The sequence below is a fragment of the Geodermatophilus sp. SYSU D01036 genome, from assembly GCF_054050435.1.
Genome location: NZ_JBJGZJ010000004.1, coordinates 1 through 114,662, shown reverse-complemented (window position 1 = coordinate 114,662; position 114,662 = coordinate 1). Strand labels below are relative to the sequence as shown.

Genomic DNA, 114,662 nt, shown 5'->3' with positions numbered 1-114,662 from the left:
GCGCCGGTGAACGACAGGGGGTGCACCTGCCACCAGATCGCGTCGGTCACCCAGTCCGGCACGTCGCTGCTCCCGCGGTCCGCGGCCCCGGGCGGGGCCCCCGCCACCCTCCCCGAGCGGGCGCGGTCCCGCAGTGCGGGCGGCGGCTCAGCCGCGGGCCGCGCGCCCGCCGGTGGCGCGGACGAGCAGGTCGGCGGCCGGCGTCCGGCCGAGCTCCGCGAGCAGGTCCGCGGCCTCCTCGTCGAGGCGCACCGCCAGCCGGGCCCGGCCGGCCCACGTGCCGCGCTGCCGCAGCAGCGCCCGGCCCAGCGACCACGCGCGGAACTCCCCGACCAGGCCGCGCGCGTCCGCCGCCGGCGCGGCCGCGACCCGCTGCCGGGCCCGCCGCAGCGCCTCGTCCCGGTCGAGCACGGCCGCGACGTCGCCGGGCAGGTCGGGCCGGGCGGCGACCGCCGCCCGCACGTGCACCAGCGGCGTCGCCGCGACCTCGCCGAGCGCGGCGGCGGGACCGGTGAGCGCGGCGGCCAGCCGGCTCGCGGCGGGGGAGGCGTCGTCGAGGACGGACCGGACCAGCCGCACGACCTGGCCGCCCGCCCAGGGGGAGGCGTCCTCGGCGTGCTCGGCGGCCGCGAGCACCAGCGCCGTGGCGGCGACGTCGTCCCCGCGCCAGAGCCCGTGCCGGCCGGCCCACTCCCAGGGGTCCTCGGCGGGGTACCAGCGGGGGGAGGGGCGGTGCGGCGTCACCCGGTCCCATCGGCCGCCCGGGCGGGGGAGCTGGAGCCCTCGGCGGCGCCCGTCCCCCCGTCGTGGGAGGGGACGGCCCGCAGACCGTGCAGGTGCGCGAGGCGCCGCTCGGTGCGCGCGACGGCGGCCCGGACGACCGGCGCGCGCCGGGGGTGGGCCCGGGCGGTGGCACTGTCGGGGCCGTGTCGGCCGAGCACGTCGGCGAAGCGGTCCTCGACGTCGACGGTGCGGCCGTCGGCGGCCGTGGTCTGGTCGGCGTAGGTCAGCGCGTCGGCCAGCGGACCGGAGGCGCACCCGCCGGGGTCGAGGTCCCGCACCCGCTGCCCGAGCCCGCGCTCGTCGGCGACGAAGCGGGCGCCGGAGTGGTGGGCGACCAGCCCGACGACCACGGGGTGCCAGCCGCGGTCGCGCAGGTACTGGGCGCCGTCGAGCGGGTGGAAGCCCGTGCGCCGGACCTCCGGGGCGTAGCCGATGTCGTGCAGCCACGCGGCGGCCAGCAGCAGCGGCCGATCGGCGGGGGCGACCGCGGCCGCCGCCTCCTCCGCGCGCCGCGCCACCCCCTGCTCGTGCCGCCAGCGCGTCCCCGTGTCCCCCAGCAGCCGGGCGGCCAGCCGGTGCGCGGCCGCGACGAGCAGCGGGGACGGGAGGCGCGCCGGGGCGGTCCCGGCGCGGACCGTCCCGGACGTCGCCTCACGCGGTGGCACGGGTCCTCCCCGGTCGGGTGTCGCGCGCACCGACCCTCCTCCGGCGTCGCCCGCCGGAGCCTCGTCCGCGGGGGACGGCCGGGTCACCGCCGCTGCGCGGCGTGCCGGTACTCGAGGAGGGCGTTGAGGTTGGCCTCGGCCTGCGTCCGCAGCTCGAGGGCCAGTTCGAGGGCCCTCGCGTCGCCCGGCCGGCCGCAGGCCCGCCGCGCGGTCCGGAGCTCGGCCAGTGCCCGCACGATGAGGGAGTCGAGGACGGTGAAGCGGTCCGGGGTCGGCGCCAGGGTGGGCATGACGGACCTCCCGCCGGTCGTCGCGGCCCGGTGCTGCCGGGGCCGGGGCGCACGGGGCACGGCGTCCCGGACACCCCGAGCCTGCCCCGCGGTCCGGCGGCGGTCATCGTCCGCCAGGGACGACCGGGGGCGGCGGCCGGTCGTAGACGACCGAGGTCCGCAGCACCAGGTCCTGCACCGACCGGTTGCCCCGGCTGACCAGCACCCACAGCAGGCCGACGGGGAACGCCACGCACAGCACCGCCCGCACCGCGGACCGTCCCCAGCCCAGCCGGTCCCCGCGGTCGTCACCGACCCGCAGCCCGAGCAGCCGGTCCCCGTAGGTCCGCCCGGCGTCGGCCCAGGTGACGGTGAGGTAGACCGCCAGCACCCCGAGCGCCCAGGACAGCAGCGCCGACGACGACGGCGCGGGGAAGGAGAAGCCGGCCGGGTTCACGAGGAACCGGGCGGCCGCGACCGCCGCGTAGCCCCCGACCACCAGCAGCGCGACCACCAGCAGGTCGACCACGTTGGCCAGCGCGCGGGTGACCAGGCCGGCGCGGCCGCCCCGCGGCCCCGCGCGCTCCACCGGCGCCGGTGCCGGGACGGCGGCCCGCGTGCCGCGCCGCTCCTCGGCCCGGGTCACGACGGCTCCGGACCGGCGGGGCCGCGGACGCCGTCACTCGCCGTGGTCCGCCGCGCGTGCCGGCGCAGCAGCCGGTCGACGACCCGCTCCACCGCCCGGTCGGCGTCGGCGCCCTGGTCGCGCACGGAGCGCACCACCTCCGAGGTCACCGAGCCGGTCGAGGCGCGCAGCAGGCCGGGCAGGTCGATGACCTCGACCACGTACCGCGCGAGGCCGGCGAGGTCCATGCGGAGGGCCGCGGCGTCGAGGTCGAGGCGCGCGGCCGCGCGGTCGAGGTCCACCCGGTCCACCGCGGCGTCGAGGTCGACCCGGGCCACGGCGCGGTCCAGGTCCACCCGGTCGACCACGCCGTCGAGGTCCACCCGGTCCAGCACCCGGCCGACGTCGACCCGGTCCACCGCGGCGTCGAGGTCGACCCGGGCCACGGCGCGGTCGAGGTCCACGCGCGCCACGACGGCGTCGAGGTCGACCCGGTCCAGCACCCGGGCGACGTCGACCCGGTCGGCCACCGCGTCGACGTCGACCCGGCCGACCGCGGCGTCGAGGTCGACGCGGGCCACGGCGCGGTCGAGGTCCACGCGCGCCACGACGGCGTCGAGGTCGACCCGGTCCAGCACCCGGCCGACGTCGACCCGGTCGGCCACCGCGTCGACGTCGACCAGGGCCGCCAGGCGGTCGAGGTCCACGAACTCGCCGACCAGTGCCGGGACGTCGAGGCGGGCGAGCAGTCCCCGGGCCACCGCCGGGACCACGCGGTCGGCCGCCCCGGCCAGCGCGCGCGCCGTCGCCGCCACCGGGTGGGCGAGCACCTCCGGGGCGCGCCCGGGCCGCGGCAGCCGCGCGGTGACGGCGCGGCGGCGGGTGGCGGCGCTGTCGGCGAGGAGGCGGGCCAGCGCGGCGGTCACCTCGAGCACCGCGACCGCCGCCTGCACCACGTCCCGGACCGCGCCGTCGGCGTCGAACCGGTCCGGTGGCGGGGAGACCGGCGGTGCCCCGGCCGGCCGCAGCCCCTCGGCCGGTGGACCACCGGGGTTCACGGCCACCGGGGGACGCCGCCCGCTGTCAGGACCATGCGCCCTCCCGCCCTCGGAGCCGCCAGCGTCCGGCAGGGGCCGGGGCCGTCCCTCATCCGGAATGGATGAACCCGTCCCCCCAGCGGGGCGGGAGGCTCCGGTGACCTCCCGCCTCGCCACCGCGGGTTCCGTGGACGGGGAGGCCGGTGACCTTCGGCTCTGAGGTCCCGCAGGCGAGACGGCCAGGCTGGGGTAGGGGCCGGTCGCACGTCCGGCCCGGTAGGCGCCCATAGGGAGGCTCCGGAACGGGGGACGGCCTGCACCGCACGCGGGAGGACGCGCCATGGCGAGTCTGTCGCCGATCCACGCGACCGGGTCGGGGACGGCGGTGCCCGCCGCTGCGCGATCCGGTCCCGCCCTGCTGGCCTCCAAACTCACCCCGCCCGAGCCGGGGGAGGCCACCGTCCTCCGGCCGCGGCTGACCACCGCGCTCACCCAGGCGGTGCAGCGGTCGCCCCTGACCCTGGTCAGCGGGCCGGCGGGGTCGGGCAAGACGGTGCTGGCGGCCTCGTGGGCACGCAGCCGGCCGGACGACGGCCCGGTCGCCTGGCTCACCCTCGACGACTACGACGACGCCGCGGCGTTCTGGAGCTACGTCGTCGGTGCGCTGGAGTCGGTGGGGCTCGCGCGCGCCGGCCTGTCGTCCCTCGAGCCCGGGGAGCCGGAGCCGCCCGGGTTCGTCCCGTCCCTCGCCGGCCGGGTGGCCGCGCTGCCCCGGCCGGTGACGCTGGTGGTCGACGACGCCGACCACGTGCAGGACCGGTCGATCGGCACCGGGCTGGACCTGCTGGTCCGGCACTCCGGGGGCAGGCTGCGGCTGGTGCTGTGCGCCCGCGCGGACCCCCCGGTGCCGCTGCACCAGTACCGGCTGGCCGGGACCGTCTCGGAGATCCGCGCGGACGAGCTGGCCTTCACCGCGGACGAGACCCGGGAGCTGTTCGCCGCCATGGGCGTGCCGGTGTCGCCGGAGGTCGCCCGGAGGCTCCACGCGGAGGCACAGGGGTGGGCGGTCGGCCTGCGGCTGGCGGGCGCCGCTCTCAGGCAGGGGGCGTCCCCCGAGCACCTGGTGACCTCGCTCGCGCAGGACGACGGCAGCGTGGCGCAGTACCTGTTCGCGGAGGTGCTGCAGCGGCAGCCGGCCCCGGTGCGGAGGTTCCTGCTGCGGGTCAGCGTGACCGCGGAGCTGTGGCCCGACCTGGTGGACCGGCTGTGCGGGCGGCCGATCGGCCGGCGGGTCCTCGCGGGCCTCGCGCGCGCCAACGCGTTCGTCGAGGTCGCGCCCGGCGCGCCCGGCGGGTACCGGGTCCACCCCCTGTTCCGGGAGATGCTGCAGGCCCAGCTGGCCTACGACCACCCCGGCGACGTCGCCGCCCTGCACCGCACCTGCGCGGCCTGGTACGCGGCGGCCGGCCGGGTGCCCGAGGCGGTCGGTCACGCCGTCGCCGCGGAGGACTGGCCGGTGGTCGCACGGCTGATGGTCGACGACCTGCTCGTCCCGCGCCTGCTGGCGCACGGCACCGACCCCACCCTGGACGGGGTGCGCGCGCTGCCCGAGCGGTTCCGCGGCCCCGACGCCGCCGTGCTCCGCACCGCGGTCGCCCTGACCGACGGGGCCGCGCCCGCCGCCGCCGACCTCGCCGACGTCGCGGCGGCCCGCGGGGAGGGCTCCCGGCCGGCCCTGCGCGCCTCGGCCGCGCTCGCCTCGCTGGCCACCGCCGCCGACTCCGGGGTCCCCGCCGGCGCCCGGCTCGCCGAGGCCGACGCCGCGGCGCCGCTGATCGCCGCTCTCCCGGACGACGACCGGCGGGAGGGCGCCGCGGTGCTGGGCGCCCTGCGCGCCACCGCGGCCCTCGGCACCGACGAGCCCACCGGGCAGCTGGCCGCCGGGTTGCGCTCGGCGGCGGCCGCGGCCCAGTCGGCGGGCTCGCGGCACCTGCGCAGCAGCACCGTCGCCTCCCTCGGCCTGCTCGAGGCCCTCGAGGGCCGGCTCAACCGCGCCGTCGAGCTGGCCGGCGAGGCCGAGAGGCTCGCGGCCGGGGAGGGCCGGGACGACGCCGCCCGCGAGCCGGCGTCGGCAACTGCGCTCGCGTGGACGCACCTGCGCCGCTACGACCTCCCCGCGGCCCGCGAGTGGCTGGGCCGGGCGCACGCCCGCACGCGGTCCCGGGGCGACGGCACGGCCGGCGCCGCCCACGCGGAGCCGCTCCTCGCGGTGCTGCAGAGCCAGCTGCTGCGGCTGCGGCACGAGTACGACGCGGCGGAGCGGTGCCTGGGCCCGCACCTGCGGGGGCCGCGCCTGCCCCGGTGGGTGGCCGAGCCGGTGATCAGCGAGGTGGTCCGGCTCGCGGTCGCCCGCGGCCACGTCACCGACGGGCTGTCGATCCTCCGGGAGACCCGGGGCGACGAGCCGTGGAGCCGGCGGCTGCGCGCGACGGTCGACCTCCTGTCCGGCGACCCCACGGCGGTGACGCCGACCGAGCCGACGCAGACGCGGGCACCGGCCGCCGTCGTCGAGGCCCGGGTCATCCGCGCCTGCCAGCTGCTGGAGGGCGGCCACGCGCCCGCCGCGGTGGACGAGCTCGCCGAGGCGCTGGAGACGGCCCGGCCCGAGCTGCTGCGCTGGCCGTTCGTCGACACCCTGCCCCAGGCCCGGCGGCTGCTGCGCACGCAGCCCCGTCTGCAGGGGCCCGCCGCCTGGCTGAACCCGTCGGCGACCAGCGCGCCGCGCCCGGGCGGGGCCCGCCCGGCGGCCGCCCGGGAGGTGCCGGACGTGGTCCAGGAGCTCAGCGACCGGGAGACCGAGGTGCTGCGGCACCTGGCGGGGATGCTGTCCACGGCGGAGATCGCGGCGACCATGTTCATCTCGGTGAACACCGTCCGCACGCACATCCGCAGCATCCTGCGCAAGCTCGCCGTCAGCCGGCGCAACCAGGCGGTCCGGCGGGCCCGCGAGCTCGGCCTGGTCTGACCTCCCGGCGGGCGGGTCGCCGCGGCGGGAGGTGACCGGGGTCATGCGGAGCGGACGATGCCCGCCCGCCCGCCGCGGCCCCACGCTGCTGCCGCACACGCCCCGGTCCCGCCCGTCGCACGGGTCACCGGGACCCGGGGCCGGACCGAGGAGGAGAGGCACGTGACAGACACCTCGCGCGCGGACGCGACGTCGACGAGCACGTCGGTGCCGCGGCCGCGCTACGAGCAGCAACCCCTCGAGGAGCGGCCCAGCGGCTGGGCGGGCTGGGTCGTCTTCGCCGGCGTCATGCTCGTCATGCTCGGCACGTTCCAGATCATCCAGGGGCTCATCGCCGTCTTCGACGACGGCTTCTACCTGGTCGCGGACTCCGGCCTGGCCGTGAACGTCGACTACGACGTCTGGGGCTGGACGCACATGATCATCGGCGCCGTCGGGATCGCGGCGGGGCTCGGCCTCCTGGCGGGCAACATGGCCGCCCGCGTGGTCGGCGTCTGCATCGCGTTCCTGAGCGCGCTGGTGAACCTCGCGTTCATCGCCGCGTACCCGGTGTGGTCGGTCCTCATGATCACGATCGACGTCATCGTGATCTACGCGATCATCGTCCACGGGCGGGAGCTGAAGTCCGACTACCGCTGACCGCCGTTGCGCGCGGGGGTGCCCGTCCCGGGGACGGGTACCCCCGCCGTCGTGCGGATCGTCCGCGCGGGGGGACGTGGACCGGCGGCCCCCGCGCCGACGCTGGGTCGACCGCCGTCCACCCGCACCCCCTGGGGCAGAGATGACCACGGACCTCCAGCAGCCGACCGACCCCGACCTCGACCAGATGGGACCGGTCGACTACCTCGTCGTCGCCTTCCCGGCCGACCGCATGACCGGCGAGGCTCTCCCGCTGCTGGTCGACCTCGTCGACCGCGGCGTGATCCGCATCCTGGACCTGGTGTTCCTGCGCAAGGACGCGGACGGCTCCGTCACGGCCCTGGAGCAGAGCGACCTCCGGCGGATGCAGGTCCTCGAGGCGGCGCTGTTCGACGGCGCGCGCTCCGGCCTCCTCGGCGACGACGACCTCGCCGAGGCCGCCGCGGCGCTGGACCCGGGCACCGCGGCGGGCATCCTCGTCTACGAGAACGTCTGGGCGGCGCCGTTCGCCCGCGCGCTGCGGCGCTCCGGCGGCCAGCTGGTCGCCTCCGGCCACGTCCCGGTCCAGGCGATCCTCGCGGCGCTCGACGCCCTCGAGGCGGAGCAGCCGGCCCCCGCCGAGCGGCCCTGAGCGGCGTCCGGCCCCTCAGGGCCGGGCGCTCCACCCCCGCTCGACGGCGGTCCAGCCCTCGGTCCACTGCCGGTCCCGGCGGGCGTCCAGGGACCAGCACAGGACCACGTACAGCAGCCCCGTCACCAGCGGCACGCCGACGAGGACCAGGCCCCCCGTCGCCACCGCCGACCCCGGGATGGTGGCGGGGTCGAGCGGTTCCCGGGTGACCCTGCCGCCGGCGTCCACCCACACGGACACCCCCGTCCCGGCCGGGGCGCCGGGGCGCACGTGCAGGACGCCCTCGCGCGGCTCCCCGTACCGCCCCGGCCAGGTGGCGGGCGCCGGCACCGCCCCGGCCACGCGGTCCCCGGCCCCCTCCAGGTGGTCCACGCCGGGAGCGTCCTCGAGCAGCACGGCGCGCACGCGGTGCCGCTCGGCGGCCTGCGCCTCGGCCTGCGCCTCGAGGGAGTGCCGCGTGGCGGTCGTGGCGGCCACCGCCAGGGGTGCGGCGGCCAGCAGGGCGAGGACGACGGCGAGCCGGCCGAGCACCTGCAGCCGGTCGGTGCCGCGCTTGAGCGGCCCCGAGCCCAGGGTGAACCACCGGACGGGGTGCAGCGTGCCGTCCACGGCGGGTCCCGGGGGTCACGCGGGCGGCGCGGGCGCCCGGCGCGGCGGGTGGGGGAGCAGGAAGGCGGCCAGCCACCCCACGACGGCGAACCCGCCGACCACGACGATCGCGGTGAGGAACGGGGGGTTGCCCGCGGCGGCCGCGCCCACGAGCACCGAGCCGGCGATCGCGACGCCGAGCGAGGACCCGAGGTTGGAGACGCTGCGCGAGACCCCGGAGATGTCGCCCTGGACGTTCTCCGGCCACGCCGACTGCACCACGTTGACCGACGCGGTCAGCATCGCGCCGACACCGAAGCCCATGAGGAACAGCCCGGGCCAGAAGGTCCAGATCGCGGAGTCCTGGCGGGCCAGCGCCAGCAGCAGCGCGAGCCCCGCGACGGTGAGCGTGAAGCCGGCCCGGATCAGCAGGCGCTGCGGGTGCCGGCTGGCCATCCGCTGCGCCGCCCCGGAGGCCAGCAGGATGCCCACGGTGGCGGGCACCAGCATCAGCCCGGTCTGCACGGCCGAGTAGCCCCGCTCCTGCTGCAGGAAGACCGAGATCACGAAGAACGAGCCCTGCATGACCAGCCACTGCACGGTCTGGGTGGTCAGCCCCAGGTTCGACGTGCGGTTGCGGAACAGCGACGGCGAGACCAGCGGCGTGCGGCCGTGCCGCTCGCGGTTCTGCGCGTGGAGGAGGAAGACGGCCAGGAACACGCCGCCGAGGGCGACCAGGACCCACACCCGGGACGAGGTCCAGCCCTGGGTCCCGGTCTGCAGGATCCCGAAGACGACGAGGAACAGCCCGGCGGCCGACAGGACGGCACCCAGCAGGTCGAAGCGCGGGCGCTGCGCCGGCAGCGGCGGGTCGTCGATCCGGCGGGCGAGCAGCACGATCAGGGCCACGACCACGGCCTGCAGCACGAACGACGCCCGCCAGCTCACGTAGCTGGTGATCAGGCCGCCGATCAGCGGCCCGGCGGCGGCACCCAGTCCCGCGGCGCCGCTGACGACGCCGAACCACTTGGCGCGGGTCTTCACGTCGTCGAACACGACGGTGATGAGGATGTAGATCGGCGGGATGAGCAGCGCCGACCCGATCCCCTCGAGGAGCGAGTAGCCGACGGTCAGCAGGAGCAGCCCCGGCGCGAGCGCGGCCAGCAGGGCGCCGGCGCCGTAGACCGCCAGGCCGAGGACGAAGCAGCGCTTGCGGCCCCAGATGTCGGTGAGCTTGCTGCCGGGGATCATCAGCGCCGCCATCGTCAGCGTGAACAGCGTGATGGTGGTCTGGATCCCCGCGACGTCGGTGTCGAGGTCGTCGGCGATCGTGCTGATCGCGACGTTCATGTTCGACGCCGCGTAGCTGGCGATGAACTGCGCGAGGGCGAGCGGCAGGACGACCGCCCCGGCCGTCGCGGTGGCCGCCGCGCCCGCGGCGCCGGTCCTGGTCACGGGAGGTCCTCCGGGTGGGGATCGGCGCCGCGGCGGGCGGGGTCAGGACGTGCGCTGCTCGGGGATGGCGTCGGCCAGCGCCTCCGCGCCCAGGACGGCGCGCAGGATGTTGCCGGCGGCCGCGGTGATGCGCGGGGTGCCCACCAGCGGGGCGATGGCGACGAGCACGGCCTGCGCCTGCTCGACCGTGACGCCCGAGTCCTGGGCCATGCCGAGGGTGACCGCGTAGGACGCCGGCGGTGCGCCGACGGCCACGAGCACGGCCAGGCGGACGAGCAGGTAGGTGTCGGGGTCCAGGCCGGAGCGCTCGAGCGCGTCGAGGTTCATGGCGAGGACGGTCTCGATGACCGGGGCGTCCCCCCGGGCGAGGGCGTCGAGGGTGTCGTCGGGGACGGTCTGGGTCATGGCTCCTCCTGGGGTGGGCCGGCGGCGGGGGGTGGACCGGCGGTGCCCAGCCTCGGCAGCGCGGGCGCCGCCGGACCTCCCCCTGCGCGGACGACCCGGCCGGCTCAGCCGGCGCCGACGACGTGCGGCGCGCGCCCGTCGAGGGCCGCGTCGAGGGTGACGGCCGCGTCGATGAGGGCCAGGTGGGTGAACGCCTGCGGGAAGTTGCCGATCTGCTCGCCGGTGAGGGCGATCTCCTCGGAGTACAGGCCCACGTGGTTGCCGTAGGTCAGCATCTTCTCGAAGGCGGTGCGGGCGTCCTCGAGCCGGCCGGCGCGGGTGAGCGCGTCGACGTAGGCGAACGTGCACAGCGAGAACGTCCCCTCCGACCCGCGCAGCCCGTCGGGAGAGGCCTCGGGGTCGTAGCGGTAGACCAGGCTGTCGGTCACCAGCTCGCGGTCCATCGCCCGCAGGGTCGACTCCCACATCGGGTCGCGGCCGTCGATGAACCCGACGGTGGGCATCCGCAGCAGCGCGGAGTCCAGGACGTCGGTGTCGTAGTGCTGGACGAAGGCGTTGCGGGTGCGGTGGAAGCCGCGCTCGAGCACCTGGCGGTAGACGGCGTCCCGCTCGGCGGTCCAGCGCCCGAGGGAGGCGGGCCGGCCGTGCTCGGTCGCCAGCCGGATGCCGCGGTCGAAGGCCACCCAGCTCATGACCCGCCCGTAGGTGAACGGCTCCCGCCCGCCGCGGGTCTCCCAGATGCCCTCCTCCGGCTGGTCCCAGTTGTCGGCCAGCCAGTCGAGCACCCGGGTGACCGCCGCCCAGCCCTGCGCGGGCAGCGGCAGGCCGGCCCGGATGCCGCTGTAGAGGCTGTCCAGCGCCTCGCCGTAGATGTCGAGCTGCAGCTGCTCGGCCGCGCCGTTGCCGATGCGCACCGGGGCCGAGCCCCGGTAGCCGCGCCAGTGCTCCAGCACGTCCTCCTTGAGGTCGGAGGAGCCGTCGATCCGGTACATGATGTTGAGCGGCCCGCTGTCGCTGCCCGCCCGCTCGCGGATCCGGTCGCCGAGCCAGCGCCCGAAGTGCCCCGCCTCCTCGCGCATCCCCAGCCGCAGCAGCGCGTGCACGGAGAACGACGCGTCCCGCACCCAGGTGAAGCGGTAGTCCCAGTTGCGCTCCCCGCCGACCTGCTCGGGCAGGGCCGCCGTCGGGGCCGCCACGATGCCGCCGCTGGGCGCGTAGGTCATGAGCTTCAGCGTGATCGCCGACCGCTGGACGTCCTCGCGCCAGCGGCCGCGGTAGGTGGACCGGTCCACCCAGGACCGCCAGCCGGCGATCGTCTCGGCGAGCAGCGCCCGGATCTCGGACGGGCGGACCTCCCGCGGCCGGGCCTCCGCGCCGGTCTGCAGCACGACGCCGCGGACCTGCCCCGCCTCCAGCGTGAGCGTGGCGTGCACGTCGGTGCCGTCCAGCCGGGCCTGCCCCAGCCGCTCGTCGTCGGGCTCGCGGACCAGGTGCAGCGTCATCCGGGCGCTGTCGGACGTGAAGACGGCGCCGCCGGAGGAGGCCTCCACCCGGTGGGCCTGCCGGCCGTAGTCGAAGCGCGGGGCGACGTCGATCTCGAAGTCCACCCGCCCCCGGACGCACTGGACCACGCGCACGATGCGGTGGTCGTCGGTGGCCGCGGTGCCGGCCATCGGCATGAAGTCGAGGACCTGCCCCATGCCGCCCGGGGTGAAGAAGCGGGTCACGAGGACGGCGGTGTCCGGCAGGTACATCTGCGAGGACGTGTACTCGGTGCCGGCCGGGCGGATGCGGAAGTGCCCACCGCGCTCGTCGTCCAGGATCGCGCCGAAGACGCTCGGCGAGTCGAACCGGGGGGAGCAGAACCAGTCGATCGACCCGTCGGTGGTGACCAGCGCGGCGGTCTGCAGGTCACCGATGATCCCGTGGTCGGCGATGGCCGTCTCGGGCCGGGCGGTCGCGGGCGGGAGGGTGTCGGTCATGGCGGCGACCGTGCTGCCGGGGACCGGCGGTCGCCTCATCCCCCGTGGGTGATGAACCGCGGACCCCGTGCCCCCCAGGGTGGGACGCCGTCGGCGGGCGTCCCGCCCCTGCCGCGGCAGGGAGGTGGGTCCCGTGCGCCGCTTCGCGACCGGTCTGCTGCTGCTCGTCAGCACCGTCGCCCTCGTCCTGGCGAGCACGTCGCTGTGGCTGCGCCAGAACGTGGTCGACACCCAGGCGTTCGTGACCAACGTGGAGACGGTCGTGGACCTCCCGGCGGTGGAGGCCCGCGTCACCGAGCAGGTCACGACGACGGTGATGGCCACCAGCGAGGTGCAGACCGCCATCGACGACGTCGTCGCGGCGCTGCCCGAGCGGCTGCAGACGTACCGGTCGACGGTGGAGGGCGGCGTCAGCTCGCTCGTGTCGGCCGGCGTGAGCCGGCTGCTGGCCTCCGATCCGTTCCGCCCGCTGACCGAGGCCGCGCTCACCTCCGCGCACGACCAGCTGGTCGCCGGCGAGGCGGTGCGATTCACGCTCGGGCAGGCGAAGGACCGCATCCCCGACTCGGTCCGGGAGGGCATCGCCGGCCAGGTCCTCGACCTCGTGCCCGACGACGTCGGCGTCACCCTCCTGACCCCGGCGCAGAACCCGGAGGTCTACAACGCCGTCGACCTGCTCCGGTCGGTCTGGTGGTGGCTGGGCCTGGTGTCTCTCGGCACGCTCGCGGGCGCGCTCGCCGTCTCCCGGCACCGGCGCGGCACCCTGCGGGCGTGGGCGGTGACCACGGCGGTCCTCGCCCTGCTGGTCCTGCTCGCCCTGCGGATCGGCCGCGGCCTGGTGGTCCAGGGGGCCCGGCCGGACAACCGGGACGCCGTCGGCGCGGTGTACGACGTCTTCGCCGGCGACCTGCGGTCCTGGACGCTGTGGCTGCTCGTCGGCGCCGTGCTCCTCGGCGTGTTGACCGTCGCGTGGGGCCGGCTCGGCCTCGCCGCCGGCGTGCGGCGGGGAGCGGCGTCGGCCCGGGTCGAGCTGCAGCGGCGCCGGGAGCGGGCGCGGGCGGCGCGGGCGGCCACCGCCGGGGAGGCGGCCGACGGCACCGAGCCCGGGGCCGTGGTCACCGCCCGGGAGCCCTGGACGCGGCGGACCGTCGCCTGGGCGCGCGCGTTCGCCGACGGCCTGGACCTGCCCGGCCGGACCGCCCGGTGGGGCGCGGCGGTGCGCGACCACCTCGGCCCGGCGCGGTGGGCCGGCATCGCGCTCGGTGCCGTGGTCCTGCTGCTCTGGCCGTCACCCACCCTGTCGGTGCTGATCTGGGTCGGCGCCCTGGTGGCACTGTGGATCGGTGCCCTGGAGTGGCTGAGCGGCCGCGCGCAGACCGCGGCCCCGGCCGCGCCGGGACCGGGCGTCCCCGCCGCGGAGGCAGTGCCGGCCGGGGTGCCCGCCCCCCGCCCGGGGCCGGAGGCGGGCGGCGTGCTGGTCGGTGCCGCCGCGACGGCAGCGGGGACGGCGGCGGCGGGGACGGCGGTGGCAGCCGGGACGGCCGGTGGGCCCGAGGGAGCGGGACCGCTGCCGGCGCCGGTGCCGGTCCCCGACGCCGAGCGGCTGGTCCCGGCCCTGCCTCCCGAGGCGATCTCCACCCTCGAGGACCGGCTCGACCTGCTGCTGCGCCTGGGCGCCGCCCGGGACGCCGGCGTCCTGTCCGAGGAGGAGTTCCTCCGGGTGAAGAACCGGCTGCTGGCCTCGTGAGCGGGCCGGGTCAGCCGTCCCCGCCGGGGGCCGGGCCGTCCGACTGGGTCGCCCGGCGGCGGTCCACCGCGCCGAGGAACAGCTTGAGCACGAGCCCGATGAGCACCAGGTCGCCGACCATCAGCACGGTGGTGAGGACCCGGGCGACGGTGCTGACCGCGCTGATGTCCCCGAAGCCCACCGTGGCGAACACGGTGACCACGAAGTAGACGCCGTCGACGCGGTCCAGCGGCTCGCTGAACGCCCGCGGGTCGGTGCCGGACAGCTGCACGAACACGGTCGCGAACAGCAGGAGGAACAGCGGCAGCGACAGCGCGATGCCCTCGACCGCCTGCAGCCCCGGGTGCCGGGAGCGCAGGATCGCCCGCACCTGCACGACGACCAGCACCCCGACGGCGAGGACCCCGGCACCGAGCGCGAGGACGGTGCCCACGGTGAACGCCCGGTCGAGGGGGAGCAGGGCGTAGACGACGAGCAGCCCCGACGTCGTGAGCAGCGTGCGCGCGGCACCCCGCAGCAGCGGGCCGCGCCCGGGCAGGCCGTGCGGCGACGCTGCCGGCCCGGCGGTGGCGCCGGGTGGCCGGTCGGTGCTCGCCGGGCCTCCCACGCGCGCAGCGTCCCGGTGCCCGTCCGCGCCGCGGATCACCCGGCCCGGGTGACCCGGGTCAGACGTCGCGCTGCACCGGCACCCGGCCCGCGGCGGCCGCCTCGGCCAGCTGGCGGTGGTCGCCCTCGGTGACGTCGGCGCACGCCTCCGCGTAGTCGGCGAGCGCGTGCTCGAACGCCGGCGAGGAGCCCAGGTAGCCGGTGATCGCGATGCGGTCGCCGGTGCGGGCGTGCGCCCGGGCCAGGCACCAGGCGCACACCGTGCCGAGGGTCTGCAGCCCCTCGGGGCGCAGGTCGCCGAGCTCGATCGACCCCTTCCAGTCCCGCAGCTGCCGGAGGTAGAAGTCCCGCTCCACGCCGTCGACGCCCGCGGTCCGCTCCCAACCGAGGAAGACGTCGCTCGCCTGCTGCATGAGGCGCTGGCCGGCCACCACCCGCTCGCCCTGGTGGGTGTAGCGGCTGGGCCCGACGAACTCGGCGTGCACCGAGGGGCCGGCCTCCTTGACCTGGAGCAGCAGCGGGTCGTCGTCGTCGCGCCCGACGAGCAGGACCACCCAGCAGCGGGTGCCGACGCTGCCCACCCCGACGACCTTGCGGGCCATGTCGACGTACGCGTACCGCTCCAGCAGGGTGCGGCGGTCCACCTGCAGCGAGCTCCGGTACTGCCGGATCAGGCCGTGGAAGGCGCCGGCCGGGTCCGGGCCCTCCGCCCCGGGTACGAGGTCGCGCAACGGCGTCAGCAGCGGGGGCTCGGCCTTGATCCGCAGCCGGCCGTCGACCACCTCGGTGAGCTTGCCGAACGCCTGGAGGCTGTCGCGGGTCCGCGCCCGCTCCAGCGCGCGGGTCAGCCGCTTGCGCGCCCCCGGTCCCAGCTGCGGGGCCAGGTCGCGCTGCAGCGCCTCGGCGTCGAGGCCGGCGTACCAGACCTCGATGTCCCGCTGAGCGGCGAACTCCGCCATCGCCGTCCGGTACCGCGCCCCGGCGGCGACCGTGACCGCGCGCCGCTGCTTGCGGGGGAGTCCGTTCTCCCGGGCGGCCAGCTCCAGGCTGGCGACCAGCCGCCGGACGTCGTGCTCGAACGGGCCGGGCAGGGTCTCGTCGAAGTCGTTGGTGTCGAACACCAGCCGCCGCTCGGGGGAACCGAACAGCCCGAAGTTGGCCGCGTGCGCGTCCCCGCACATCTGCACGGTCAGCCCCGAGCGGGACGCTCCGGCCTGGTCGGAGGCCATGACGCGGGCGGCGCCGCGGTAGTAGGCGAAGGGGGACGCCAGCATCCGCCCCCAGCGGATGGGCACCAGCTCGGGCACCCGGCCGGCCGCCTGCTCCTCGAGCAGGGTGAGCGGGTCGCGGGTGCGGGTGGCCCGCGGGGACTCGGCGAGCGCGTCGAGCGGGGCGCCGGCGCGCAGCGCCTTCCCGGCGGCCCGCCGCTGCTGCGGCGTGGGCCGCGGCGGACGCCCGGCCCCGTGCGGGGGCCGGTCCTCGACGACGACCGCCGTCCCGGTCCGCACCTCGCTCCCGTCGAGCACGGTGCCGCCGCCCCCGCGGCGCGCGTCCCGGGTCGTGGTGGTGGTCCGGGCCGTCCGGCGTCCGGCTGCGCCTGTGCTCATGGCCCGACGGTGCCGGGACGGGCGGCGCGGTGGCCTCATCCGGTGGGGATGAGGCCGTTCCGCCCCCGGACGGCGACCCTCGGCGCCGGAACGCTGCCGGGAGGAGACCGCGATGAGCACCGACCTGTCCCGTCCCTCCGTGACCGCCCCGCCCCGGCGCAGCGGCGCGCGCGTGGTGGTCGGGCTGCTCGGCCTGGCCGTGGTGGTCCTCGGGGTCGTGCTGCTGGCCAACCCGGTCGCCGCCGCGCGCAGCCTCGCCCTGCTCGTCGGGCTCTCGTTCATCGCCGGGGGGCTCCTGGAGATCGCCGTCGGGTGGGACTCGGGGCGCTCCCGCGGGGCGTCGGTGCTGCTGGGCGCCGTCCTCGTGGTCGGCGGCGTGCTGGCCGCGGTCTGGCCGGGCGTGACGCTGTGGACGCTCGTGCTGGTGACCGGGCTGTCGCTGATCGTCCACGGCGCCGGCCGGATCGCGCTGGCCGTCGTCGGGCGGGACCGGGTCGACGGGCGGGGCTGGCTGGCCGCGCTCGGCGTCGTCGACGTGGTCGTCGGCGTGCTGGCCCTCACCTGGCCGGAGGCCACGGTCCTGGTGCTGTGCGTCCTCTTCGGCATCCAGGTGCTCTTCCTCGGCCTGGCGCTGGTGGCCGTCGCCTTCCTGCGCCCCGGAGGCGGAGCGGCCGGCGGCCGGTGACCCACAGGACGACCACCCCTGCCCGCCCGACGCGCAGGGGACAGGACCGAGAGGACAGGAGCCGACATGCCAGGACTGCTCCGCGGCGTCGCACGCACGGCCGTCGTCGCAGGCACGGCAAGCGCCGTGTCCGGCCGCGTCCGGCGGCGCCAGGCCAACCGGTGGGCCCAGCAGGACGCGGCCGCCGCGCCGCCACCGCAGCCGCCGCCCGCGTCGGTGCCCCCGCCGCGCACCGACACCGACACCAAGCTCGCCCAGCTGCGCGAGCTGGGCCGGCTGCACGACTCCGGCGTCCTGGACGACGCCGAGTTCGCCCTCCAGAAGAGCCGGATCCTCGACTCCTGACCCCGGGCCGCCGGTCCGGTCCACCCATCCCGAGGGAGGAAGTACATGGCCACCATGACCGTCTGGACATTCCCGACCGCCGGCGGCGCCGATCGGGCCCAGGCCACGCTCGCCGACCTGCAGCGCCGGGAGCTGATCAGGATCCACGACGCCGCGATCGTCACCTACCCGGAGGGCGCGCGGAAGCCGCGGACCCGTCAGCTGCACAACCTGGCCGGTGCCGGCGCTCTGGGCGGCGCGTTCTGGGGGATGCTGTTCGGCCTGATCTTCCTCGTCCCGCTGCTCGGCATGGCGGTCGGCGCGGCGATGGGCGCCCTCACCGGCAGCATGACCGACGTCGGCATCGACGACGCCTTCATCCGCCGGATGCGCGAGGAGATCCGGCCGGGGACCTCGGCGCTGTTCGTCCTCTCCTCGGACGCGGTCGTGGACCGGGTCCGGGAGGCGTTCGAGGGCCAGGAGATGACCCTGGTGGAGAGCAACCTCAGCAACGACCAGGAGGCCAAGCTGCGCGAGGTCTTCGCCGACACCGAGGAGCCCGCGCCCGCGACGACGGGCTGAGCGCTCCGCAGGACGGGGCCCGGTCGCAGCCGCGTGCGGCCGGGCCCCTCCGTGCGCCGTCGGCCGGTCAGTGCACGAGCGACTTGAGCAGGACCAGCCCGGCGCCGACGAGGGCCACGAGCGCGCCCCGCAGCGCCGCGGAGCCGGGCGGTGACCCGGCGAACCGGGCGGCCCAGTAGCCGTAGAACCCGATCAGGCCCACCCCGGACCACTTGGCGACGGTGAACGCGGTGCCGGTCGTGAGCACGCCGAGCGCGGCCAGCAGGAAGAAGACGGCGGGGAACACCACGCCGAACCCGACCGCCCCGGCGTCCTCGATCATGTGCACCACCTCGGTGCGCGTGACCCGCCGCCGCGTGCTGGTCTCGGTGCCCACCACGCCGCTGTAGACCTCGGCGAGCCCCACGGCCACGGCGGTCCCCAGCAGCCACACGGCCATCACCCACGGCGACGGCGGGTGCTGCTCGACCGCGACCACCAGCGCCAGGCCGATGATCGAGCCGTAGACGACCCGGCCGACCTGCCGGGAGCCCAGGTGCGCCTCGAGTCCGGCTCGCATGGGCCGCAGCGTGGGGGGCCGCCCGCGGGCCGCACATCGTCCGCCCGGTGCGATCCCGGCCGCCCCGGGCGTCCGTAGCGTCAGCGCCCCCACGTGCGTGTGGAGCCGTCCATGACGACCGAACCGGTGACCCGAGACGCCTCGGTGGCGCCCGCCGTCCCCGCGCCGCGCCGGGCGCCGGAGGAGGGGCCCCCGCGCCGGCCGGGCCGCCGGTGGCTGCGCCGGCTGCCGCGGTACCGGTGGAGCGGGCTGGCCGGGGCCGTGCTGCTCGGCTGCCTGTCCCTGACGCCGTCGCTGCTGCCCCGCGGCTGGGTGGTCCAGGGCCTGGTCGCGGGCATCACCGCGGCGATCGGCTACGGGCTGGGGACCGGCCTCGCCTGGTTCGTCGCGGAGGCCACCGACCGCCGGATGTCCGCGCGCTTCCGGCGCCGCGCGTGGCAGGTGCTGGCCGTGGCCGGGACGGCGCTGGTCGTGGTCTCGCTGTGGCTCGGCGCGCGCTGGCAGCGCGAGGTCCACCTGCTCATGGGGCTCGACCCGCCGCGCGGGTACTCCTCCGCGGGCATCGTCGTCGTGGCGGTGCTGCTCTTCGTGCTCCTGGTCGCCCTGGGCCGGGGCGTCCGGTGGCTGGGGCGCGGGCTGGTGCGGCTGCTGGGCCGCGTCCTGCCGCGCCGGCTGGCCCGGCCGCTCGGCGTCGTGGGGATCGGGGCGCTGGTGCTGTTCCTGGTGAACGGCGTGCTGTTCCAGGGCCTGGTCGAGGCCGCGAACTCCGCGTTCAGCGTGCAGGACGACAGCACGGGGGAGGGCGCCGTCCGGCCCACCGGCGCCGAGCGGTCCGGGGGGCCGGGCTCGCTGCTGCGGTGGGAGGAGCTCGGCCGGCAGGGGCGGATCTTCGTGGGCACCGGCCCGACGCCGGAGGACCTCGCCGCGTTCTCGGGGCGGCCGGCGCTCCCGCCGGTGCGCGTGTACGCCGGGCTGGCGTCGGCCGAGGACGTCGAGGAGCGCGCGGACCTCGCCGTCCGGGACCTGGAGCGGGCCGGCGGCTTCGACCGGGCGGTGCTCGCCGTGGTCACCACCACCGGGACCGGCTGGGTCGACCCCGCGGCCGGCGCGGCGCTGGAGCACGTGTTCAACGGGGACACCGCGATGGTGTCCATGCAGTACTCCTACCTGCCCAGCTGGCTGTCCTTCCTCGTCGACCAGGCCAAGGCGCGGGACGCCGGGCGGGCGCTGTTCGACGCGGTGTACGGCACCTGGTCCCGGCTGCCGGTGGCCGAGCGGCCGGACCTGCTGGTGCTCGGCGAGAGCCTCGGCAGCTTCGGTGGGGAGGCCGCGTTCAGCGGTCTGGCCGACATCCAGAACCGGGCCTCCGGGGTCGTCTGGGCGGGGCCGCCGAACTTCAACGCGCTGTGGCGGGACCTGGTCGCCGACCGGGACGAGGGGTCGCCGGAGTGGCGCCCGGTGCTCGACGGCGGGCGGACCGCGCGGTTCGCCGACGAGGCCGCCGACCTGGCCGCGCCGCCCGCGCCGTGGGGGGACTCCCGGGTCGTCTACCTGCAGAACGCCTCGGACCCCATCGTCTGGTGGTCCCCCCAGCTGCTGCTGACCCGGCCGAGCTGGCTCGAGGGGCCGCGGGCGCCGGACGTGTCGGAGGCCATGACGTGGCTGCCGTTCGTCACCTTCTGGCAGGTCACCGCCGACATGGCGTTCTCCACGAGCGCCCCGGACGGGCACGGCCACCGGTACACGGCCGACTACGCCGACGCGTGGGCCGCGGTCGCGCAGCCGCCCGGGTGGACCGACGCCGACACCGCGCGGCTGCGGCCGCTGCTCGGCCGGTACTGACGCGGCCGGCGCGGGCCCGTGACGGCGTCGGCCCGCGCCCGGCTGCGCAGCGGGACCGTCGTCGCGGCGATCGCCGTGCTGGCCGTGGCCGGCCCGCTCGTGCGGCCGCCGTGGTGGGTGCGCGGCCTCACCGGCGCCGCCCTGCTCGCGGGGGCGCGCCTGTCCGGGCTCGGCTGGCCGGAGCTGGGCCTGGGCCGCGACCGGCTGGCGGCGGGCTGCCGGTGGGCGCTCGGGGCGGTGGGCGTCGTCGGCGCCGTCTACCTCGTGGGGGTCCTGGTCCCGCCGACCCGGCCGGCCTTCCTGGACGACCGCTACGACCTCCCGCTCCCCGGCGTGCTGGCGAAGGTGCTCCTCAGCATCCCGCTGGGCACGGTGGTCCTCGAGGAGGTCGCGTTCCGCGCGGTGCTCTGGGCGGCGCTGGCCCGGCACTGCCGGCCGTGGCAGGTGCTGGTCACCACCGCGGCGGCGTTCGGCCTGTGGCACGTCCCGACCGTGCTGGCCGCCGAGGGCGGCGACCGCGGCCTGCCCGCCGGCGTGGTGGTGGGCACCGTCGCGGTGACCACCGTGGGCGGCCTGGTGTTCGGCGAGCTGCGCCGGCGCAGCGGCAGCGTCGTCGCCGCGGCCGGCGCGCACTGGGCGACCAACGCGCTCGGCGTCCTCGCCGGGCCCCTGGCGCGGCGGCTGGACGCGGCGGGCGGGTCCCCGGGCCTCGTCCTCGGCGGGTGAGGCCCGGGACCGCCCCGTTCCGGCACCGTGGCACGGTCCCGGGAACGTCCGTCCCCCGGGGCGAGGAGGCACGAGATGAGCGTGGTCGCCGAGCCGCTCTCGGCGGACGACGGCGCCGTCCCCGGCGCGGACGCGGTCCTCGGCCCGCTCGTCGCCCGGCTGTCGCAGGAGTACGGCGCCGATCCCGTCGAGGTCCGGGCGCGGGCGGTGGCCGCGTTCGCGGCGTTCGCCGGTGCCCGGGTGCAGGCCTTCGTCCCGATCCTGGTGGAGAAGCGGCTCCGTGAGCGCTACCGCGTCCGGCGGACGGCCGGCTGACCCGGCCGGCTCCCGCCGGACGGGGAGGGCCGGGGCGCCGGTCCCGCCCGGGCTCCGGGCGCTGCACGGCTACCGCCGGGCCTGGCTGCCCCGCGACGTCGCCGCCGGGGTGGTCCTGACCACGCTGCTCGTGCCGCAGGGCATGGCCTACGCCGAGCTGGCGGGGCTGCCGGCGATCACCGGCCTGTACACGACCATCACCTGCCTGCTGGCGTACGCCGTGTTCGGCCCGTCCCGCATCCTGGTCCTCGGCCCCGACTCCTCGCTCGGCCCGATGATCGCGGCGACCGTCCTCCCGCTGGTGGTCGCGGGCGGGGACCCGGAGCGGGCGGTCGCGCTGGCGTCGGTGCTCGCCCTCATGGTCGGGGTGGTGATGGTCGTGGCCGGCTGGACCGGCCTCGGCTTCGTCGCCGACCTGCTGTCGAAGCCGACCATGATCGGCTACATGAACGGGCTGGCCCTGACCATCCTGGTCGGCCAGCTGCCCAAGCTGCTCGGGTTCTCCGTGGACGCCGACGGCGTCGTCGGCGAGGCGGCCGGCTTCGCCGAGGGCGTGGCGCAGGGGCAGGCGGTGCCGGCCGCGGCGGCGGTCGGGCTGGGCGGGGTCGCGCTGGTCCTCGTGCTGCAGCGGTGGTGGCCCAAGGTGCCGGCGGTGCTGGTCATGGTCGTCCTGGCCATCGCCGCCAGCGCGGCGTTCGACCTGGGGGAGCGCGGGGTCGACCTGGTCGGCGAGCTGCCGCAGGGCTTCCCGCCGCTGACGATCCCGTCGGTCGGCTGGTCCGACCTCGGCGTGCTCGTCGCCGGGGCGCTGGCGATCGCGCTGGTCTCCCTGGCCGACACCATCTCGACGGCGTCGTCGTTCGCGCAGCGCACCGGCCAGGAGGTGCACGGTGGGCAGGAGATGGTCGGCATCGGGACGGCGAACCTCGCCGCCGGGCTGTTCCAGGGCTTCCCCGTGAGCACCAGCGCCTCGCGCACCGCCGTCGCCGAGCGGGCCGGCGCGCGCACCCAGCTGACCGGCGTCACCGGCGCCGCGCTGGTGCTCGTCATGATCGTCTTCCTGCCCGGCCTCTTCCGCGACCTGCCGCAGGCGGCGCTGGCGGCGGTCGTCATCACCGCGTCCCTGTCGCTGGCCGACCTCCCGGGCACCGTCCGGCTGTGGCGCCAGCGCCGCGTCGAGTTCACCCTCTCGCTGGTCGCCTTCGCCGGCGTGGCGCTGCTCGGGGTGCTGCCGGGCATCGCGGTCGCCGTCGGCCTGTCGATCCTCAACGTGTTCCGCCGGGCCTGGCACCCCTACGAGACCGAGCTGCGCCGGGTCGCCGGCCTGCCCGGCTACCACGACGTGCACTCCTACCCCGACGCCGGCCGGCTCCCGGGCCTGGTCATCTACCGGTTCGACGCGCCGCTGTTCTTCGCCAACGCCAAGACCTTCCGGGACGAGGTGACCGCGCTGGCCCGCTCCGAGCCCGCGCCCCGGTGGGTCGTCGTCGCGGCCGAGCCGATCACCGACGTCGACACCACCGCCGCCGACGTGCTGTTCGAGCTGGACCGGACGCTCGCCGGCCGCGGACAGAGCCTGGTGTTCGCCGAGCTCAAGGACCCGGTGCGCCGCAAGATCGAGCGCTACGGCCTCGCCCGCGAGATCGGCGCGCGGGACTTCTTCCCCACGATCGGGGCCGCGGTCCGGGCCTTCCGGCGGGAGACCGGCGCCGACTGGCCGCTCGCCGGCCGGCCGGCCGCCTCCCCGCCGTCGCCCGTCCCCGGCCCGCGGGAGGCGCCGCCGGACGCGGGCCGGGGCAGCGGCGCTCAGCCGTCCGTGCCGGGCGCCTGAGCGGCCCGGTCCGCGCCGACCGGTGCCGGCCCGGCCGGGGGAGCGGCCGGCTCCACCCTTGGCGGCCGGCCCCGGGCCAGGGACCACAGCGACGACCACTGCACCCGGGCCCGCGGCGCGCGGACGCCGGGGCGGTCCCGCGGCAACCGGACCCGCAGCACCCCCGGGCGGACCGTGCACCGCACCGGCGTGGCCAGCCGCACCGTCTCGCCGTCGATGCCGACGGGGACCTCGGGCACGTCGGCGGTGACCAGCACCTCCCGCGCCTCCGCCGTCCGGATGCCCCGCTGGTGGGCGCCGCGCAGGAGCTCGACGGCCTGGCGCGCGCTGTCGACCCGGATCGCGATCACGCCGAGCACGCCGCGGTCCAGGCGGGACCGGCGGCCGATCCCGGCGAGGTCGGACTCGTCGTAGGAGCCGTTGCTGACCAGCACCGCCTGCGGCCCGTCGACCACCAGCGACCCCGCCTCGGCGCGCAGGTGCGCCCCGCGCCGCCGGCTGAGGAGGTCGGGCAGCGCCGCGAGGGTGGTGCCGGCCTTGTCCTCCCGATACCCGGGGTCCTCGACGATCTCGGCGTACGCGCCGAAGGAGGCGTTGTTCACGAACGGCCGCCCGTTGACCGCGCCCAGGTCGATCCGCGCCTCCACGCCGTCGCGCAGCGCGTCGAGGCAGCGGGACGGGTCCTCCCGGTCCAGGCCGAGGTCGAGCGCGAAGTGGTTGCGGGTGCCGGCGCTGATCACCAGGAACGGCACGCCGTGCTCGGCGGCGACGTCGGCCACCAGCGCCTGCGTGCCGTCACCGCCGGCCACGCCGAGCAGGTCCGCGCCGCGGGCGAGCGCGTCGCGGGCGAGCTGCTGCACGTCGGTCCCCGGCCGGTCCAGCAGCGCCACCTCCGCGCCGAGCTCCTCCGCCCGCTCCCGCAGCGCGAACCGGCCGACCTTGCCGCCCCCGGACCGCGGGTTCATCACGAGGAACGGGTGGCGGGGCGGCGGCACCTCCGTGACCGGCAGCGCCCACGCCGACGGGTCCGGCCGCAGCGCGGCGCGCGCGGTGCCCAGCGCGGCGGCCCAGAGCAGCGCGGCCAGGACGGCGGACAGCACCAGGTCCTCGGCGAGGAAGACGACGACGAGCGCGAGCGGGGCCGCCACCACCAGCGCGAGGGCGAACCACCGCTTGGCGCGGCCGTGGCGCAGGAACCAGAAGACCCCGGCGACGACGGCGACGGCGGTCCCCACCACGAGTGCCGTCAGCCACAGGCCGCGTCCGTTAGCGGACTCCAGCAGCACGAGCAGGGCGGCGGCGGCCAGCGCCAGCGCGCCGCGGGCCTCCCACCGTCGGGTCCGTGAGGTCTCCACGGCGCACCTCCTCCGGCCGGCGGAGGGGATGCTGCCCGGCGCCGGGCGGTCCGGGCTCACCCTCCGGGGACGGTTCCGCGCGCCGGGTCGCGGTGCGGGCCGGGGTTACCGAAACTGGATCTGCCCCGCCAGGCCGCGACGGAGGGCCCCGGCCCGTGGCGCGCCGGCCTGGCGGGTGCCCGAGCCCGGACGACGGGCGGGGGCGGGCGGCGGACGACGGGGGACGGGGCGGCATGGCGGTGAGCGCGGCGGACCTGCGGCGGCGGTGGGCGGCGGGGGAGCCCGCGTACGGGCTGTGGAGCCTGTTGCCCGGCGCGGTCACCGGCGAGCTGCTGTCGCGCACCGGCGCCGACTACGTCGTCGTGGACCTGCAGCACGGCGCCACCGCCGAGGCCGACCTGCCGGGGACGGCGGCGGCCATCGCCGCGGCCGGCGCGGTGCCGCTGGTCCGGACCCGCAGCCCCGCCTTCGCCGACGTCGGCCGCCCGCTCGACCTCGGCGCCCGCGGCGTGATCGTGCCCAACGTCCGCGACGCCGCGCACGCCCGCGAGGTGGTGGCCGCCACCCGGTACGCGCCGGCCGGGACCCGGTCGATCGGGCGGCTGTCCGGCGGCGCGGACGAGCCCCTGGTCGTGCTCATGGTGGAGGGCGCCGGCGCACTCGACGACCTCGACGCCCTGCTCGCCGTCGAGGGGCTGGACGGCGTGTACGTCGGCCCCGGCGACCTGTCCCTGTCCCTCGGGCTGGCGGGGGAGGAGCACCGCGCGGAGCTGCGCGGCGTGCTGTCCTCGATCGTCGCGCGGGCGGTCGCCGCCGGCGTGCCCGTGGGCGTGCACGCGTACAGCGGGCAGGAGGCGACGGGGTTCGCCGCCGAGGGCGCCACGATCGTCACGGTGGCCGTCGACGCCGGCGTGCTCGGCGAGGCGGCGGCGGGCCACCTCGGGGCCGCCCGCCGGGGGGCCGACCCCCGCTGACCGGGCCGCCCCGGCCGCGCCGGGATACTCGTCCCGACGGGGTCCGGCGGGCGGTCCCCGGTCGAGGAGGTCCCCGGAGTGCCCAGAGCCCTGCTGCTGGAGAACATCGACCCGGTGGCGGCCGACCTGCTGCGGGAGGCCGGCTACCAGGTGGAGTCCCTCCGGGGAGCGCTGGACGAGGCCGACCTGGTCGACGCGCTGGACGGCGTCGACCTGCTCGGGATCCGGTCCAAGACCCAGGTGACCGGCGAGGTCGTGCGCGCCCGGCCCGGCCTCGCGGCGGTCGGCGCCTTCTGCATCGGCACCAACCAGATCGACCTCGCGGCGGCCGCGGCCGCGGGGATCGCGGTGTTCAACGCGCCGTACTCCAACACCCGCAGCGTGGTGGAGATGGCGATCGCGGAGATCGTCATCCTGGCGCGGCGGCTGGTCGACCGGGACCGCGCGCTGCACGCCGGCACCTGGGACAAGTCGGCCGCCGGCAGCCACGAGATCCGCGGCCGCACGCTCGGCATCGTCGGCTACGGCAACATCGGCAGCCAGCTGTCGGTGCTCGCCGAGGCGCTGGGCATGCGGGTGCTGTTCTACGACCTCGAGGACAAGCTGGCGCTCGGCAACGCGGAGCGCTGCGACAGCCTGGAGGAGCTGCTCGAGCGGGCGGAGACGGTGACGCTGCACGTCGACGGGCGGGCCGGCAACGCCGGGCTGTTCGGCGCCGAGCAGTTCGCCCGGATGCGCCGGCGCAGCCTGTTCCTCAACCTCTCCCGCGGGTTCGTCGTCGACCACGAGGCGCTGCGCGAGCACGTCCTGTCCGGCCACATCGCCGGGGCCGCGGTCGACGTGTTCCCCGAGGAGCCGCGCGAGCAGGGCGACCCGTTCGACTCGGTGCTGCGCGGCCTGCCCAACGTCATCCTCACCCCGCACGTCGGCGGGTCGACGCAGGAGGCGCAGCACGACATCGGGCGCTTCGTCGCCGGCAAGCTCGTCGACTACACGACCACCGGGACGACGACGCTGAGCGTCAACCTGCCGACCGTGGCCCTGCACGGGTCGTCGGCGGCCCGCTTCGCGCTGCTGCACCGCAACGTGCCCGGCGTCCTCGCCCGCGTCGACGCGCTGGTCGGCGAGCACGGCCTCAACGTCGACGGCCAGGTGCTGGCCACCCGCGGCGAGCTCGGGTACGCGGTCACCGACGTGAGCGCCGAGCTGCCGGCGGACCTGCTGGCCGCGCTGCGCGCCCTGCCGGAGACCGTCCGGCTCACCACCGTGGGACGCCGGCCCCGCTGAGCTCCCGCCCTCCGCACGCAGAACGGCCCCCCGGCTGACGCCGGGGGGCCGTCCTCGTGTGGCAGGTCAGCCGTTGACGCGGACCTGCATGAACCCGTCGTGGGCGCTGGTGCTCACCACGGTGATGCGGGTGCCGGTCTTCGGCACGTCGACGCCGGTCCAGCCGTTGGCGTCGGGCTGCTCACCCGGGGCCACGTACCAGTCCTGCGTGTCGTCGAAGGTCGGCACGGCGGGCAGCCCGCCGTAGGTCCGAGCCGCGCCGGTGTCCGGGTCGTGCAGCGTGATCCGGTCCGTCGCCTGCCGCCCGAAGGTGGAGTCGTAGGACTGGATCCGCGGCCGCCAGGACTCGCCGTCGGCCCGGTTGGTGCCCTCGTCGTCGGTCGGCTCGTAGAGCAGGCCCGGGTGGGCGTCGACCGGCAGGATCAGCCCGCCACCGGGGTGGGCGCCGACGTTGTTGTCCTCGTACTGGGCGTTCCAGTAGCTGATCAGCAGGCCGTCCTGGTAGGGCAGCCGCTCGGCCCAGTCCGGGCGCGACGGGTCGCCGAAGTTGTACGGGCCGGTCTGCAGGCCGGCGTCGTAGCCGGTGTAGGCGCGGTTCTCGGCGATGTAGGCGTTGAAGACGGACTCCGTCGCCGAACCGGTGGAGACGGTGAACCCGTCGAGGGTCCAGTCCGTCACCGCGGTGCCGCCGAGCGAGACGGCGTCCACCTGGAAGCCGGGCCGGACCTCCGCGCCGTCGGTCCAGTAGCGGAAGCCCACCTGGGCGCCCACCGGGACGCCGGTCAGGTCGGCGGTGAGGTCGACCCACTGGCCGCCGGAGGTGCCGGTGATCCCGTGGCCGGAGTTCTGGCCGTTGGGGTCGGTGGTCACCGAGCGGTTGGTCGGCAGCGAGGTGAAGGTGCGGCCGCCGTCGGTCGTGTAGACGACGTAGGCGTAGTCCCAGTCCTGCTCGATGTCGTACCGGACCTTGGCGGTCAGCGTCGTCGCGCCGGGGGGCAGCGCCGTCAGCATCGAGTTGTCGAGGTCGTCGCCCTGGCCCGAGTACCAGAAGTCCTCGCCCTCGTACGGGTCGCCGATGTCCGTGGTGACCTCGCGGTCCGGCAGCAGCACGATCAGCGCCTGCGCCTGCTTGGTGGTGGCCGTCGACGGGCCGAGGCGGGTGTCGGCCCGGGCGCCCGGCCGCACGACCTCGTAGTCGAGCCAGCCCAGCTGCAGCTTCTCCCACGCGCCCATGTGGATCGGCTTGGTGCCGATGCCGTCGGCCGGCTGGCCGCTGTTGCCGTAGGAGCCCGACGACATCAGCGTCCAGAAGGCGGTGCTGTTCTCGGCGCCGCCGCTGTTGCCGGAGGTGTCGTAGAGGTCCGGCAGGCCGAGGTCGTGGCCGAACTCGTGGGCGAACACGCCGACGCCGCCGTTCTCCGGCTCGACCGTGTAGTCGCCGATCCAGTACTTCGACCCGCCGACCTGCGTGCCGCCGAGCTTGACCTGCGTGCCGTCGGCCAGCGTCGGGCCGGCGGTGCCGACGCGGTTGGTCTGGTTGTACCAGCGGTGCGACCAGATGGCGTCGTCCCCGAGGACGCCGCCGCCGACCTCCTCGCCCATGCCGGAGTGCACGGCCTGGAAGTGGTCGATGTAGCCGTCGGCCTCGTCGAAGTTGCCGTCGCCGTCCTGGTCGTAGCGGTCCCAGACGTCGAACTGCGAGAGGTACTGGTCGATCTCCGCGACGGTCTTGCCCGCGGCCTCCTGCTTCGCGTACCAGGTGTTGACCGTGTCGTTGACGAAGTTCCAGGTGACGCGGTCACCGAGGTCGTTGTCGCCGTAGGACGCGCCGGTGCCGGGCACCTGGACCCAGTCCTCGACCTCACCGGTGACGGTGTAGCGGCCCGAGGAGAGCTCCTCGTAGAAGTTCGCGACCGAGTTGGCCCCGTCCGCGGAGCTGTAGAGCAGCTGGTCGAAGTAGGGCTGCGAGAAGTCCTGCGCCCAGATCGTGGTGTTGTCCACGCTCCGGTCGGGCCGGGGGATCCGGTTGTGCGGCAGGTCGCTGAACTCGCCGAGCACGGTCCAGATCGCGTCGCTGTCCTCCTGGGCCAGCTCGACGTACTGGCCCTTGGCGACCTCGACGACCTTGTTGTCGCCGGTCGGCGTGGCCTGGCCGGAGACGACCTGCTCGAGGGCCTCCTGGCGCAGTTCGCGCTGCTTGTCACCCAGCGGGTTGGGCAGGTCGTGCGCCCGGGCGGGGGCCGCACCGGGGTCCTCCTGTGGTGGTGCCGCGTGCGCGGTCGTGGGCAGGGCGACCGCGACCAGCGCGGCACCCACGACCAGGGGAAGAGCTCTCTTCTTCAAGGACCGTCTCCCATGTCGGACGAGGACCGCCGATCACCGGTGGGGAACCACCGGTGATCACTCTCTGGCAGCCCGCGAAGACGTTAGGTAGCGGGAGTAACTATGTCGACAATCCGTGACCAAACAGTGACAAACGAGACTGCCCAGTCCGTGCGACACGCTCTTGACCTGGGGGAATGCTCGCGCTACGGCGTGTCATCGGTTGCGCTCAGTGTTGCGCGACCTTTCGCTTTGCGGAGGGCGGAAGTCTCGCTAGGTTGTGGCACACGGCACAGATCACCGCGGCTCGCCGGGCCCGTCCGGGCGCTCCGGGGTGCGACGTGCGCCGTCACTCCCGAGAGGACCGATCGACCCCGTGAGAGACCTGCGTTACCTGACGCGAGCCGTGCTGCTGGCCGCCCTGTCCGCACTCCTGTTCGTGGGCCTCGTCGGCCCCGCGAACGCCGCCCCCTCCACCCAGTCCCCGGGGAGTTCCTCCGACTGCGCCGGCCGCGGCGTCCCGGCCAGCAAGATCTCCATCCAGCTCTGGACGTTCGCCGAGTACATCGGCTTCGGGACCGACGCGGCCACCCAGGGCCGCCTCGAGGAGGTCCTGCGCCGGCTGTCCGAGATGGGCTACCGCAACGTCGAGCCGTTCAGCCTGAGCGGCCTGACCGCGGAGCAGTTCCGTGCCCTGCTCGACGAGTACGGCCTCAAGGCCCCGGCCCGGCACGTCGGCGTGGGGACCCCCGCCCAGCCTGCGGACATCGGGCAGATCCTCGAGGAGAACCGGGTCCTCGGCGTCAAGTACTTCGGGTCGGGTGGCACTCCCAACCTGAACACCGAGGCGGAGTGGATCGCCTACGCCCAGTACCTGAACACCGTCGGTGAGCAGGCCCGCAAGGCCGGCCAGACGCTGATCGTGCACAACCACAACTGGGAGTTCACCGACGTCTTCAACGGGCGGACCGCCTACGACATCCTGATGGCGTACACCGACCCGCGGAACGTCGCCTTCCAGCTCGACCTGTACTGGGCGACCTTCGCCGGCGCCGACCCGGTCGAGATCCTCGAGCGTTACGGCAACCGGATCCAGCTGTTCCACGTCAAGGACCTGGCCGGGACGCCCGACCGTCGGATCGAGATCGTGGGCCGCGGCGTCATCGACTTCCCGGAGATCTTCGCCGCCGGCGGCGGGAGCACGAAGTACTTCGTCGTCGAGCACGACCCGCGCTTCGGCGACCCGACGTTCGACCCGTTCCAGGCCGCGCAGGAGGGTTTCGCCTACCTCGCCTGTGTGACCTACTGACGCACGGCACCTGACGCTCGACGAGGGGCGGTCCCGGACTCCCGGGGCCGCCCCTCCGCGCGTCCCGGCGCCGGCCAGGAGACGACGGCGGTGGTCGTTCCGCACACGGCCAGCCCGACGACCGCGACGGCGGCGTAACCGCTGTCGCCCGGCGCGGCGCCGGGACCGGGCGTCGCCGCGCCGAGCAGGGTGGCGGTCAGCGCGCTGCCGAGCGCGAAGCCGACGTAGCGCAGGACCTGGTTGAGGCTCATGGCGCTGCCGGTCTCCGACGGCGGCACCGCGGCGACCACGAGCGCGGGGAACGCCGCGAAGGACGCGCCCACCCCGAGCCCCGCGACGGCCATGACGGCGAACAGCCGCCACAGGTCGCTGCGGGTCAGCCCGAACAGCACGAACGCGCCGGCCTGTACGGGCGCGGCGGACCGGGAGCACCAGGTGCTGCCGCCGCCGGTCGGCCAGCGCCCGGGCGAGCCGGCCCCCGAGCAAGCTGGCCGCCGAGAACGGCAGCAGCACCAGCCCGGCCACGAGCAGCGAGGCGCCGAAGCCCAGGCCGGGGAGGCCGGCGTCTGGGCGAGGACGGGCACCGAGGACCGCGACCGCCCCGCCGGCCGGCAGCCACGGCGCCGGGGCGGTCCAGCCCTCCGTCTCGGCCTCGCCGAGCGCGACGAGCAGCCCGGTCGGCCCGGCGCCCAGCAGGAGCGCGCCGACGACGTCGAGCGGCCGCCGCGTCGTGGTCGCGGCCGGCGGCGGGTCCGCGGCCGCGGCCGGCAGCGCGGCGAGGCTGACCGCGGCGCCGGCCCAGAACGCGGCGTGCACCCCGCCGAGCCCGGCCAGCGGATAGCCGAGGCCGACCCCGGCGACGACGGTGAGCGACAGCGCCGCGATCGTCGAGCGGGAGCGGTCGCCGGTCAGCGCCTCACGGGCGGTGGCAATGGCCAGCGGCGTCAGCCCGAGCCCGGGGCCCTGCAGCGCGCGGCCGGCGACCAGCCACCCCAGGCCCAGGGGGGGAGGGCCGCCAACACCCCGCCGGCGGTCACCGCGGCCAGTACGGCGAGGACGACGCGGCGCCGGTGCGGCCCGTCGCCGAGCCGGCCCACCGCGGGCGTGGCCACCGCGCCGACCAGCAGCGTGGCGGTCAGCGACCACCGGGCGGCAGGCAGCGGGCGTCCATCGTGGCGGCGATCGCGGGGACCAGCGGCGCGCCCAGGCTGCTGATGACGACGACGACCGCGTTCCGCAACGGGTGGTGCCGGTCGCGCTGCCGGCGCCGTCCCCCCTTGTCCCGGGCGGGGCGGGCCCCGACCATCCATCCCCTGCGACGCGCACACCCGGACGGTGGACGGGGGCGATCCGGCATGGAGCAGGACCACGCGGTCGTGCACGGCAGGCACCGCCGGCGGCGGGCGCGCCGGCACGGAGCGGCTCCGGGCCTCGGCCTGGCGCTCCTCGCGGCAGCGGTGGTCGCGGGCGTGCTCCTGTGGCCCCGGGGTGGAGCGACCCCCGAGCCGCGGGCGGGTGCGGCCGCGACCTCGGCCGGCGCCGGGGAGCACGCGCACGGCGGGCAGGCCGGCGCGACGTCGTCCGCCGCGCCGCCGTCGGTCACCAGTGCCGCTGGCCCGGGGGTCGGCCCCGCGGTCCCGGTCGGGTCGTCGCCGCACCACCTCGCGGTCACCCCCGACGGCCGCTCCGCCTACGTGGCCGACCCAGTCCTCGGGGCCGTCCTCCGCATCGACCCCGCCACCGCCGAGGTGAGGGGGACCGTCCCCGTGCCCCAGGCGCCGCCGCAGATGGTCACCACCTCCCCGGACGGGAGCCGCGTCTTCGTCTCGGCCTACGACGAGGAGTTCGCCACCGACGTCGTCGTCACCATCGACACCGCCACCGACACGGTCACCGGCGCCGTGCCGGTGGGCCGCGGCCCGTACGCCATGGCGACCGACCCCGGCGGCCGCCGCCTGTACGTGCCCTACTACGACGAGGACCACCTCGACGTCCTCGACGCCGACACCGGGGCGCTGGTCGACCGGGTCGACGTCGCGCCGTCCCCGCACTGGGTCGCCTTCGTGCCCGGCCGCGAGGCCGTCTACGTCACCAACCACTTCTCCGACGTGGTGACCGTCCTGTCCCTCGAGGACCACCGGGTGCTGGCGACCGTCCCCGTCGGCGACGGGCCGCACGCTCTGGAGACCTCGCCGGACGGGACGCGGGTCGCGGTGGTCGGCTACATCAGCGACGACGTCACGCTCCTCGACCCGGCGACGGACACCGTGGTGGCCACCGTGCCCGGCGTGGGCGCCGGGCCGCAGGACGTCACCTGGGCCCCGGACGGCCGCCACCTCTACACCGCCAACGTGGAGGACGGCACCGTGGCGGTGGTCGACGCCGGCACCGGCGCCGTCACCGCGCGGATCCCCACCGGGACCGACCCGACGAGCGTCACCGTGACCCCGGACGGGCGCCGGCTGCTCGTCACCAACTCCGGCGACGGCACGGTCCGCGTCCTCGACGTCGCCGGCGCCTGACCGCGCCCGGCGCCGGCGGTGGTGAGCGGTACTGGACAGTGCCGTATCACCGGCAGGTCACGGTCCCGGTCCTGCTCGGGCCGCGATCTTGACGTTCCCCCTATCGTCCGTGCGCATGTGGCACACATCACACGGGGTGCTCCGGGAGCCGGTGGCGCCGTGCTGACCGTCGACCGGCTGCAGGTGAGCTACGGCGGCGTCGTCCAGGCCGTCCGGGGCGTGTCGATGGAGGTCCCCGACGGCTCGGTCGTGGCCGTGCTCGGGAGCAACGGCGCGGGCAAGACGACGCTGCTGCGCACCGTCTCCGGGACGCTGCGGCTGCACCGCGGCCGGGTCGACGCCGGCACGGTGCGCTTCGAGGACACCGACCTCACCCGCCGCGACCCGGGCCAGATCGTGCGCCGCGGCGTCGTCCAGGTGCCGGAGGGACGGCGGATCTTCGGCCGGCTCACCGTCGAGGAGAACCTGCGCGCCGGCGGCATGGGCAACCGCGACCGCGCCGCCAAGGCACGGGCCGTCACCCGCGTGCACGACCTGTTCCCGGTGCTGCGCGACCGCGCCGGGCAGCGGGCCGGGCTGCTGTCCGGCGGGGAGCAGCAGATGCTCGCCATCGGCCGCGCACTCATGGCCAGCCCGCGGCTGCTGCTGCTCGACGAGCCGTCCCTGGGCCTCGCGCCCCGCGTCATCGGCCAGATCGGCGAGGTGATCGCCGAGATCAACCGGCAGGGGACGTCGGTGCTGCTGGTCGAGCAGAACGCGACGATGGCCCTCGGCGTCGCCGACCGCGCCTACGTCCTCGACGTCGGCGAGGTGTCCCTGTCCGGCGACGCCCGCGAGCTCGCCGCCACCGACGAGGTGCAGCGGCTCTACCTCGGGCACGCCGGCGCCGAACCGTCCGCCGAGCGCGTCGAGCGGGCTCCCCGCCGCACCCTCTCGCGGTGGACGGCGTGACCGCGGCGACCACCCGGGACGACGTCCCGCCGGTCGAGGTCGACGGCGTCAGCGTGGCCTTCGGCGCGATCAAGGCGCTCAACGACGTCTCGTTCACCGTCGCCCCGGGCGCCATCCACGCCGTCATCGGGCCCAACGGGGCCGGCAAGTCGACGCTGTTCAACGTCCTCTCCGGGGTCTACCGCGCCAGCGCCGGGGAGGTCCGGTTCGGCGAGGCCCGCCTGAGCGTGATGCGGCCGTTCCAGATCGCCGGTGTCGGCGTGGCCCGCGCGTTCCAGAACATCGCGCTGTCGGGCACGCAGACGGTGGCCGAGAACCTCATGCTCGGCCGCCACCACCTCACCAAGGCGGGCTTCCTCTCCTCCGGGCTGCGGCTGCCGCGGGCCACCCGGGAGGGGCGGGTCCACGGCGAGCGCATCCGCGAGATCGCCGAGTTCCTCGACCTCGGCGCCAAGCTGCACACCCCCGTGGGGGTGCTGTCCTACGGCGACCAGAAGCGGGTCGAGGTGGCCCGGGCGCTGTGCATCGAGCCCCGGTTGCTGCTGCTCGACGAGCCGGTCGCCGGGATGAACGCGCAGGAGACCGACCGGATGGCCGACGCGATCCGGGAGATCCGCTCGGCGCTGGGGATCTCGGTCATCCTCGTCGAGCACGACATGGGGATGGTCATGTCGCTGGCCGACCGGGTGACCGTCCTCGACTTCGGCCGCCGCATCGCCGACGGCACCCCGGCGGAGGTCCAGTCCGACCCCGAGGTCATCCGCGCCTATCTCGGCTCGGGCACCGAGGTCGGCCCCGCCGAGGCCGCCGGCCACCACACCGCCGGCCGGCACACCGACGCCCGGCCCACCGCCGAGCAGTCCACCGACGCGCAGTCCACCGCCGAGCAGTCCACCGCCCACGGCGCCACCGCCACCGACGCCCCGGGGAGCCGGCCGTGACCCAGTTCCTGTCCCTGCTGCTCAACGGCATCTCGCTGGGCGCCATCTACGCGCTCATCGCGCTCGGCTTCGTGATCATCTTCAAGGCCAGCGAGGTGGTCAGCTTCACCCACGGGTCGCTGCTGCTGCTCGGCGCCTACACGATCGCGCGGCTGTCGGACCCGATCGGCTTCCTGCCCGCGGTGCTCGTCGGCGTCGGGTTCACGGCGCTGGCGGCGTTCCTCGTCGAGCGGCTGGTCATCAACCAGCTCCGCGGGGCGCCGGTGATCAGCCTGGCGATCGTCACCATCGGCGTCGACATCATCATCCTGACCGAGCTCATCCGGCAGATCGGCCCGGACATCCTCAACGTCCCGCACCCGTGGGGCGGCGACTCGGTCCGCATCGGCAGCGTCGGCATCAGCGAGAACCGGCTGATCGCCATGGGCGTCGCCGGCGTCCTGATCGTCGCCTTCTTCGTCGCCTTCAAGTACTCCAGCTGGGGCGTGGCGATGCGGGCCTCCGCCGAGGACGGCGAGGCGGCCGCGCTCATGGGCATCCGGCAGGGCCGGGTGTCGGCGCTGGCCTGGATCGTCGCGGGGGTCCTCGCCGCGGTGGCGGCGCTGTTCCTCGTCGGCGCCCCGACGCCGGGCGTGAGCGCGGCGGCCTACACGGTCGCGCTGCGCGCGTTCCCCGCGGCGATCCTCGGCGGCCTGGACTCCACCGGCGGCGCGCTGGTCGGCGGGCTGCTCATCGGGATCACCGAGGCGCTGGTGGCCGGATACCAGGAGGAGCTGTCGTTCCTCGGCCGCGGCTTCGGCGAGGTCGCGCCCTACGTCGTGATGATCATCGTGCTGCTGGTCCGCCCCTCCGGCCTGTTCGGGACCAAGGAGCTGACACGTGTCTGACACCCTCTCCGCCCCCACCGGGGCGCGCGGCCGGACGACGGCGGCGGACGCCTCCCGGCCCGGCCGCTCCCCGCTGCTGCGCTGGCTCCGGCCGGTGCTGCTCGTGGCCGCCCTCGTCGTGCTGCTGGTGCTCCCGCTGTACGTCGAGGAGTTCTGGCTGCGCACCGGCTTCGCCGTCGCCGGCGCGATCGTCGGCGCGATCGGGCTGAACCTGCTGGTCGGCACCAGCGGCCAGCTGTCGCTGGCGCACGCGTTCTTCCTCGCCGTCGGCGCGACCACCTACACCTACGTCTCCGGCGAGTCCGGCGGCCTGGGCACCCGGGCGGCGCTGCGCGGCCTGGAGCTGCCGCCGATCGTCGGCATGGTGCTCGGCGTGCTGCTCGCCGGCCTCGCCGGCCTGCTGTTCAGCCCGATCGCGGCCCGGCTGCGCGGCATCTACCTCGGCGTCGCCTCGCTCGGGCTGGTGTTCATCGGCGTCCACGTGCTCAACACCTGGACGCCGGTCACCGGCGGCTTCAACGGCCGCTCGGTGCCGGAGTTCTCGCTGTTCGGGTTCAGCTTCGGCAACAGCGACCCGACGCTGTTCGTCCTCGGCGTCCCCTACCGGGAGGCCGAGCGGCTCTGGTACCTCGGCATCGTCCTGGCGCTGGCCGCCTACGTCTTCGCCCGCAACCTGCTGCGCAGCCGGCCCGGCCGGGCGCTGGAGACGCTCCGCGACAGCGAGGTCGCCGCCTCGGTCATGGGCGTCAACGTGCAGGCCTACAAGGCGCGGGTGTTCATGGTCAGCTCCATGTACGCCGGGCTGTCCGGGGTGATGTACGCGCTGTCGATCGGCAGCATCGCGCCGGAGTCCTTCGGCCTGACCGTCTCGGTGCTGTACCTGGCGATGATCGTGCTCGGCGGGCTCGGCTCGGTGGGCGGCGCGGCGCTGGGCGCCGCGTTCGTCACCGCCCTGCCGCTGGTGTTCCAGCAGTTCGCCGACGTGCTGCCGCTCGTGAGCGCGCCCGGCGAGGGCGGCATCGCCGCCGGCACCGCCGCCCGCTACCTGTTCGGCCTGGCGATCGTGCTCGTCGTCCTCTTCGAGCCCGGCGGCCTGGTCGGGATCGCCCACCGCTTCCGCCGCCGGGGACGCAGACCCGGCCGCGGATCCCCGAGCGCCACACCGGGCTCGGGTGCGCCCAGCACCGTCCCCGAACAGTCCGATCCACCAGCGCAAGGGAGCGCCAGATGAGAGCAGCAGTACGTCTGCGGGGGGCCACCGTCCTGGCCGCCGTCACCGTCGTCGTCGTCAGCGGCTGCAGCACCCGGGCCGAGGACGGCGGCGGCGGCGGGGGAGGCGAGGGCGGCGGCGACGTCACCACCGACGTCGGCGTGGAGGACACCACGATCCGGCTCGGGGTGCTCACCGACCTGACCGGCGTCTTCGCCGCGCTCGGCCAGGACATCACCAACGGCAACACCCTGTACTGGGAGGACAACCAGGTCTGCGACACCTACGACGTCGAGCTCGACGTCCAGGACACCGGCTACGTGCCGCAGACCGGCGTGCAGCTCTACAGCGCGATGGAGCCCAACGTGCTGGCGATGCAGCAGACGATCGGGTCGCCGATCAACACCGCGCTGGCCGGGGACTACGAGAGCGACCAGATCGTCAACTTCCCGTCGGCCTGGGCGCGCACGCTCACCGAGATCCCGGGCACCGGCGTCCTCGGTGCGACCTACGACGTCGAGATCGCCAACGGCTACCAGTACCTGTTCGACCAGGGGCTGCTGCAGGACGGCGCCACCGTCGGGCACATCTACTTCGAGGGCGAGTACGGGGAGAACGGCCTGGCCGGCACCGAGGCCGTCGCGGAGGCCCGCGGCCTGGAGGTGATCCCGGCGCAGATCAAGTCCACCGACCAGGACATGTCCGCGCAGGTCACCCAGTTCGCCTCGGCCGGCGTCGACGCGATCGTGCTGACCGTCGCGCCCACGCAGACCGCCTCGGTGGCCGCGGTGGCGCAGGCCCAGGGCCTCGACGTCCCGATCCTGGGCAGCAACCCGGTGTTCGCGCCGGGCCTGCTGCAGGGCGCGTCGGCGCAGTGGCTCAAGGACCACCTCTACGTGGCCTCGCCGGTCACCGCGTGGGACGCCCAGCCCGAGCTGCTCGAGCAGTACGAGGCGGCCTACCCGAACGTCACGCCGAGCCTCGGCGCGATCTTCGGCTACGCGATGGGCGACGTGATGAACCAGGTGCTCGACGCGGCCTGCGAGAGCGGCGACCTGACCCGCGAGGGCGTCGTCGCGGCGTTCGGTGAGCTGGAGGACGTCGACACCGGCGGCCTGCTGGTGCCGATCAACGGGTTCGAGACCGGCGTCTCGCCGAGCACGCAGAGCCTCATCCTGCGGCCGGCCGACGTCCCCGGCGGTGCCGAGGTCGTCCAGGAGGCGTTCGAGGGTGAGCTCGCCGCCCAGCTGGCCGGCTGAACCGGCGGAGCCGCACCCGGCGCCCGTCCCTCCGGGGGCGGGCGCCGGGTGCGTCTACAGGCCCAGCCGCTTGGCGATGACCTCGTTCATGATCTCGGTGGTCCCGCCGCCGATGCCGAGGATGCGGGCGTCGCGGTAGTGCCGCTCCACCTCCGACTCCCGCATGTAGCCCAGCCCGCCGAACACCTGCACCGCCTGGTCGACGACGGAGTCGCAGGCGGCCACGGCGGTGTTCTTGGCCATCGACACCTCGGTCACGACGTCCTCGCCGGCGAGCCAGCGCTGCATCACCGCGCGGGTGTAGGTGCGGGCGACGTCGACCTCTCGGGCCATCTCGGCGAGCTTGTGCCGGATGACCTGGCGGGAGGACAGCGGCCGGCCGAACGTCTCCCGCTGCCGCACCCAGGCCAGCGCCAGGTCCAGGCAGCGGGCCGCGGTGGCGTAGGCCTGCACCGCCAGGCTCAGCCGCTCGGACTGGAACTGCCGCATGATCTGCCCGAAGCCGCTGTTCTCCGGGCCGACCAGGTTCGCCGCCGGCACCCGGGCGCCGGTGAAGGACAGCTCGGCGGTGTCCGAGCAGCGCCAGCCCATCTTGTCCAGCCGCCGGCCGACGGTGAACCCGGGCGTGCCCTTGTCGATCACCAGCAGCGAGATGCCGGCGTGGCCCGGGCCGCCGGTGCGGACGGCCGTGGTGACGAAGTCCGCGCGCACGCCGCTGGTGATGTAGGTCTTCGCGCCGTCGACCACGTACTCGTCGCCGTCGCGGACCGCCCGGGTCCGCAGCGACGCGACGTCGGAGCCGGCGTCGGGCTCGGTGACGCCGAGGGACCCGATGAGCTCGCCGGCCAGGGTCGGGCGGACGTACCGGTCGACCAGCGCGGGGGAGCCGTCGGCCACCACGTGCGGCAGCGCGATCCCGTGGGTGAACAGGCTCGCCGCGACGCCGGTCGACCCGCCGCCGAGCAGCAGTTCCTCGGTGACGATCGCCGAGTCGATCGCGTCGCCGCCCCCGCCGCCGACCTCCTCCGGGAACGCGACGCCGAGCAGCCCGGCGGCGGCTGCCCGGCGGTGCAGCTCCCGCGGCAGCTCGCCGGCGGTCTCCCACTCCTCGACGTGCGGCGCGACCTCGCGGGCGACGAAGTCCCGGGCCAGCCGCCGCAGCGCGACCCGCTCGGGGGTGGTCCACGGGTCGGCGGCGAGCGCGGCCGTCGTCACCGCTGCACGGCCTCCTCGGCGCCGCCGTACTCCTTGCGCAGCGTCGTCTTGAGCACCTTGCCCGTGGCGTTGCGCGGCAGCTCGGGCACGAACTCCACCCGGGTCGGGCACTTGAAGTGGGCCAGCCGCTCCCGCGCGTAGCCCAGCAGGTCCTCGGCCGTGGCGGCGGCGCCCTCGCCCAGGGCGACGACGGCGACCGGCGTCTCGCCCCAGCGCGGGTCGGGCACCCCGACGACGGCGACCTCGCGCACCGCCGGGTGCCGGTAGAGCACCTGCTCCACCTCGATCGGGTACACGTTCTCGCCGCCCGAGATGATCATGTCCTTCTTGCGGTCGACCAGGGTGACGAAGCCCTCGGCGTCCATCCGGCCCAGGTCGCCGGTGTGGAACCAGCCGTTGCGGAACGCCTCCGCCGTCGCCTCGGGCAGCCCCCAGTAGCCGGCGAACACGTTGGGCCCGCGCACCACCAGCTCGCCGACGACGTCGGTGGCGACGTCCCGGTCGTCCTCGTCGACGATCCGCGCCTCGACGTGCATGAGCGCCCGGCCGATCGACCCGGCCTTCTCCTTGACGTGGTCGGCGTCGAGGATCGACACCGCCGGCGCGGTCTCGGTCATGCCGAAGCCCTCCTGGAAGGGCAGGCCCTTGCCCTGGAAGAACTCGATGACCGGCAGCGGGCACGGCGCGCCGCCGGTGACGGCCAGCTCCAGCGCCGACAGGTCGTGCCGGTCGAAGTCGGGGACCGCGGTCAGCGCGGCCCACATCGCCGGGACGAGGAACTGCACGGTCGCCCGCGACCGCGCCATCGCCTCGAGGGTCTGCGCCGGGTCGAACGACGGCAGGACCACGTTGGTGCCGCCCAGGTACAGCAGCGGCAGCGTGTGCACGCCGAGCCCGCCGATGTGGAACATCGGCGCGACCGTCACGGTCACGTCGCTCTCCTTGAGCCCGCGGCCGAAGGACAGGACGTTGACGACGTTCCAGAAGTGGTTGTCGTGGGTGAGCATCGCGCCCTTGGGGCGGCCGGTCGTGCCGGAGGTGTACATCAGGCAGGACAGGTCGCTGCCGGCGACGTCGGTGCCCAGCGCTCGCGGCTCGCCGGAGGCCAGCAGCGGCTCGAAGGCGAGCTCGCCGTTGCCGGCCTCGCCGTCGGCCACCACCCGGTGCCGCACGCGGACGCCCTCGGCGCCCAGCGCGGCGCGGGCGACCGGCGCCAGGGGCCCGGACCAGACGAAGACGTCGGCGCCGGAGTCGGCGAGCAGGTAGCTGACCTCGGGGGGCGCCAGGCGCAGGTTCATCGGCACGAAGACGGCGCCGAGCTTGGCGGTGGCGAACATGGTCTCGAGGAACGCGGGGCTGTTGAGCAGCAGCCCGGCCACCCGGTCGCCCTGGCGGACGCCGAGGTCGCGCAGCGCGCGCGCCAGCTGGTCGGTGCGCCGGTCGAAGTCGGTGTAGGTGAGTCGCCGCTCCCCGGACACCAGGGCGGTGCGGTCCCCGGAGAGGAACGCCCGCCGCGTCGGCCAGCTGCCGATGCCCCTGTCCATGTCTGCCCTCTCCCGCGCTGCTGTGGCCTGGGTCACGGAGTCTGTCGAGGACCTGACGCGGTCGTCAACTGCCCGCGGGGTGTGTCAGGCTGCCGGGGCCCGAGGACGCGGAGGTGGGGCGATGACCGGCACGCAGGCCGGCGCGGGGCAGGACCAGCTCCCCGTGACGGACCGGGGACGGCGCACCCGGGCCGCGTTGCTGCAGGCAGGCCGGGAGCTGTTCGAGGAGCGCGGGTTCGCCGACGTCCGGATCGACGCGGTGTCCGAGCGGGCGGGCGTCTCGCACGGCACCTTCTACACCTGGTTCGACTCCAAGGAGTCGCTGCTGCGGGCGATCGTCGCGGTCGTGGTGGAGGACCTGTTCACCGCCACCGCGGTGGGCCCGCGGCTGCCGGCCGACGCCCCGTACGAGCGGATCGAGGCGGCCAACCGGCTGTACCTGACCGCGGTCACCCGGCACGCCCGGATCCTGCGCGTCCTCGACTCGCTGGCCGACACCCGCGAGGAGTTCCGGCGGCTGCGGGTCGACGTCCGGGAGACCTTCGTGCGGCGCGGCATGGAGGGCCTGGAGCGGCTGCAGGAGCTGGGCCTGGCCGACGCCTCGCTGCCGCCGCGCGCCACGGCCAGCGCGCTCGGCGCGATGGTCGAGTCGTTCGCGCACCTGTGGCAGGACCCGGTGGAGGACCTCGACGAGGACGCCGCCGTCGAGGTGCTCACCCGGCTGTGGGCCGGCGCCATCGGCCTGCCCCGCTCGGCCTGGCCCGCCTGACCTCTACGTCCCTGCCGCCCAGGAGGGGCGGCGCTTCTCCAGCAGCGCGGCGATGCCCTCGCGCGCCTCGGCCGAGCCGAACCGCTCCGCCGACAGCGCGGCCATCCGGTCGAGGTCCTCCTGCAGGCCGGCGCCGGGCAGCTCGCGCAGCAGCCGCTTGGTGATGGCGAGCGCCTCGGGGGCGCCGAGTGCCAGCTGCGCCACCAGGGCGTCCACCGTGGCGTCGAGCTCGCCGTCGGCCACCGCGCGGTCGAGCAGGCCGGCCTCGCGGGCGCGGGCGCCGTCGAAGGGCTCGCCGGTGAGGAACAGCTCGCGCGCCGCCCGCGGGTCCATCCGGCGCAGGCAGGGGACGGCGATGACCGCCGGCGCGACCCCGATGCGGACCTCGCTGAAGCCGAACATCGCCCCGGTGAGGCCCACGGCGAGGTCGCAGGCCGCGATCAGCCCGAGGCCCCCGGCGCGGGCGGCGCCGTTGACCCGCGCCACCACGGGCTTCGGCCCCTCCATCAGCAGGGTGAGGACCTCCGGCAGGCCGACCGGCCCGGGACCGCCGCTGGCGCGCTGCTCCTTGAGGTCGGCGCCGGAGCAGAACACCGGACCGGCGCCGGTCAGCACGAGCACCCGCACCGCGTCGTCGGCGAGGGCCTCCTGCAGCGCGGCGTGCAGCTGCTCGAGCAGGGCGCGGGACAGCGCGTTGCGGTTGGGCGGGGAGTCCAGCGTCACCACCGCCGCCGGCCCGCGGCGGGCGACGGTGACCAGGGGCGCGTCAGCCACGGAACTCGTCGCGCAGCTCGTGCTTCTGGATCTTGCCGGTGGCGGTCTTCGGCAGCCCGGTGCGGACCTCGATCCGCTTGGGCACCTGGAAGCCGGCCAGGTGCGCCCGGCAGTGGGCGAGCAGCCGTTCCGCCAGCGCGGCGGGGTCGGCGTCCGGGTCGGCCGGCACGACGACGCCGGTGACCGCCTCGCCCCAGCGGTCGTCCGGGACGCCGATCACCGCGGCCTCGACGATCTCCGGGGACGCCAGCAGCACCCGCTCCACCTCGACGGAGGAGACGTTCTCCCCGCCGGTCTTGACCATGTCCTTGACCCGGTCGGTGAACCACACGACGCCCTCCTCGTCGAGGTGGCCGACGTCGCCGGAGTGGAACCAGCCGTGCGCGAACGCGGCGGTGTTGGCCGCCGGGTTGTTCCAGTACCCGCTCATCACGTGCGGGCCGCGGTAGACGATCTCCCCGGTCTCACCCGGCGGCAGCAGCCGGCCGGCCGGGTCCATGACCCGGGTGTCGACGGTGACCGTCGACGGCCCCCACGACGCCGCCTTCGTCTCCTGGTGCGACGGCCACTGGAACACCGTCGCCGGCACGCACTCGGTCTGCCCCGAGCCCAGCAGCACCCTCGCGTTCGGGAACGCGGCGGCGATCGCGGTGATCCGCTCCTGCGGCATCGGGGCCATCGCGTAGATGCACAGCTGCACCGACGACAGGTCCCGCGTCCGGATGCCCGGGGCGGCGAGCAGCGCGGCGTACATCATCGGCAGCAGCATCAGGTGGGTCGCGCGGCGGCGCTCGACCACCTCGAGGAAGGCCTCGGGGTCGAAGCCGCCGGGCAGGACCGCGGTGCCGCCGGTGAGCAGGACCGGCAGCAGCAGGGTGTCCAGCGCGGTGGTGTGGAACAGCGGCAGCACGATCGGCAGGACGGAGAACTCGTCGCCGCGCCGGTGGCCGACCTGCAGCGCGTTGCTCAACACGCCGACGTGCACCGCCAGGTGGCTGGTCAGCACGCCCTTGGGCCGCGCGGTGGTGCCCGAGGTGTACAGGCAGTGCACGGTGTCGCGGTCGTCGACGAGCACCTGCACCGGCGTCGGGTCGGCGGCGACGTCGTCCCAGCGCAGCACGTCCCGCCCGGCGACCTGCGCCGGGGCGTCCCCGGTGACGACGACCCGGGTGACCGCGGGCAGCCCGGGCAGCACGGCCTCGAGCAGCGGCAGGAACACCGGATCGGCGACGACGGTCTCCGTGCCGGAGTCGGCGAGGATCCACCCGACGTCCTCCGGCGCCAGCATCAGGTTGACCGGCAGCGCGACCAGCCCGGCCTTGGCGCAGCCGAAGAAGCTCGCTGCGAACCGCCACGAGTTGCCGAGCAGGAAGGCGACCGGCTCCTGGGGGCCCACGCCGGCGTCGAGCAGGCCGCGGCCGAACGCCTCGGCGGCGGCGTCGAGGCGGGCGTAGGTGACCTCCTCCTCGCCGTCGACGACCGCGGTGCGGGCGGCGAACAGCTGCGCGGAGCGGGTCAGCATGTCGCCGACCGAGAACCGGGTGGCGAGGTTCAGCTCCAGGGGGTCGATCCCGGACAGGTCAGGACGCACTGCGGTCTCCTCCGCTCTCGGGGGCTGTCGGGGTGACGACCGCGAGCACCGCGCCCGTCTCCACCTGCGCGCCCACGTCGGCGTGCAGGGAGGTGACCACCCCGTCGGCCGGTGCGACCACGGGGTGCTCCATCTTCATGGCCTCGAGGACCAGCACCAGCTGCCCGGCGCGGACCTCGTCGCCCTCGGCGACGGCCACCCGCGTCACCGCGCCGGGCATGCCGGCGGTGAGCGAGCCGGGCGCCACCGCGGCGGACGGCTCGGGGAACCGCGGCAGCTCGGTGAGCGTGGTGGCGCCGTCCGGGCCGTCGACGAAGCTGCGGTCGCCGTCGACGTGCACCTCGTAGGTGCCGCGCAGCCCGCCGGTCTCGACGGCGAGCCGGACCCGGCCGGGCCCGGTCACCTCCGTGCCGAGGACGACGAGGTCCACCGGTTCGCCGTCGACGTCGGCGGTGACGCCGTCGCGGTGGAGCCGGTAGTGCACGGTGCCGGCGTCGAAGGCGGTGGTCTGCGGCACCGTCGGGTTGTTGCGCCAGCCCGAGGGCAGGCCGGCCAGCACCGGCGCGGCCGCCCGCCGCAGTGCCGCCCCCGCGAGTGCGGCGGCGACGGCGTGCACGCGGCGGCCGGCGTCGTCGACCAGCGGTGCGGCGAGGACGTCGAGGCCGTGCCGGTCGAGGAAGCCGGTGTCGGTCTCCCCGGCGAGGAAGGCCCCCGACCGCAGCACCCGCACGAGCAGGTCGCGGTTGGTGGTCAGCCCGTGCAGCCGGGCCCGGGCGAGCGCGCCGGCCAGCGCCAGCGCCGCCGAGGTGCGGTCCGGCGCCCAGGCGACGACCTTGGCGAGCATCGGGTCGTAGTGCACGCCGACCTCGTCGCCCGTCCGGAAGCCGCTGTCCAGCCGGATGCCCGGCCCGGTCGGCGTGCGGAACTCCGCGTCGGCGGCGAGCGCGAACTCCGCCAGCCGGCCCGACTGCGGCAGCCAGTCGCGCGCCGGGTCCTCGGCGTACAGGCGCACCTCGATCGCGGCGCCGGACAGCGTGGGGGAGACCGCCTCCGGGGGCAGCGGGCGGCCGGCGGCGACGTCGAACTGCAGCCGGACCAGGTCCAGGCCGGTGACCGCCTCGGTGACCGGGTGCTCGACCTGCAGCCGGGTGTTCATCTCGAGGAACCAGAAGTCGCCGCCCTCGTCGAGCAGGAACTCCACCGTGCCCGCGCCGACGTAGCCGATCGCCCGCGCGGCGGCCACCGCGGCGTCCTGCAGCCGCTGCCGCAGCGCCGGCCCGACGGCGGGGCTGGGCGCCTCCTCGACCACCTTCTGGTGCCGGCGCTGGATGGAGCACTCCCGCTCGAACAGCGCCACCGTGGTGCCGTGCCGGTCGCCGAACACCTGCACCTCGACGTGCCGCGGCCGCTCGACCAGCCGCTCGAGGAACACCGTGCCGTCGCCGAACGCCGACGCCGCCTCCCGGCCGGCGCCCTCCACCGCCTCGGCGAGCTCCGCGGGCCCGCGGACGGTGCGCATGCCGCGCCCGCCGCCGCCGAAGGACGCCTTCACCAGCAGCGGGTAGCCGACCTCCCCGGCGGCCTTCTCCAGGGTGTCGCCGGACAGGCCGGTGGCGTCGACGCTCGGCAGCACCGGCACCCCGGCCCGGCCCATGAGCTCCTTGGCGGCGAGCTTGCTGCCCATCGCCTCCACGGCGCCGGGGTCCGGCCCGACGAACACCAGCCCGGCGTCCTGCACCGCCCGGGCGAAGTCCGCGTTCTCGGAGAGGAAGCCGTAGCCGGGGTGCACGCAGTCCGCGCCGGCGCGCAGCGCCGCGGCCACCACGAGGTCGGCGCGCAGGTAGGTCTCGGCGGGCGTGTTCCCGGGCAGCCGCACCGCGACGTCGGCCTCGGCCACGAACGGCGCCCCGGCGTCGGCGTCGGAGTGGACGGCGACCGTGCGCAGGCCCATCGCCCGGGCGGTGCGGAACACGCGCCGGGCGATCTCGCCGCGGTTGGCGACCAGCACGCTGGTGAGGGGGCGGCTCACAGCCGGAACACCCCCCATCCGTCGTGCAGTCCTCTCACCGGGGCGTTGTGGACGGCCGAGAGGGCGAGGCCGAGGACGGTGCGGGTGTCGCGGGGGTCGATGATCCCGTCGTCGTAGAGCCGGCCGGAGAGGAACAGCGCCAGCGACTCGGCCTCGATCTGCTGCTCCACCGCCGCGCGCATCGCGGCCGCGGCCTCCTCGTCGTAGTCGCGGCCGCGGGCCCGGGCGCTGGCCCGGCCGACGATGTCGAGCACGCCGGCCAGCTGCGCCGGGCCCATGACCGCGCTCTTGGCGTTCGGCCAGGTGAACAGGAAGCGGGGCTCGTAGGCCCGGCCGCACATGCCGTAGTTGCCGGCGCCGTAGGACGCGCCGATGTTGACGGTGAGGTGCGGGACGGTGCTGTTGGAGACCGCGTTGATCATCTGTGAGCCGGCCTTGATGATCCCGTCCTGCTCGTACTCGGTGCCGACCATGTAGCCGGTGGTGTTCTGCAGGAACAGCAGCGGGGTGTCGGTCTGGTTGGCCAGCTGGATGAACTGCGCGGCCTTCTCGGCGTCCTGCCGGAACAGCACGCCGCGGGCGTTGGCCAGCACGCCGACCGGGTAGCCGTGGATGCTCGCCCACCCGGTGACCAGCGAGGTGCCGTAGAGCGGCTTGTGCTCGTCGAACCGGCTGCCGTCGACGACGCGGGCGAGGACGTCGCGCGGGTCCAGCGGCTGCCGGAGGTCGGCGGGGGCGAGGTCGAGCAGCTCCTCGGGGTCGTGCAGCGGCGGGTCGGCCGGTCGGGAGGGGCCGGGGCCGTGCTTGCGCCAGTTGAGGTTCCGCACGATCCGCCGGCCGATCCGGATGGCGTCGACCTCGTCGACGGCGAGGTGGTCGGCGCTGCCGGAGACCCGGGCGTGCATCGCCGCGCCGCCGAGGGACTCCTCGTCGGCCTCCTCGCCGGTGGCCATCTTGACCAGCGGCGGCCCGGCGAGGAACACCTTGCTGCGGTCCTCGATCATCACGACGTGGTCGCTCATCCCGGGCACGTACGCGCCGCCGGCGGTGCTGTTGCCGAAGACCAGCGCGACGGTCGGGATGCCCGCGGCCGACAGGCGGGTGAGGTCGCGGAAGCCGCGGCCGCCGGGGATGAAGATCTCCGACTGGGTGGGCAGGTCGGCGCCGCCGGACTCCACCAGGCTGACGAACGGCAGCCGGTTGGTGCGCGCGATGTCGTGCGCCCGGGCGGACTTGCGCAGCGTGTACGGGTTGGACGTGCCACCGCGGACGGTCGGGTCGTTGGCCGACACCACGACCTCGACGCCCTCGACGACGCCGATGCCGGTGACCGTGCTCGCCCCGACCGGGAAGTCGGTGCCCCACGCGGCGTAGGGGGACAGCTCCAGGAACGGGCTGTCGCGGTCCAGCAGCAGCTCGATCCGCTCGCGGGCGGTGAGCTTGCCGCGCTGCCGGTGCCGGGCCAGCGCCTTCTCGCCGCCGCCGGCGGTGGCCAGGCGGAGCTGCTCCTCCAGCTCGGCCAGCCGCTCGAGCATCGCGGCGCGGTTGCCTGCGGCGCGCTCGTCCAGGACCGTCATCCGTCTCCCTCCGGGGGCAGCAGGCGCTCGGGGACGTCGACCACGCGGGAGCGCAGCCACTCGCCCACGGCCTTGGCCTGCGGGTCGAACCGGGTCCCCGCGGCGACGCCGTCGCCGAGCAGCCCGGGCAGCTGGAACAGCAGCGCCCGCAGCCCGGGCAGCAGCTCGCGGGTGACCGGCAGCGCGGCGGCCTCGGGCAGCAGCGCGCGCAGCCGGTCGGACGTGAGGAAGCCGGCCAGCCAGGCGAAGCCGTCGTCGTCGCGGGCCCAGACGCCGAGGGTGGCCGCGCCGCCCTTGTCGCCGCTGCGCGCGCCGGCGACCCGGCCCAGCGGCACCCGGCGGGTCGGGCCGTCGTCGGTCCAGGCGGGCGGTCCGGCCGGCTCCGGGACGTCGGCGGCCGCCGCGGCGGGGACGGCCGACGGCAGCGTCTCGGTGGTGCCGTCGGGCAGCCCCACCACCTGCGGGACCTCGCCGGCGGGCACCCAGGCGGCGGAGTAGACGCCGTACGGGGACGGGCTCGGCGGCGCCGAGGTGGCGTGGAAGCCGGGGATGCTGGCCAGGCCCAGCTCGATGACGGGCACGGTGAACGCCTTGCCGACGCGGCGGCGGTCGCGGTCCTTGACCGTGACGTGCAGCAGCGCCGCGGCCTCCTCCTGCACGCCGGCGTCGGGGGAGTCGGTGCGGGCCAGGGTGACGGTGACGTCCTCGATGCCCTCGAGCGCCGGGGCGAGCTGGCGGCGCAGCAGCTCCGCCTTGCGCTCGACCTCCAGGCCGGTCAGCGGCAGCGTCATCGCGTTGCGGAAGCCGCCGAGCCGGTTGACCGCGACCTTGAGCACCCCCTCCGGCGGCAGCCCGCGCGCGCCGGAGACCTCCACCCGGTCGGGGCCGGCCTGCCGCAGCCGCAGCGTGTCGAAGCGGGTGACGACGTCGGGCCCGCCGTAGCGGCTGCCGGTGAGCTCGTACAGGAGCTGCTCGGTGACCGTCCCGACCGTCACCGCGCCGCCGGTGCCGGGGTGCTTGGTGATCACGGACGTGCCGTCGGCGGCGATCTCGGCGAGCGGGAAGCCGACGTGGTCGAGTGCGGCGGGGTCGGCGTCGAGCAGCTCGGCGAAGAAGCTGTAGTTGCCACCCGTTGCCTGCGCGCCGCACTCGAGCACGTGCCCGGCCACGGTGGCGCCGGCCAGCGCGTCGAGGTCGGCGGTGGCCCAGCCGTCGCCGCCCCAGCCGTGGTGCCAGGCGGCCGGCCCGACGACGAGGCTCGCGTCGGTCACCCGGCCGGTGACGACGACGTCGGCGCCGGCCTGCAGCGCCCGCACGATGCCGCGGCAGCCGAGGTAGGCGTTGGCGGTGAGCGCGTCGTCGACGTCGCGGGCGCCGGGCGGGCGGTCGCCGGCGCGCAGCCGGCCGCGCAGCTCGCCGAGGCGGGGGAGCAGGTCGTCCCCGCTCACGGTCGCGACCCGCACCGGGAGCCCGAGCCGCTCCCCGAGCGCCGTGACCGCGGCGGCCAGGCCCTGCGGGTTGAGCCCGCCGGCGTTGGCGACGATCCGGACGCCGCGCTCCAGCGCGGTGCCCAGGCACTCCTCCAGCTGGGACAGGAAGCTGCGCGCCCAGCCCGCCGCGGGGTCCTCGGCCTTCTGCCGGCCGAGGATGAGCATGGTCAGCTCGGCCAGGTAGTCGCCGGTGAGGACGTCGACCTGCCCGCCGTCGAGCACCTCCCGCATCGCCGCGTGCCGGTCGCCGTAGAAGCCTGACACGTTGGCCACCCGCAGCGGCGCCGTCACCGCAGCGGCTCCCGCCCGGCGCCGGGCGGGCCGGCGAAGGCCTGCGCGATGCCCGCCCACTCCTGCGCCGCCGGCCCGGTGACCTCGAGGCCCAGGTCGTCGCGGTGCCGGCGCTGGGTGACCAGCAGGCAGAAGTCCAGCGCGGTCCCGCGGACGACGTCGGCGGCGTCGTCGGGCCCCCAGGTCCACGCCTCGCCGCCGGGGCCGGTCAGCTCGACCCGCACCGGGCGGTCGGGCACCGGCAGGCCGCGGACGGCGTAGGCGAACGGCCGGGCGCGCACGCCGATCTCGGCCACCGACCGCAGCCGGGCGGTCGGCGCGCGGTCCTGCCCGAGGGCGTCGACGACGTCCTGCCCGTGCGCCCAGGTCTCCATCAGCCGGGCGGTGACGAACGACGCCGGGCTCATCGGCGGCCCGAACCACGGCACCCGCACGCCGGGGTCGGCCGCGCGCAGGGCGCGGGCGAGCGCCGCCCGGCCGGACCGCCAGGCGGCCAGCACGTCGGCCGGGGCATCGGCGCGGCCCTCACGGGTCAGCCGCTCCACGTAGTCGCCCGCGCCCTCCCCGAGTCCGGCCACCAGCGCGCGGAAGCCGTCCGGGTCGGTGACGGCGAGCAGCGCGTCCCGGTCGAAGAACCGCAGGTGGTTGACGGTGTCGCGGACGTCCCAGCCGGCCGCGGGGGTGGGGGTGGACCAGGCGGCGTCGTCGAGCGGGGCGACGCGCGCGTCGAGGTCGGCGGACTCCGCCTCGAGGTCGTCGACCAGCGCCTGCAGCAGCGGGGCGCCGCTCACGCGTCGAACCCGTCCATCCGGGCGAGCACCTGCAGCATGACCTCGTCGGCGCCGCCGCCGATCGAGGCCAATCGGCTGTCCCGGAAGAACCGGGAGGTCCAGGTCTCCTCCATGTAGCCCATGCCGCCGTGGAACTGCAGGCACGCGTCGGCCACCTCGCGCAGCAGCCGGCCGGCGGTCAGCTTGGCGACCGTGGCCGCCCGGGTGGTGTCCTCGCCGTCCACGTACGCCTGCGCGCACGCGTAGTTGTGCGACTGCAGCAGGTCGACCTGCGCCGAGAGCTCGGTCAGCCGGAAGACGACGTACTGGTTGGCCGCGAGCGGCCGGCCGAACGCCTGCCGCTGCCGGAGGTACTCGCGGGTGCGCTCCAGCGCGTGCCGGCAGCTGCCCACCGCGCCGTAGGCGGCGAACATCCGCTCGACGACGAACTGCGCCATCTGCTGCTGGAAGCCGCGGCCGACGGTGCCGATGGTGTTCGACACCGGCACCCGCACGTCGTCGAAGAACAGCTCGGCGGTGTCGGAGGAGCGGTTGCCGAGCTTGTCCAGCTTCCGGGAGACGGAGAACCCCGGGGTGTCGGTGGGGACGACGATCTGGCTCATCCCGCGGTAGCCGCCCTCGTCGGAGGTGCGGGCCAGCAGGCACAGCCAGTCGGCCTGGGTGCCGTTGGTGATGTAGAGCTTGCTGCCGTTGATCACCCACTCGTCGCCGTCCTGCACCGCGCGGGTGCGCAGCCCGGCGACGTCGGAGCCGGCGCCGGGCTCGGTGACGGCGATCGAGCAGACCGCGGTGCCGCGGATGGCCGGCTCCAGGTAGCGGCGCTTGAGCTCGTCGCTGCCGAACTCGTGCAGCGACGGCGTGGCCATCATCGTCTGCACGCCGATCGCCATCGGGACGCCGGCGCAGCCGGACCGGTGCAGCTCCTCGCAGAGGATGACGCTGAACAGGTGGTCGGCGCCCTGCCCGCCGTACTCGGGGTCGTACTCCAGGCCCAGCAGGCCGAGCTCGCCCAGCTTGGGGAACAGCTCGTGCGCCGGGAAGGTGCCGGCCCGCTCCCACTCGTCGACGTGCGGGGCGATCTCCCGCTCGACGACGTCGCGCACCGTCTTCCGGAACGCGGTGTGCTCGCTGGTGAAGCGCATGGGGACCCCCGGCGGAGGCGGCGCGGCGCGGGCCGCGGCCGGACTTGACGTTGACGTCAGGTCTATCAGGATGGTGTGACCTGCACAACGATCGGAGGGCGCCGTGAGGCTGGGGCTGTCGCTGGGCTACTGGGGCGCCGGCCCGCCGCCGGGTCAGGCGGAACTGGTCGCGCTCGCCGAGGACCTCGGCTTCGACTCGGTGTGGACGGCGGAGGCCTACGGGTCCGACGCGCTCACCCCGCTGGCGTGGCTGGGCAGCCGGACGACCCGGCTGCGGCTGGGCACCGGGGTCGTCCAGATGTCCGCGCGCACGCCGACCGCCACCGCCATGGCCGCGCTGACGCTGGACCACCTCTCCGGCGGCCGCTTCGTGCTCGGTCTGGGCGTCTCCGGCCCCCAGGTGGTCGAGGGCTGGTACGGCCAGCCCTATCCGCGGCCGCTGGCCCGGACCCGCGAGTACGTGGCGGTGCTGCGGCAGGCCTTCGCCCGCGAGGTGGTCCGCCTCGACGGCGAGCAGGTCCGCATCCCGTTCCCCGGCGGCACCGGCCTGGGCAAGGCGCTGCGGCCGACCGTCCACCCGCTGCGGGCCGACCTCCCGGTGCTGCTCGCCGCGGAGGGCCCGAAGAACGTCGCGCTGGCCGCGGAGGTCGCCGACGGCTGGATCCCGCTGTTCTACTCACCGCACGACGACGCGCACTACCGCGCGGCGCTCGCCGAGGGCTTCGCCCGGCCGGGTGCCCGGCGCACCGCGGACGACTTCGAGGTGGCCTGCACGGTGCCGGTGGAGGTCGACGACGACGTCGACGCCGCGGCCGACCGGGTGCGCCCGATGCTCGCCCTCTACGTCGGCGGGATGGGCGCGCGCGGGGTGAACTTCCACTACGAGGTCTTCGCCCGGATGGGGTTCGAGGCCGAGTGCGCCCGCATCCAGGAGCTCTACCTGTCCGGCGCGAAGGCCGAGGCGGTCGCGGCCGTGCCGCTGGCGATGGTCGAGAAGGTGGCCCTCGTCGGGCCGCGCGCCAAGATCGCCGACGACCTCGCGGCGTGGGAGGCGTCGCTGGTGACCACGATGCTGGTCTCCGGGTCGCCGGGGACGCTGCGGACGATGGCCGAGCTGGCCGGCTGAGTGGCGGTCCGCCGTCCGGGTGCCACGATGCGGGGCGTGGCAGCGACCGGCGGCACCGCGTTCGTCCTCGGCGGCGGGGGAGTGCTCGGCGCGGCCGAGGTCGGCATGCTGCAGGCGCTGCTCGAGCGCGGCGTCCGGCCCGACCTGGTCGTGGGCACCTCGGTGGGCGCGATCAACGGCGCGGTCGTCGCCGCCGACCCGACGCCGGCCGCGGTGGACCGGCTGCGCGCGGTCTGGCAGGAGCTGGCCTCCCGGCGGGTGTTCGCCGGGTCGGTGCTCGGCCGGGTCGGCACGCTGGTCCGGACCCGAACGCACCTGCACCCGCGCGAACCGCTGCGCGAGATGCTCGAGGACGCCCTGCCGGTCCGGACGTTCGGGGAGCTGCGCGTCCCGTTCCAGTGCGTGGCGGCGAGCATCGAGCGGGCGGCCGAGCACTGGTTCACCGACGGCGACCTGGTCGACGCGGTGCTCGCCTCCTGCGCCGTCCCCGGGCTGCTGCCGCCGGTGGAGATCGACGGCGAGCACTACCTCGACGGCGGCCTGGTGCACAGCATCCCGGTCGGCCGCGCGGTGGCGCTGGGCGCCGCGACCGTCCACGTGCTGCACGTCGGGCGGATCGACCGGCCGCTGTCCCCGCCGTCCCGGCCGTGGGAGGTCGCCACGGTCGCCTTCGAGATCGCCCGCCGGCACCGGTTCACCGCCGACCTCGCCTCGCTGCCGGAGGGGGTCACCGTGCACGTGCTGCCCGCCGGGGACCCGGACCCGCCGGGGGCGGCCAACCTGCGCTACCGCGACTTCTCCGGCGTGCCGGCCCGCATCGAGCGGGCCCGCGCCGCGGCGGGGGAGTACCTGGACCGGGTCGCCGCCGGCCGGGGCGGGGTGGTCTGAGGTGCTGCCCCCGCGCCACGTCCGCCGGGTCGCCGGCCCCCTGCTGGTCGGGGTGCTCGCGGTCGCCGTCCTGCTGCTGCCGGTGCTCGTCGTCGCGGCGGTGCTCGTCTCGTTCTTCCTGCCCGGGCGGCTGCGCGCGCTGCGGCTGCTGTGCTTCGGGCTGGTCTACCTCGGCCTGGAGGTGGCCGGGCTGGCCGCCGCGGCGGTGCTGTGGGTGGCGAGCGGCTTCGGCCGCCGGCTGGACTCCCCGCGCTCCCGGGCGGCGCACTACACGGTGCTGCGGGTGCTGCTCGACGTCCTCATGCGGTCCGCGCAGCGGCTGTTCGCGCTGCGGCTGGTCACCGACGGCGACTCGTGGTCGCCGCTGGACGACGGCGTGCCCGGCTCGACCAACGCGATGGTGGTGCTCTCCCGGCACGCCGGCCCCGGCGACTCGTTCCTGCTGGTGCACACGCTGATGAACCGCGACCACCTGCGCCAGCCGCGGATCGTGCTCAAGGACGTGCTGCAGCTGGACCCGCTGGTCGACGTCTACCTCAACCGGCTGCCCAACTCCTTCGTCTCCGGCGACCCGGCGGCCGGGCGGAGCCCGGAGGAGGCCATCGCCGACCTCGCCCGCGACCTCGGCGAGGAGGACGCGCTGCTGATCTTCCCCGAGGGCGCGAACTACACCCCGCGGCGCAAGGTGCGGGCGCTCCAGCGGCTGCGCGAGCGCGGGCTGCTGGCGGCGGTGCGGCGGGCCGAGGCGATGCGCAACGTGCTGCCCCCGCGCCCGGGCGGCGTCGTCGCGGCGCTGCAGGCCGCCCCCCACGCCGACGTCGTCCTCGTCGCGCACACCGGGCTGGAGCACCTGAGCACGGTGCGGGACGTGTGGCGGGGGCTGCCCATCGACAAGACGCTGCACCTGCGGTGGTGGTTCATCCCGGCCGCGGAGGTGCCGCGCGGCGAGGCGGAGCTGACCGACTGGCTCTACCGCTGGTGGGAGACCATCGACGACTGGATCAGCACGACCTCGGCGACGGTCAGATGACCGATGCCCCGCCGGGCGCGGGGCAACGAGCGTGGAGGGCGGAGCCCGCACTCCCGAGGAGGTCGTCGTGACCGGTGCCCCTCCCGTCCCCACCGTCGTGCTGGTGCACGGCGCGTTCGCCGACAGCTCCGGGTGGAACGGCGTGATCGCGCGCCTGTTCGCGGCCGGCGTCCGCGCGCAGGCGGTGCCCAACCCCCTGCGCGGGATCCCCGCAGACACCGAGTACGTCGCCGCCGCGCTGGAGCAGGTCCCGGGCCCGGTGCTCGCCGTCGGGCACTCCTACGGGGGCGCGGTCGTCACCAACGCCGCCGCCCGCGCCGGCAACGTCGTCGGCCTCGTCTACGTCGCGGGGTTCGCGCCCGACGAGGGCGAGCTCCTCGCCGACGTCGAGGGCGGGTCGGTCGACAGCGTCCTGATGACCGCCCTCGAGGAGCGCTCCTACCCGACCCCGGAGGGGCCGCAGACCGAGTGGGCGATCCGCGCCGACCGCTTCCACGAGGCCTTCGCCGCGGACCTGCCCTCCCAGATGACCGCCGTCATGGCCGCGACCCAGCGCCCGGTGTCGGTGCTCGGCTTCACCGTGCCGAGCGGCACCCCCGCCTGGCGCACCCTGCCGTCGTGGGCCGTCATCCCGACCGGCGACCGGGCCGCCGGCACCGACGTGCTGCGCGCCATGGCCCGGCGGGCCGGCGCGGACGTCGTCGAGACCGAGGGCTCGCACGCGATCATGATCTCGCAGCCCCAGGTGGTGGCCGACGTGATCCTGCGGGCACTGGACAGCCTCGCCCGCGGCGTCCCGACGCCGGTCCCGGCCGGTGTCTGACCGCGGCGGCCGGCTCCCCGCCGGTCAGCCGCCGAACCGCTCGAGCCGGATCGCGGACGGGTCGTGGCCGAGGTCGACCAGCGCCGTGGCGACGTCCTCGACGAAGTACGTCGGGCCGCAGACGAACGTGCGCGGCCGCTCCTCCGGGCCGAACGCCCGCTCCGCCAGCAGCGCGCGGTCGACCCGGCCGGTCGGGCCCGTCCACCCCGCCGGCGCGGCGCGGGTCAGGGTCACCGTGGTCTCCGGCCCGAGCGACCCGCGGCCGAGGAGGTCGTCGGCGCTGCGCGCGGAGTACAGGAGGCGGACCGGCGTCGTCCCGCCGGTGCGGCGCCGGTGCTCGAGCATCGACAGGAACGGCGCGACGCCCGCGCCCCCGGCCACCAGCTGCACCGGCCGGCGCTCGCCGCGCGCGGAGTCCGCGCGCGCCGACCACACGAAGTACCCGCCGATGGGGCCGCGCAGCTCCAGCACGTCGCCCGCGCGCAGCTCGTCGGTCAGGTAGGGGGACACCTCGCCGTCGGGCAGCCGCTCCACGAGCAGGGAGACCTCCTGCTCCTCGGGTGCGGAGGCGATCGAGTAGCTGCGCTGCACCGTGTAGCCGTCCTCCGCAGTGAGGCGGAGGTCGACGTGCTGGCCCGGGAGGTGCCCGGTCCAGCCGGGCACCTCGAAGGACAGCCGCCGCACCCGGGCCGTCTCGGCGACGCCGCCGGTCAGCGTCGCCGGCAGCCAGGTCAGTCGCCGCTGTACCGCTGTTCCAGCCACGGGTCACCGCGGTCGTGGTAGCCGAACGTCTCCCAGAAGCCGGGCTCGTCGACCCGGCTCAGCGCGAACCCGCGCAACCACTTGGCGCTCTTCCAGAAGTACAGGTGGGGCACCAGCAGCCGGGCCGGGCCGCCGTGCTCCGGGGGCAGCGGCTCGCCCTCGTAGGTGTCGACCACCCAGGCCCGGCCGCCGGTGACGTCGGCGAGCGGCAGGTTCGTCGTGTACCCGCCGTCGCAGAACGCCAGCACGAACGCGGCCGCCGGCGGCAGGTCGGCCAGCAGCGTGTCGACGGCGACGCCCTCCCACCGGGTGCCGAACTTCGACCACTTGGTGACGCAGTGGATGTCGACCGAGACCGACTCGCGCGGCAGCGCCCGGAACTCCTCCCAGGTCCACCGGCGCACGCCGTCGACCTCGCCCTGGACGGTGAGGTCCCACTCGGCCAGGGGCGTGCGCGGGGTCGGCCCGGCCGAGAGCACGGGGAAGGCGTCGCCGACGTCGTACTGCCCGGGGGGCAGCCGGTCGGTCGGGGTCGCGGCCGAGGCGCGGTGGCCGAACCCGCGGGAGATCAGGGACATGGCGGCTCCTCCCGACGACGTCCCGACTGTGCCGGGGCGGCCGCCCGGCGGCATCGGTCGATCGACCGCCGTCACCGCTCGGACGGCGGGCGCGGGGTCGGCACCCCGGCCAGCGCGTCGCGCAGCGCGGCGCGGGCGGTGACGCCGAGCTTGGGGAACGCGCGGTAGAGGTGCGCTCCCACGGTGCGCGGGGAGAGGAACAGGCGGTTGCCGATCTGCTTGTTCGACAGCCCGGACGCGGCGAGCATCGCGATCTCGTACTCCTGCGCGGTCAGCGACGCCGGGCGCCGCCCGTCGTCCGTCCGGCGCGCGGACGGCCCGGTGGCCCGCAGCTCCGCCGCCGCGCGCGCCGCCCACGGGGCCGCGCCGAGCCGCTCGAGGACCTCCAGCGCCGCGGCCAACTGCCCGCGGGCGGCGCCGGTCGCCCGCGCCCGGCGCAGGTGCTCCCCGTAGGCGAGCCGCACCCGGGCGAGCGCGAACGGGTGCTCCTGCGCCCCGGGGACGGCGAGGGCGGCCTCGAAGCACCCCGGCGCCTCCTCCTCCGGCGCGACCAGCGCGGCCGCCCCGGCCAGCAGCAGCGCGGGCCCCGGCGCCGCGCCGGAGACGGGCGCGCGCCGCAGGGCGGCGACGTGGGCGGCGGCCTCGGCCCGCCGGCCGGTCCGCACCGCCGCCTCGACCACGTCCAGCGCGGCGGGCAGCGCGACCGGCGCGTGCGGCGCGAGCCGGCCGGCCGGCCCCATCGCGGCGAGGTGGCGGGCGGCGTCGTCGTGCTCGCCGCGGCCGAGGGCGGCCAGGCCGCGGGCGTGGGCGGCGAGGTGCGCGGCGAGCCCGGCCCCGTGCGCGGCCGCCGCCGCGGCCAGGTCGCCGGTGCGGGACCGGACGGCCTCCTCGTCGCCGCGCGCGGCCGCGAGCAGGGCGAGGACGTGGACGGCGGGCAGGGCGAGCAGCCGGTACCCCAGCTCCCCGGCCTCGCGGACCGCCTCCGCGGCGCCGCCCGCGGCCTCGTCCCAGCGGCCGGCCGCGAGCGCGTCCTGCGCCAGCAGCACCCGGGCGCCGAGGACGGCGGCGCGGCTCCGGCCTCCCGCGGCCACGACCCGCTGGAGGGCCGGGCGGCAGGCGGCGAGCCGGCCCGCGGGCGCGGCGGCGGCCGCGACCCGGACGACGGAGGCCGGGTCGGCGTCGGTCTGGACCGCGGTCAGCAGGTCCCCGAGCCGGTCGAGGTCCGCGCGGGTGGCCCGGGCGGGGTCCGCGACCGTGCGGGCAGCCACCGACAGCAGGGGCGGGACGTCGGTCCCCAGCCGGGCGAGGGCGTCGTCGAACGGGTGCCAGAGGTCCTCGCGCCCGGCGAGGTGGCAGGCGAGCAGCAGGGCCGGGAGGGCGTCCGCGACGGCGGCCGCGCCGGCTCCCTCGTCGAGCGCGGCGTCGACGGCGCGGGCGAGCACGAGGTGCGCGGTGCCGACGTCGCCCGCGGCGTGCAGCAGGTGCGCGCCGGCGGCCGCGGCGACCGCCGGGGAGCGGCCGGCGCGCGGGTCGGCGGCCCGCGCCCGCGCGAGCAGCCCCGGCACGGACGGCAGGTCGCCGGTGGTGTCCACCGTCGCGGCGGCGGCGGCGGCCAGCCGGCGGGCGCGGGCGGGCCCGGGCGGGGTGAGGTCCGCGGCCCGGAGCAGCAGGGCGACCGCGCCGGTCCCGTCCCCGCGCTGCCGCGCCCGGCCGGCCGCCCGCTCGAGCAGGCCGGCCGCCTCCCCGTCCGGCCCGATCGCGGCCCGCGCCAGGTGCCCGGCGCAGCGCTCCGGGTCCCCGGCCAGCGCCCGCGCCAGCGCGGCGTGCGCCCGCCGCCGGTCGCCGCTGGTCGCGAGCTCCACGGCGGCCGCGCCGGTGAGCGGGTGCCGCAGCGCCACGCGTCCGGCGGCCAGGTCGACGCGGACCAGCCGCGCGCGCTCGGCCGGGGCGAGGTCGTCCAGCCAGCCGTCGTCGCGGTCCCGGCCACCGGCCAGGGCGGCCGCGCGGAGCGCGCGGAGGTCCCCGGTGCCCTCCAGCGCGGCCAGCAGGAGCAGCGCGCGGGTGGGGGCCGGCAGCGCGCCGACCGGCCGGGCGAAGGCGGCGTGCAGCGGCGTCCCGGGCGGGAGGGGCACCGGCCCGCCGTCGTGGCCGGCCAGTACGGCGGGCAGCTCCACCAGCGCCAGCGGGTTTCCCCGCGCCGCGTCGAGGACCCGCCGGCGCACGTCGCGGGCCAGCCCGGGGGCGCGGGTGCGCAGCAGCTCCGCCGACGCGGCGTCGTCGAGCGGGCCGAGTTCCAGGCGGGGCAGCCCGGCGTCCAGCAGCAGCGAGCCGCCGCCGGTGCGTGCGCTGGCCAGGACGCCGCAGCGGCGGCCGGCGAGCCGGCGGGCGACGAGGCCGAGCACCCGCGCGCTGGACCCGTCCAGCTCCGGCAGGTCGTCGACGACCAGGAGGACGGGCCGCCCCCGGGCCGCGCGGTCGAGCAGGGCCAGGACCGCGGTCGCCACCGCCAGCGGGCCGGGCGGCCCCGGCCGGGCGCCGAGGGCGGCGGCCAGGGCGGTGCCGGGCGGGCCCTCGGGCCCGTCGAGCAGCGGCAGGAGGAGCTGGGACAGGCCGGCGGAGCCGACCTCGGTCTCGGACCCCACCCCCGCGGCGCGCAGCACCAGCGCCCCGGCCGCGGCCGCCGTCCCCGCCGCCGCGTCGAGCACCGCGGTCCTCCCGACGCCGGGGTCGCCGGTCACCACCAGCGCGTCGCCCCGGGAGGCGGCCCGGTCGAGGAACGCCCGGACGGCGCCGCCCTCGGCGTCCCGGCCGACCAGCCCGGTCCCTCCGGTCGTGGTGTCGTCCACGGGGGCCTCCCTCGACTCACCGCCCGGACGGTCGCTCGCCCCGTGGAGGTGCGAGTCTCCCGCAGCGGACGCGGCGGCGGCAGGGGTGCGCGGCCGCCGGGGACGGTCGGATGACCGATGCGCGGCCCGGCGCCCGGCGCGACAGTGGCCGCCACGGCGGCGCCCGCGGCCGGGGGAGGGGACGGCGATGGACCTGTCCGAGCACCCGCCCGACGGGACCGGCGCGGTGCCCCCCGCGGCCGACGAGCGCCGGCTGGACGGCAACGCGGCGGCCGGCGTCCTGGCCGAGGTGCTCACCGCCGAGGCGACCGCGGCGGTGTCCACCTGCACGTACTGCGGCGGCCGCGCCCCGCTGGGGGCGCACCTGGTCTACGCCGACGCGCCCGCCCTCGTGCTCCGCTGCCCCACCTGCATGCGGGTCGTGCTGCGGTGCGGCTCGGACGCCTCCGGCACCCGGCTGGAGATGAGCGGCATCCGGCTCCTGTGGTGGTCCCCGGAGCCGGCCGGCGGGACCGGCACCGGCACCGGAGCCGCGTCGACCTGAGCCACGTCGAGGAGGTCCGGGGAGATGGCGACTCCCGCACTGCTGCCCACCGAGGGCCGGATGCCGGCGCTCGACGGGGCGACCGGGTGGCTGAACACCGAGCCGCTGACGACCGAGGCGCTGCGCGGCCGCGTCGTCCTCGTCGACTTCTGCACCTTCACGTGCATCAACTGGCTGCGCACCCTGCCGTACGTGCGGGCGTGGGCCGACCGGTACCGGGAGGACGGGCTGGTGGTCCTCGGCGTGCACACGCCGGAGTTCTCCTTCGAGCGGGACGCCGGCGCCGTGCGCCGGGCGCTCGAGGGCCTGCGCGTCACCCACCCGGTCGCGCTGGACAGCGGGTACGCGATCTGGCGCGCCTTCGCCAACCGCTACTGGCCGGCGCTGTACTTCGTCGACGTCACCGGCCGCATCCGGCACCACTGGTTCGGGGAGGGCGACGAGACGCGGTCGGAGACGGTGGTCCAGCAGCTGCTGGCCGAGGCCGGCGCCGACGTCCTCGGCCGCGACCCGGTCACGGTCGTCGGCGAGGGCGTCGAGGCCCCCGCCGACTGGGACGCCCTGGGCTCACCGGAGGAGTACCTGGGCTACGGCCGGTCCTCCGCCTTCGCCTCCCCGCAGGGCACGGCCCCCGAGCAGTCGCACGAGTACGAGCTCCCGGCGCGGCTGCGGCCCGGCTCCTGGGCGGCGGCCGGGCGGTGGACCGTCGGCGTCGAGGCCGCGGTGCTCGACGAGCCGGGTGGGCGGCTGGCCTGCCGCTTCCGCGCCCGCGACCTGCACCTGGTGATGGGGCCGGTCGCCCCGGGGGTCTCCGTGCCCTTCCGGGTGCGCCTGGACGGGCGGCCGCCGGGGGAGGCGGCCGGCGGCGACGTGGACGCGCGGGGCCACGGCGTGGCGACCGGCCGGTGGCTGTACCAGCTGGTGCGGCAGCCGGGCCCGGTCACCGACCGGCTGTTCGAGATCGAGTTCACCGCCCCGGGCGTCGCCGCGTACGTCCTCACCTTCGGCTAGACCGACGCACCCCAGGAGGGACCCGGCCATGACGACCGCGGCAGCAGGGACCGTCCGCCCGTTCCGCGTGGAGGTGCCCGAGGAGGCGCTCACCGAGCTGCGGCGGCGCGTCGCGGCGACGGTCTGGCCGGAGCGGGAGACGGTCCCGGACACCTCCCAGGGCGTGCCGCTCGCGACGATGCGGGCCCTCGCGGACCACTGGGCCACCGCCTACGACTGGCGCACCTGCGAGGCGCGGCTCAACGCCCTGCCCCAGTTCCTCACCGAGATCGACGGGCTGGAGATCCACTTCCTGCACGTCCGCTCCCGGCACGAGGACGCCCTGCCGCTGGTCGTCAACCACGGGTGGCCCGGCTCGGTGGTCGAGCAGCTCAAGATCATCGGCCCGCTCGTGGACCCGACGGCGCACGGCGGGGACCCCTCCGACGCCTTCGACGTCGTCGTCCCCTCGATGCCCGGCTACGGCTTCTCCGGCAAGCCGGCGAGCACCGGCTGGGGCCCCGAGCGCATGGCCCGCGCCTGGGCCGCGCTCATGGAGCGCCTGGGCTACGAGCACTGGGTCGCGCAGGGCGGCGACTGGGGCGCGTTCGTCGTCGACCAGATGGGCCTGCAGGCGCCGCCGGGGCTGCTCGCCATCCACACCAACATGCCGGCCACCGTGCCGGCCGACGTCAACGCGGCCGCCCTGGCCGGCGAGCCGCCGCCGCCCGGCCTCTCCGACGAGGAGCGGCGCGCCTACGGGCAGCTGCTCCGAACGTTCGGGCAGGTCGAGTACGCCCGCTACATGGCCGCCCGCCCGCAGACCCTCTACGGCATCGCGGACTCCCCGGTCGGCCTGGCCGCCTGGCTGCTCGACCACAACGACGCCGACGGCCAGCCCGCCGCCGCCGTCATGGCCGCCCTCGACCGGACGGCGAGCAGCACCGGCGAGCTCACCCGCGACGAGGTCCTCGACAACGTGACGCTGTACTGGCTGACCGGCACCGGCGTCTCCGCCTCCCGGCTGTACTGGGAGTACCGCGGCGGCTTCTTCGACGCGAAGGGCGTGCAGGTCCCCGTCGCCGTCAGCGTCTTCCCGGGCGAGCAGTACGAGGCGCCGCTGAGCTGGGCCCAGCGCGCCTACCCCCGCCTGATCCACTACAACCGGCTGCCCCGTGGCGGGCACTTCGCGGCGTGGGAGGAGCCGCACCTGCTCGTCGACGAGCTGCGGACCGCGTTCCGGCCGCTGCGCCGGCCCCCGGTGCCCGGCCCGCGCGCGTCGGCTGCCGACGCCGCGGCGCCGCGGACCCCCGCCTGACCGTGGGTCCGCGGGCACCGACCGTCCGGACGCGCCCGCTCCGGACGGCGGCGGTCCCGCGGCGGCCAGCACCCCCTGCCCGGCGCGCCGCCGGCCCGCCACGGTGGCGCCATGACGGGTAGCCGCAGCTCGCTCTGGACCGGGGCGCTGGCCGGGTACGCGGCCAGCCGCACCATGGACGCCGCCACCGGCTGGTTCCACGGCCGGCAGAGCGCGGAGTCCCGGCGGCGGGAGGAGGAGATCGCGCCGGGCGGCGCGCTCGTGCAGCTGGGCAAGCAGCTCGGCGCCGTCGCGGGGCGCGACCTCGACGACGCCGCGGCCGGCCGGGTCGGGCTCGCCGTGCACCGCACCCTCGGTGTGACCTACGGGGTGCTCGCCGCGACGCTGGTCCGCCGCGGCTGGTCGCCGCTGGCCGCCGGGCCGGCCGTCGGCGCCGCCGCCCTCCTGCTGGTCGACGAGGGCACCGCGCTGCCGACGATGACCGCCTACCCGCTGGTCAGCCACGCCCGCGGCGTGGTCGGCCACTCGACGGTCGGGCTGGTCATCGGCCTCCTGCTCTGGCTGACCGGACGCTCCTGACGCCGCGCGCCCGACGGCCTCCTCCGGCCGCCGGTCCCGCGGGAGGATGGTCCCCGCGCGGGGGCCGAGTGCGCCGGGAGGCGCCGTGCGGGAGTTCGCCGAGCTGCAGCGGGACCTGGCGCCGGCCTGCGCGGCGAACGCGCCGGGCTCCTCGACGCCGCACGTGCTGGTGACCCTGCCCTCGTTCAGCATCGGCGAGTCGCTGCTGTCGCACTACGCCGACCGGCTGCCGGCCCTGGAGCACCGGTACCTGGTCACCGTCCTCCTGCTGCCCCGCGTCCCCGGTTGCGAGCTGGTCTTCGTCAGCAGCGCCCCGCCGCCGCAGGCGCTGGTCGACCACTACCTCTCCCTGGTGCCGCCCGCTGACCGCGCCTCGGTGCGCCGGCGGCTGCGGGTGCTCGTCGTCCCGGACGCCTCCTACCGCCCGGTCGCCGCGAAGCTGCGCGACCGGCCGGACCTGGTCGAGGACCTGCGCCGGCACATCGGCGGCCGGCCGGCGTTCCTCGAGCCGTGGAACGTCACCGCCGACGAGGTGGAGATCGCCCGGCGGCTGGACGTGCCCGTCGACGGCACCGCGCCCGAGCTGTGGCCGCTGGGGTTCAAGAGCGCCGGCCGGCGGCTGCTCGCCGACGCGGGCGTGCCGGTGCCGGCCGGGTGCGAGGACGTGCACACCGTCGACGACGTCGACCGCGCCGTGGACGACGTGCTGCGGCGGCGGCCGGCCGCGGCGGGCGTGGTGCTCAAGCTCGACGACAGCGGCGCCGGCGACGGCAACGTGGTGCTGCGCCGGGAGGGCCTGCCCGGCTCCGCGGGCCACCTGCGCGACGCCGTCCGCCGGCTGCCCGACTGGTACCTCACCGCGCTGACCCTGGGCGGCGTCGTCGAGGAGTTCGTGACCGGGGACCGGTTCGCCAGCCCCAGCGTGCAGGGCGAGATCACCCCGGACGGGCGCGTCACCGTGCTGTCCACGCACGAGCAGGTGCTCGGCGGGGACAGCGGCCAGGTGTACCTCGGCTGCCGGTTCCCGGCCGAGCCGCACTACGCCCCGGAGCTGGGGAGGTACGGGCGGGCGGCGGGGGAGGCGCTGGCCCGGTGCGGCGCCCGCGGCCGCTACGGCGTGGACTTCGTCGCGACGTCCGGTCCGGGCGGGTGGACGCTGCAGGGGCTGGAGATCAACCTCCGCAAGGGCGGCACGACCCACCCGTACACGGTGCTGCGCAACCTCGTGCCCGGCCGCTACGACCCGGAGGCCGGCCGGTGGACCGCCGACGACGGCACCGTCCACTGCTACTGCGCCACCGACAACCTCGTCGACCCCGCCTGGACCGGGCTGCCGCCGCGGGAGGTCGTCGACGCGGTGGACCGGGAGGGGCTGCGCTTCGACCGGCGCACCCGCACCGGCGTCGTCCTGCACATGCTGTCCGGGCTGGCGGTCGACGGCCGGTTCGGCCTGACCGCGATCGCGCCGACCCCCGCCGCGGCGCACGAGCTGCTCGAGCGCACCCACGCGTGCGTCGACCGGCTGGCCCGGCAGCCGGTGGCCGCCGGGCCGTGACGGGCGCTCAGACGGTCTCGGGTACCCGGAGGTGGGCCAGCACCAGCTCGAACTCGGCGACGTCGGTGATCTCGGCGCCACTCTCCCGGCTCGCCCGCTCCCGGATGGCCGTGCCGGCCTCCCGGTTGCGCTCGAGGGCCGCGCGGTCCGCGTAGGTCACGGTGGCGGCGGCCGCGCCCTCCCCGCGGTCGACCAGCAGGCTCGCGCTGCAGAAGCCGTCCAGCTCCTCGAGGCGCGGCAGCACGCCCATCCGGAAGGTGTCCAGGAGCTCGTCGGCCCGCGCCGGGTCCGAGCGCAGCCAGGTGACCCGCGCGCAGGCCCCGGCCGGCGCCTCGTGCAGCCGGTGGAGCGCCGCGATCTCCCAGGTCCGCACCTCCGCCCCACCGCCGAGGACCTCCGCGACCCGGTCGCGCATCGGCCGCACCCGGTCGGCCGTGGCGCTCATCGCCTCCTCGGTCTGCCAGGCGGTCGCGATGATGCAGCGGCCGGTGTCGCGGTCGGCGAGGAAGGACAGGCCGACGAAGCCGTCCATCTCCTGGACCGCCGGCATCACCTCGTCGCGCATGTAGGTGACCGCGTCGTCGCTCGCCTGCGGCTTGCCGTGGATGGTGGTCGTCCGTGCGTACACGTCACCGCTCCTCTCGTGCGTGCGGCGACGCCCGGTGCGGCACCGCCGCACCAGCGAGCGTTCCCGCGGTCGCCGCGCGTGGCAACGGGCCCGTGCGCGTCCCCCTGATCAGCGCCGCGGGCGCCGCCCGATCCGCGACCCCAGCCAGGTCAGCGGGTCGTACCGGCGGTCCACCACCCGCTCCTTGAGCGGGATGATGCCGTTGTCGGTGAGGTGGATGCCCTCGGGGCAGACCTCCGAGCAGCACTTGGTGATGTTGCAGTAGCCCAGGCCGAACCCCTCCCGGGCGGCGTCCCGGCGGTCGACGACGTCGAGCGGGTGCATGTCCAGCTCGGCCAGCCGGATGAGGAAGCGCGGCCCGGCGAAGGCCGCCTTGTTGTCCTCGTGGTCGCGGATGACGTGGCAGGTGTCCTGGCACAGCCAGCACTCGATGCACTTGCGGAACTCCTGCGGCCGCTCGACGTCGACCTGCTGCATCCGGTGGTTGCCGTCCGGGTCGCGCGGGCGCGGGGTGAACGCCGGGACCTGCGCGGCCTTCTCGTAGTTGTAGGAGACGTCGGTGACCAGGTCGCGGATCACCGGGAAGGTGCGCAGCGGGGTGACGGTCACCGGCTCGTCCTGGGCGAACGTGCTCATCCGGGTCAGGCACATCAGCCGCGGCCGGCCGTTGACCTCCGCGCTGCACGAGCCGCACTTGCCCGCCTTGCAGTTCCACCGGACGGCGAGGTCGCCGGCCTGCGTGGCCTGCAGCCGGTGGATGACGTCGAGGACCACCTCGCCCTCGTGCACCGGCACGGTGAAGGTCTGCAGCTCCCCGCCGGAGGCGTCGCCCCGCCAGACCCGGAAGGTGGCGTCGTAACCGCCGTCCCCGTCCCCGCCGCCGTCGGTCCCCCCGATGCTCGGCTCTGCAGGCTCGGTCATGCGCCCTCCTCGAAGACCTCCGCCAGCTCCGGCGGCATCTGCGGCAGCGGCTGCCGGGCCACGGTCACCCCGCCGTCCGCCGTCCGGGTGCAGACCAGGTTGGTGCGCCCCCACTCCGGGTCGGTCGCGGGGAAGTCGTCGCGGGTGTGCCCGCCGCGGCTCTCCTCGCGGGCGAGCGCGGCGCGGGCGACGCACTCGCTGACCAGCAGCAGGTGCGGCAGGTCCAGCGCCAGGTGCCAGCCGGGGTTGTACTGCCGGTGCCCCTCGACCGACAGCGCCGCGACCCGCTCGCGCAGGGTGGCGATGCGGGCCAGCGCCTGCTCCATCTCCGGCGCGGTGCGGATGATCCCGACCAGGTCGTGCATCGTCTGCTGCAGGTCCTGCTGCACGGTGTAGGGGTTCTCGCCGCCCTCCCGCTCGAACGGCGCCAGCGCCGCCCGCGCGGCGTCGGCCAGCGCCTCCTCGGCGAGCGCGACCACGCCGGCCCGCTTGGCCGCGTGCTCGGCCGCGGCGGCGCCGGCGCGGCGGCCGAACACCAGCAGGTCCGACAGCGAGTTGCCGCCCAGCCGGTTGGACCCGTGCATGCCGCCGGCGACCTCACCGGCGGCGAACAGCCCCGGCACGGACGCCGCGGCGGTGTCCGGGTCCACCTCGACGCCGCCCATCACGTAGTGGCAGGTGGGCCCGACCTCCATCGCCTCGGCGGTGATGTCGACGTCGGCCAGCTCCTTGAACTGGTGGTACATCGACGGCAGCCGGCGGCGGACGTAGTCGGCCGGGCGGCGGGTGGCGATGTCGAGGAAGACGCCGCCGTGCGGCGAGCCGCGGCCGGCCTTGACCTCGCTGTTGATGGCGCGGGCGACCTCGTCACGGGGCAGCAGCTCGGGCGGGCGCCGGTTGTTCTTCTTGTCGTCGTACCAGCGGTCGGCCTCGTCCTCGGTCTCCGCCGTCTCCTTGCGGAAGTAGTCCGGGATGTAGTCGAACATGAACCGGTTGCCGGCCGAGTTGCGCAGCACGCCGCCGTCACCGCGGACGCTCTCGGTGACCAGGATGCCGCGCACCGACGGCGGCCAGACCATCCCGGTCGGGTGGAACTGGACGAACTCCATGTTCACCAGCCCGGCACCGGCCTGCAGCGCCAGCGAGTGCCCGTCGCCGGTGTACTCCCACGAGTTCGAGGTGACCTTCCAGGCCTTGCCGATGCCGCCGGTGGCCAGCACCACCGACGGCGCCTCCCAGGCCACGAACCGGCCCGACTCCCGCCAGTAGCCGAACGCCCCGGTGACGCCCTCGTCGTCGGTGAGCAGCCGGGTGACCGTGCACTCCATGTACACGTCGACGCCGAGGGCGACGGTGCGCTGCTGCAGCGTGCGGATGAGCTCCAGGCCGGTGCGGTCGCCGACGTGCGCGAGCCGGGCGTAGCGGTGGCCGCCGAAGTCGCGCTGGCTGATCAGCCCGTCGGGGGTGCGGTCGAACAGCGCGCCCCAGTCCTCGAGCTCGCGCACCCGGTCGGGCGCCTCCTGCGCGTGGATCTGCGCCATCCGCCAGTGGTTGAGCATCTTCCCGCCGCGCATGGTGTCCCGGAAGTGCACCCGCCAGCCGTCCTCCGGCCAGGCGTTGCCCATCGCCGCGGCGATGCCGCCCTCGGCCATGACCGTGTGCGCCTTGCCGAGCAGGGACTTGCAGACGACGGCGGTGCGCGCCCCGGCCTCGTGCGCCGCGATCGCCGCGCGCAGGCCGGCGCCGCCCGCCCCCACCACCACGACGTCGTAGGCGTGCCGCTCGAGCTCCATCAGAAGAACCTCACGTCCCGGATCGTGTCGGTGGCGAGCAGGAGGACGTAGAGGTCGGCCAGCGCGACGCTGGCCATCGACGCCCACGCCCACTGCATGTGGCGGGCGTTGAGCCGGGAGACCAGCGTCCAGGCGCGGTAGCGCAGCGGGTGCCGGGAGAAGTTGTTGAGGCGCCCGCCGACGACGTGCCGGCACGAGTGGCAGGACAGCGAGTAGAGGGCCAGCAGCGTCGCGTTGACCAGCAGCACGAGCGTGCCCAGGCCCATGTGGCCCCACTCGCCGGTCTCGTCGCGGAAGGCGAGGACGGCGTCGTAGAAGAGGACGACGTTGATGAGCAGCGCCGCGTAGAGGAAGTAGCGGTGCACGTTCTGCCCGACCAGCGGGAACCGCGTCTCACCCGTGTAGCGCCGGTGCGGCTCGGCCACCGCGCAGGCCGGCGGCGACAGCCAGAACGACCGGTAGTAGGCCTTCCGGTAGTAGTAGCAGGTCAGCCGGATGCCCAGCGGGAAGACCAGGATGTAGATCGCCGGGGAGATCCACGTCGGGCCGGTGAACAGCTCCGGGAAGGTGTCGCCCTCGCACCGGGTCGACAGGCACGGCGAGTAGAACGGCGAGATGTAGGGCTCGGAGAAGTAGTAGGCGTTCTGGAACGCCCGGACCGTCGCGTAGACGACGAACGCGAGCAGCGCCGCGGCGGTGAGCGCCGGCTGCAGCCACCAGCGGTCGGTGCGCAGCGTGCGCGCCGCGATCGTCGCGCGGCGCGGGGCCGGCCCGCCGTCGCCGCGTCCGGCCGAGGTCGCCCCCGTCCCGCGCGGCGCGGTGGTGGTCACCGGCGGGTGCGGCCGGACCCGCCCAGGCCGTCGTCGTCGCCGTCGCCGTAGACGGCCGCGAACGGCTCCCAGGGCGTGCGGACCCGGGTGCCGCAGAGGAGGGCCAGGTCGTCGCGCAGCCGGGCGACGTCGACCCTGAGCCGGCGGGCGTCCACGGTGTCACCGAAGTGCCCCGTCAGCGGTGCGCACGCCTCTTCGAGCGCGTCCACCGCGCGGCGGGCCGCCGCCACGTCCTGCTCCAGGGACATCGCCGCCTCCAGACCCTGCTGGCGTCGCCGGGAAGCCGAGGGGGGAAGTGGACCACCGACGCCGGGGCCGGGGAAGGGGGCGCTGCGCCGTCCGGGTCAGGACGCGCGGTCGCGCACCCCGCGCAGGAGGACCGCCCACCGCCGGAGGACGTCCAGCCGGCCGGGCGGCGGCGGGGGCGCCGGGCGGGTGAGCAGGTCGAGCTCCGCCCCGAGCGCGGCCCGCTGCCGCCCGAGGTCCGCCAGCTCGGCCACGAGGGCGGCGCGGCGCGTGACCGCCTCCCGGTCCAGGCGCTCGCGGATGGCGGCCGCCTCCGCGTCGGCGCGCCGCCGTTCCTCGCGTCCGGTGGCCAGCATCGCGACGACGTCGGCCCGCGCCCGGACCCGGACGGCGGCCGCGTCCTCCTCGGCGCGCTGCCGCACCCGGTCGGCGTCCGCGGCGGCCCGGCGCTCGGCCGCCCGGACCTCGTCCAGCCGCGCCGCGGCCTCGGCCCGGGTGGCGGCGGCCGACCGCTCGGCGTCGTCGAGGAGCCGGGCGGCCCGCGCGGCGCACTCCGCCCCGTGCGCGGCCGCGGCGGCCGCCGTCCGGTCGGCCTCGGCCTCGGCGTCGGCGAGGGTCCGCTGCGCGCGGGCGACGACCCGCTCCGCCTGCTCCGAGGCGGCGACCCAGGCGGCCTCGCCCTCGGCGCGCATGCCCTCGGCCTCGTCGGCCGCCGCGGCGAGCATCGACCCGATGCGCCGGGAGAGCTGGAGGAACTCCCCGCCCCCGGACGAGTGGCCGAGCTGCGCCCGGGCCTCGTCGAGCGCGGCGCGGGTGCTCAGCAGCCGGGTGACCAGGTGCTCACGCTCGCGGTCGGCGGTGGCGAGCTGGTCCTCGGCCCACTGCACGTAGGTGTCGACCTGGAAGCGGTCGTAGCCGGCCACGGCGCGGCCGAACATCGGGCCGGCCTCGAGGACCGTGGGCAGGTCCCCGGAGACGTTGGGCCGAGGCCGCTCCGGGCCCGTCGGGCGGAGTTCCTCGTCGATCTGCAGCTCGGCGGTCATCCCGCTGCCTCCCTCCGCCCGGGTCCGTTCCGGTTCCCGGGACGGTAGGGCGGCCCGCGGGGGTGCCGTTCCTGCGCCGGGGACGGATCACCCGGGAGGGACGCCGCCGCGCCTGATCGGGTGCCCCCGGCTCCGGGGGTCTCTCTGCGTGACGTCGCCCGCGCGGGTGGAAGACCGCCGCCGGGCGCCGCCGGGGCGCGCGGTCGGGCACCCTCGGCCCATGGCAGACGTCCCGACCCCGCCGGACCCGGGGAGCATGACCGTCCCGCTGCTGTTCGGCTGGGAGTCCATCGTCGTCGGCCTGCTGCTGCTCGTGGCCGTCGTCGTGGTCCTGGCCGTGGTCGGCGCGGCCCGGGCGGGCACCGGCGGCCGGACGGAGTTCCAGGCGTGGTTGGACGCCCGGTCCGCAGGCCCGCACGACGGCACGCCGGGAGCAGCCCGGCGCGGCTGACCGCGCCGCGGCCGCTCACGGCGCCGGGGGCGCCTCCTCCGCGGGTTCGGGCGCCGGTTCAGGTGCGGGCGCTGGTTCAGGTGCGGGCGCCGGCTCGGGCGCCGGCGCGGGTGCTGGTTCAGGCGTCGGCGCTGGTTCGACGGTCTGCTCCGGCTGAGGCGCCGGCTCAGGTGCCGGTGCCGGTGCGGGTTCGGGCGCCGGTTCGGGTGCTGGTTCAGGCGTCGGCGCTGGTTCGACGGTCTGCTCCGGCTGAGGCGCCGGCTCAGGTGCCGGTGCCGGTGCGGATTCGGGTGCGGGTTCGGGTGCGGGCGCCGGTTCGGGTGCCGGTGCCGGTGCGGGTGCGGGCGCCGGTTCGGGTGCCGGTGCCGGTTCGGGTGTGGGTGCCGGTTCGGGTGTGGGAGCCGGTTCGGGTGTGGGAGCCGGCTCGGACTCGGGTGCTGGCGCGGACTCAGGTGCTGGCGCCGGAGCGGGCTCTCGCGCTGGCTCCGGCTCAGGCTGTGGTGCGGGCTCAGGCTGTGGTGCGGGCTCAGGCTGTGGTGCGGGCTCGGGCTGTGGTGCGGGCTCGGGCTGCAGGTCCGGTTCGGGTGCGGGTGCCGGGGCCGGCTGTGGCGCTGACTCGGGAGTGGGCGCCGGCTCGGGAGCCGGAGGAGCCTCCGGCTGGGGCGCCGGCGCGGGCGGAAGCTCTGGTTGCGGTGCCGACGGCTCCTCGGGCCCGGGTGTGGGCACCGGCTGCGGCTCGGACTGGGGAGCCTCCTCAGACGGAGCTTCTGGCGTCGGCGGCGGTGCCGCGTCCGGCTGCGGTGCCGATTCCGGGGCAGGACCCGGCGCAGGCGCGACCTCGGACTGGGGTGCCGGCTCCAGCGCGGGTGCCGGTGCGGGCGGGGGAGCGGGCTGATGTCCCGGGTCCGGTTCGGCCGGTGCCTCCGTCTGCGGTGCCTCCGGCTGCGGGGCGGGCGCCGACTCGGGTGCCGGTTCGGGTGCGGGTGGGGGCGCCGACTCCGGTGCCGGTGCGGGCACAGGCTCCGGCTGGGGTGCGGGCTCGGGTGCCGGTACGGGCTCCGGCTGGGGCCCGGGGTCCGGCTCAGGCGCAGGAGTCGGCTCAGGCGCAGGAGTCGGCTCGGGCGCAGGAGTCGGCGCGGGATCCGGCTGGGGTGCGGCCTCGGGACCAGGGGCCGGCTCGGGTGCGGGCTCCGGTTCCGGGGCGACGGAGGTCTCCGGTGCGGGCTCCGGCTCGGGCTGCGTCTCCGGTGCGGGCTGGGGCTCCGGCTGAGGCGCCGGCGCAGGTAGCTGCTCGGGTGGCGTCTCGGGCTCACCCATCGGGTCCGCTCCCGGCTCCGTCCCGGTCTCCTCGTCGGGTGCCGGCACCGTCTCGGACGGCGTCTCCGGCTCGGGGGCCGGTTCGTACTCGGTCGACGCCTCCGGTGCGGACGGGATCTCGGGCTCGGAGGGGATCTCGGGCTCGGAGGGGATCTCGGGCTCGGAGGGGATCTCGGGCTCGGAGGGGATCTCGGGCTCGGAGGGGATCTCGGGCTCCGGCAGGGACGGGACGGAGTCGGGAACCGGCTCGGTCTCCGGCACCTCGTCGGCCGCGGTCGGAGGCTCGGCGTCGTCCTCGCTCCCGGCCCCGACCTCGACGTCCGGCTGCGGTGCGGACTCGTGGACAGTCGGGGGAGCGGGTGCCGGCTCGACACCGGCGTCGGGCGCGTCGGCCCGGGGCGGCGAGGCGGACGCCGGCGGGGGCGCGGCCTCGGTGGTGGGAGCCGCCGAGATCGGCGGCGGGGCCCCGACGCCACCCGCCGAGGGCGGCGGCGCCTCACCGGTAGCGGCCGGGACGTCCGGGGCCTGCGGGGTCCCGGCGTCCGCGTCCTCCGGCGCGGCCTCGTCCGACGGCGCCTCGGCGGCCGGCGGAGGCGGGGCCGACGGGGCGGGCGGGCTCTCCCAGATCTGGCTGAAGGCGCGCACGATCCCGCCCGTGGCGGGCGTGCCCTGCAGGGCCTGGGCCAGCGAGGCGACGCCCGTCGTGACGAGCAGGACGGCCGCCCCCGTCGCGGTGCGCGCCGCACGACCGGGGAGGCGCGTCCACCACACCGTCCGCTCGGGGGACCGCACCCCGGCCGGCCGGACCGCCGCCGGGCGCCGGCCGCTGACCCACCGTGCGACCAGCGCCGACAGCACCCCGCCCAGGAGCAGCAGGGCGACGCCGAGGACCAGCCACACCGTCCCCGAGGACGCGGGGTCGGCGGCGGTCTCCGAGCCGGCGACCCTCCCCGTCGTGAGGTCGGCGGTGCCGGCCACGACCGCGGAGAACAGCAGCGCCCCCGCGACGGTGACGGCGTCCTCGGCCCGGCGGGAGAGGCGGCGGGACGCCACCCGGGAGGCGTCGGGGTCGTGGCTGACGACGGGACGGCGCCGGGGCCGACGGGGGCGGACGAGGACCGGCCGAGCTCCGCCGCCCCGGGCACCGGCGTGACGCCGTCGTCGTGCACGCATGGAGCCTCCAGGTGGTGGTGGCGGTGCGTGGTCGTCCGGAACCCCGTGCCGCGCCAGCATGCTGGGGCCCGCGCGGGGGGCGCAACACGTCTCCGACCTCCGACGGGGGGGTCGGGACGGCGCGTCAGGTCATGTCGACCGCGATCTTGAGCTGCCCCGGGCGGGGCGCGACCGCGGCGCCGAAGGCCGCCTCCACGTCGGCGACCGGGTGGACGTGGGTGACGTAGCAGTCACGCAGCTCCGGGTGCGCGGCCAGGTACGCGCCGGCGTCCGCCAGTACCCGGCGGCGCTCCAGGGTGACGCCCGAGCGGAGGGTCAGGTTCTTCCGCAGGAAGGTCATCATGTCGAACGGGTAGACCGGGTCGTCCGGGACGCCGAAGTAGAAGACCTGGCCGCCGGGCGCGACGGCGTCCAGCGCGGGCTTGAGCGTCGTCACCTGGTGGCCCACGGCCTCGACGACGACGGCGGGCCGGTCGGCGTCGGACAGCGTGCCCGCCCAGCGCTCGGCGCGCGCCGTCACCGTCTCGTCGACGCCGAAGGCGGACGCGGCGTCGCGGCGGTCCACCGGGTCGACGCCGGTCACGCGCGCCGCGCCGCGCGCCTTGAGCACGTGGCTGAACAGCAACCCGATCGGGCCCTGGCCGATCACGGCCACCGACTGCCCGGACACGTCGCCGAGCTGCTCGGCGGCGTAGAGCACGCAGGCCAGCGGCTGCAGCATGACCGCGGTCGTGGGCGGCAGCGCGGTGTCGTAGCCGGCCACGCCCTCGCCGTCGGTGACGACGAGCTCGGCGATGCCGTCGAACATCGACGCCCAGCCGACGACGAGGTCGCCCGGGGCGTGGTCGGGGTGCCGGCTGGCGACCACCTCCCCGACGATCTCGTGCATCGGGAAGCCCGGCGCGCGGGTGGCGCCCCAGCCGTCCTCGGCGGCCGGGTGCGGCCACACGCCGCCGCGGAAGTTGGGCAGGTCGCTGCCGCAGATGGCGCCGGCGCGGGTGGCCAGCAGCACGTGCCCGGGCGCCAGCGCGCCGGCGTCCGGGGCCGGGACCTCCACCTCCTCGAACCGGAAGGGACCGCGCAGCGTCTGTGCCCACATGGGTGTCCTCCGTCCAGCCGGGCGCCCCGGTACCCGGGGCGGCGGCCCTCAGCCTGCAGGACCACCGCGGTGCCGCGCCCGGTGGGACCGGTCAGCGGTCCCGCCCGTTCCGCCGCCGGGACAGCGGCACGCGCAGGCTGCCGCGGGGGTCCAGCCGGAACTCCTGGTCCCGCACCCGCAGCGGCAGCTCCGCCGCCCGCCCCGGGTCGCCCCCGACGACGACCTCGCCGTGGGTGATGGCCACCTCGACCTCCGGGTGGTCCCGGTAGCGCAGCCGGAACCGCATGCCGGCGAGCGCGTCCGGCAGGTAGGGGTCCAGGCCCAGCGCCCCGCCCCGCGTCTCCAGGCCGGTGAAGGCCCGCTGCAGCAGGTCGACCGTGCCGGCCATGGCGCCGAGGTGGACGCCCTCCCCGGTGGTGCCGCCCTGCACGTCGGAGACGTCGCTCTCCAGCGCCACGAGCCAGTCGTCCCAGGCGCGACGGCGGTTGCTGCGGGCCTGCACCCAGGCGTGCACCACCCGGGACAGCGTCGACCCGTGGCACGTGCGGTCGAGGTAGTAGCGCACGGTCCGCGGGATCGTCTGCCGGTCGTGCGGGTAGCCCAGCCGGTCCAGGACGGCGTAGAACTCCTCGGCCGTCAGCAGCTGGAACAGCATGAGGACGTCCGCCTGCTTGGACAGCTTGTAGCGGTTGGTCGAATCGCCCTCGGCCTCGAGGATGCGGTCGAGCCGGCTGACGTCGCCGTAGCGGCGGCGGTAGCCCGCCCAGTCGAACTCCTCCAGCCGGTCGTAGCCGCGGAACTGGCTGAGCACCCCGTCGTCGTGCCAGCACAGCCGCAGCTTGCGGGAGACGTGCTCCCAGCGCTCCAGGTCCGCCCGGCCGAGGCCCAGCTGGTCCAGCAGCTCCGCCTCCCGCCGCGGGCCGAGCAGGGCCAGGCAGTCCTGCGCCCGCGCCAGCGTCCAGGCGGTCATCACGTTGGTGTAGGCGTTGTCGTCGAGCCCGGGCCGGTCCCGCCACGGCAGCGCGTCGTGGTACTCGTCGGGACCCATGACGCCGCACACGTCGAAGCGGTCGTCGCTGCGGTCGTAGGTGGCCAGGTCGGCGAAGAAGGCCGCGACCTCCAGCAGCACCTCCGCGCCGTGCGCGTCGAGGAAGGCGGTGTCCCCGGTCGCCTCGTGGAACCGCCAGGTGTTGTACGCGACGGCCAGGCCGATGTGCCGCTGCAGCGCCGAGTTGTCGGGCAGCCAGTGACCCGACCGCGGGTTGAGGTGCAGCGTCTGCGACTCCTCGCGGCCGGTCGACCCGCTCTGCCACGGGAACATCGCCCCCCGGTGCCCGGCGGCCCGCGCGGCGGCGCGGGCGGCCGGGAGCCGGCGCCAGCGGTACAGCAGCATCGCGCGGGCCACCTCGGGCAGCCGCAGGGTGAGGAAGGGCAGCACGAACAGCTCGTCCCAGAACACGTGCCCGCGGTAGGCCTCGCCGTGCAGGCCGCGCGCGGGGATGCCGACGTCCAGGTCGACGCTGTGCGGGGAGACCGTCTGCAGCAGGTGGAACACGTGCAGCCGCAGGACCAGGGAGGCGTGGGCGGGCCCGTCGATCACGACGTCGCACCGGTCCCACAGCCGCCGCCAGGCGTGCTCGTGCCGGGCCAGGACGTCGTCGAACGCGGGGGCGCGGGCGACCTCGTCCCGCGCCGCGGCGCCCGGCTCGTCGACCGCCCGGTCGCGGGAGGTGCACAGCGCCACGACCTTCTCGACCGTCACGACCCGGCCCGGGACGACGTCGAGGGTGAGCTCCGCGCCGGCGTAGACGTCGCCGTCCACCACGGGGACGGCCGGCACCCCGCACGGCCGGCCGTCGACCAGCACCCGGTGCCGCGCCGCCAGCCCGACCCGGAGGCGGGACGTGCAGGTCTCGGCGGTCAGGTGCAGCGCGCCGTCCTCCCCGGCGGCCGCCTCGCCCGGGACCAGGTGCCGCCCGCTCAGGTGCCGGTAGCGGGCCACCCCGGCGTTCTCCACCCGGCCGTCGAGGCCGGAGCGCACGACGACCCGCCCCGTCCAGTTCTCGGCCACCACGGTGGTGTCGAGCGCGGCCAGGAGGGGGTCGGCCATCGAGACGAGCCGGCGCTGGGCGACCCGGGTGGACCGCCCGGCGGCGTCGGTGACCCGGTACCGGCGGGTGAGCACGCCCCGGCGCAGGTCCAGCTCCTGGACGTACGCGGACACCGTGCCGGCCTCCGGGCCGAGGTCCGCGCCGTCGGCGGCGCGCAGGGTGAGCGACTGCCAGTCGGGCAGGTTGACGATGCTCTCGTTCTCCACGCGCCGGCCGTCGACCTCGTCGGTCAGCCGGTTGAAGACCCCCGCCGCGTACGTGCCCGGGTAGTGGCAGCCGCCCGCGCGCGACTCCGGTGCCGCGCCGCGGCTGGCGAACCGGCCGTTGCCGAGGGTGCACAGCGCCTCGCGCAGCGGTTCGCGCCCGGGGTCGAGGCCCTCGTAGCGCAGCAGCCAGCCCGTCACCGGGAGATCCCGGGGGCGCCGGCGCGGGCGGCCGCCTCGTGCAGCCACGCGGCGACCTCGTCGTCGACCTCGGCCGGGTCGCGCACCTCCAGGTGGTGCATCCAGACGCGCGGTGCGGGGTGCGCGACCTGCTTCCACCGCGGGGAGGGGTCACGCCGCTCCAGCGCGACCGACAGCACGACCTCGGCCGCGGGGTCCCGCAGGTACCGGCCGGGCCGCCACAGCCAGGCGAACGCGCGCGGTCCCCGGAAGGCCACCTGGCTGCGCGACACGCACACCTCGCAGTCCGGCAGCAGGGCGCGCACCCGGTCGTGGACGGCGGCTCCCGTGGGCGAGCCCGCGAAGAACTCCTCCGGCGTCACGGCGGCGGCCCGCCCGGCTGCCCGCCGGTCAGGCCGGGGTCCGGGCGCGGTCGTTCCACCGGTCGAGCAGCAGGTCGATGCGGCCCAGGGCGAGGACCACCCGCGCCCGGGCGGCGGGCGTGTCCTTCACCTGCCGCGCCCGCCGTGCCTCGCCGAGCTCGAGACGCGCCAGGTCCAGCTGGAGCTGCAGGTCCTCCGCGGGGTGGGGGGACAGGACGGCCATGATGACCTCCTCCTGCGTTCCGGACCGGCGGTCTGCGTCGGGCCCTCATCGTCGACCGGCCGTACGTCCTCCGGAGCGGCCGGAGGACCGGTCACCAGGAGGACCTCCGACCCCGGTGGAACTCATCGCCGCGCCCAGCTCCTCCTCGAACGCGGTCACCAGGGCGCCGGCGTCGGGGACGACGGCCGGGTCGGCGCCGAAGCCGACGGTGACCTCCCCGGCGTAGCTGAACACGGTCACGGTCAGCGCCTGCCGCCCGCTGGTGGGAGCCCACCCGACGATCCCGGCCACCGGGGCGCCGGCGAGGGCCATCGGCGCCCGGGGTCCGGGGACGTCGGTCAGCACGCCCACGGCCTTGGCCGCCAGGAACCGGACGGCCGCGGTCCCGACCAGTGGAGGGGCGAGCGCGATGGCGCGGCTCAGCCCGTACGTCAGCCCCGGCTCCCACGAGTCGCGGATGCGGGCGATGCGCCGGTGCACCTCGGCCAGCCGGTCCGGGAAGGCCCGCCGGCCGTGCGGCAGGACGGCCAGGACCAGCGCGAAGTGGTTGCCGAGCCACGGCGGGGGAGGCCGGTCCGGCGGCGCCAGGTTGACCGGCACCATCCAGGCGACCTCGTCGTCCCGGGGCCGGCGGGACCGCCCGGTCCGGTCGAGGTGGCGGGCCATCGCCCCGCACACGAGCGCCGTGCAGACGTCGTTGACCGTCGTCCCGGTCCGCGCGGCGACCCGCTTCACCAGCGCCAGCGGCACCGGGTCGGACCACGCCACGGACTTGGGCACGCCCGGCCGGCCGGCGAGCGCGGTGGGCGGGTCCACCCACAGCAGCACCTCGCCCAGGCCCAGCGCCGTGCGGAGGACCGTGCCGGCGCCACGGCCCCGGGGGTGGGGACGGCCGACCCGGGCGGTGAAGGTGGCGGCCGTGCCGTCCACCGGGTCCAGCAGGCCGAGCATCACCTGCGTCGCCCGGATGCCGTCGGCGATCGAGTGGTGGAAGCGGGTGACCAGGGCGCTGCCACCCTCGTACCCCTGCAGCAGGTGCATGCGCCACATCGGGTGGGCGGGGTCCAGCGGCGTGCTCCGCTGCTCGCCGACGAACCGGCGCAGGGCGTCGCGGCCGCCGTCCCCGGGCGCGGGCCGGACGACGACGTGCCGGTCGAGGTCGAAGTCGCGGTCCTCGACCCAGGCCCCCCGGCGCAGCAGCGTCCCGCGCAGCTCCGGGCGGCTGCGGAGGACCGGGTAGGGCGCCAGCATCCGGTCGCGGACGACCGCCCGGAGCCGGCCGGGGTCGACCTCCTCGGCGGTCCACAGCAGCGACGTGACCACCATGAGGTTGTCCGGCCGGTCCAGCTCCAGCCAGAACGCGTCCTCCGCCGGCATCCGCCGGCGGGCCGCCGTGCCGGCCTTAGGCACGGGCCCGGCGGGTGCGCGCGGCGGGTCCGGCACCGGGGGTGTCCGTGCCGGCCGCGGCGACCAGCTCGGCCAGGCCGGACTCGATGCCGCGGGCGAGGGTCCAGACGTCGGCCGCGCTGTCGTAGTCGCCGGTGATGCCGACGGTCAGCTGCCCGGCGTAGGTGAACATCGAGACCCCGACGCGCAGCCGCGAGGCGATCGGCACGTAGGGGACGATCTCCACGCACCGGCGGCCGAGGGCGTAGAGCGGCTCCCTCGGGCCGGGCACGTTGGTGGTCACCGTCGTGACGTTGCGCTGCGGCAGCCGCCAGACCAGCCGCAGGCCCGATGCGACGGGTGCGAAGGGCTCGGCGCCGGCCAGCCGGACCAGGACCGCACCGGCGTCGGCCTCGTGCTCGGCCTTGAGCCGGTCGAACAGGCCCCGCACCACGGCCAGGCGCTCGAGGGGGTCGGCGACGTCGACCGGCAGGTCGGCGAGCATCGAGGACACCCGGTTGTCCCGGATGCTCTCCTCGCCCGGCGCCCGGACGCTGACCGGGACCAGCGACCGGATCACGTGCTGTGCCGGGCGCTCGCCGCGGCTGATGAGCAGCTGCCGGAAGCCGGCGGTGACCGCGGCCATCAGCACGTCGTTGAACGTGCCGCCGAACGCGTGCCGCACCGCGGAGACGTCCTCGACGCGGCCGCGCGCGAAGGCGTAGCGCCGGTGCGCGGACAGCGGCCCGGTCAGCGAGGAGGGGCGGGTGGGCACCAGGGCCGTGGCGAGCGCCGCGGTGCCGCGGGCGGTGGTCCGCACCAACTGCCCCAGCGCGCGGGGCGAGCGCGCCGCGCCGGCCAGCGCCCGCGTCGTCCGCCACGGCAGCGCGGCGAGGTCCCGCGCCGCGAGGGCGGTCAGCGTGGCCGTCGACGGCTCCGGCTCCGGGTGCCAGTCGTCGGGCACCGCCGGCCCCGGCTCCGGGGTGGGATCGAGGACGGCGCGGTAGAGGTCGGTGCCGGAGATGCCGTCGACCATGCAGTGGTGGACCTTGCTGATCAGCGCCCACCGGTCCCCGGCCAGCCCCTCCACCAGCCAGTACTCCCAGAGCGGGCGGCTGCGGTCGAGCCGGGCGGACATGACCCGGCCCATGAGCGCGGCGAGCTCACGGTCGCCTCCCGGGGCCGGCAGCGCCGTGCGCCGCAGGTGGTAGCCGAGGTCGAAGTCCGGGTCGTCGACCCACACCGGCGGGCCGAGGTCGAACGGGACCCGGCGGACCCGCTGCCGGTAGCGCGGGATCAGCGCCAGCCGCCCGGCGAGCGCGGTCGCGAACTCGCCGGGCGACGGCGCCGGACCCTCGAACACCGCGATCGACGAGATCGCCAGCGACGTCCCCGGCTGCTCGTCCTCGATCTCGAGGAACGCGGCGTCGAGCGGGCCCATGCGGTCCATCAGCCGACCAGCTCCCGCTTGAGGACCTTGCCGGTGGCGTTCATCGGCAGCTGCTCGCGGAACTCCACCGACCGCGGGTACTTGTACGACGCCACCCGGGCCCGGACGTGCGCGATCAGCTCCTCCTCGGTGGCGCGCTGCCCGGGGCGCAGCACGACGAAGGCCTTCACCTCCTGGCCCAGCCGGTCGTCCGGCACGCCGACGACGGCCGCCACGGCGACCGCCGGGTGGGTGTACAGCACGTCCTCGACCTCGTGCGGGTAGACGTTGTAGCCGCCGCGGATGACCAGGTCCTTCTTGCGGTCGACGATGAAGTGGAAGCCGTCCTCGTCGACGCAGGCCAGGTCGCCGGTGCGGAACCAGCCGTCGGTGAAGGCCGCGGCGGTCGCCTCCGGGTTGCCGTGGTAGCGGGTCATCACGTTGAAGCCGCGCACGACCAGCTCGCCGACGTTCTCGCGCCCCGGCGGCAGCGGCCGGTCCTCGGCGTCCCAGATCGCGACCTCGACGCCGTAGATCGGCTTGCCGACGCTGTAGACCCGGCGCTCCTCGGCGCTGACGTTGAACGTCGTCGTCGAGGCGGTCTCCGACAGCCCGTACCCCTCCAGGACCACGACGCCGGGGAAGGTGCGCTCGAACTCGTCGATGACCTCGGCGGGGATGGGCGCCCCACCGGACACCGCCACCCGGATCGAGGACAGGTCGTACGCCTCGCGGCCGGGGTGGTTGAGCAGGGCGATGAACATGGTGGGCACGCCCTCGAACACGGTCACCCGGTCCCGCTGGATCACCTCGCAGACCTTCGCCGGGTCGAACCGGGGGACCAGCGACAGCGTGCCGCCGAACCGGATGCCGACGTCCAGCACGCTGGAGAGCCCGTAGACGTGGAACAGCGGCAGCATGACCGCGACGACGTCGTCCTCCCGCATCCCGAACAGCCGGCCCGGGGTGTCGGCGTTCATGAACATGCAGAAGTGGCTCAGCTCGGCGCCCTTGGGCCGGCCGGTCGTGCCGCTCGTGTAGATGATCACGGCGGTGTCCCCGGGGCCGGTCTGGTGCATCGGCGGCGGACCCTGCACCGGCGTGGCCAGCAGCTGCTCGAAGGGCCGGCCGACGGTCACGGTCGGCAGGCCGGGCAGGTCGACCACGACGATCTCGGCCAGGCCCGCGTCGGCGGCGCCCTTGGCGGCCTCCTCCACCGACCCGGCCCAGGTGACGAGCATCCGGGCGCCGGAGTCCTGGAGGACGTAGCCGACCTCCCCGGCCTTGAACAGCACGTTCATCGGCACGACGACGCAGCCGGCCTTGAGGATGCCGAAGTAGGCGACGACGAACTGGGGGACGTTGGGCAGCTGCAGCCCGACCGCGTCGCCGGGCGCGAGGCCGCGCGCCGCGAGGCCGACCGCGAACCGGTCGGAGGCGGCGTCGAGCTCGGCGTAGGACGTGCGTCCGCCGTCGAACAGCAGCGCAGGCTTGTCGGGGTGCCGGCGCGCGGCCTCGCGCAGGACGGTGGCCAGGTTCAGGCTCACGCCCCGCTCCTCACATCACCAGGTGGGCGGCCTCGCCCGTGGACTGCTCGACGTCCTCCGTCGCGGCCCGCAGCAGCCGGTGGGCCAGGTCGGACAGCGCGCGGGCGACCGCGATCTCGTCGCCGATCTCGGGCACGTCCCGGTCGGCCGGGTCGAGCCGGGCGAACCCGGTCCCGGTCACCGCCTCGGTGTCGCGGGTCTGCAGGTGGGCGACGGCCCGGGTCCGGCCGTCGTGCTCACCGATGTCGATGCGCACCGTCCAGGTCTTCACCGCGTCCACGTCTGCCTCCTCGTCGCAGGGGTGGGTCTCCCGACCGTGCCGCCGCGGACCGCCGGCCGACGCGGCCGGAAGGCCGCACGGCCCGGGACTTCCGGCCCCGGGGCGCCGGGCCCGGGGGAGCGGGACGATCGCCGGCCCGAGGTGAGGAGGCCGCCGTGGACCCGATCGTCGAGACCCGGCACGGGCCGGTGCGCGGCACCGCGGCCGGCGGGGTGTGCGCCTTCCTCGGCCACCGTCCTCGGCCCGGAGCCGCCCCAGCCGCGGTTCCCCCAGGACGACCCGACGGGTCGGCTGAACGGCCCCGCCGAGATGGGCGACGACCGCCTGGACCCGAACGTCTGGACGCCCGACCCCGGGTCGGCCGGGCTGCCGGAAGGGGTGGAGCCCCGGCGGGTCCTTCCGCCCCCTACGCCGCCGAGCGCGCCCTCGGGGCCGGCGTGCGCTGAGCCGCCCGCCCGGCCCGCAGGACCTTGTGCGCGGCGTCGGCCAGCAGCACGGCCGGCACGGCGAGCAGGGCGACGCCGAGGCCCAGGAGCGGCGGGAACGCCTGGCCGAGCAGGTCGGCGACCGGGGGGACGGCGAGCACGGCGGCCAGGAGCAGCAGCTCCACCCCGACGGCCCACCCCAGCAGCGGGTTGCTGCGCGGGTCCAGCCGCCAGAACGGCCGCGTGGTGCTGCGGCAGGCCCAGGCGTTGGCCGCCTGGCCCAGGACGACGGCGGCGAAGGCGGCGCCGCTCGCCCCGGCCAGCACGCCGCCCGGGACGTCCTCGCCGTAGGACCAGCCCGCGCTCGTGAGGACCACCAGGAAGGCGAGCATCGAGACCGCCGCCTCCACCGGGCCGAGCACCCCGAAGGCGCGGCGCAGGACCGCCCCGTCCACCAGCCGCCGGCGCGGCGGCGGGCCCTCCAGCACGCGCGCCGAGGCGGGCTCGGCGCCGAGCGCGAGGGCCGGGCCCTGGTCGGTGACGATGTCGAGGCAGAGGATCTGCAGGACCCCCAGCGCCAGGGGGAGGCCGCCGGCGGTGGCGGTGAAGGCGACGAACGGCGTCAGCTCCGCCACGTTGTCGCTGAGGTGGTAGGTCAGGAACCGCCGGATGTTGGCGAAGGTCGCCCGGCCCTGGCGCACCGCGGCCACGATCGTGGCGAAGTGGTCGTCGAGCAGGACCAGGTCGGCGGCCTGGCGGGCGACGTCGGTGCCGCTGGCGCCCATGGCCACCCCGATGTCGGCCGCGCGCAGCGCGGGCCCGTCGTTGACGCCGTCGCCGGTCATGGCCACCACGTGACCGCGGGCGCGCAGGGCCTGCGCGATGCGCAGCTTGTCCTCGGGCGCGACCCGGCACACCACCGCGCCGTCGGAGTCGAGCAGCGCGCCGAGGGCCGCGGGGTCGGCCGGCAGGTCCTTCCCCTCGACGACGACGCTGCCCGGCCGCGACAGGCCGATCTCCGCGGCGATCGCCGCGGCGGTGACGCCGGAGTCGCCGGTGACCATGGCGACGGCGATCCCGGCCCGGCGGCACTCCGCCAGCGCCTCGCCCACGTCGGGGCGGGGCGGGTCCTCGATGCCGACCAGCCCGAGCAGCTCGAGGTCGCGCTCGGCCGCGTCGGCGTCCGCGTCCGCGGGCAGGTCCACGGTGCGGCGGGCCACGGCCAGCACCCGCAGCCCGCGGCCGGCGAGGGCCTCCGCCGCGGCCGCGGCGTCCCCGGGGCGGGTGCTGCGCGGGAGGACGCTGTCCGGTGCGCCCTTGACCGACAGCTCACCGGAGGTCCAGACCGACATGCGCCGGCGGCGGGGGTCGAAGGAGAACCGCCGCGCACCCCCGGGCACGCCGGTCGTCGCGGCGGCCCCGCCGAGCCGCCGGGCCAGGGCGTCCAGCGCGGCCTCCATGGGGTCGCCGGCCGCCGTCCAGGTCCCCGCGTCCTCCCGCACGTGGCCGGTGGAGCAGCGCACCGCCGTCGTCGCCAGGGCGCGGGCGGCGGCCACCGCGGCCGGTGCGCCGTCGACGTCGGCCGTGGGCTCGTACCCGACCCCCCGGACGGCGACCGGCCCGTGCGGCGTCCACACCTCGACGACGGCCATCCGGTTCTGGGTGAGGGTGCCGGTCTTGTCGGTGCAGATGAACGTGGTCGAGCCCAGCGTCTCCACCGACTCCAGCCGCCTGACCAGCGCCTTCCGGTGGGCGAGCAGCCGCGCGCTGCGGGCCAGCGAGAGGGTCACGGTGGGCAGCAGCCCCTCGGGGACCAGCGCCACGGTGACGCCGACGGCGAACAGGAACCCCTCGCCGACCGGCAGGCCGATGAGGAACCCGGCGCCGAAGCAGACCGCGCCCAGGCCCAGCGCGGCCACGGTCACCAGCCGCACGACCCGGTTGAGCTCCCGGGTGAGCGGCGTCTTCGCCCGCTCGACGGTCCGGGTCATCGTGGCGATCGAGGCCAGCCGGGTGTCCCCGGCGATCGCGACGACCTCGGCCGACGCCTCGCCCTCGACGACGAAGCAGCCCGCGTACGCGGGGTCCCCGGCCTCCTTGTCGACCGGCACGCTCTCCCCGGTCAGCGTGGCCTCGTCCACCCGCAGGCCGTGGACGTCGACCAGCCGCAGGTCCGCGGCGACCCGGTCCCCGGCCTCCTGCAGCACCAGGTCGCCGACCACCAGGTCGACGGCGTCGACCTCCTGCCGCCGGCCGTCCCGGACGACGGTGACGCGGTGCGGGACCAGGTCGCGCAGCGCCTCGGCCGCCCGGTCGGCGCGGTACTCCTGCACGAACGCGAAGACGCCGTTGAGGACGACGACCACCACGATCGCGACGGCGAGCTGCGGCATGCCGCCGACCAGCGCGAGGACCGCGGCCCCCCAGAGCAGCAGCGCGAAGAAGTGCACCATCTGGCCGACCAGCAGCCGCACCGGCGAGGGCGGCCGCTCCACCGGCAGCCGGTTGCCGCCCGGGGGACGCCGGCGCGCGGCCTCGCCGCTCGACAGGCCGGGCGGGGCCGCCGCAGTCGTCGTCACCCGGCCAGCGTCACCGCGCCCGTCCCGCCCGGCGTCGTCCGTACGTCCCGGATCGAGGGCGACCTTCGGCCCTGAGCGCGCGGCGCCGCCGTCCCGAGCATCGGGTCATGACCGAGGTCAGGACCCGCCCTGCGTCGACGGCCGGGCGGCGGGCGAACGCCGTGGCCGCCGTGGTGGCCGACGGGGTCCTCCTGCTGCTGATCCACGTCTGGCCGGGGTGGGAGGTCGTGCCCTTCCTGACCGACGAGACGACCCGGGTGCTGCGCTACGTCGACGCCGCGCTGATCGCCGGGATCGCGGTCGGGCTGCTGCAGCTGGCGCGCCCCGGCGGTGCGTCGGCGCCGGCCGGCACGATCCTGACGACGGCCTTCGGCCTGGCGGCCACGGTGCGCGTGCTGCAGGTCTTCCCGTTCGACCTGTCCGGGGGCTGGGAGGTCGTCGTCCGCATCGTCCTGTGGCTCGGCATCGCCGGCGCGGTGATCGGGATCCTCGTCGCGCTGGTCGCGCTGCTCCGCCTGCGCCGGGCGCGGGGGTAGTCCCCGCCGGGCGGGCCCGGTGGCACGATCGCGCGATGGCCGATCGTGCGATGGCCGACCTCGCGGCGCTGCTCGCCGACGCGGCCGCCCGGGTGGCGGCCTACCGGGCCCGGGTGCCGGACGCGCCGGTGGCGCCGCCGCCCGACGTCGTCCCCGCGGTGCGGGCGGCCCTGGGGTCGCTGCGCGACGGCCCCACCGACCCCGCCCGGGTGGTCGAGGAGTTCGTCGCGGCGGTGGAGCCGGGCCTCGTGGCCACCACGGGCCCGCGGTACTTCGGGTTCGTGGTCGGCGGTGCGCTGCCGGCCGCCACGGCCGCCGACGTGCTCGCCGTCGGCTGGGACCAGCCGGCGTTCAACGCGGTCACCTCGCCGGCGGCCGCGGCGGTGGAGGAGGTGGCCGGCGCCTGGCTCGCGGACCTGCTGGGGCTCCCGGCCGGCGTCTCCACCGGCTTCGTCACCGGCGGGCAGGGCGCCAACACCGTCGCGCTCGCCGCGGCCCGCCACCGGGTCCTGGCCGACGCCGGCTGGGACGTCGAGCGCGACGGGCTGACCGGCGCGCCGGCCGTTCGGGTGGTCGCCTCCGTCGAGCGGCACGCGACGATCGACCGGGCGCTGCGGCTGCTGGGCCTCGGCACGGGCGCGGTCGTCCCGGTGGCCGCCGACGGGCAGGGGCGCATCGACGTCGCCGCGCTCGCCGGCGTGCTGGACCGGCTGCCACCGGGGCCCCGGGTGGTCTGCCTGCAGGCCGGCAACGTGAACACCGGGGCCTGCGACGACCTCGCCGGCGCGGTCGAGGTGGCCCACCGCGCCGGGGCCTGGGTGCACGTCGACGGCGCGTTCGGGCTGTGGGCGGCGGCCTCGCCGGCCACGCGGCACCTCGTCGCCGGCCTGGCGGCCGCCGACTCCTGGGCGACCGACGGGCACAAGTGGCTCAACGTCCCCTACGACAGCGGCTACGTGTTCTGCGCCGACCCCGCGGCCCACCGGGCGGCCATGTCGTTCACCGCGGCGTACCTCACCGGGCACGGGCAGGACGGCGTGCGGGCGCCCAGCGACCTCGTGCCGGAGTCCTCCCGGCGCGCCCGCGGCTTCGCCACCTGGGCGGCGCTGCGGGAGCTCGGGCGCAGCGGGGTCGCCGGGCTGGTCGACCGGTGCTGCGCGCTGGCCCGCCGCTTCGCCGAACGGGCGGCGGCGCTCGACGGGGTCGAGGTGGCCAACGACGTCGTCCTCAACCAGGTGCTGCTCGGCTTCGGCGACGACGCGGTGACCGACGCGGTGGTCGCGGCGGTGCAGCGGTCGGGCGAGGCGTGGATGGGCGCGACGACCTGGCACGGCCGGCGGCTGGTGCGGGTGTCGGTGTCCAACGCGACGACGACGGAGGCCGACGTCGACCGCGCGGTCGCCGCGGTGGCCGCCGCCCGGGACGGGGTGCGGGCGGCGCGGTCGCACGCCGGCCGGGAGCCCGGCAGGGACCGAAGGACGCCGCAGCCGGGACCTCCGGCCCGGGGGGTGACCGGGCCGCAGGTGTGACGGTCGACCCCGACGGGGCGACCAGGGAGGACCCATGACCGAGAGCACCGCACGGGCCGGGGACGGGACGGCGTTCGGGGAGCCGGTGGAGCGGGGCGGCGCCACGGTGATCACCGCGACGCGCTCGACCAGCCACACCGCGCGCGCCGGCGACGGCCGCACCGGGCGGGGTCCCGCCGCCGAGATGGCCGGGGCCCGGCCGCTGGGCGCGTTCGAGGTCCGCGACGGCCGGGTGCGCTGGCACCCCGTCGTCGACGTCACCCGCGTGGTCACCACCGCCGAGGTCGTGCTCGGCGCCGTCGCCGTGGCGTCCCGCCTGGCCGGGCGCCCGCCCGCGGCGCGGGCCCGGGTGACCATGGGGCCCGGCGGCTGGGTGAGCCTCAAGAGCGGGACCGTGTCCCTGCGGCCGGCGCGGCGGGCCTGGTGGCCCACCCACCTCCGCGCACCGGGCTACCGGGGCGCGGCCGTCCGGCGGCCGTGGTGGGCGCGCCTGCTGGCCGCCACCGCACTCGAGCGGCTGGCCGGCTGAGGGCGCCGTGCAGGTCCGCAACCGCGTCGTGAACCCGGTCGTGCGCGCCCTCTCCCGCGGCCCGGGGCACCGCCTGCTCGGCCGGCACCTCGTCGTCCTGTCCTACACCGGCCGGCGCACCGGACGCCGCCACGAGCTGCCGGTGATGGCCGCGCCGGACGGCGACGACCTCGTCGTCCTCGTCGGCGGCGCGGCCGGCAAGACGTGGTGGCGGAACCTGGAGGCCGGCCCCCGTGACGTCACGGTCCGGCGGGACGGGCGGGACCTGCCCTGCCTCGCCCGGCTGCTGCCCCCGGGCGCGCCCGGCCGCGACGACGCGGCCGCCGCCTACCGGGCCGCGTTCGCCCGGGTGCGCGTCGCCCCGGACGACCCGTTCGTGCTGCTCCGGCCGGCCACGGCCTCCCGCCGGGCTCCCGTGCGCCGCACCGGTGCGCGGAGCCGCGGATGAGGACGTCGTGGACGGTCGCCGCGGCGGGCGCATGCAGGCGCGCCGCCCGGGCGGGCGGGCGCGAGACCGGCGTCAGGGGGCGCGCAGCTCGACCACCACGACCTCGGGGCGGGCGCCGACCCGCACGGGCGGCCCCCAGTAGCCGACGCCGGAGGTGACGTAGAGCTGGGTCCGGCCGTGCCGGCTGTACCCCTCGACCGCCGGCTGGCTCAGCCGCAGGAACGGGTCGAGCGGCCAGAGCTGACCGCCGTGGGTGTGTCCCGACAGCTGGAGGTCCACCCCGGCGGCCCGGGCCTGGTCGACCATCACGGGCTGGTGGGCCAGCAGGACGACCGGCCGGGACGCGTCGCGGCCGTCGAGGGCGGCGTCCAGCCGGGCGCGGTGCCCGGGGAGCCCCGACTCGGCCGCCGACACGTCGTCGACGCCGGCGAGGTCGACCGCGGCGCCCCCGCGGCCGAGGGCGACCCGCTCGTTGCGCAGCACCCGGACGCCGAGGCGCTCTAGGTGGGCCAGCAGCGGCACGGTGTCGACGTAGTACTCGTGGTTGCCGGTGACGAAGTAGACCCCCTGGGCGCCCACCAGGTCGGCCACGGGAGCCACCTCCTCGCGGAGGCGGGTCAGCTCCCCGTCGACCAGGTCGCCGACGATGGCGACGGCGTCGGGTCGCTGGGCGTTCACCGTCTCCACGACCCGCTCGAAGCGCCGCCCGTGGTAGGTGGAGGAGAGGTGCGCGTCGGAGAAGGTCACCAGCCGCAGCCCGTCCAGCCGCGGGTCGAGCCCGGCCAGCGTGACCGGCACGCGGCGGACGACGGGGGCGCTGTTGGCGTCCCGGGCGCCGTTGCCGGACACCGCCAGGGCGACCGTGCCCGCGGTCGCCGCCAGCCCGCGGGCGAGGAACAGCCGCCGCGGCTCCGCGGCCGGCCCCGGGGCCGGTCCCGGGGTCGCCGGCGCGGCGGGAGCGGCGCGCCGGCGGCCCCGGCGCCACCACTGGAGGACCGCCGCCCGGACCGGTTCGAGGACCAGCAGCGCGAGCGTCGCGTACAGGACGACGGCCAGCCAGCCGAACCCCGCCCACTGCACCGGGACGAGGAGCACGGGGGGATACGGGACGACGAAGGCGACGGCCAGCAGCAGCGCCAGGGCGACCAGCAGCACGGTGAGCCACCGCCGGACCCGGCCCGGGCGCGTGGTGTCCCGCACCAGCCGCCACCACAGGTAGCCGTGGGCCAGCGCGACGACGGCGAGGGCGACGGCGTCCGTGCCGCTCAGCCGGAGCTCGGACACGCCACCTCCCGGACCGGTGCGGGGCGGGGTCGAGGGGAGCCGCAGGGCGGGACCCTCCCACGGACGGCCCTGCGGCGGTGCCCCCGCCGGCGTGGCCGGTGCCCGGTCGTGACCTCCCGCGTGCCCGCGGGGCCGTTCGGCCCTGCCGCGGCGCGACCGCCCCGCCCGAGCCTGGGACCGTGCCCGCCCACCCCGCGCCGGCCGACCCGCCGGTCGTGCTCTCCCTGGACGTCGGCTCCTCCTCGCTGAAGGCCGCCGTCCGCGACCCCGACCTGCGCATGCGCGTCGACGTCACCGGCCTGGACCGCACCGGACCGGACGCGGCCGCGCACGTGACCATCAGCGGCACCGGCTCCTTCGTCGAGCACGCCCGGCTGCCCGGCGGGTGGGCCGGCGCGCTGCCCGAGGTGGCCGACGCCCTGGCCCGCCGGGCCCTGCACCCGCAGGTGGTGGCGCACCGCGTGGTCCACGGCAGCCGGCTGCTGACCGGGCCGCGCCGCGCCGACGCGACGCTGCTCGCCCGGCTGCACGCGGAGGCGCACCTCGACCCCCTGCACCTGCCGCGGCAGCTGGCCGTGCTCGAGGAGGCCCGCGCCCTCTGGCCGGAGGCCGAGGCCGTGCTCGTCCCCGACGACGGCTTCTTCGCCGCGCTGCCCGACGAGGCGGTCACCCTGCCGCTGCCGGCGGACGCCCGGGCCGCCGGCCTGCGCCGCTGGGGCTTCCACGGCCTGGCCGTGCAGAGCGTCGTCGACCTGCTGCCGGGTCTCGGGGGCGCCGTCGTCGTGCACCTGGGCAGCGGCTGCAGCGTCAGCGCGGTGCAGGACGGCCGGCCGCGCTCGACCACCATGGCGGTGAGCCCGGCCGGCGGGATCCCGTCCCTGACCCGCAGCGGCGACCTCGATCCCGAGGTCGTGCTCCGCCTCGTCGAGCTCGCCGGCGGCTCGGTGCCGGCCGTGCGCGAGATGCTGCACTCCCGCTCCGGGATCGCCGGCCTGGCCGGCGGGCGCACCGACGTCCGCGAGCTGCTCGCCGCGCAGGACGGCTCCGCCGACCTCGCGCTGCGGGTGTTCGTCCGCGCGGTGGCGATGGCCGTGGCGGCCGCGGCGACCACGCTGGACGGCTGGGACGCCGTGGTGTTCAGCGGCGGCATCGGCCAGCACTCCGCCGAGCTGCGGGAGCGGGTCTGCGCGCGGCTGCTGCCCCTGCGGTCCGGCCAGGGCGGCGTGCCGAGCGAGCGGCTGGTCGCCGCGGGCGTGCGCGTCCTGGCCGTCCCCGTCGACGAGGAGGCGGTCATGGACCGGCTCGCCCGGCACGTGGTCACCGGCGTCCCCGGCGGGCAGGCGCTCGCCGTCCCCCAGCGGTGACGGCGCCCGTCCGGCCCCGGCCGGCGCGGGCGCTGCTGCGGGACGGCACCCCGGTGGTGCTGACGCGGCTGACCCCCGCGGACGCGGGCGAGCTGCTGGCCCTGCACGAGGGGCTGGCCGAGCGGGACACGTGGCTGCGGTTCGCCACGATGCACCCGGCCGACCTCGCGGGCTACGTGCGGCGCAGCCTGGACCCGGCCGGGGGGAGCCTCACCGTGGGCGCGCGGGTCCGCGGCCGGCTGGCGGGCGCGGTCCAGCTCTTCCCCCTCGGCGACGGCACCGCCGAGATCGCCGTCGTCGTGGACGGGCACGAGCGGCTGGCGGGCGTGGCGACCGCGCTGCTCGAGCAGGTCGCGGCCGAGGCCACCCGGCTCGGGATCGCCCGGCTGGTCGCCGAGGTGCTCGCCGAGAACGGCCCGATGCTGCGGGTGCTCACGGACCTCGGCCTGGCCGTGCGCCGGCGCAGCGAGGGCCCCGTCGTCCACGTCGACGTGACGCTGCACGCCGACGCCCGCTACCGCGAGGCGGTCGAGGACCGGCACCGGCAGGCGGCCGCCGCCGGCCTGCGCGCCGTCCTCCGGCCGCGGGCGGTCGCCGTGGTCGGGGCCGGCCGGGCGCCGGGGTCGGTCGGGCGGGCGGTGCTGCGCTCGCTGCGGGAGGGCGGCTTCCCCGGGCCGGTGACGGCGGTCAACCCGGCGGCGCGCGAGCTCGAGGGGGTGCCGTGCGTGCCCTCGGTCGCCGCGCTCCCCGGGCCGGTGGACCTCGCCGTCGTCGCCGTGCCGGCGGACGCGGTGCCCGCCGTCGTGGCCGACTGCGGCGTGCACGGCGTCCGCGCGGTGCTCGTCCTGAGCGGCGGGCTCAGCGCGGTCCCCGGCCTGGCCGGGCAGGTCCTCGACACCGCCGACCGGTACGGGATGCGGCTGGTCGGCCCCAACAGCGTCGGCGTCGCGTGCCCCGGCGCACCGGCCCGGCTGGTGGCGGGCTTCGGCGGTCCCGTCCCGCCCGCCGGCGACGTCGGGCTGGTGGCGCAGTCCGGCGGCGTGGTGATCGCCGGCGGCCAGGTGCTCGCCCGGCTGGGCCTCGGCGTGTCGGCGGCGGTCTCGATCGGCGACGCCTGGGACGTCGGCGCCCGCGACGTCCTGGCGTGGTGCGACGAGGACCCGGGCACGGCCGCGGTCGTGCTCTACGCCGAGTCCGAGCCGGACCTGCGCGGCCTGGTGCGCACCGCCGCGCACCTCGCCCGCCGGGTCCCGGTCCTGGCGCTGCGCTCGGCGACGTCGCCGGCCGGCGCCCGGGCGGCCGCCTCGCACACGGCGCGGTCGGCGACACCGGCGCGGGTGCGCGAGGCCGCGTGGGCGGCCGCCGGGGTCCAGGCGGTGCCGGACCTGACCACGCTCGCGACCGCCACCGCGCTCCTGCGCGGGCGCCCGCCGCTGCGCCCGGGCACCGTCGCGGTGCTGACCAACCTCGGGGGAGCCGGGGTGCTCACCGCCGACGCGTGCGCGGCGGCCGGGCTGCCGGTCGACCCCCTGCCCGGGCGGCTGCGCGAGCGGCTGCGGGAGGCGCTCCCGCCCCTGGCCGTCGTCACCAACCCGGTCGACACCGGCGCCGCCGTGTCGCCCGGGCAGTTCGCCGCCGCCCTCGGCTGCCTGCTCGAGGACCCCGCCGTCGCGGCGGTCGTCACCGTCACCGCGCCCACCGGGGTCGGGGACCCCGGACCCGGCGTGGCCGCGGCGGTGGCGGCCGCCCGTGACGACGCGGTCCCGGTCGTCGACGTGCGGCCGGGCCGGTCGACGTCGCTGGAGCGCCTGGACCCGCCGGGGACCGGGCGGCCCGCGCTGCTGTCGGTCACCGAGCCGGCCGTCGCGGCCGCGGCGCTGGCGGCCGCCGCCGGGAGGGCCGCCTGGCTGGCCGCGCCGCCGGGGGGACCCGTGCCGGAGGGCGTCGACGTGCGGACGGCCCGGGCGGTGGCCGCCGCGGTCCTGGCCCGCAGCCCGGAGGGGGACTGGCTCGACCCGGGCGAGGTCGCCGCCCTCCTCGCCGCCGCGGGCGTGCCGCTGGTGCCGACCCGCGCGGCCGGCACCGCGGAGGACGCGGCCGCCGCCGCCCGCGGGCTGGGCGGCCCGGTGGCGGTCAAGGGCCGGGTCCGCGGGGTGCTGCACAAGGCCGACGCCGGCCTGGTGCGGCTGCCGGTGGGCGACCCCGCCGAGGTGGGGCGCATCGTGGCCGGCTGGGTGGCGGCCGCCGGCCCGGACTGGCTGGGCGCGGTGCTGCAGCCGGTGGTCCCCCCGGGCGACGAGCTGCTCGTGGGCGCGGTCCGGGACCCCGCCGCGGGGCCGGTGGTCGTCGTCGGCCCGGGCGGCCGGGCCGCGGACGCGCTCGGGGGCCGCGTCCACCGCCTGGCCCCGCTCGACGTCCGCGGCGCGGGGCAGGCGGTCGACGCCACCGGCCTGTTCGCCACCGCGCACGGCCGCACGCTGGACCGCGCGGCCGTCGCCGACCGGCTGCACCGGGTCGCCTGGCTGGCCGACGCCGTCCCGGAGGTGGCCGAGCTGGACGTCAACCCGCTGGTGGTGGGTCGCTCGGGGGCCCGGGCGCTGGACGTGCGGGTGCGAGTCGCGCCGGTGGCGCCGTGACGGGCACCGTGGCCCGCGCGAGCGCGGAGGACCTGGGGATGCGCGCGCTCGGCCGCGGCGGCGCGCCGATGCAGTTCGGCGCGGTGCTCGTCCTCGGCCCGGGGGACGGGGGCGACGGGGACGGGGGCGGGGACCTGGCCGGCGTCGTCGCCGCGCGGTTGGGCGGGGTCCGGCGGCTGCGGCAGCGGCTGGTGCGGGTGCCCCCGGGCGCCGGCCGGCCGGTCTGGGCGGACGAGCCGCGCCCGGAGCCGGCGGCGCACGTCCGCACCGTGCCGTGCCCCGGGGACGACCAGGACCTGCTCGACCTCGCCACCGGGCTGGTGGCCACCCCGCTGCCGGCGGACCGGCCGGGCTGGGCGGCCGTCGTCGTCCCGGACCTGCCCGGCGGGCACAGCGCGGTGGTGGTCGTGCTCTCGCACGTGCTCGCCGACGGGATCGGCGGGCTGGCGCTGCTGGCCTCCCTCGCCGACGGCGGCCCGCCGCCCGACCGCACGCCGCCCCGGCCGCTGCCGCCCTACCGGTCCCTCGCGGCCGACGCCTGGCGCCGCCGCGCCCGGGCCGTGGCCCGGCTGCGGGAGGGGGTCCGGCTGGTGCGGGACGCGGGCCGGTCGGCCGGCGGCCTGCGCCCGGCCCGGGCGGCACCGTGCAGCCTGCTGGCGCGCACCGGGCCCCGGCGGCGGACGGCGGCGGTGCAGGTGCCGCTCGAGCCGCTGCGGGCGGCGGCGCACCGGGCCGGGGGCACGGTGAACGACGCGCTGCTCGTCGCCGTCGCCGGCGCGCTCGGCGCGCTGCTGGCCGGCCGCGGCGAGTCGGTGGACCCGGTGGCGGTGACCGTCGTCGTCACCGGCCGGCGGGCGGCCGGGCTCACCGACCTCGGCAACGCCACCACCCCGCTCGTGGTCGCCGTCCCCTCCCGGGGGGAGCCGCAGGAGCGGCTGCGCCGGTTCGCGGGCACGGTCCGGCGGGCCCGCAACGCGGCCACCGGCCCGCCGCTGACCGCGCTCCTGGGGTCGCTGTTCGGGCTGCTCGCGGCGACCGGCGCCTACCGCTGGTGGCTGCGCCACCAGCACCGCTTCCACACCCTGGTCAGCAACGTGCCCGGACCGCGCACCCCGCTGGCCCTCGCCGGGCGGCCGGTCGAGCAGGTGCTGCCGGTGGCCTCCGGCGAGGCCGGGAACGTCACCGTCTCCTTCGACGCGCTGTCCTACGCCGGCACCCTGACGGTGACCGCGGTGGTCGACCCCGACCGGGTGCCCGACCTGCCGGTCCTCACCGCGGCGCTGCGCGAGCAGCTCGCCGCGCTGGTCACCCCGGCGCCGGCAGGGTCACGCTGAGGGACACCAGCACGTCCCCGCGCCAGTCCCGGCCGGCGAGCTCGACGCCGACGGTGTCGCCGCCGTCGTCGGTGACGGTCACGGTCCCGAACTGCCCGGGACCGGGGAACGCGCCCTCGCTGTAGGGGCCGCCCTTGACGGTGCCCGGCGAGTCCAGCGCCGCCGCGTGCAGCAGCGGGAACCCGCCGCCGCCGGCGGTGCTGAAGTCGGTGTTCGTGCCGTCGTCGACGGCCACCATGTGCGCGTCCCCGCTGACCATGACGAGGTTCGCGACGCCCGCCGCGGCGAGGGTGTCGGCGATGTGCCGGCGCTCGGCGGCGTACCCACCCCAGTCGTCGCGGCCGGGCTCGTCCGGGGCCACCCAGGGCTCCGGGTTCACCCAGACGACGGCGGCGTGGGTGCGGGCGGCGGTCACCAGCTCCTCCTCGAACCAGGCCAGCTGCCGCGCGCCCAGCATCGAGGTGGCCGTCCGCTCCGACCGGGTGTCGGTCACCACGACCCGCACCCGCCCGACGGTGAACGCGTGCGCGATCGACCCGCCACCGCCCTCGGCGAGGACGTGGTGCGGGACGTACGCGCGGTAGGCGGCGCGCGCGGCGTCCCGGACGGGGGAGCCGGCGTCCGAGGACTCGCCGGCGTAGTCGTGGTCGCTCCACACGTAGTCCACGGGCACCGCCCGGTACAGCGCCGCCTGGGCGGGCGCGGTCAGCACCCGGGTGTACCGCTCCGCGAACTGTGCGACGTCGTCCTGCCGGACGGCGGAGTAGTGCAGGTCGCCCGTGTGCAGGAACAGCAGCGGGTCGACGGCGCGGATCGCGTCGAACACCGCCCCGCTGGAGCCGGTGCGCGCGCACGAGGCGACCGCGAGCGTGAACGAGGCCGGCCCCTCCGGCATCGTGGTGAACCGCCCGGTGCCGCGGGAGCCGTCGGGGTCGCCGTCCACCTCGACGGTCCAGCGGTAGGCCGTGGCCGGCGTCAGCCCGCCGACGGCGAGCCGCACCACGCCGTCGGCCGAGGGGGCCACCGCGGCGGAGCGGACCGCGGGCCCGCCGTCCTCGGGGACGACGACCAGCCGGGCCTCCTGCGCGTCCGTCCGGTCCAGCAGGGCCACGACCCTCGCGCCGCGCCCGGTGACCCCGCCCGACCAGGCCCACTCCACGGACTCGACCGGCAGCGCGAGCTCCGCCGAGCGCGGGTGCAGCGGCCCGAAGAGCCGGTCTCGGACCTCCGCGGCCGCCCCGGTGGTGCCGGCGAGCAGCAGCCCGGTGACCATCGCCAGGGTCACCACCGAGCGCATCGTGCGGCGGTGCTGCCACGCGAGCCACAGGCCGACCGCAGGCAGGAGGAACGCCGCGCCGATCAGCACGCTGACCCACGGCTGGTAGGTGGTCGCGGCGAAGACGGCCAGCCCGGTGCCCGCGACGGCGGCCATCGCCGCGCCGGCGGCCTGCCACCGCAGCGACACCAGCAGCGCGAGGGCGGCGAGCCCGAGCAGCGCCAGCTGCAGGGACCGGCTCAGGGAGGGCCCGATCGCCGCGCCCTCGGGGCTGGTCGGCAGGCCCTCGACGAGCGCCAGCGTGGTGAACAGCGTCAGCATGCCGAGCAGCCAGCCGCGCGCCAGCCGCCGGACGGCGGTCTCCTCGTCCGGCCGCAGCGGGAGCAGGCCCGGTCCCGCGGCGGCGTCGGCCGGGGCCTCCCACGGGCAGCCGGAACACCCGCGGTGCAGGCGCGGCCGTTCCAGCGCCCACCAGGACGCCAGCACGACGGCGGCGCCGGCCAGCAGTCCGGCCACGGCGTCGGAGGGCCACGAGGAGCGGCTGCGCACCACGTCGACGGTGACGACCACCAGCGCGGCGGCGGTCAGGGCGAGCGTCGCCAGGGCCGGCCCGCGGCGGCGGGTGCGGGCGTAGACGGCCAGCGGCAGGAAGCCGGCGAGGAGGGTGGCCTGCACGACCGGCGCGCTGGGCAGCGACCCGGTCAGCCCGGCCAGGGGACCGTCCGGGGGGTGGGCCCGCTCCAGGCGGTCGGCCACCACGGCCTGCGCGACCAGGACGGCGGCCGTGACGGCCAGCAGGCCGAGCGCGAACACCGCGCAGCGCCGGCCGACGAGGCCGACGAGCACCGCCAGGCCGACCGCGACCGGCACGCTGCCCAGCAGGTCCCACGGCAGCAGGGCGTCGCTGCGGCGGCCGACCTCGTCGTCGATCTCGGCCAGCAGCTGCGGCGCGCCCGCGGTGGTGAAGACGAACTGCACCGCGGCGGCGGTGGTGAGCACCGCGGCCCAGCCCAGCAGCAGCACGCCGCGGCGGGTGCGGTCTCCGGGCCGCTGCCCGAGCGGCGTGCCGGCCAGCAGCGGGCGCAGCCGGGCCGGCGGGTCGGGCCAGGTGACCAGCGCGACGGCCGCGCAGGTGGCGACCGCGCCGAGCCCGGCGACGAGCAGCAGCAGCAGCGCGTAGAGCCACGCCGTCCCGGCGAACATGCCGGTCTCCGGCGCGTAGTTCTTGGTCGCGCCACGGGCGCCGTAGACGGCGAGGCCGCCCGCGGTGAGGGTCAGGAGCAGGTAGTGCACCCGCGGCCGCAGCCCGGCGGCGAGGGCGGTGTGCGGCGGGGCCCCGGTTCGCACGAAGGCCGCGGCGGCGCGGGCGTGCAGCTCGGTCTCGCGGTCGCGGCCGCGCCGGTGGCGGCCGTGCAGCGCGTCCCGGAGCAGGGTGACGCCCGAGACGAGCAGCCCGGCACCCATGATCGCCGGGACGAAGATCTGGGCGCGGTCGACGTCGGCGTCGTCCCACCAGTCCTCGCGGACCCGGCGGGGGGTCACGCCGGGTCCCCGTCGGGGTGCAGCAGCACGGTGCCGGTGTCGCCGTCGACGGTGACCGTGCGCCCGTCCAGCACCACCGCGGCGCCGGGCAGGTTGAGCACGGCCGGCAGCCCGAGCTCGCGGGCGACGATCGCCGCGTGCGACAGCGGCCCGCCGCGCTCGACGACGATCGCGCCCGCGCGCAGGAACACCGGGGACCACCCGGCGTCGGTGGCGGCGGCCACGAGCACCTCGCCCTCGGCCAGCAGCTCCGGGCGCGGCTCGGTGAGCACGCGGGCCCGGCCGGTGTGCCGCCCCGGGCTCGCCGCCCAGCCGGACAGCCGGTCGCCGCGGGGCACCGCGGCCGGGGCGGGCGCGGGCACGCCGGTCCACCGCAGCGGCGGGGGCGGGTCCGCGGCGCGCTGGTCCAGCCACCGGCGGCGGCGGGCCAGCTCGGCCGGCGGCGGGGGAGCGCCGTCCAGGGCCGGGCCCAGCTCGCGGTCGCGCAGCAGGTCGACGTCCTCCGGCCGGGCCAGGACCCCGGCGGCGGCCAGCCGGCGTCCGGCCTCCAGGTGCACCCGGCGGACCTCGCCGCCGACGGCGAGGACGGCGGCCTTGACGGCCTCGCGTCGGGCCAGCCCCGCGGTGGCGTCGCCGACCTCCCGGCGCAGCACGTGCATGCGGACGTCGACCAGCTGGCCGGTGAGCACGCGCACCCGCCGCCACCGCGGGCGGCTGCGCAGGTCCTCCTCGAGCTCGGCGCGGGCGGCGTCCCGCTCCTCCCGGCGCGAGGGCGGGGCGGGGACGGTCGCCTGCCCGGCCTCCGCCCACGTCGGGCCGGCGAACACCGACCGGGACGCCGCCGGCGAGCGGTCGCGGCGGGTCGCCCCGCCCGCGGTCACCCGCTGGGCCCACGCCGCCGCGGCCTGCTCGCCGAGGTGCCCGGCGAGGCGGGCCTCCAGCTCCCGGTAGGCGGCGACGGCGGCGGAGGCGACGGCGAGCTCGACGGTCGTCGCGCGGGCGCCGAGGTCGACCAGCCGCCGGCGGTAGGCGAGCAGCGCGCCATCGTCGAGGTCCTCGAGCGCGGGTGGGTCGGTGAGGGCCTCGTCGGCGGCGCCCAGGACGACGCCGGCCTCCACGGCCGCGCGGCGGCGGGCGGTGCCGGCGCGCAGCTGCAGCCGGGCGGTGCGCCACCACGGGGCCCGCTTCCCCTCCTCGGCGCCGGAGACCGGCGCGCCGAGGTACTGCCGCTCCAGCTCGGCCTCGGAGCCGCCGGGCACCGCCCGGGCCGCGGCCCGCATGAGGTCCAGGTCGAGGGCGGCCCGGCCGCGGACCCGGCGCACCAGCTCGTGCGGGCCGGTCCGGTCCGCCGGCAGCCCCCACAGCCGGCCGAGGACCTCGCGCAGCGCCTCCTCGACGAGGAACGAGGCGACGTCCCACACCAGCGGCGGCAGCAGGCCCGGCAGCGTCTCGCCGATGCCCTCGGTGGTGAGCTCGTCGTCGTCGGGCGGGGTGTCGCAGCCGTCGTCGGTGCGCGCGGGCCCGGTGGTGATCGGGCGGGCCTGGACCACCCAGGTCCGGGTGCCGTCCCACGCCCACTCGACGTCCTGGGGCCGGCCCTCGTCCCGCTCCACCCGCAGGGCCAGCGCGGCCGCCTCGCGCACCGCGACGGGGAGGCCGGGGTCCGGGTCGCCGCCGCGCGGCAGCAGGAACACCTCCGGGGTGCGCGCGCCGGAGACCAGCGCCTCGCCGAGCCCCTGCACCGCCTCCACCCGCACCCGGTCGGCGGCGCCGCCGGGGTCGACGGTGAACACGACGCCGGCCGAGCGGGCGGGCACCATCCGCATGAGCACCGCGGGCATCGCGACGTCCTCGTCGGGGATGCCCCACGCCCGCCGGTAGGCGACGGGGGCGGGGTGCCACAGCGAGGCCCAGGTGAGCCGGACGGCGTCGAGGACCGCCTCCGGGTCGACGTCGAGCGACGAGCGGTACTGGCCGGCGAACGAGGCCGCGGCCATGTCCTCGACCGTCGCCGAGGAGCGCACCGCCAGGGGCCGCCCGGCCGCGACCTCGCGGGCGGCGGCGACGACGGCGCGGGCCAGCGCGGGCGGGACCGGCACGGCCCGGAAGGCGGCGTCGACCTCGTCGGCCGGCACCGGCGGCCCGGAGCGCAGGGTGTCGAGGAACGCGGCCAGGCGGGGGTCGGCGGCCACGGTGCGGTAGGCGTCCGCGGTCACCACCGCGGTCGGCGGGACCGGGGTGCCGCGCTGCACGAGGCGGTCCAGCGACGCGCCCTTGCCGCCGAGCTGCCCGGGCGGGGCGGGCGTGCCCGCGGTCAGCCGGAGGACGGCGGTCGCGGCCGGCGCCCGGCCCGTCGCGGTGGTCACGACCGCTCGGCCGGCGTCCCGGTCAGGCCCGCCCGGTAGGCGGCGACGCACCGGTCGGCCAGGCGCTCCACCGGTTCACCGGTCGCCGCCGCCTGCTGGTGCAGCCACCCGGCGAGGTCCGGCCGCAGCGCGACCGCCGAGCGGCCGCGGGCGCGGGCCGCGAGCGCGGCCAGCTGCACGAGCGCCACGGCGCCCAGCAGCAGGAGGAGGTCGCCGTCGGAGCCGCGCAGCGCGTCGACGATCGCGACGGCGACGCCGAGCAGCGCGACGAGCTGGAGGACGACGGTCCGGGGCACGCGCCGAGCGTGCGCCCCACCGCACCGGGCGCGCGGCGGCTGACCGGCCCTGGCGCGCGGGACGTTCGGCACTGCGGCCGCGACCGCCGGGCGCGTGGACTGGGGCGCCTCCGACGGACGGAGTGACCGGGATGCCCGCCGACGCCCCGCGCGCGCGGCTCGACCTCCAGGACGCCCTGCTGGAGCTCAGTCGCGTCGGGCTGGACCCCTCGTCGCTGACCGCGACGCTGACCCGGGTCGCGCAGCTGGCCGTCGCGAGCCTCGCCGGGACCGCGCAGGCCTCGGTGACGCTGGTGCGCTCGGCCGGTGCGGTCACCGTCGGCGTGACCGGACCGGCGGCGGCCGAGCTGGACGAGCGGCAGTACGACGCGGGCTTCGGTCCCTGCACGGACGCGGCCGTGAGCGGGTCCACGGTCACGATCCCGGACACCGCCACCGAGGCGGGCTACCGCGACTTCGCGGCGCTGGCCCGCCGCCACGGCGTCACGGGGGTCCTGTCGGTCGGCATGCCCATCGACCACCGGGTGGTCGGCTCCCTCAACCTGTACCGCACCGACGGCGGGACCTTCGACGACGCGGCCCTCGAGACGGCGCGCACGTTCGCGCGGTTCGCCGCGGGCGCCGTCGTCCACGCCGCGACCCGTGCCGGGGCCGAGGAGCTCAGCCGCCACCTGCGCCGGGCGATGCAGTCGCGGGCGGTCATCGAGCAGGCGAAGGGCGTGCTCATGGGCCGGCACGGCTGCACCGGGGACGAGGCGTTCGCGATGCTGGCGAGCCAGTCGCAGCGCCGGAACCGCAAGCTGCGCGAGGTGGCCGCCGAGCTGGTCGCCGCCGTCCAGCGGGACCGCTGAGGCCGGGACCGGTCAGCCGGCGACGGCGTCCGCCCCGGCCGGCGGGGGCAGCGGCACCACCAGCACCGGGCAGCCGGCGGAGTGCACCACCGCGGAGGTGACCGAGCGCAGCGGCCGCCCCAGCAGCCCGTGCCGGCGGTGCCCCATCACCAGCAGCTCGGCGGGGAGCGCGGCGGCCAGCAGGGTCTCCGCGGCCCGGCCCTGGCGCACGACCCTGCGCACGGGCACGTCCGGCCACCGCTCGCGGACCGCTCCCGCGCGGGCCAGCAGGTCGTCGAGGAGGACCTCGGCCCGGCGCTGCGCGGCCTCGTCGTGGACCAGGCGGTCGGAGGCGGACAGGGGGAGCACCGACCCGCGCGCCCACGCGTGCACGGCCAGCACGCCGGTGCCGCGCAGCGCCGCCGCGTGCAGGGCCTCGGCGAGCACCGCCGCGGACCCGGGGCCGCCGTCGAGGCCGGCCACCACGCCGCTGCGGCCGCCGCCGGACCAGCGGCTGCGCAGCGGGACGACGGCGACCGGGCAGGGAGCCGCGCGGAGGACGGCGGCCGCGGTGGAGCCCAGCAAGAGGTCGCGCGCGCTGCCCGAGCCGGAGGTGCCCAGGCACAGCAGCTGGGCGCCGGCCGCGGCGTCGCGCAGGACCTGGACCGCGTCGCCGTCGACGAGCCGGGGGGTGACCGTGAGCCCGGGGCAGGAGCGGCGCAGCTCCGCCGCGGTGGCGTCGAGCACCAGGCCGCACGCGGTGCGGAGCACCTCGATCGCGTCGAGCACCCGGTCCGGCGGGCGGGTCCCGCCGTCGGGGCCGGGGACGGCGAGCACCAGCAGCAGCGTCGTCCCCCGGTCGTGCGCCTCGCGCGCGGCCAACCGGGCCGCGGCGAGCGCGTCCCGCGACCCGTCGACGCCGGCCACGACGGGGCGCAGGTCCACCGCGGCGGCCGCCGCCGGGTCGGCGGTCACCGGGGCTCCCCGTCGCGCGGGGCCAGCGCCGCCTCCAGCAGCACCCGGCGCTCGGCCCGGGCCAGCCCGCGGCGGGTGGCCGCGACGGCGGCCGGTGCGACGGCGACCGAGGTGACGCCGGCGCGGACCAGGGAGTCGAGGAGGCCGGGGTGCTCCGTGGGGTCCCGGCCGCAGAACGAGGACGGGATCCCGAGCCGGTGGGCGGTGCCGGCGACCTCCGCGACCGCGGCCAGCACGGCGGGGTCGGCGACGCCGGCCGGGTCGCGGTCGTCCCCGAGCACCAGCCGGGTCAGCCCGTCGCCGTCGACGGCCACGCCGCCGATCCCCATCGCGACGTAGGCCGGCAGCCAGTGCACGGCCGACGGGACGGCGGCCGTCACCCACCGGGCCATCCCGTGCCGGCGGCCGAGCGGGCTGGCGTCGACCAGGGCCAGGGTGCGCTCCAGCTCGGCGCCGGTGCGGACGATCGGCAGCAGGAGGCCGAGCCTGGGGCACTCCTCGTGCACCCGCGCCAGCGCGGCGAGCTCGAGCCGGAACAGCGCCGGGTCGGCGAGGTACCGGGCGCAGCCGCGCAGGCCGAGCAGCGGGTTCGCCTCGACCGGCTCGTGCGCCTCCCCGCCGGCGAGCCGGCGCAACTCGTCGCTGCGCAGGTCCGCGGTCCGGTAGAGGACCGGCCGGGGGGCGAGGGCCCGGGCGACGCGGCCGATGCCGTCGGCGAGCGCGTCCACCACCTCCTCCGGACGGCCCCGCGCCAGGGCCTCGGCCGGGTGGGTGCCGCCGAGCGCGCGGACCAGCAGCGGCTCGGCGCGCAGCAGGCCGACGCCGTCGACCGGCAGCGCCGCCACCTCCCCGGCCCGGCCGGGGTCGTCGAGGACCACGGTCAGCCCGGTCGCGGTGGGCTCGGTCGCACCCTCCCCGGCGGGGGCGGCCGCGGGCGCGGGCGGCGGCCCGTGGCCGGCCGGCCGGGTCCGGAGCAGCCAGGGGCCCTCGTCGTCGGCGGCCCACTCGACGCGCTGCGGCATCCCGGTGAGCCGGTGCACCCGCAGCGCGAGCGCGGCCACCTCCTGCGCCTCGGCGGGGGTGAGCACCGGCTGCGCGCCGCGGGGTGCGGGGCCGCTGCCGTGCCCGCCGTGCTGCACGCCGAGCAGCCGGCGGCCCTCCGCGTCGAGGACGTAGGTGTCGGGTCCGGCCCCGCCGGCCGCACCGCCCGGGACCCGCGCCGCCTCCACGACCACCCGGTCGCGGCGGCCGCTCAGGGGGTCGGCGGTGCAGGCCACGCCCGAGCGGCGGGCGGGCACCGTGCGCTGCACGACGACGGCCGGTGCGGGCACCCCGTCGATGCCGCACCGGGCGCGGGCGGCGACCGGCCGCGGGCCGAACAGCGACGCCCAGGACTCGACGACGGCCGACACGACCGCTGCGGCGCCCCGCACGGCGGAGGGGCCGGCGCCCGCTCCCGCGGAGGCCTGCTCCCCGCCGTCCTCGCCCACGGCGGAGGAGCGCACCGTGACCGGGACGTCGTCCCCGAGGGCGGCGTAGGCGGCGGCGACGGCGTCGGCCAGGCCGGGGGCGGTCCCGGCCCGGCGGACGAGGTCCTGCAGCCGCGCGCACGCGGCGGCGAGCCGGTCGCCGAGCCAGGGCGCGGCCTGCGCCCGGACCGCGCCGAGGGCCTGGCCGTGCAGCAGGGTCACGTCGCGGTCGAGGCCCGCGGCCACCAGCGACGCGTGCAGCCCCCCGGCGAGGACGACGAAGCCGCCGGGGACGGGCAGGCCGGCGCGGAGGAGCCAGCCGAGGGCGGCGCCCTCGGTGCCGGCGCGGTCGACGTCGCGGGCGTCCAGGTCCACCAGGGACGCCACGGCGGCGGTCCCGGCCGTGGCGGGCCGGGGCTCGGTCACGGAGGTCACGGTTCCTCCCCGTCGTCGGCGGCGTGGGACCGTTCCCACTCTCGACCGGCGGGACCCGGGGGCACCGGGGCCGCAGGTCCTCCTCCCGCGGGACCTGCGGCACGAGGTGGGTGCGGGGGACGGACGGCACCGGCCGCGGGACCTCCGGCCCTGGGGAGTCCGTCGCCGCCGCACGGAGGCTCCCGGGGTGAGGACCCCGACGCCGGCCCCGGCGGCCCCCACCCGCACCCGGCCCTCCGCGACCGGCTCCGGCTGGGACGGGCCCGGGCCGTGGACCCTGCCGGCGGAGGAGGTCGCCGCCCGCGCCGGCGTCGACCCGGCGACCGGCCTGCCCGACGCGGAGGCGGCGGCGCGGCTGGCAGCCGACGGGCCCAACGAGGTGGCGGCCGAGCCGCCGGTGTCCCTGCTGCGCTCGGTGCTCGCCCAGCTGCGCGACACGCTCATCCTGGTCCTGCTCGCCGCCGCGGTGCTGACCGCGGCCGTCGGCGACCTCGTCGACACGGCGGTCATCGGGCTGGTGGTCGTCGTCAACACCACCCTCGGGGTGGTGCAGGAGCGGCGGGCACTGCGCGCGGTGGCCGCGCTGTCGGAGCTGGTCGCGCCGTCGGCCCGGGTGGTGCGCGGCGGGCGGGACGTGTGGGTGCCGACCCGGGACCTCGTGCGCGGGGACGTGCTGCGGCTGGCCGCGGGGGACGTCGTCGGCGCCGACGCGCGCCTGCTGCGGAGCACCCGGCTGCAGGTCGACGAGTCCCCGCTGACCGGCGAGTCGCTGCCGGCGGACCGGACCGCCGACGCCGTCTCGCCCGCCGGCGCCCCGCTGGGGGACCGGTCGGGGATGGTGCACGCCGGCACGACCGTCGTCCGCGGCACCGGCGAGGCCGTCGTCGTCGCCACGGGGGCGGCGAGCGTGGTCGGCCGGGTCGCCGCCCTCGTCGACCGCCGGTCGCCGCTGACCCCGCTGCAGCGGCGGCTGTCCCGGCTGGGCCGGCAGATCTCGCTGGCGGTGGCCGTCGCCTGCCTGCTGTTCGTGGCCTCGGGGCTGCTCCGCGGCCAGCCGTGGGAGACGACGGTCGTCGCGGCGGTCGCGCTGGCCGTCGCCGCGGTGCCCGAGTCGCTGCCCGCCGTCGTGGCGCTGGCCCTGGCCGGCGGGGCGACCAGGATGAGCCGGCGGGGCGCGGTGGTGCGGTCGCTGCCCGCCGTCGAGACCCTCGGCTCGGTCACCCTGCTGGCCACGGACAAGACCGGCACCCTCACCGCCGGGGCGATGGTGGCCGAGCGGGTCTGGACCCCGGCCGACGGGCCGTGCGCGCTCTCGCGCGGCCCGCTGCCGCGGTCGGCCCGCGCGCTGCTGGAGGCCGCCGCCCTGTGCAACGACGCCGACCCGACCGGCGCCGGCGCGGCGGGCACCGCGGGGACCGCGGACACCGAGACCGCCCTGGTCCGCGCCGCCGTGGCCGCCGGGGTCGACGTCGCGGCGGTCCGCGCGGCGCAGCCGCGGCTGGCGGAGGAGCCCTTCGACGCGGTCACCCGCCGGATGACCACCACGCACCGCACGCCCGCCGGCGGGACCACGGTGGTGGTCAAGGGCGCGCCGGAGGCGGTGCTGCCCGGCCTGCCCGGCGCCGCGGCGGCCGAGGAGGTGGCGGCGGCGTGGGCGGCGGAGGGCGCCCGGCTGCTGGCGGTCGCGCAGGACGGCGTCCTCCTCGGGGTGGTGGCCCTCGCCGACCCGGTCCGCCCGGAGGCCGCGGCCGCCATCGCGTCCTGCCACCGCGCCGGCATCCGCCCCGTGCTGGTGACCGGGGACCACGCCGGCACCGCGGAGGCGGTCGCCCGCGCGGTCGGGCTGGTCGACGACGCCCACCCGGCCGGGACCTCCGTGCTCGCCCGGGTCGAGCCGGAGGGCAAGCTGCGGCACGTCACCGGGTGGCAGGCCGCGGGCCACGTGGTGGCCATGACCGGCGACGGCGTCAACGACGCGCCGGCGCTGCGGGCGGCCGACATCGGCGTCGCGATGGGCCGGCGTGGCACCGAGGTCGCCAAGCAGGCCGCCGACCTCGTGCTCGCCGACGACAGCCTGGCCACGGTCACCGCGGCCGTCGCCGAGGGGCGGCGGGTCTACGACGACGTGCGCCGCTTCGTGGGCTTCGGGCTGGCCGGCGGGCTCGGCGAGGTGCTGGTCATGCTGCTCGGCCCGTTCGTCGGCCTCGCGCTGCCGCTGCTGCCGGCCCAGGTGCTGTGGGTCAACCTGCTCACCCACGGCCCGGTCGGGGTGGCCATGGGCAGCGAGCCGGCCGCGCCCGACGTGCTCGCCCGTCCGCCGCGCCGGCCGTCGGCGGGGGTGCTCGACCGGGTGCTGGGCGTCCGGGTGGCCGTCGTCGGGGCGGCGGTGGCGGCGAGCAGCCTGCTGGTGGCGGTGGTCGCGCGCGCCGGGGGTGGCCCGTGGCAGACCGAGCTGTTCGTCTGCCTGACCGCCGGGCAGCTGGCCGTCGCCCTGGTGACGCGGCCGGCCGGGGCCTGGCGGTCCGGCCGCGCGGGCCGCTGGCTGCCGGTGGCGGTCGCGTGCAGCGCGGTGCTGCTGGTGGCGGCCGTGTACGCGCCGCCGCTGCAGCAGCTCCTGGGCACCGAGGCGCTCGCCCTGCCCGAGGTCGCCGCGGCCCTCGCCGGCGCGCTCGTCCCGGTCCTCGCCGTGCTGGGCCTCCGCCTCCTCGGGCGCCGGGACTGACGGCGCCGGCGCGCGACCCCGCCGGTCCGGTGGCGGGTCCGCCGGGGAGCCGGCGTGCCGCCGGTCAGGCCGGGCCGGGGGACCAGGTCCAGTCGCGCACCTCGGGCAGGTCCTCGAGCGCCTCGACGACGTACTCGCGGTGCCGGCGCAGCTGCTCGTGGCACAGCCGGGCGAGCGTGTCGCCGCCCTCGGGCACCCGGCGCGAGCGGCGCAGCGCCTCCAGCACGAGGTCGTAGCGGCTCATGCGGTTGAGCACGACCATGTCGAACGGCGTCGTCGTGGTGCCGTGCTCGGTGAAGCCGCGGACGTGGAACCGGTCGATGTCGGGCCGGCCGTGCAGCAGCGGGTGGATCGCCCGCGGGTGGCCGTGGAAGGCGACGACGACGTCGACGGTGTCGGTGAACAGGTCGGCGAACCGCTGGGAGGTGAGGGCCGCGGGGTGCTCGCCGGGCGGGAGCAGGCCGAGCAGGTCCACCACGTTCACCACGCGCACCCGCAGGTGCGGCACGTGCTCGCGCAGCAGCTGGGCGGCGGCCAGGACCTCCTGCGTCGGCACGTCGCCGATGGCGCAGAGGACGACGTCGGGCAGGTCGGTACGGGCCCGGTCGGGCTCCTCGGTGCCGGCCCACTCCCACACCGCGCCGCCGGCGGAGACGAGCGTCCGCGCCTGCTCCAGGTCGAGGTACTGCAGGTGCCGCTGCTTGTCGACGACGACCAGGTTGACCCGGTTCCGGCTGGTCAGGCACTCCTCGGCGACGACCAGCGTGCTGTTGGCGTCCGGCGGGAACCAGATGCGGGTGACCTCGGGCGCCAGCGGCGCCACGGTGTCGATGAGGCCGGGGCCCTGGTGGGAGAAGCCGTTGTGGTCGTTGCGCCACGTCGTGCTGGTCAGCAGCACGTTGAGCGACGGCACCGGCGGGCGGCCGGGCTCCAGCGCCGACTGCTGCAGCCACTTCGCGTGCTGCACGACCATCGAGGCGCTCACCATCGCGAACGCCTCGTAGGTCGCGAACAGGCCGTGCCGCCCGGTGAGCGTGTAGCCCTCCAGCCAGCCCTCGCACAGGTGCTCGCTGAGCACCTCCATCACCCGCCCGTGCGGGCCCAGCGCCTCGTCGCCGGGCAGCACCGGCAGCTGCGTGCAGCGCTCGGTGACCTCGAGGACGGCGCCCAGCCGGTTGCTCACCGTCTCGTCGGGCGAGAACAGCCGGAAGTCGCCGCCGCCGTCGGCCCGGGCGGTGCGGACGAACAGGTCCCGCAGGTACGTGCCGAGCGGGCGGGTGGTCTCGTGGTGCAGCACGCCGGGGGAGGGGACGGGCAGCGCGTGGTCGGCGAGGTCGGGCAGCGGCAGGGGCCGGACCCGGAACCGCGGCCCGCCGGCGCGCGGCGAGGCGGAGATCCGCAGGTCCCCGGGCGGGGTCAGGGCCGCCAGCTCGGGCACCAGCCGGCCGTCGGCGTCGAAGTCCTCGTCGGCGCGGTAGGAGCGCAGCCACGCCTCCAGCCGGGCGAGGTGCTCGGGGTTCTCGCGCACGCCGGCCAGCGGCACCTGGTGGGAGCGCCACGTGCCCTCGACCGGCACGCCGTCGACCGCGCGCGGCCCGGTCCATCCCTTGGGGGTCCGCAGGACGACGGCCGGCCAGCGCGGCGTCCCCTGCTCCTGCCCGGAGCGGGCGGCGTCCTGGACCGCGCGGATGCGGGCGTGCGCGTCGGCCAGGGCGGCGTCGAGGTCGGCGAAGACGCGGGCGGGGTCGTCCCCGGCGACGACGACCGGGTCCCAGCCCTGGCTGCGCAGGTAGCCGCACACGTCCTCGTCGGACGAGCGGCCGAGGACGGTCGGCCCGGAGATCTTGTAGCCGTTGACGTGCAGCACCGGCAGCACGGCGCCGTCGCGGCGCGGGTCGAGGAAGGCCGGCAGCCGCCAGGACGCCGCCAGCGGCCCGGTCTCGGCCTCGCCGTCGCCGACCACGCAGGCCACCAGCAGGTCGGGGTCGTCGAAGGCGGCGCCGGCGGCGTGCAGCAGCGCGTACCCCAGCTCCCCGCCCTCGTGGATGCTGCCCGGGATGTGCGGCCCGGCGTGGCTGCTCACCCCGCCGGGCGTGGAGAACTGCCGCACCAGCCGGGTGAGCCCGGCGAGGTCCCGCGACACCTCGGGGTGGACCTCGCTGTAGGTGCCGTCGAGGTAGGCGCCGGCGAGCACGGCCGGGCCGCCGTGCCCGGGGCCGGTGACCACCAGGACCTGCTGCCCGGTGCGCCGGATCAGCCGGTTGAGCAGCGCGTGCAGCATGGTCAGGCCGGGGCTCGTGCCCCAGTGGCCCAGCAGCCGCGGCTTGACGTGCTCGGGCCGCAGCGGCTCGCGCAGCAGCGGGTTGGCCCGCAGGTAGATCTGCGCGGCGGTCAGGTGGTTGGCCGCCGCCCACCAGCGCAGGTCGAGGGCCAGGTCCTCCGCGGAGGCGGGAGCCGGGGTGTCGAGCGCGGTCATGGGGAGCCTCTCCGGAGGGACGCGGGTCCCCCCGATCCTCGGGACCGCCGGCCGACGGCGCGGGGGACCTAGGTCCCGACTCCGGGTGCCCTTCGCTCCGACCCACCCCGGTCCGCGCCTCCCTAGCGTCGGCCTCCTCCCGCACCGGGCACCGCGACGACGAGGAGCGCGCCGTGAGGACGAGACTCCGCCGGCTGCCCGGGCTGGTCGCGGCCCTCGCGGCCGTGGCCGCCGCGACCGGGCTGGTCCGGCGCCCCACCGGGGAACCGGTGCGGGTGGTCACCCCGCGGGGGCAGCCCGCCGAGCTGGCGGGCAGCGGGCTGTACGCCCACGACACCGTCTTCACCGCGGCCGGCAACACCGCGCAGGTCGTCGGCCCGATCGCGGGCTTCGGCGTCCTCGGCGCCGTCGGGGCGTGGCTGCTCACCCGGCTGCTGCGCGCCGTGCCCGCCGCCCGTCCCGTCCCCCCGAGCGAGGTACCGCATGAGCACGTCCACGTCTGACCGGCCGCGCACGACGGCCCGGCCGCCGTCCGCCTTCACCCGGCGGGTCGCCGCCGCGGGCCTGCGCGCCGGGCCGGTGGATCCCGCGCCGGTGACGCAGGACGACCTCGCCGGCCTGCCGTCCGCCGCGGTCCGCTACCTGGAGGCGATGGGCGTGCTCGGCCGGCCGCGCCCCCGGTCGTTGCGGGCCCACTTCACCGGCAGGTTCCGGCTGCGGCCCGGGGGGTCGTGGATGGCCGCCGACTCGTGGCAGGTCGACACGGCGGCCGAGGTGGCCCGCCTCTACCGGATGCGGCTGCTGGTCGGCGGTGTCCTGCCGATGTGGGGCTGGGACACCTACCGCGCGGGCCACGGGCGGATGCTCGGCAAGGCGCTCGGCCTGGTGACCGTGGCCGACGGGTCGGGGCCGGCGTTCGACGCCGGGGAGCTCGTCACCTGGCTGAACGACGCCGTCCTGCTGGCCCCGGCGATGCTGCTGCACCCCCGCACCGGGTGGGAGGACCGCGGCGAGGATCGCTTCGCCGTCTCGGTGACCGACGCCGGGCGCACCGTCAGCGCGGTGGTTGCCCTCGACGGGTCGGGCCGGCCCCTGGACTTCTGGACCGAGGACCGCTGGGCGGACCTGCCCGGCGGTCCGGTGCGGACGCCGTGGAGCACCCCCGTGACCGGGTGGACGGTCCGGGGAGGCCGGCCCGCCCCGACCGCCGTCTCGGCCGTCTGGCACCTGCCCGAGGGGGACGACCGCTACGGCGAGATGGCCCTCGCCGATCTCGACCTCGACCTCCTGCCGGGGAGGTGAGGACCGTGCTGCGCGGCCTCCTGCTGGCCGCCGCCGGGGCCGCCGGTCTGGACCACGTGCACCGCCACCGCGACTGGGGAGCCACGCCCGGCGAGGTGTCCGGTGTCCTCCCGGGGGACGAACTCGTCCCCGGGCCGGCCGAGCAGACCACCCTGGGGGTGTCCGTCGCCGCGCCCGCCGAGGAGGTCTGGGCGTGGCTGGTCCAGATGGGGCAGGGCCGCGGCGGCATGTACAGCTACGACTGGCTCGAGAACCTGGTCGGCCTGGACATCCACACCGCCGACGAGGTCCGCGAGGAGTGGCAGCACCTCGCCGTCGGCGACCGGGTCGTCGTCGTCCCCGAGGGCTGGGGGCCGCTGCGGGACGGCTACGCCTTCCGGGTCGCGCAGGTCGACCCGCCGCGGGCGCTGGTGCTGCGCCAGGCGCCGCCGGAGCACCCCTGGGACGGCGTCTGGTCCTTCCATGTCGTGCGGGAGGCGGCGGGCGGCTGCCGGCTGCTGGCCCGGTCCCGCACGGTGGTCGACCCCCGGCTGGGCGCCCGGCTCGCCGGGCGGGTGATGGAGCCGGTGACGCTGGTGATGACCCGGCGGATGCTGCACGGCATCCGCGACCGGGCCGAGCGCCGCTCGCACCGTCCCGTCGCGGCACTGCCCGCCGGGGAGGGGACGGCTGCGCCGTGACGACGCCCCGGGGGCGCCGCAAGCCCCTGACCTGCCTGGTGGGCCTGCACGACTGGACGCGCCGCCACCCGCCCGACGAGCGCTCCGAGGGTCCGGACCAGCAGGTGTGCCGTCGCTGCGGCCGCCTGCGGGGACCGTGGGACGTGCCGCCGGCCGCCTTCGGCCCACCCGGGAGCGGCGGCACGGTCTGAGCCCCGGGCGCCTCAGCGGCCGAGCCAGACGCGGGCGGCGCGCACGCCGCAGGCGTCGGTGAGCAGGTGAGGCAGCACGACGCCGCGCAGGCCGCCGGTCCGCCACGCGACGGCGGTCGAGACGGCGCCGACCACCCCGTCGGCAGCGAGGAAGGGCAGCCGTCCCCGGGCGGAGGGGTGGACCAGCTGGGGTGCCAGGTGCCAGAGGGTGAAGCCGGCCAGCGGCCACAGGGCACCGCGGACGACGTCGTCCCGGACGACGCCCAGGAACGTCCCGCGCCACAGCAGCTCCTCGCCGACGGCGTTGACCGTCGCCGTCGTGACCATGACCGCCGCCACCTCGCGGTCGACGAGGTGCCGGTGCGGCCACAGCTCGGCGCTCACCGAACCGGCCACGGGGACCGCGAGGAGGGCGACGTCGAGCGGTCCGGGACGCCGGCCGCTGCGCAGGGCACGGACGGCGCCACGGGGGCCGAGCACCCAGAGCGGGAAGGCGCCGCACCAGCCGAACCAGTACACGGCGAACCCGGCGGCGTAGGCCGCGCGCGGCGGCAGCCGGCGGCGCAGGACCGAGAAGACGGCCGCCATCGTCGACGGCACCGCCACCGGCACCGCCAGCGTGGCGGTGCGGCGCAGCGCCGGCCCGGTCCTCACCGGGGGTCCTCGCGGTGCGCGGCCTCGGCCCGGTCGCGGATGCCGCGCAGCATCCGCCGCATCATCGGGAAGTCGCCCAGCTCCATGAGCAGGACGCCGACGACGGTGTCCGGCCGGTGCCAGTCGTAGCGGGTCCGCAACCGGGTCACCAGGCGCGTGCGCCCGCCCTCCAACGGGACCAGCCGCCAGGCCCAGGTGCTCGTCGGCGTCCGCCAGAGCATCTCCCGGGGCGCCTCGAACGACTCGACGACGAACGCCGTCCGCTCGGTGGGGCGCGGCGACATCGGCAGCCACAGGCCCCGGTGCAGGTCCTGCAGTTCCGGCACGACCTGCCGCGCGCTCGGGTGGCCGAGGTGGTCGAGGAGGTCGTCGGCGTACCAGCCGGCGCGCAGGCACCCGACCTGCACCAGCCAGGGCCACACCTCCTCCGGCGGCGCGCCGACGGTGATCGCCCGCGTGCAGCGGTACTGCGCCCGCGGCTCCAGGTCGTCCCCGGGCATCGGCGCGGCCACCTCCGCCGCGGTGGCGCCCCAGCGCCGGTGCCACGGACGCAGCAGCGGAGCGGCGACGAAGAGGGGCAGGTCGGTGACGACGTCGCGCACCTCCCGGGCCAGGTCGGCGGCGGTCGGCCGGGAGGGACGCGGGCGAGGGGGCAGCAGCGAGGTCACGCGGCCAGCGTCGACCGCTGCCGCCGCTGCGGTCAGGGCCCGTCGGCGTCGTGCGGCAGGGCCGGTGGACCCGGCCGGGACGAAGGTCCCCGGACGCGGGGACGTCGGCCCGCGGACTCCCGCGGGCGGACGGCGCAGGGTCGGAACGGGCCCGGCGGGTGACCGGGCAGGGAGCGGAGGCGGACCGGTGACGACACAGCAGGGGACCAGCGACGCGACGAGGCCGGGCCGCGTGGTCGTCGGCGTGGACGGCTCGCCGGGGGCGCGCACCGCGCTCGGCTGGGGCCTGGCGGTGGCCGCCCGCACCGGGGCGCGGCTCGAGGTGGCCAGCGCCTACCCGGTCGACTTCTACTGGACCGACCCGTTCCTGCTCGACACCCGGCGGCTGGACGCCATCCGCAGGGACACCGAGGAGCGGGTCCGCGCGCTGGTGGAGGAGGTCCGCCGCGACCCGGCCGTGGCGGCCGTGCCCGGCACCGCCGAGGTGCAGGCCGACGTCGTGGTGGCCGCGGGCGCGCCGTCCGAGCACCTGGTCGCCCTGGCGGAGGGCGCGGACCTCCTCGTGCTCGGCAGCCGCGGCCGGGGCGGCGTCCGCAGCACGCTGCTGGGCTCGGTGGCCCTGCACTGCGTCGCCCACGCGCCGTGCCCGGTCGTCGTCGTGCACCCGGGAGCTGTCGAGCCCCCGCCGCGCGTCGTCGTCGGCGTGGACGACTCGGCGACGTCCCGTGTCGCCCTCGCCCGCGCCGCGGAGGAGGCCGGGCGCCTCGGCGCGCGGCTCGAGGTGGTCGCCGCCTACCAACCGGCGGCCTACTGGAGCGACCTGTACGCGATCACCGCGCCGCCGGTCTCCGAGACCGAGGAGCACGCCCGCGGCCGTGTCACGGCGTTCGTCGCCGACGTGCTCGGGTCGGTGGCGGGCACCGACATCCGGGTGGTGCAGGGGTCCCCGGCGGAGGCGCTGGTGCAGCACGCGGACGGCGCCGCGCTGCTCGTCGTCGGGAGCCGCAGCCGCAGCCGGGTCGCCGGGATGGTCCTCGGCTCGGTGGCCCTGCACTGCGCGGTGCACGCGCCCTGCCCGGTCATGGTGGTGCACCCCGAGCCGGTCCCGCAGCGGGCGGCCGTCGCGGAGCCCGCCGTCACGAGCGCGGTGCCGGAGCCGTCGGTCTGACCGTCGTCGCCCGTGCCCTTGGTCCCGCCGTCCCCGGGGCCTTGCGCCCCTCCGCCTCCCCGGCCAGGGGGTGCAGGGTCCGGGGCGGATCCGTCCGACGGAGGGAGCAGCCATGCAGACGCGAGAGGTGACGCGGGTGCGCCGCGGAGGCGTGGTCGGTGGGCAGGCGGCCCGCGGACGCCGGGCCGGTCGCTACGCGGCCCGTGGACGCCGGGCCGGCGGGCGGGCGGCCCGTGGGCGCGTGATCGGCCCCGTGGCGGTGCGGGCCTTGGCGGTGCGCGCGCTGGCGGTCGGCGCGGTGGCCCTCGGCTCGGCGGCGGTGGGTGGCCTCGCGGTCGGCTCGCTCACCGTGGGACGCCTGGCCGCGGGACGGGTGGCCGTGGCACGCACGGACCTGCGCACCGTGCGCGTGGCGCGGCTCGAGATCGACGAGTTCGTGGTCGGTCGCACCTCGGGACTGCCGACGACGCCGGGCGCGGCCGAGGCGAGCCCGGTCGAGGCGGACGCGGCCGGCAACGGCGCCGGACGGCTCGCGACCTGACCCCGGTCGCAGCCAGCGCGCGCGGGCACGACCGTCCCGGGCGTCGGCTCCCCGCAGTGCGGGTGAGCCGGCGCCCGAGGCCGTGACGTCGGTCAGAACGGTGGGGGTTCGTCGGCCGGGTCGGTCGGTGGTGGTCCGGGGTCGACCGGTGGGTCGGGCTCTGCCGGCGGTGGTGGTCGCATGCCGGGTGGCCGGGTCGTGCGGGTGATGCCCGACGGGGTGGTGACGGTGAGGGTGCCGTCGGCGCCCATCCGGAAGCGCCAGCCCTTGGCGAAGGTCTTGAGGCGGTGGTGGCTGCGGCACAGGCAGCAGAGGTTGGCGCAGTCGGTGGTGCCGCCGTGGGCGTGGGGGATGACGTGGTCGGCATCGGCCCAGCCGACGCGCTGGCCGCAGGTGGGGAAGCGGCAGGTGCGGTCGCGGGTGTGCACGAACCGCCGCTGCGGCGCGGAGGGTGCGTAGCGGTCGGTCGGCTCGGGCCGGTCGAGCACCGCGCACGCGCAGTCCGTGTCCGGGTGGTCGGGGCAGCCGACCCGGGCGAGCCGGCGGAGCTGGTCGAGGGTGGTGGTGGCGCGCAGCGTGCCGTCGTCGTCGACCAGCGCGAGGGTGACCGACCCGCCCTCGGGAACGCGCAGGCCCAGGGCGTCGAGCTGAGCCAGGAGTTCGCGGAGGTGGGCGGCGGTGATCGGCAGCCCGTTCACCGCACCCGCCTCCGGGGAGCGCCCGGTCAGCGCGCTGAGCGTGGCGATGACCTGCAGGTGGGCGGTGACCGGCGGGTGGCCGGTCTCCCACGGGCGGTGCAGCAGGTCGGCGTAGACCAGGGTGCGCAGCTGCCCGAGCGGCCGGGGATCGCCGTCGGCCTTCAGCATCCGGGCGAGGGCGTCCACCAGGGCGTAGCCGGCGGCGGCGACGTCGGCGGGGAGGTCGGCGGCGAGGGTGGCCATGCCGTCGAAGGGGGAGTCGTAGAGCC

100 protein-coding genes (1 of these 100 running past the window's edge) are annotated in these 114,662 nt (G+C 77.3%); 46 read left to right on the top strand and 54 right to left on the bottom strand.

Annotated elements, in window-relative coordinates:
* From ACI8AR_RS06620 to ACI8AR_RS06595, 6 genes are all read right to left on the bottom strand, one after another.
* A protein-coding gene (locus ACI8AR_RS06620; protein WP_457050282.1) for an alpha-amylase family glycosyl hydrolase crosses the window boundary here: on the bottom strand, positions 1-62 show its beginning. The gene continues 1,252 nt to the left of window position 1, outside the view; 62 of the gene's 1,314 nt are visible here — the first part of the coding sequence; its start codon is at positions 60-62; the stop codon falls past the left edge of the window.
* 85 nt (positions 63-147) lie between these two features.
* A complete protein-coding gene (locus ACI8AR_RS06615) occupies positions 148-744 on the bottom strand; it encodes a hypothetical protein (protein ID WP_457050281.1) in 597 nt (198 codons plus the stop codon).
* Positions 741-1,448 carry an HDIG domain-containing metalloprotein gene (locus ACI8AR_RS06610; RefSeq protein ID WP_457050280.1) on the bottom strand — a complete coding sequence of 236 codons (708 nt, stop codon included), beginning with the start codon at positions 1,446-1,448 and terminating at the stop codon, positions 741-743. Before ACI8AR_RS06610 ends, ACI8AR_RS06615 begins: the two co-directional genes overlap by 4 nt.
* 83 nt (positions 1,449-1,531) lie before the next feature.
* On the bottom strand, positions 1,532-1,738 hold the full coding sequence (locus ACI8AR_RS06605) for a hypothetical protein (protein ID WP_457050279.1): 207 nt from the start codon (positions 1,736-1,738) through the stop codon (positions 1,532-1,534).
* Positions 1,739-1,841: 103 nt separating this feature from the next.
* Positions 1,842-2,363 (bottom strand): RDD family protein, encoded by a 522-nt coding sequence (locus ACI8AR_RS06600; protein ID WP_457050278.1) that lies wholly within the window; start codon positions 2,361-2,363, stop codon positions 1,842-1,844.
* Positions 2,360-3,406: a hypothetical protein gene (locus tag ACI8AR_RS06595; protein ID WP_457050277.1), complete on the bottom strand. Its 1,047-nt coding sequence runs from the start codon at positions 3,404-3,406 to the stop codon at positions 2,360-2,362. Before ACI8AR_RS06595 ends, ACI8AR_RS06600 begins: the two co-directional genes overlap by 4 nt.
* Positions 3,407-3,719: 313 nt before the next feature.
* Here ACI8AR_RS06595 and ACI8AR_RS06590 point away from each other — a divergent pair, with 313 nt between their 5' ends.
* The 3 genes from ACI8AR_RS06590 (at position 3,720) to ACI8AR_RS06580 (ending at position 7,674) form a co-directional block, all read left to right on the top strand.
* On the top strand, positions 3,720-6,404 hold the full coding sequence (locus ACI8AR_RS06590; RefSeq protein WP_457050276.1) for a LuxR C-terminal-related transcriptional regulator: 2,685 nt from the start codon (positions 3,720-3,722) through the stop codon (positions 6,402-6,404).
* 162 nt (positions 6,405-6,566) lie between these two features.
* Positions 6,567-7,043: a DUF7144 family membrane protein gene (locus ACI8AR_RS06585; RefSeq protein WP_456936399.1), complete on the top strand. Its 477-nt coding sequence runs from the start codon at positions 6,567-6,569 to the stop codon at positions 7,041-7,043.
* A gap of 142 nt (positions 7,044-7,185) precedes the next feature.
* The gene (locus ACI8AR_RS06580) at positions 7,186-7,674 is read left to right on the top strand and encodes a DUF6325 family protein (protein ID WP_457050275.1); all 489 of its coding nucleotides are present in this window, start codon (positions 7,186-7,188) and stop codon (positions 7,672-7,674) included.
* Positions 7,675-7,689: 15 nt separating this feature from the next.
* Here the strand turns inward: ACI8AR_RS06580 and ACI8AR_RS06575 are convergent, their stop codons facing one another.
* The 4 genes from ACI8AR_RS06575 to ACI8AR_RS06560 all read right to left on the bottom strand — a co-directional run bounded on the left by ACI8AR_RS06575 (position 7,690) and on the right by ACI8AR_RS06560 (position 12,104).
* A complete protein-coding gene (locus ACI8AR_RS06575; protein ID WP_457050274.1) occupies positions 7,690-8,283 on the bottom strand; it encodes an Rv1733c family protein in 594 nt (197 codons plus the stop codon).
* Positions 8,284-8,298: 15 nt separating this feature from the next.
* Complete coding sequence (locus ACI8AR_RS06570) at positions 8,299-9,717, bottom strand: MFS transporter (protein WP_457050273.1); 1,419 nt, start codon at positions 9,715-9,717, stop codon at positions 8,299-8,301.
* A gap of 42 nt (positions 9,718-9,759) precedes the next feature.
* Positions 9,760-10,122: a carboxymuconolactone decarboxylase family protein gene (locus ACI8AR_RS06565; protein WP_457050272.1), complete on the bottom strand. Its 363-nt coding sequence runs from the start codon at positions 10,120-10,122 to the stop codon at positions 9,760-9,762.
* A 104-nt stretch (positions 10,123-10,226) separates the two neighbouring features.
* Positions 10,227-12,104 (bottom strand): glycoside hydrolase family 15 protein, encoded by a 1,878-nt coding sequence (locus tag ACI8AR_RS06560; protein WP_457050271.1) that lies wholly within the window; start codon positions 12,102-12,104, stop codon positions 10,227-10,229.
* 133 nt (positions 12,105-12,237) lie between these two features.
* On the opposite strand from ACI8AR_RS06560, the gene ACI8AR_RS06555 reads away from it, so the two are divergent.
* Positions 12,238-13,851, top strand: coding sequence for a hypothetical protein (locus ACI8AR_RS06555; RefSeq protein WP_457050270.1), 1,614 nt, complete (start codon positions 12,238-12,240; stop codon positions 13,849-13,851).
* 10 nt (positions 13,852-13,861) lie between these two features.
* Here the strand turns inward: ACI8AR_RS06555 and ACI8AR_RS06550 are convergent, their stop codons facing one another.
* Together ACI8AR_RS06550 and ACI8AR_RS06545 are read right to left on the bottom strand one after the other, a co-directional pair.
* Complete coding sequence (locus ACI8AR_RS06550) at positions 13,862-14,458, bottom strand: potassium channel family protein (RefSeq protein ID WP_457050269.1); 597 nt, start codon at positions 14,456-14,458, stop codon at positions 13,862-13,864.
* Positions 14,459-14,516: 58 nt separating this feature from the next.
* Positions 14,517-16,064 (bottom strand): DUF2252 domain-containing protein, encoded by a 1,548-nt coding sequence (locus ACI8AR_RS06545; protein ID WP_457050268.1) that lies wholly within the window; start codon positions 16,062-16,064, stop codon positions 14,517-14,519.
* A 112-nt stretch (positions 16,065-16,176) separates the two neighbouring features.
* Here ACI8AR_RS06545 and ACI8AR_RS06540 point away from each other — a divergent pair, with 112 nt between their 5' ends.
* The 3 genes from ACI8AR_RS06540 (at position 16,177) to ACI8AR_RS06530 (ending at position 17,655) form a co-directional block, all read left to right on the top strand.
* Positions 16,177-16,749, top strand: coding sequence for an HdeD family acid-resistance protein (locus tag ACI8AR_RS06540; protein ID WP_457050267.1), 573 nt, complete (start codon positions 16,177-16,179; stop codon positions 16,747-16,749).
* Positions 16,750-16,875: 126 nt separating this feature from the next.
* Complete coding sequence (locus tag ACI8AR_RS06535; RefSeq protein WP_457050266.1) at positions 16,876-17,094, top strand: SHOCT domain-containing protein; 219 nt, start codon at positions 16,876-16,878, stop codon at positions 17,092-17,094.
* A gap of 54 nt (positions 17,095-17,148) precedes the next feature.
* Positions 17,149-17,655: a DUF1269 domain-containing protein gene (locus ACI8AR_RS06530; RefSeq protein WP_457050265.1), complete on the top strand. Its 507-nt coding sequence runs from the start codon at positions 17,149-17,151 to the stop codon at positions 17,653-17,655.
* A gap of 67 nt (positions 17,656-17,722) precedes the next feature.
* Here ACI8AR_RS06530 and ACI8AR_RS06525 read toward each other — a convergent pair whose 3' ends face one another.
* Positions 17,723-18,214: a hypothetical protein gene (locus tag ACI8AR_RS06525; protein ID WP_457050264.1), complete on the bottom strand. Its 492-nt coding sequence runs from the start codon at positions 18,212-18,214 to the stop codon at positions 17,723-17,725.
* Between the two features lie 111 nt (positions 18,215-18,325).
* Here ACI8AR_RS06525 and ACI8AR_RS06520 point away from each other — a divergent pair, with 111 nt between their 5' ends.
* The 4 genes from ACI8AR_RS06520 (at position 18,326) to ACI8AR_RS06505 (ending at position 22,928) form a co-directional block, all read left to right on the top strand.
* Positions 18,326-20,056, top strand: coding sequence for an alpha/beta hydrolase (locus tag ACI8AR_RS06520; RefSeq protein ID WP_457050263.1), 1,731 nt, complete (start codon positions 18,326-18,328; stop codon positions 20,054-20,056).
* A gap of 18 nt (positions 20,057-20,074) precedes the next feature.
* Entirely contained in the window at positions 20,075-20,782 is a 708-nt protein-coding gene (locus tag ACI8AR_RS06515; RefSeq protein ID WP_457050262.1) for a CPBP family intramembrane glutamic endopeptidase, read from the top strand.
* Positions 20,783-20,857: 75 nt separating this feature from the next.
* Positions 20,858-21,097: a three-helix bundle dimerization domain-containing protein gene (locus ACI8AR_RS06510; protein WP_456927222.1), complete on the top strand. Its 240-nt coding sequence runs from the start codon at positions 20,858-20,860 to the stop codon at positions 21,095-21,097.
* The gene (locus ACI8AR_RS06505; protein ID WP_457050261.1) at positions 21,063-22,928 is read left to right on the top strand and encodes a SulP family inorganic anion transporter; all 1,866 of its coding nucleotides are present in this window, start codon (positions 21,063-21,065) and stop codon (positions 22,926-22,928) included. The genes ACI8AR_RS06510 and ACI8AR_RS06505 overlap by 35 nt, the downstream gene beginning before the upstream one ends.
* Here the strand turns inward: ACI8AR_RS06505 and ACI8AR_RS06500 are convergent.
* On the bottom strand, positions 22,904-24,283 hold the full coding sequence (locus ACI8AR_RS06500; RefSeq protein ID WP_457050260.1) for a diacylglycerol/lipid kinase family protein: 1,380 nt from the start codon (positions 24,281-24,283) through the stop codon (positions 22,904-22,906). The two genes, ACI8AR_RS06505 and ACI8AR_RS06500, sit on opposite strands and share 25 nt — an antisense overlap.
* Before the next feature lie 233 nt (positions 24,284-24,516).
* Here ACI8AR_RS06500 and ACI8AR_RS06495 point away from each other — a divergent pair, with 233 nt between their 5' ends.
* The gene (locus ACI8AR_RS06495) at positions 24,517-25,257 is read left to right on the top strand and encodes an HpcH/HpaI aldolase family protein (protein WP_457050259.1); all 741 of its coding nucleotides are present in this window, start codon (positions 24,517-24,519) and stop codon (positions 25,255-25,257) included.
* Positions 25,258-25,335: 78 nt separating this feature from the next.
* Positions 25,336-26,544 (top strand): phosphoglycerate dehydrogenase, encoded by a 1,209-nt coding sequence (gene serA, locus ACI8AR_RS06490; protein WP_457050258.1) that lies wholly within the window; start codon positions 25,336-25,338, stop codon positions 26,542-26,544.
* Positions 26,545-26,610: 66 nt separating this feature from the next.
* Here the strand turns inward: serA and ACI8AR_RS06485 are convergent, their stop codons facing one another.
* Complete coding sequence (locus ACI8AR_RS06485) at positions 26,611-28,887, bottom strand: immune inhibitor A domain-containing protein (protein ID WP_457050257.1); 2,277 nt, start codon at positions 28,885-28,887, stop codon at positions 26,611-26,613.
* A 355-nt stretch (positions 28,888-29,242) separates the two neighbouring features.
* Between ACI8AR_RS06485 and ACI8AR_RS06480 the strand changes: the two genes are divergently transcribed.
* Positions 29,243-30,175 (top strand): sugar phosphate isomerase/epimerase family protein, encoded by a 933-nt coding sequence (locus ACI8AR_RS06480; protein WP_457050256.1) that lies wholly within the window; start codon positions 29,243-29,245, stop codon positions 30,173-30,175.
* Here the strand turns inward: ACI8AR_RS06480 and ACI8AR_RS06475 are convergent.
* On the bottom strand, positions 30,169-30,567 hold the full coding sequence (locus ACI8AR_RS06475; protein ID WP_457050255.1) for a hypothetical protein: 399 nt from the start codon (positions 30,565-30,567) through the stop codon (positions 30,169-30,171). The genes ACI8AR_RS06480 and ACI8AR_RS06475 overlap by 7 nt on opposite strands.
* Positions 30,568-31,310: 743 nt before the next feature.
* Positions 31,311-31,481: a hypothetical protein gene (locus tag ACI8AR_RS06470; RefSeq protein WP_457050254.1), complete on the bottom strand. Its 171-nt coding sequence runs from the start codon at positions 31,479-31,481 to the stop codon at positions 31,311-31,313.
* A gap of 49 nt (positions 31,482-31,530) precedes the next feature.
* Between ACI8AR_RS06470 and ACI8AR_RS06465 the strand changes: the two genes are divergently transcribed.
* The 6 genes from ACI8AR_RS06465 to ACI8AR_RS06440 all read left to right on the top strand — a co-directional run bounded on the left by ACI8AR_RS06465 (position 31,531) and on the right by ACI8AR_RS06440 (position 37,945).
* Entirely contained in the window at positions 31,531-32,697 is a 1,167-nt protein-coding gene (locus ACI8AR_RS06465) for a YVTN family beta-propeller repeat protein (RefSeq protein ID WP_457050253.1), read from the top strand.
* 159 nt (positions 32,698-32,856) lie between these two features.
* Positions 32,857-33,648, top strand: a complete 792-nt coding sequence (locus ACI8AR_RS06460; protein ID WP_457050252.1) for an ABC transporter ATP-binding protein — start codon at positions 32,857-32,859, stop codon at positions 33,646-33,648.
* A complete protein-coding gene (locus tag ACI8AR_RS06455) occupies positions 33,636-34,589 on the top strand; it encodes an ABC transporter ATP-binding protein (protein WP_457050251.1) in 954 nt (317 codons plus the stop codon). Before ACI8AR_RS06460 ends, ACI8AR_RS06455 begins: the two co-directional genes overlap by 13 nt.
* On the top strand, positions 34,586-35,476 hold the full coding sequence (locus tag ACI8AR_RS06450) for a branched-chain amino acid ABC transporter permease (protein WP_456935283.1): 891 nt from the start codon (positions 34,586-34,588) through the stop codon (positions 35,474-35,476). Before ACI8AR_RS06455 ends, ACI8AR_RS06450 begins: the two co-directional genes overlap by 4 nt.
* A complete protein-coding gene (locus ACI8AR_RS06445; RefSeq protein ID WP_457050250.1) occupies positions 35,469-36,707 on the top strand; it encodes a branched-chain amino acid ABC transporter permease in 1,239 nt (412 codons plus the stop codon). Before ACI8AR_RS06450 ends, ACI8AR_RS06445 begins: the two co-directional genes overlap by 8 nt.
* On the top strand, positions 36,704-37,945 hold the full coding sequence (locus tag ACI8AR_RS06440) for an ABC transporter substrate-binding protein (RefSeq protein ID WP_457050249.1): 1,242 nt from the start codon (positions 36,704-36,706) through the stop codon (positions 37,943-37,945). Before ACI8AR_RS06445 ends, ACI8AR_RS06440 begins: the two co-directional genes overlap by 4 nt.
* 54 nt (positions 37,946-37,999) lie before the next feature.
* Here the strand turns inward: ACI8AR_RS06440 and ACI8AR_RS06435 are convergent, their stop codons facing one another.
* Positions 38,000-39,160: an acyl-CoA dehydrogenase family protein gene (locus ACI8AR_RS06435; protein ID WP_457050248.1), complete on the bottom strand. Its 1,161-nt coding sequence runs from the start codon at positions 39,158-39,160 to the stop codon at positions 38,000-38,002.
* Positions 39,157-40,704, bottom strand: coding sequence for an acyl-CoA synthetase (locus tag ACI8AR_RS06430; RefSeq protein ID WP_457050247.1), 1,548 nt, complete (start codon positions 40,702-40,704; stop codon positions 39,157-39,159). Before ACI8AR_RS06430 ends, ACI8AR_RS06435 begins: the two co-directional genes overlap by 4 nt.
* A gap of 121 nt (positions 40,705-40,825) precedes the next feature.
* Between ACI8AR_RS06430 and ACI8AR_RS06425 the strand changes: the two genes are divergently transcribed.
* The gene (locus tag ACI8AR_RS06425; RefSeq protein ID WP_457050246.1) at positions 40,826-41,473 is read left to right on the top strand and encodes a TetR/AcrR family transcriptional regulator; all 648 of its coding nucleotides are present in this window, start codon (positions 40,826-40,828) and stop codon (positions 41,471-41,473) included.
* 3 nt (positions 41,474-41,476) lie between these two features.
* On the opposite strand, the gene ACI8AR_RS06420 is transcribed toward ACI8AR_RS06425, so the two are convergent.
* The 7 genes from ACI8AR_RS06420 to ACI8AR_RS06390 are packed head-to-tail and all read right to left on the bottom strand — an operon-like array spanning position 41,477 to position 51,158.
* Positions 41,477-42,247: an enoyl-CoA hydratase-related protein gene (locus ACI8AR_RS06420; protein ID WP_457050245.1), complete on the bottom strand. Its 771-nt coding sequence runs from the start codon at positions 42,245-42,247 to the stop codon at positions 41,477-41,479.
* Positions 42,240-43,838: a class I adenylate-forming enzyme family protein gene (locus tag ACI8AR_RS06415; RefSeq protein WP_457050244.1), complete on the bottom strand. Its 1,599-nt coding sequence runs from the start codon at positions 43,836-43,838 to the stop codon at positions 42,240-42,242. The genes ACI8AR_RS06420 and ACI8AR_RS06415 overlap by 8 nt, the downstream gene beginning before the upstream one ends.
* Entirely contained in the window at positions 43,828-45,867 is a 2,040-nt protein-coding gene (locus ACI8AR_RS06410) for an ATP-binding protein (protein WP_457050243.1), read from the bottom strand. The genes ACI8AR_RS06415 and ACI8AR_RS06410 overlap by 11 nt, the downstream gene beginning before the upstream one ends.
* Positions 45,864-47,444 (bottom strand): acyl-CoA carboxylase subunit beta, encoded by a 1,581-nt coding sequence (locus ACI8AR_RS06405; protein WP_457050242.1) that lies wholly within the window; start codon positions 47,442-47,444, stop codon positions 45,864-45,866. The genes ACI8AR_RS06410 and ACI8AR_RS06405 overlap by 4 nt, the downstream gene beginning before the upstream one ends.
* Entirely contained in the window at positions 47,441-49,225 is a 1,785-nt protein-coding gene (locus tag ACI8AR_RS06400; RefSeq protein ID WP_457050241.1) for an acyclic terpene utilization AtuA family protein, read from the bottom strand. Before ACI8AR_RS06400 ends, ACI8AR_RS06405 begins: the two co-directional genes overlap by 4 nt.
* Complete coding sequence (locus ACI8AR_RS06395; RefSeq protein WP_457050240.1) at positions 49,222-50,016, bottom strand: TIGR03084 family metal-binding protein; 795 nt, start codon at positions 50,014-50,016, stop codon at positions 49,222-49,224. The genes ACI8AR_RS06400 and ACI8AR_RS06395 overlap by 4 nt, the downstream gene beginning before the upstream one ends.
* Entirely contained in the window at positions 50,013-51,158 is a 1,146-nt protein-coding gene (locus tag ACI8AR_RS06390) for an acyl-CoA dehydrogenase family protein (RefSeq protein ID WP_457050239.1), read from the bottom strand. Before ACI8AR_RS06390 ends, ACI8AR_RS06395 begins: the two co-directional genes overlap by 4 nt.
* Before the next feature lie 103 nt (positions 51,159-51,261).
* Here ACI8AR_RS06390 and ACI8AR_RS06385 point away from each other — a divergent pair, with 103 nt between their 5' ends.
* The 4 genes from ACI8AR_RS06385 (at position 51,262) to ACI8AR_RS06370 (ending at position 55,025) form a co-directional block, all read left to right on the top strand.
* Positions 51,262-52,284, top strand: coding sequence for an LLM class F420-dependent oxidoreductase (locus ACI8AR_RS06385; protein ID WP_457050238.1), 1,023 nt, complete (start codon positions 51,262-51,264; stop codon positions 52,282-52,284).
* Positions 52,285-52,320: 36 nt separating this feature from the next.
* Positions 52,321-53,172, top strand: a complete 852-nt coding sequence (locus ACI8AR_RS06380) for a patatin-like phospholipase family protein (protein ID WP_457050237.1) — start codon at positions 52,321-52,323, stop codon at positions 53,170-53,172.
* A 1-nt stretch (position 53,173) separates the two neighbouring features.
* Positions 53,174-54,202 (top strand): lysophospholipid acyltransferase family protein, encoded by a 1,029-nt coding sequence (locus ACI8AR_RS06375; RefSeq protein WP_457050236.1) that lies wholly within the window; start codon positions 53,174-53,176, stop codon positions 54,200-54,202.
* 67 nt (positions 54,203-54,269) lie between these two features.
* Positions 54,270-55,025 (top strand): alpha/beta fold hydrolase, encoded by a 756-nt coding sequence (locus ACI8AR_RS06370; RefSeq protein WP_457050235.1) that lies wholly within the window; start codon positions 54,270-54,272, stop codon positions 55,023-55,025.
* A gap of 24 nt (positions 55,026-55,049) precedes the next feature.
* Here ACI8AR_RS06370 and ACI8AR_RS06365 read toward each other — a convergent pair whose 3' ends face one another.
* From ACI8AR_RS06365 to ACI8AR_RS06355, 3 genes are all read right to left on the bottom strand, one after another.
* Positions 55,050-55,787 carry a ferredoxin reductase gene (locus tag ACI8AR_RS06365; protein ID WP_457050234.1) on the bottom strand — a complete coding sequence of 246 codons (738 nt, stop codon included), beginning with the start codon at positions 55,785-55,787 and terminating at the stop codon, positions 55,050-55,052.
* Positions 55,757-56,365: a molybdopterin-dependent oxidoreductase gene (locus ACI8AR_RS06360; RefSeq protein ID WP_456935301.1), complete on the bottom strand. Its 609-nt coding sequence runs from the start codon at positions 56,363-56,365 to the stop codon at positions 55,757-55,759. Before ACI8AR_RS06360 ends, ACI8AR_RS06365 begins: the two co-directional genes overlap by 31 nt.
* A gap of 71 nt (positions 56,366-56,436) precedes the next feature.
* Positions 56,437-59,211, bottom strand: a complete 2,775-nt coding sequence (locus ACI8AR_RS06355) for an AAA family ATPase (protein WP_457050233.1) — start codon at positions 59,209-59,211, stop codon at positions 56,437-56,439.
* Between the two features lie 187 nt (positions 59,212-59,398).
* Between ACI8AR_RS06355 and ACI8AR_RS06350 the strand changes: the two genes are divergently transcribed.
* The 5 genes from ACI8AR_RS06350 (at position 59,399) to ACI8AR_RS06330 (ending at position 64,197) form a co-directional block, all read left to right on the top strand.
* On the top strand, positions 59,399-59,755 hold the full coding sequence (locus tag ACI8AR_RS06350) for a DUF6510 family protein (protein WP_457050232.1): 357 nt from the start codon (positions 59,399-59,401) through the stop codon (positions 59,753-59,755).
* 24 nt (positions 59,756-59,779) lie between these two features.
* A complete protein-coding gene (locus ACI8AR_RS06345) occupies positions 59,780-60,766 on the top strand; it encodes a thioredoxin (RefSeq protein ID WP_457050231.1) in 987 nt (328 codons plus the stop codon).
* A gap of 28 nt (positions 60,767-60,794) precedes the next feature.
* Positions 60,795-62,063, top strand: coding sequence for an epoxide hydrolase family protein (locus ACI8AR_RS06340; protein WP_457050230.1), 1,269 nt, complete (start codon positions 60,795-60,797; stop codon positions 62,061-62,063).
* Between the two features lie 111 nt (positions 62,064-62,174).
* On the top strand, positions 62,175-62,642 hold the full coding sequence (locus tag ACI8AR_RS06335) for a hypothetical protein (RefSeq protein ID WP_457050229.1): 468 nt from the start codon (positions 62,175-62,177) through the stop codon (positions 62,640-62,642).
* Positions 62,643-62,727: 85 nt separating this feature from the next.
* A complete protein-coding gene (locus ACI8AR_RS06330; RefSeq protein WP_457050228.1) occupies positions 62,728-64,197 on the top strand; it encodes a peptide ligase PGM1-related protein in 1,470 nt (489 codons plus the stop codon).
* A gap of 7 nt (positions 64,198-64,204) precedes the next feature.
* Here ACI8AR_RS06330 and ACI8AR_RS06325 read toward each other — a convergent pair whose 3' ends face one another.
* The 6 genes from ACI8AR_RS06325 to ACI8AR_RS06300 all read right to left on the bottom strand — a co-directional run bounded on the left by ACI8AR_RS06325 (position 64,205) and on the right by ACI8AR_RS06300 (position 69,658).
* A complete protein-coding gene (locus tag ACI8AR_RS06325; protein ID WP_457050227.1) occupies positions 64,205-64,825 on the bottom strand; it encodes a hypothetical protein in 621 nt (206 codons plus the stop codon).
* 108 nt (positions 64,826-64,933) lie between these two features.
* Positions 64,934-65,746 (bottom strand): succinate dehydrogenase/fumarate reductase iron-sulfur subunit, encoded by an 813-nt coding sequence (locus ACI8AR_RS06320; RefSeq protein WP_457050226.1) that lies wholly within the window; start codon positions 65,744-65,746, stop codon positions 64,934-64,936.
* Positions 65,743-67,539, bottom strand: a complete 1,797-nt coding sequence (locus ACI8AR_RS06315) for a fumarate reductase/succinate dehydrogenase flavoprotein subunit (protein WP_457050225.1) — start codon at positions 67,537-67,539, stop codon at positions 65,743-65,745. Before ACI8AR_RS06315 ends, ACI8AR_RS06320 begins: the two co-directional genes overlap by 4 nt.
* Positions 67,539-68,369: a hypothetical protein gene (locus ACI8AR_RS06310; protein ID WP_457050224.1), complete on the bottom strand. Its 831-nt coding sequence runs from the start codon at positions 68,367-68,369 to the stop codon at positions 67,539-67,541. Before ACI8AR_RS06310 ends, ACI8AR_RS06315 begins: the two co-directional genes overlap by 1 nt.
* Positions 68,366-68,617, bottom strand: a complete 252-nt coding sequence (locus tag ACI8AR_RS06305) for a hypothetical protein (protein WP_457050223.1) — start codon at positions 68,615-68,617, stop codon at positions 68,366-68,368. Before ACI8AR_RS06305 ends, ACI8AR_RS06310 begins: the two co-directional genes overlap by 4 nt.
* Before the next feature lie 96 nt (positions 68,618-68,713).
* Positions 68,714-69,658: a hypothetical protein gene (locus tag ACI8AR_RS06300; protein WP_457050222.1), complete on the bottom strand. Its 945-nt coding sequence runs from the start codon at positions 69,656-69,658 to the stop codon at positions 68,714-68,716.
* Between the two features lie 220 nt (positions 69,659-69,878).
* Here ACI8AR_RS06300 and ACI8AR_RS06295 point away from each other — a divergent pair, with 220 nt between their 5' ends.
* Positions 69,879-70,109: a hypothetical protein gene (locus ACI8AR_RS06295; RefSeq protein ID WP_457050221.1), complete on the top strand. Its 231-nt coding sequence runs from the start codon at positions 69,879-69,881 to the stop codon at positions 70,107-70,109.
* A 2,614-nt stretch (positions 70,110-72,723) separates the two neighbouring features.
* Here the strand turns inward: ACI8AR_RS06295 and ACI8AR_RS06290 are convergent.
* The 9 genes from ACI8AR_RS06290 to ACI8AR_RS06250 all read right to left on the bottom strand — a co-directional run bounded on the left by ACI8AR_RS06290 (position 72,724) and on the right by ACI8AR_RS06250 (position 84,444).
* Positions 72,724-73,698: a zinc-binding dehydrogenase gene (locus ACI8AR_RS06290; RefSeq protein WP_456935315.1), complete on the bottom strand. Its 975-nt coding sequence runs from the start codon at positions 73,696-73,698 to the stop codon at positions 72,724-72,726.
* Positions 73,699-73,789: 91 nt separating this feature from the next.
* Positions 73,790-76,213 (bottom strand): glycoside hydrolase family 65 protein, encoded by a 2,424-nt coding sequence (locus ACI8AR_RS06285; RefSeq protein WP_457050220.1) that lies wholly within the window; start codon positions 76,211-76,213, stop codon positions 73,790-73,792.
* Positions 76,210-76,575, bottom strand: coding sequence for a DUF5655 domain-containing protein (locus tag ACI8AR_RS06280; protein ID WP_457050219.1), 366 nt, complete (start codon positions 76,573-76,575; stop codon positions 76,210-76,212). Before ACI8AR_RS06280 ends, ACI8AR_RS06285 begins: the two co-directional genes overlap by 4 nt.
* A 28-nt stretch (positions 76,576-76,603) precedes the next feature.
* Positions 76,604-76,798, bottom strand: a complete 195-nt coding sequence (locus ACI8AR_RS06275; RefSeq protein ID WP_456935318.1) for a hypothetical protein — start codon at positions 76,796-76,798, stop codon at positions 76,604-76,606.
* A 45-nt stretch (positions 76,799-76,843) separates the two neighbouring features.
* Positions 76,844-78,208 (bottom strand): WS/DGAT domain-containing protein, encoded by a 1,365-nt coding sequence (locus ACI8AR_RS06270; protein ID WP_457050218.1) that lies wholly within the window; start codon positions 78,206-78,208, stop codon positions 76,844-76,846.
* Positions 78,201-79,634: a WS/DGAT/MGAT family O-acyltransferase gene (locus ACI8AR_RS06265; protein ID WP_457050217.1), complete on the bottom strand. Its 1,434-nt coding sequence runs from the start codon at positions 79,632-79,634 to the stop codon at positions 78,201-78,203. The genes ACI8AR_RS06270 and ACI8AR_RS06265 overlap by 8 nt, the downstream gene beginning before the upstream one ends.
* Entirely contained in the window at positions 79,634-81,160 is a 1,527-nt protein-coding gene (locus tag ACI8AR_RS06260; RefSeq protein ID WP_457050216.1) for a long-chain-fatty-acid--CoA ligase, read from the bottom strand. The genes ACI8AR_RS06265 and ACI8AR_RS06260 overlap by 1 nt, the downstream gene beginning before the upstream one ends.
* 10 nt (positions 81,161-81,170) lie before the next feature.
* Complete coding sequence (locus ACI8AR_RS06255) at positions 81,171-81,440, bottom strand: DUF1876 domain-containing protein (protein ID WP_457050215.1); 270 nt, start codon at positions 81,438-81,440, stop codon at positions 81,171-81,173.
* A gap of 406 nt (positions 81,441-81,846) precedes the next feature.
* Entirely contained in the window at positions 81,847-84,444 is a 2,598-nt protein-coding gene (locus tag ACI8AR_RS06250; protein WP_457050214.1) for a cation-translocating P-type ATPase, read from the bottom strand.
* A gap of 107 nt (positions 84,445-84,551) precedes the next feature.
* Here ACI8AR_RS06250 and ACI8AR_RS06245 point away from each other — a divergent pair, with 107 nt between their 5' ends.
* The 4 genes from ACI8AR_RS06245 to ACI8AR_RS06230 are packed head-to-tail and all read left to right on the top strand — an operon-like array spanning position 84,552 to position 87,486.
* Positions 84,552-84,980 (top strand): hypothetical protein, encoded by a 429-nt coding sequence (locus ACI8AR_RS06245; RefSeq protein ID WP_457050213.1) that lies wholly within the window; start codon positions 84,552-84,554, stop codon positions 84,978-84,980.
* Positions 84,981-85,015: 35 nt separating this feature from the next.
* On the top strand, positions 85,016-86,509 hold the full coding sequence (locus ACI8AR_RS06240) for a pyridoxal phosphate-dependent decarboxylase family protein (RefSeq protein WP_457050212.1): 1,494 nt from the start codon (positions 85,016-85,018) through the stop codon (positions 86,507-86,509).
* 34 nt (positions 86,510-86,543) lie between these two features.
* Entirely contained in the window at positions 86,544-87,038 is a 495-nt protein-coding gene (locus ACI8AR_RS06235; RefSeq protein ID WP_457050211.1) for a hypothetical protein, read from the top strand.
* A 7-nt stretch (positions 87,039-87,045) separates the two neighbouring features.
* Entirely contained in the window at positions 87,046-87,486 is a 441-nt protein-coding gene (locus ACI8AR_RS06230) for a nitroreductase/quinone reductase family protein (RefSeq protein ID WP_457050210.1), read from the top strand.
* Between the two features lie 72 nt (positions 87,487-87,558).
* Here ACI8AR_RS06230 and ACI8AR_RS06225 read toward each other — a convergent pair whose 3' ends face one another.
* Positions 87,559-88,770, bottom strand: coding sequence for a metallophosphoesterase (locus tag ACI8AR_RS06225; protein WP_457050209.1), 1,212 nt, complete (start codon positions 88,768-88,770; stop codon positions 87,559-87,561).
* A 179-nt stretch (positions 88,771-88,949) separates the two neighbouring features.
* Between ACI8AR_RS06225 and ACI8AR_RS06220 the strand changes: the two genes are divergently transcribed.
* From ACI8AR_RS06220 to ACI8AR_RS06210, 3 genes are read left to right on the top strand one after another with little or no spacing between them, the layout of a single operon-like run.
* The gene (locus ACI8AR_RS06220; RefSeq protein ID WP_457050208.1) at positions 88,950-90,134 is read left to right on the top strand and encodes a hypothetical protein; all 1,185 of its coding nucleotides are present in this window, start codon (positions 88,950-88,952) and stop codon (positions 90,132-90,134) included.
* Positions 90,131-92,770, top strand: a complete 2,640-nt coding sequence (locus tag ACI8AR_RS06215; protein WP_457050207.1) for a GNAT family N-acetyltransferase — start codon at positions 90,131-90,133, stop codon at positions 92,768-92,770. Before ACI8AR_RS06220 ends, ACI8AR_RS06215 begins: the two co-directional genes overlap by 4 nt.
* A complete protein-coding gene (locus ACI8AR_RS06210; RefSeq protein WP_457050206.1) occupies positions 92,767-94,104 on the top strand; it encodes a wax ester/triacylglycerol synthase domain-containing protein in 1,338 nt (445 codons plus the stop codon). Before ACI8AR_RS06215 ends, ACI8AR_RS06210 begins: the two co-directional genes overlap by 4 nt.
* On the opposite strand, the gene ACI8AR_RS06205 is transcribed toward ACI8AR_RS06210, so the two are convergent.
* From ACI8AR_RS06205 to ACI8AR_RS06195, 3 genes are read right to left on the bottom strand one after another with little or no spacing between them, the layout of a single operon-like run.
* Positions 94,076-96,922 carry an alkaline phosphatase D family protein gene (locus ACI8AR_RS06205; protein WP_457050205.1) on the bottom strand — a complete coding sequence of 949 codons (2,847 nt, stop codon included), beginning with the start codon at positions 96,920-96,922 and terminating at the stop codon, positions 94,076-94,078. The two genes, ACI8AR_RS06210 and ACI8AR_RS06205, sit on opposite strands and share 29 nt — an antisense overlap.
* Entirely contained in the window at positions 96,919-99,288 is a 2,370-nt protein-coding gene (locus ACI8AR_RS06200) for a PEP/pyruvate-binding domain-containing protein (RefSeq protein ID WP_457050204.1), read from the bottom strand. Before ACI8AR_RS06200 ends, ACI8AR_RS06205 begins: the two co-directional genes overlap by 4 nt.
* Entirely contained in the window at positions 99,285-99,584 is a 300-nt protein-coding gene (locus ACI8AR_RS06195) for a hypothetical protein (RefSeq protein WP_456935334.1), read from the bottom strand. The genes ACI8AR_RS06200 and ACI8AR_RS06195 overlap by 4 nt, the downstream gene beginning before the upstream one ends.
* A 131-nt stretch (positions 99,585-99,715) precedes the next feature.
* On the opposite strand from ACI8AR_RS06195, the gene ACI8AR_RS06190 reads away from it, so the two are divergent.
* Positions 99,716-100,435, top strand: coding sequence for an ANTAR domain-containing protein (locus ACI8AR_RS06190; RefSeq protein ID WP_457050203.1), 720 nt, complete (start codon positions 99,716-99,718; stop codon positions 100,433-100,435).
* A 12-nt stretch (positions 100,436-100,447) separates the two neighbouring features.
* Here the strand turns inward: ACI8AR_RS06190 and ACI8AR_RS06185 are convergent, their stop codons facing one another.
* Positions 100,448-101,389, bottom strand: coding sequence for a universal stress protein (locus ACI8AR_RS06185; protein ID WP_457050202.1), 942 nt, complete (start codon positions 101,387-101,389; stop codon positions 100,448-100,450).
* Entirely contained in the window at positions 101,386-103,293 is a 1,908-nt protein-coding gene (locus tag ACI8AR_RS06180) for a PEP/pyruvate-binding domain-containing protein (protein WP_457050201.1), read from the bottom strand. The genes ACI8AR_RS06185 and ACI8AR_RS06180 overlap by 4 nt, the downstream gene beginning before the upstream one ends.
* 187 nt (positions 103,294-103,480) lie before the next feature.
* Here ACI8AR_RS06180 and ACI8AR_RS06175 point away from each other — a divergent pair, with 187 nt between their 5' ends.
* A complete protein-coding gene (locus ACI8AR_RS06175) occupies positions 103,481-106,015 on the top strand; it encodes a cation-translocating P-type ATPase (RefSeq protein ID WP_457050200.1) in 2,535 nt (844 codons plus the stop codon).
* A 64-nt stretch (positions 106,016-106,079) separates the two neighbouring features.
* Here ACI8AR_RS06175 and ACI8AR_RS06170 read toward each other — a convergent pair whose 3' ends face one another.
* The gene (locus ACI8AR_RS06170; protein WP_457050199.1) at positions 106,080-108,491 is read right to left on the bottom strand and encodes a phosphoketolase family protein; all 2,412 of its coding nucleotides are present in this window, start codon (positions 108,489-108,491) and stop codon (positions 106,080-106,082) included.
* 173 nt (positions 108,492-108,664) lie between these two features.
* Here ACI8AR_RS06170 and ACI8AR_RS06165 point away from each other — a divergent pair, with 173 nt between their 5' ends.
* Genes ACI8AR_RS06165 through ACI8AR_RS06150 form a run of 4 tightly spaced genes read left to right on the top strand, consistent with a single transcriptional unit; the run spans position 108,665 to position 110,664 of the window.
* On the top strand, positions 108,665-108,994 hold the full coding sequence (locus ACI8AR_RS06165) for a hypothetical protein (RefSeq protein WP_457050198.1): 330 nt from the start codon (positions 108,665-108,667) through the stop codon (positions 108,992-108,994).
* Positions 108,975-109,793 (top strand): DUF6544 family protein, encoded by an 819-nt coding sequence (locus ACI8AR_RS06160; protein WP_457050197.1) that lies wholly within the window; start codon positions 108,975-108,977, stop codon positions 109,791-109,793. The genes ACI8AR_RS06165 and ACI8AR_RS06160 overlap by 20 nt, the downstream gene beginning before the upstream one ends.
* Positions 109,794-109,798: 5 nt before the next feature.
* A complete protein-coding gene (locus ACI8AR_RS06155) occupies positions 109,799-110,473 on the top strand; it encodes a hypothetical protein (protein ID WP_457050196.1) in 675 nt (224 codons plus the stop codon).
* Entirely contained in the window at positions 110,470-110,664 is a 195-nt protein-coding gene (locus ACI8AR_RS06150) for a hypothetical protein (protein ID WP_457050195.1), read from the top strand. Before ACI8AR_RS06155 ends, ACI8AR_RS06150 begins: the two co-directional genes overlap by 4 nt.
* Before the next feature lie 12 nt (positions 110,665-110,676).
* Here the strand turns inward: ACI8AR_RS06150 and ACI8AR_RS06145 are convergent, their stop codons facing one another.
* Both ACI8AR_RS06145 and ACI8AR_RS06140 read right to left on the bottom strand, forming a co-directional pair.
* The gene (locus tag ACI8AR_RS06145; protein ID WP_457050194.1) at positions 110,677-111,318 is read right to left on the bottom strand and encodes a CPBP family intramembrane glutamic endopeptidase; all 642 of its coding nucleotides are present in this window, start codon (positions 111,316-111,318) and stop codon (positions 110,677-110,679) included.
* The gene (locus tag ACI8AR_RS06140) at positions 111,315-111,986 is read right to left on the bottom strand and encodes an SRPBCC family protein (RefSeq protein WP_457050193.1); all 672 of its coding nucleotides are present in this window, start codon (positions 111,984-111,986) and stop codon (positions 111,315-111,317) included. Before ACI8AR_RS06140 ends, ACI8AR_RS06145 begins: the two co-directional genes overlap by 4 nt.
* Before the next feature lie 187 nt (positions 111,987-112,173).
* On the opposite strand from ACI8AR_RS06140, the gene ACI8AR_RS06135 reads away from it, so the two are divergent.
* On the top strand, positions 112,174-113,154 hold the full coding sequence (locus ACI8AR_RS06135) for a universal stress protein (protein WP_457050192.1): 981 nt from the start codon (positions 112,174-112,176) through the stop codon (positions 113,152-113,154).
* Positions 113,155-113,395: 241 nt separating this feature from the next.
* Positions 113,396-113,695, top strand: coding sequence for a hypothetical protein (locus ACI8AR_RS06130; protein ID WP_456935347.1), 300 nt, complete (start codon positions 113,396-113,398; stop codon positions 113,693-113,695).
* Positions 113,696-113,787: 92 nt separating this feature from the next.
* Here the strand turns inward: ACI8AR_RS06130 and ACI8AR_RS06125 are convergent.
* A partial coding sequence (locus tag ACI8AR_RS06125) for an HNH endonuclease (protein WP_457050191.1) occupies positions 113,788-114,662 on the bottom strand: 875 nt, incomplete at its 5' end.

Coding starts and splice junctions, on each gene's coding strand:
- ACI8AR_RS06240 (WP_457050212.1), top strand. CDS start 85,016: ATGGCCGATCGTGCGATGGCCGACCTCGCGGCGCTGCTCGCCGACGCG.
- ACI8AR_RS06605 (WP_457050279.1), bottom strand. CDS start 1,738: ATGCCCACCCTGGCGCCGACCCCGGACCGCTTCACCGTCCTCGACTCC.
- ACI8AR_RS06305 (WP_457050223.1), bottom strand. CDS start 68,617: ATGTCCCTGGAGCAGGACGTGGCGGCGGCCCGCCGCGCGGTGGACGCG.
- ACI8AR_RS06565 (WP_457050272.1), bottom strand. CDS start 10,122: ATGACCCAGACCGTCCCCGACGACACCCTCGACGCCCTCGCCCGGGGG.
- ACI8AR_RS06405 (WP_457050242.1), bottom strand. CDS start 47,444: ATGACGGTCCTGGACGAGCGCGCCGCAGGCAACCGCGCCGCGATGCTC.
- ACI8AR_RS06340 (WP_457050230.1), top strand. CDS start 60,795: ATGACGACCGCGGCAGCAGGGACCGTCCGCCCGTTCCGCGTGGAGGTG.
- ACI8AR_RS06320 (WP_457050226.1), bottom strand. CDS start 65,746: ATGACCGAGCCTGCAGAGCCGAGCATCGGGGGGACCGACGGCGGCGGG.
- ACI8AR_RS06390 (WP_457050239.1), bottom strand. CDS start 51,158: ATGCGCTTCACCAGCGAGCACACCGCGTTCCGGAAGACGGTGCGCGAC.
- ACI8AR_RS06580 (WP_457050275.1), top strand. CDS start 7,186: ATGACCACGGACCTCCAGCAGCCGACCGACCCCGACCTCGACCAGATG.
- ACI8AR_RS06290 (WP_456935315.1), bottom strand. CDS start 73,698: ATGTGGGCACAGACGCTGCGCGGTCCCTTCCGGTTCGAGGAGGTGGAG.
- ACI8AR_RS06345 (WP_457050231.1), top strand. CDS start 59,780: ATGGCGACTCCCGCACTGCTGCCCACCGAGGGCCGGATGCCGGCGCTC.
- ACI8AR_RS06170 (WP_457050199.1), bottom strand. CDS start 108,491: ATGACCGCGCTCGACACCCCGGCTCCCGCCTCCGCGGAGGACCTGGCC.
- ACI8AR_RS06560 (WP_457050271.1), bottom strand. CDS start 12,104: ATGACCGACACCCTCCCGCCCGCGACCGCCCGGCCCGAGACGGCCATC.
- ACI8AR_RS06360 (WP_456935301.1), bottom strand. CDS start 56,365: ATGTCCCTGATCTCCCGCGGGTTCGGCCACCGCGCCTCGGCCGCGACC.
- ACI8AR_RS06335 (WP_457050229.1), top strand. CDS start 62,175: ATGACGGGTAGCCGCAGCTCGCTCTGGACCGGGGCGCTGGCCGGGTAC.
- ACI8AR_RS06265 (WP_457050217.1), bottom strand. CDS start 79,634: ATGGACCGCATGGGCCCGCTCGACGCCGCGTTCCTCGAGATCGAGGAC.
- ACI8AR_RS06300 (WP_457050222.1), bottom strand. CDS start 69,658: ATGACCGCCGAGCTGCAGATCGACGAGGAACTCCGCCCGACGGGCCCG.
- ACI8AR_RS06160 (WP_457050197.1), top strand. CDS start 108,975: ATGAGCACGTCCACGTCTGACCGGCCGCGCACGACGGCCCGGCCGCCG.
- ACI8AR_RS06235 (WP_457050211.1), top strand. CDS start 86,544: ATGACCGAGAGCACCGCACGGGCCGGGGACGGGACGGCGTTCGGGGAG.
- ACI8AR_RS06315 (WP_457050225.1), bottom strand. CDS start 67,539: ATGGAGCTCGAGCGGCACGCCTACGACGTCGTGGTGGTGGGGGCGGGC.
- ACI8AR_RS06510 (WP_456927222.1), top strand. CDS start 20,858: ATGAGCGTGGTCGCCGAGCCGCTCTCGGCGGACGACGGCGCCGTCCCC.
- ACI8AR_RS06470 (WP_457050254.1), bottom strand. CDS start 31,481: ATGGTCGGGGCCCGCCCCGCCCGGGACAAGGGGGGACGGCGCCGGCAG.
- ACI8AR_RS06245 (WP_457050213.1), top strand. CDS start 84,552: ATGACCGAGGTCAGGACCCGCCCTGCGTCGACGGCCGGGCGGCGGGCG.
- ACI8AR_RS06295 (WP_457050221.1), top strand. CDS start 69,879: ATGGCAGACGTCCCGACCCCGCCGGACCCGGGGAGCATGACCGTCCCG.
- ACI8AR_RS06530 (WP_457050265.1), top strand. CDS start 17,149: ATGACCGTCTGGACATTCCCGACCGCCGGCGGCGCCGATCGGGCCCAG.
- ACI8AR_RS06590 (WP_457050276.1), top strand. CDS start 3,720: ATGGCGAGTCTGTCGCCGATCCACGCGACCGGGTCGGGGACGGCGGTG.
- ACI8AR_RS06540 (WP_457050267.1), top strand. CDS start 16,177: ATGAGCACCGACCTGTCCCGTCCCTCCGTGACCGCCCCGCCCCGGCGC.
- ACI8AR_RS06425 (WP_457050246.1), top strand. CDS start 40,826: ATGACCGGCACGCAGGCCGGCGCGGGGCAGGACCAGCTCCCCGTGACG.
- ACI8AR_RS06525 (WP_457050264.1), bottom strand. CDS start 18,214: ATGCGAGCCGGACTCGAGGCGCACCTGGGCTCCCGGCAGGTCGGCCGG.
- ACI8AR_RS06190 (WP_457050203.1), top strand. CDS start 99,716: ATGCCCGCCGACGCCCCGCGCGCGCGGCTCGACCTCCAGGACGCCCTG.
- ACI8AR_RS06520 (WP_457050263.1), top strand. CDS start 18,326: ATGACGACCGAACCGGTGACCCGAGACGCCTCGGTGGCGCCCGCCGTC.
- ACI8AR_RS06545 (WP_457050268.1), bottom strand. CDS start 16,064: ATGAGCACAGGCGCAGCCGGACGCCGGACGGCCCGGACCACCACCACG.
- ACI8AR_RS06465 (WP_457050253.1), top strand. CDS start 31,531: ATGGAGCAGGACCACGCGGTCGTGCACGGCAGGCACCGCCGGCGGCGG.
- ACI8AR_RS06350 (WP_457050232.1), top strand. CDS start 59,399: ATGGACCTGTCCGAGCACCCGCCCGACGGGACCGGCGCGGTGCCCCCC.
- ACI8AR_RS06275 (WP_456935318.1), bottom strand. CDS start 76,798: ATGGCCGTCCTGTCCCCCCACCCCGCGGAGGACCTGCAGCTCCAGCTG.
- ACI8AR_RS06430 (WP_457050247.1), bottom strand. CDS start 40,704: ATGGACAGGGGCATCGGCAGCTGGCCGACGCGGCGGGCGTTCCTCTCC.
- ACI8AR_RS06440 (WP_457050249.1), top strand. CDS start 36,704: ATGAGAGCAGCAGTACGTCTGCGGGGGGCCACCGTCCTGGCCGCCGTC.
- ACI8AR_RS06495 (WP_457050259.1), top strand. CDS start 24,517: ATGGCGGTGAGCGCGGCGGACCTGCGGCGGCGGTGGGCGGCGGGGGAG.